110 protein-coding genes (2 of these 110 running past the window's edge) are annotated in these 111,510 nt (G+C 65.7%); 42 read left to right on the forward strand and 68 right to left on the reverse strand.

The annotated features are described in order from the left end of the window. On the reverse strand, positions 1-956 hold the 5' end (the start) of the coding sequence (dsbD, locus tag ACLD02_RS05070; RefSeq protein WP_410298094.1) for a protein-disulfide reductase DsbD. Its footprint begins 1,021 nt before the window's first position; 956 of the gene's 1,977 nt are visible here — the first part of the coding sequence; its start codon is at positions 954-956; its stop codon lies off the left edge, out of view. Positions 957-1,194: 238 nt separating this feature from the next. Between dsbD and ACLD02_RS05075 the strand changes: the two genes are divergently transcribed. The 3 genes from ACLD02_RS05075 to ACLD02_RS05085 are packed head-to-tail and all read left to right on the forward strand — an operon-like array spanning position 1,195 to position 4,236. Next, a complete protein-coding gene (locus ACLD02_RS05075; protein WP_203102663.1) occupies positions 1,195-1,869 on the forward strand; it encodes a response regulator transcription factor in 675 nt (224 codons plus the stop codon). Next, a complete protein-coding gene (locus ACLD02_RS05080; RefSeq protein WP_410298095.1) occupies positions 1,869-3,191 on the forward strand; it encodes an ATP-binding protein in 1,323 nt (440 codons plus the stop codon). The genes ACLD02_RS05075 and ACLD02_RS05080 overlap by 1 nt, the downstream gene beginning before the upstream one ends. A 46-nt stretch (positions 3,192-3,237) precedes the next feature. Continuing rightward, the gene (locus ACLD02_RS05085; RefSeq protein WP_203102659.1) at positions 3,238-4,236 is read left to right on the forward strand and encodes a DUF2333 family protein; all 999 of its coding nucleotides are present in this window, start codon (positions 3,238-3,240) and stop codon (positions 4,234-4,236) included. A 210-nt stretch (positions 4,237-4,446) separates the two neighbouring features. Here ACLD02_RS05085 and cmoA read toward each other — a convergent pair whose 3' ends face one another. Beyond that, complete coding sequence (gene cmoA, locus ACLD02_RS05090; protein ID WP_203102657.1) at positions 4,447-5,184, reverse strand: carboxy-S-adenosyl-L-methionine synthase CmoA; 738 nt, start codon at positions 5,182-5,184, stop codon at positions 4,447-4,449. Positions 5,185-5,293: 109 nt separating this feature from the next. Then, positions 5,294-6,163, reverse strand: a complete 870-nt coding sequence (locus ACLD02_RS05095; protein WP_203102649.1) for a metal-dependent hydrolase — start codon at positions 6,161-6,163, stop codon at positions 5,294-5,296. An 88-nt stretch (positions 6,164-6,251) separates the two neighbouring features. Here ACLD02_RS05095 and ACLD02_RS05100 point away from each other — a divergent pair, with 88 nt between their 5' ends. Next, positions 6,252-7,301 (forward strand): AraC family transcriptional regulator ligand-binding domain-containing protein, encoded by a 1,050-nt coding sequence (locus ACLD02_RS05100; protein WP_410298096.1) that lies wholly within the window; start codon positions 6,252-6,254, stop codon positions 7,299-7,301. Between the two features lie 18 nt (positions 7,302-7,319). On the opposite strand, the gene ACLD02_RS05105 is transcribed toward ACLD02_RS05100, so the two are convergent. Genes ACLD02_RS05105 through ACLD02_RS05120 form a run of 4 tightly spaced genes read right to left on the reverse strand, consistent with a single transcriptional unit; the run spans position 7,320 to position 9,800 of the window. After that, on the reverse strand, positions 7,320-7,721 hold the full coding sequence (locus ACLD02_RS05105; protein ID WP_203102646.1) for a cupin domain-containing protein: 402 nt from the start codon (positions 7,719-7,721) through the stop codon (positions 7,320-7,322). A 27-nt stretch (positions 7,722-7,748) separates the two neighbouring features. Further along, on the reverse strand, positions 7,749-8,492 hold the full coding sequence (locus ACLD02_RS05110; protein WP_203102645.1) for an SDR family oxidoreductase: 744 nt from the start codon (positions 8,490-8,492) through the stop codon (positions 7,749-7,751). A gap of 48 nt (positions 8,493-8,540) precedes the next feature. Beyond that, positions 8,541-9,290, reverse strand: a complete 750-nt coding sequence (locus ACLD02_RS05115; RefSeq protein ID WP_410298097.1) for a carboxymuconolactone decarboxylase family protein — start codon at positions 9,288-9,290, stop codon at positions 8,541-8,543. A 9-nt stretch (positions 9,291-9,299) separates the two neighbouring features. Then, a complete protein-coding gene (locus ACLD02_RS05120; RefSeq protein ID WP_203102643.1) occupies positions 9,300-9,800 on the reverse strand; it encodes a cupin domain-containing protein in 501 nt (166 codons plus the stop codon). A 229-nt stretch (positions 9,801-10,029) separates the two neighbouring features. On the opposite strand from ACLD02_RS05120, the gene ACLD02_RS05125 reads away from it, so the two are divergent. After that, entirely contained in the window at positions 10,030-10,938 is a 909-nt protein-coding gene (locus ACLD02_RS05125) for a LysR family transcriptional regulator (RefSeq protein WP_203102642.1), read from the forward strand. A gap of 1 nt (position 10,939) precedes the next feature. Here the strand turns inward: ACLD02_RS05125 and ACLD02_RS05130 are convergent, their stop codons facing one another. From ACLD02_RS05130 to ACLD02_RS05150, 5 genes are read right to left on the reverse strand one after another with little or no spacing between them, the layout of a single operon-like run. Next, positions 10,940-11,590, reverse strand: coding sequence for a tetratricopeptide repeat protein (locus ACLD02_RS05130; protein WP_410298098.1), 651 nt, complete (start codon positions 11,588-11,590; stop codon positions 10,940-10,942). Further along, the gene (locus tag ACLD02_RS05135) at positions 11,587-12,366 is read right to left on the reverse strand and encodes an SDR family oxidoreductase (protein WP_203102640.1); all 780 of its coding nucleotides are present in this window, start codon (positions 12,364-12,366) and stop codon (positions 11,587-11,589) included. Before ACLD02_RS05135 ends, ACLD02_RS05130 begins: the two co-directional genes overlap by 4 nt. Next, positions 12,359-13,039, reverse strand: coding sequence for a TenA family transcriptional regulator (locus ACLD02_RS05140; RefSeq protein WP_410298099.1), 681 nt, complete (start codon positions 13,037-13,039; stop codon positions 12,359-12,361). Before ACLD02_RS05140 ends, ACLD02_RS05135 begins: the two co-directional genes overlap by 8 nt. Positions 13,040-13,056: 17 nt before the next feature. Then, on the reverse strand, positions 13,057-14,466 hold the full coding sequence (locus ACLD02_RS05145; protein WP_410298100.1) for an AMP-binding protein: 1,410 nt from the start codon (positions 14,464-14,466) through the stop codon (positions 13,057-13,059). After that, on the reverse strand, positions 14,450-15,130 hold the full coding sequence (locus tag ACLD02_RS05150; RefSeq protein ID WP_203102636.1) for a thermostable hemolysin: 681 nt from the start codon (positions 15,128-15,130) through the stop codon (positions 14,450-14,452). The genes ACLD02_RS05145 and ACLD02_RS05150 overlap by 17 nt, the downstream gene beginning before the upstream one ends. Before the next feature lie 156 nt (positions 15,131-15,286). Here ACLD02_RS05150 and ACLD02_RS05155 point away from each other — a divergent pair, with 156 nt between their 5' ends. Beyond that, entirely contained in the window at positions 15,287-15,898 is a 612-nt protein-coding gene (locus ACLD02_RS05155; protein ID WP_410298101.1) for a hypothetical protein, read from the forward strand. A gap of 42 nt (positions 15,899-15,940) precedes the next feature. Here ACLD02_RS05155 and ACLD02_RS05160 read toward each other — a convergent pair whose 3' ends face one another. The 5 genes from ACLD02_RS05160 to ppa form a co-directional block, all read right to left on the reverse strand. Then, a complete protein-coding gene (locus ACLD02_RS05160) occupies positions 15,941-18,325 on the reverse strand; it encodes a TonB-dependent receptor domain-containing protein (RefSeq protein ID WP_410298102.1) in 2,385 nt (794 codons plus the stop codon). Between the two features lie 86 nt (positions 18,326-18,411). After that, entirely contained in the window at positions 18,412-19,359 is a 948-nt protein-coding gene (locus tag ACLD02_RS05165) for a FecR domain-containing protein (protein ID WP_410298103.1), read from the reverse strand. Continuing rightward, a complete protein-coding gene (locus ACLD02_RS05170; protein WP_203102628.1) occupies positions 19,356-19,877 on the reverse strand; it encodes a sigma-70 family RNA polymerase sigma factor in 522 nt (173 codons plus the stop codon). Before ACLD02_RS05170 ends, ACLD02_RS05165 begins: the two co-directional genes overlap by 4 nt. 101 nt (positions 19,878-19,978) lie before the next feature. Then, a complete protein-coding gene (locus tag ACLD02_RS05175) occupies positions 19,979-20,683 on the reverse strand; it encodes an OmpW/AlkL family protein (RefSeq protein WP_274380670.1) in 705 nt (234 codons plus the stop codon). A 183-nt stretch (positions 20,684-20,866) separates the two neighbouring features. Continuing rightward, the gene (gene ppa, locus ACLD02_RS05180) at positions 20,867-21,397 is read right to left on the reverse strand and encodes an inorganic diphosphatase (protein ID WP_203102626.1); all 531 of its coding nucleotides are present in this window, start codon (positions 21,395-21,397) and stop codon (positions 20,867-20,869) included. A gap of 200 nt (positions 21,398-21,597) precedes the next feature. On the opposite strand from ppa, the gene upp reads away from it, so the two are divergent. Both upp and ACLD02_RS05190 read left to right on the forward strand, forming a co-directional pair. Then, positions 21,598-22,224 (forward strand): uracil phosphoribosyltransferase, encoded by a 627-nt coding sequence (upp, locus tag ACLD02_RS05185; protein WP_203102624.1) that lies wholly within the window; start codon positions 21,598-21,600, stop codon positions 22,222-22,224. Between the two features lie 20 nt (positions 22,225-22,244). After that, positions 22,245-23,555, forward strand: a complete 1,311-nt coding sequence (locus ACLD02_RS05190) for a uracil-xanthine permease family protein (protein WP_203102622.1) — start codon at positions 22,245-22,247, stop codon at positions 23,553-23,555. Between the two features lie 50 nt (positions 23,556-23,605). Here the strand turns inward: ACLD02_RS05190 and ACLD02_RS05195 are convergent, their stop codons facing one another. From ACLD02_RS05195 to ACLD02_RS05220, 6 genes are all read right to left on the reverse strand, one after another. Beyond that, a complete protein-coding gene (locus ACLD02_RS05195; RefSeq protein ID WP_203102620.1) occupies positions 23,606-24,187 on the reverse strand; it encodes a TIGR00730 family Rossman fold protein in 582 nt (193 codons plus the stop codon). 195 nt (positions 24,188-24,382) lie between these two features. Continuing rightward, positions 24,383-24,574 carry a hypothetical protein gene (locus ACLD02_RS05200; RefSeq protein ID WP_203102618.1) on the reverse strand — a complete coding sequence of 64 codons (192 nt, stop codon included), beginning with the start codon at positions 24,572-24,574 and terminating at the stop codon, positions 24,383-24,385. Further along, a complete protein-coding gene (locus tag ACLD02_RS05205; protein ID WP_203102617.1) occupies positions 24,571-25,710 on the reverse strand; it encodes a PepSY-associated TM helix domain-containing protein in 1,140 nt (379 codons plus the stop codon). Before ACLD02_RS05205 ends, ACLD02_RS05200 begins: the two co-directional genes overlap by 4 nt. A 60-nt stretch (positions 25,711-25,770) precedes the next feature. Then, a complete protein-coding gene (locus ACLD02_RS05210) occupies positions 25,771-27,933 on the reverse strand; it encodes a TonB-dependent receptor (protein ID WP_410298104.1) in 2,163 nt (720 codons plus the stop codon). Positions 27,934-28,027: 94 nt separating this feature from the next. Continuing rightward, complete coding sequence (locus ACLD02_RS05215) at positions 28,028-28,735, reverse strand: sulfite exporter TauE/SafE family protein (protein ID WP_338015184.1); 708 nt, start codon at positions 28,733-28,735, stop codon at positions 28,028-28,030. Between the two features lie 40 nt (positions 28,736-28,775). Continuing rightward, positions 28,776-30,038 carry a 6-phosphofructokinase gene (locus ACLD02_RS05220; protein WP_410298105.1) on the reverse strand — a complete coding sequence of 421 codons (1,263 nt, stop codon included), beginning with the start codon at positions 30,036-30,038 and terminating at the stop codon, positions 28,776-28,778. Between the two features lie 134 nt (positions 30,039-30,172). Here ACLD02_RS05220 and ACLD02_RS05225 point away from each other — a divergent pair, with 134 nt between their 5' ends. Then, on the forward strand, positions 30,173-30,694 hold the full coding sequence (locus ACLD02_RS05225; protein WP_203102614.1) for a hypothetical protein: 522 nt from the start codon (positions 30,173-30,175) through the stop codon (positions 30,692-30,694). Positions 30,695-30,764: 70 nt separating this feature from the next. On the opposite strand, the gene ACLD02_RS05230 is transcribed toward ACLD02_RS05225, so the two are convergent. Both ACLD02_RS05230 and ACLD02_RS05235 read right to left on the reverse strand, forming a co-directional pair. Then, the gene (locus tag ACLD02_RS05230; RefSeq protein ID WP_203102613.1) at positions 30,765-31,673 is read right to left on the reverse strand and encodes a DNA-binding response regulator; all 909 of its coding nucleotides are present in this window, start codon (positions 31,671-31,673) and stop codon (positions 30,765-30,767) included. Beyond that, positions 31,670-35,020: an ATP-binding protein gene (locus ACLD02_RS05235; protein WP_203102612.1), complete on the reverse strand. Its 3,351-nt coding sequence runs from the start codon at positions 35,018-35,020 to the stop codon at positions 31,670-31,672. The genes ACLD02_RS05230 and ACLD02_RS05235 overlap by 4 nt, the downstream gene beginning before the upstream one ends. A 303-nt stretch (positions 35,021-35,323) precedes the next feature. Here ACLD02_RS05235 and urtA point away from each other — a divergent pair, with 303 nt between their 5' ends. The 9 genes from urtA to ACLD02_RS05280 all read left to right on the forward strand — a co-directional run bounded on the left by urtA (position 35,324) and on the right by ACLD02_RS05280 (position 44,098). Continuing rightward, positions 35,324-36,583, forward strand: a complete 1,260-nt coding sequence (gene urtA / locus ACLD02_RS05240) for an urea ABC transporter substrate-binding protein (protein ID WP_203102611.1) — start codon at positions 35,324-35,326, stop codon at positions 36,581-36,583. Positions 36,584-36,648: 65 nt separating this feature from the next. After that, complete coding sequence (urtB, locus tag ACLD02_RS05245) at positions 36,649-37,575, forward strand: urea ABC transporter permease subunit UrtB (RefSeq protein ID WP_203102610.1); 927 nt, start codon at positions 36,649-36,651, stop codon at positions 37,573-37,575. A 9-nt stretch (positions 37,576-37,584) separates the two neighbouring features. Next, the gene (gene urtC / locus ACLD02_RS05250) at positions 37,585-38,745 is read left to right on the forward strand and encodes an urea ABC transporter permease subunit UrtC (RefSeq protein ID WP_203102606.1); all 1,161 of its coding nucleotides are present in this window, start codon (positions 37,585-37,587) and stop codon (positions 38,743-38,745) included. Beyond that, positions 38,742-39,485: an urea ABC transporter ATP-binding protein UrtD gene (urtD, locus tag ACLD02_RS05255; protein ID WP_203102600.1), complete on the forward strand. Its 744-nt coding sequence runs from the start codon at positions 38,742-38,744 to the stop codon at positions 39,483-39,485. The genes urtC and urtD overlap by 4 nt, the downstream gene beginning before the upstream one ends. Positions 39,486-39,501: 16 nt before the next feature. Continuing rightward, positions 39,502-40,191 carry an urea ABC transporter ATP-binding subunit UrtE gene (urtE, locus tag ACLD02_RS05260; protein WP_203102597.1) on the forward strand — a complete coding sequence of 230 codons (690 nt, stop codon included), beginning with the start codon at positions 39,502-39,504 and terminating at the stop codon, positions 40,189-40,191. Positions 40,192-40,230: 39 nt separating this feature from the next. After that, complete coding sequence (locus ACLD02_RS05265) at positions 40,231-41,271, forward strand: aliphatic amidase (RefSeq protein WP_410298106.1); 1,041 nt, start codon at positions 40,231-40,233, stop codon at positions 41,269-41,271. A gap of 16 nt (positions 41,272-41,287) precedes the next feature. Then, positions 41,288-42,316, forward strand: coding sequence for an AAA family ATPase (locus ACLD02_RS05270; protein ID WP_410298107.1), 1,029 nt, complete (start codon positions 41,288-41,290; stop codon positions 42,314-42,316). A gap of 205 nt (positions 42,317-42,521) precedes the next feature. Then, positions 42,522-43,751, forward strand: a complete 1,230-nt coding sequence (gene fmdA / locus ACLD02_RS05275; RefSeq protein ID WP_203102591.1) for a formamidase — start codon at positions 42,522-42,524, stop codon at positions 43,749-43,751. A gap of 14 nt (positions 43,752-43,765) precedes the next feature. Continuing rightward, the gene (locus tag ACLD02_RS05280) at positions 43,766-44,098 is read left to right on the forward strand and encodes an FmdB family zinc ribbon protein (protein WP_203102590.1); all 333 of its coding nucleotides are present in this window, start codon (positions 43,766-43,768) and stop codon (positions 44,096-44,098) included. Positions 44,099-44,179: 81 nt separating this feature from the next. Here ACLD02_RS05280 and ACLD02_RS05285 read toward each other — a convergent pair whose 3' ends face one another. Further along, a complete protein-coding gene (locus ACLD02_RS05285) occupies positions 44,180-44,638 on the reverse strand; it encodes a MaoC family dehydratase (RefSeq protein WP_203102589.1) in 459 nt (152 codons plus the stop codon). Positions 44,639-44,709: 71 nt separating this feature from the next. On the opposite strand from ACLD02_RS05285, the gene mpl reads away from it, so the two are divergent. Both mpl and ACLD02_RS05295 read left to right on the forward strand, forming a co-directional pair. After that, positions 44,710-46,068 (forward strand): UDP-N-acetylmuramate:L-alanyl-gamma-D-glutamyl-meso-diaminopimelate ligase, encoded by a 1,359-nt coding sequence (gene mpl / locus ACLD02_RS05290; RefSeq protein ID WP_203102588.1) that lies wholly within the window; start codon positions 44,710-44,712, stop codon positions 46,066-46,068. Continuing rightward, on the forward strand, positions 46,065-46,679 hold the full coding sequence (locus ACLD02_RS05295; protein WP_203102587.1) for a flavin prenyltransferase UbiX: 615 nt from the start codon (positions 46,065-46,067) through the stop codon (positions 46,677-46,679). The genes mpl and ACLD02_RS05295 overlap by 4 nt, the downstream gene beginning before the upstream one ends. Before the next feature lie 216 nt (positions 46,680-46,895). Here the strand turns inward: ACLD02_RS05295 and ACLD02_RS05300 are convergent, their stop codons facing one another. The 7 genes from ACLD02_RS05300 to ACLD02_RS05330 form a co-directional block, all read right to left on the reverse strand. Further along, complete coding sequence (locus ACLD02_RS05300; protein ID WP_410298108.1) at positions 46,896-47,696, reverse strand: energy transducer TonB; 801 nt, start codon at positions 47,694-47,696, stop codon at positions 46,896-46,898. Beyond that, positions 47,693-48,160: an ExbD/TolR family protein gene (locus ACLD02_RS05305; protein WP_203102583.1), complete on the reverse strand. Its 468-nt coding sequence runs from the start codon at positions 48,158-48,160 to the stop codon at positions 47,693-47,695. The genes ACLD02_RS05300 and ACLD02_RS05305 overlap by 4 nt, the downstream gene beginning before the upstream one ends. Beyond that, positions 48,157-48,537 carry an ExbD/TolR family protein gene (locus ACLD02_RS05310; RefSeq protein WP_203102581.1) on the reverse strand — a complete coding sequence of 127 codons (381 nt, stop codon included), beginning with the start codon at positions 48,535-48,537 and terminating at the stop codon, positions 48,157-48,159. Before ACLD02_RS05310 ends, ACLD02_RS05305 begins: the two co-directional genes overlap by 4 nt. 3 nt (positions 48,538-48,540) lie before the next feature. Next, positions 48,541-49,230 carry a MotA/TolQ/ExbB proton channel family protein gene (locus ACLD02_RS05315; protein WP_410298109.1) on the reverse strand — a complete coding sequence of 230 codons (690 nt, stop codon included), beginning with the start codon at positions 49,228-49,230 and terminating at the stop codon, positions 48,541-48,543. Positions 49,231-49,413: 183 nt separating this feature from the next. Next, entirely contained in the window at positions 49,414-49,839 is a 426-nt protein-coding gene (locus ACLD02_RS05320) for a copper resistance protein NlpE (protein WP_203102577.1), read from the reverse strand. 106 nt (positions 49,840-49,945) lie between these two features. Beyond that, positions 49,946-50,254: a hypothetical protein gene (locus ACLD02_RS05325; protein ID WP_203102575.1), complete on the reverse strand. Its 309-nt coding sequence runs from the start codon at positions 50,252-50,254 to the stop codon at positions 49,946-49,948. A 35-nt stretch (positions 50,255-50,289) separates the two neighbouring features. Then, the gene (locus ACLD02_RS05330) at positions 50,290-50,961 is read right to left on the reverse strand and encodes a glutathione S-transferase (protein ID WP_203102573.1); all 672 of its coding nucleotides are present in this window, start codon (positions 50,959-50,961) and stop codon (positions 50,290-50,292) included. 87 nt (positions 50,962-51,048) lie between these two features. Here ACLD02_RS05330 and ACLD02_RS05335 point away from each other — a divergent pair, with 87 nt between their 5' ends. The 4 genes from ACLD02_RS05335 (at position 51,049) to ACLD02_RS05350 (ending at position 57,376) form a co-directional block, all read left to right on the forward strand. After that, on the forward strand, positions 51,049-51,612 hold the full coding sequence (locus tag ACLD02_RS05335; RefSeq protein WP_203102571.1) for a sigma-70 family RNA polymerase sigma factor: 564 nt from the start codon (positions 51,049-51,051) through the stop codon (positions 51,610-51,612). Further along, a complete protein-coding gene (locus tag ACLD02_RS05340) occupies positions 51,609-52,583 on the forward strand; it encodes a FecR domain-containing protein (RefSeq protein WP_410298110.1) in 975 nt (324 codons plus the stop codon). Before ACLD02_RS05335 ends, ACLD02_RS05340 begins: the two co-directional genes overlap by 4 nt. A 94-nt stretch (positions 52,584-52,677) precedes the next feature. Continuing rightward, entirely contained in the window at positions 52,678-54,654 is a 1,977-nt protein-coding gene (locus ACLD02_RS05345; protein ID WP_410298111.1) for an oleate hydratase, read from the forward strand. A 331-nt stretch (positions 54,655-54,985) separates the two neighbouring features. Further along, the gene (locus tag ACLD02_RS05350; RefSeq protein ID WP_410298112.1) at positions 54,986-57,376 is read left to right on the forward strand and encodes a TonB-dependent siderophore receptor; all 2,391 of its coding nucleotides are present in this window, start codon (positions 54,986-54,988) and stop codon (positions 57,374-57,376) included. Positions 57,377-57,425: 49 nt separating this feature from the next. Here the strand turns inward: ACLD02_RS05350 and dacB are convergent, their stop codons facing one another. Beyond that, positions 57,426-58,946: a D-alanyl-D-alanine carboxypeptidase/D-alanyl-D-alanine-endopeptidase gene (gene dacB / locus ACLD02_RS05355; RefSeq protein WP_338015183.1), complete on the reverse strand. Its 1,521-nt coding sequence runs from the start codon at positions 58,944-58,946 to the stop codon at positions 57,426-57,428. A gap of 150 nt (positions 58,947-59,096) precedes the next feature. Here dacB and ACLD02_RS05360 point away from each other — a divergent pair, with 150 nt between their 5' ends. After that, complete coding sequence (locus ACLD02_RS05360) at positions 59,097-59,459, forward strand: DUF6164 family protein (RefSeq protein ID WP_410298113.1); 363 nt, start codon at positions 59,097-59,099, stop codon at positions 59,457-59,459. A 24-nt stretch (positions 59,460-59,483) separates the two neighbouring features. Here ACLD02_RS05360 and lipA read toward each other — a convergent pair whose 3' ends face one another. The 17 genes from lipA to leuS form a co-directional block, all read right to left on the reverse strand. Continuing rightward, positions 59,484-60,488 (reverse strand): lipoyl synthase, encoded by a 1,005-nt coding sequence (gene lipA, locus ACLD02_RS05365; RefSeq protein WP_410298114.1) that lies wholly within the window; start codon positions 60,486-60,488, stop codon positions 59,484-59,486. 37 nt (positions 60,489-60,525) lie between these two features. Then, positions 60,526-61,182: a lipoyl(octanoyl) transferase LipB gene (lipB, locus tag ACLD02_RS05370; RefSeq protein ID WP_203102548.1), complete on the reverse strand. Its 657-nt coding sequence runs from the start codon at positions 61,180-61,182 to the stop codon at positions 60,526-60,528. Then, complete coding sequence (locus ACLD02_RS05375; RefSeq protein WP_410298115.1) at positions 61,182-61,448, reverse strand: YbeD family protein; 267 nt, start codon at positions 61,446-61,448, stop codon at positions 61,182-61,184. The genes lipB and ACLD02_RS05375 overlap by 1 nt, the downstream gene beginning before the upstream one ends. Positions 61,449-61,476: 28 nt before the next feature. Continuing rightward, entirely contained in the window at positions 61,477-62,340 is an 864-nt protein-coding gene (locus tag ACLD02_RS05380) for a D-amino acid aminotransferase (RefSeq protein ID WP_203102544.1), read from the reverse strand. Between the two features lie 13 nt (positions 62,341-62,353). Beyond that, positions 62,354-63,523, reverse strand: coding sequence for a D-alanyl-D-alanine carboxypeptidase family protein (locus ACLD02_RS05385; RefSeq protein WP_410298630.1), 1,170 nt, complete (start codon positions 63,521-63,523; stop codon positions 62,354-62,356). A 40-nt stretch (positions 63,524-63,563) separates the two neighbouring features. Then, positions 63,564-64,502 carry a septal ring lytic transglycosylase RlpA family protein gene (locus tag ACLD02_RS05390; RefSeq protein ID WP_410298116.1) on the reverse strand — a complete coding sequence of 313 codons (939 nt, stop codon included), beginning with the start codon at positions 64,500-64,502 and terminating at the stop codon, positions 63,564-63,566. Further along, entirely contained in the window at positions 64,499-65,539 is a 1,041-nt protein-coding gene (mltB, locus tag ACLD02_RS05395; RefSeq protein ID WP_410298117.1) for a lytic murein transglycosylase B, read from the reverse strand. Before mltB ends, ACLD02_RS05390 begins: the two co-directional genes overlap by 4 nt. A gap of 23 nt (positions 65,540-65,562) precedes the next feature. Further along, complete coding sequence (rodA, locus tag ACLD02_RS05400; RefSeq protein ID WP_203102538.1) at positions 65,563-66,708, reverse strand: rod shape-determining protein RodA; 1,146 nt, start codon at positions 66,706-66,708, stop codon at positions 65,563-65,565. Next, positions 66,705-68,594, reverse strand: coding sequence for a penicillin-binding protein 2 (gene mrdA / locus ACLD02_RS05405; protein ID WP_410298118.1), 1,890 nt, complete (start codon positions 68,592-68,594; stop codon positions 66,705-66,707). The genes rodA and mrdA overlap by 4 nt, the downstream gene beginning before the upstream one ends. Positions 68,595-68,615: 21 nt before the next feature. Next, entirely contained in the window at positions 68,616-69,086 is a 471-nt protein-coding gene (gene rlmH / locus ACLD02_RS05410; RefSeq protein WP_203102534.1) for a 23S rRNA (pseudouridine(1915)-N(3))-methyltransferase RlmH, read from the reverse strand. A 25-nt stretch (positions 69,087-69,111) separates the two neighbouring features. Then, positions 69,112-69,471, reverse strand: a complete 360-nt coding sequence (gene rsfS, locus ACLD02_RS05415) for a ribosome silencing factor (RefSeq protein ID WP_203102531.1) — start codon at positions 69,469-69,471, stop codon at positions 69,112-69,114. After that, positions 69,468-70,169: a nicotinate-nucleotide adenylyltransferase gene (gene nadD / locus ACLD02_RS05420; protein WP_203102527.1), complete on the reverse strand. Its 702-nt coding sequence runs from the start codon at positions 70,167-70,169 to the stop codon at positions 69,468-69,470. Before nadD ends, rsfS begins: the two co-directional genes overlap by 4 nt. An 85-nt stretch (positions 70,170-70,254) precedes the next feature. Next, positions 70,255-71,514, reverse strand: coding sequence for a glutamate-5-semialdehyde dehydrogenase (locus ACLD02_RS05425; RefSeq protein WP_203102526.1), 1,260 nt, complete (start codon positions 71,512-71,514; stop codon positions 70,255-70,257). A gap of 293 nt (positions 71,515-71,807) precedes the next feature. After that, positions 71,808-72,659, reverse strand: a complete 852-nt coding sequence (locus ACLD02_RS05430; RefSeq protein WP_410298119.1) for a class I SAM-dependent methyltransferase — start codon at positions 72,657-72,659, stop codon at positions 71,808-71,810. A 256-nt stretch (positions 72,660-72,915) separates the two neighbouring features. Further along, positions 72,916-73,917: a DNA polymerase III subunit delta gene (holA, locus tag ACLD02_RS05435; protein WP_203102524.1), complete on the reverse strand. Its 1,002-nt coding sequence runs from the start codon at positions 73,915-73,917 to the stop codon at positions 72,916-72,918. A gap of 3 nt (positions 73,918-73,920) precedes the next feature. Beyond that, positions 73,921-74,415: an LPS assembly lipoprotein LptE gene (lptE, locus tag ACLD02_RS05440; RefSeq protein ID WP_203102516.1), complete on the reverse strand. Its 495-nt coding sequence runs from the start codon at positions 74,413-74,415 to the stop codon at positions 73,921-73,923. 1 nt (position 74,416) lies between these two features. After that, positions 74,417-76,879 (reverse strand): leucine--tRNA ligase, encoded by a 2,463-nt coding sequence (gene leuS / locus ACLD02_RS05445; RefSeq protein WP_410298120.1) that lies wholly within the window; start codon positions 76,877-76,879, stop codon positions 74,417-74,419. A 92-nt stretch (positions 76,880-76,971) separates the two neighbouring features. Between leuS and ACLD02_RS05450 the strand changes: the two genes are divergently transcribed. Continuing rightward, a complete protein-coding gene (locus tag ACLD02_RS05450) occupies positions 76,972-77,592 on the forward strand; it encodes a YdcF family protein (protein WP_410298121.1) in 621 nt (206 codons plus the stop codon). Here ACLD02_RS05450 and ACLD02_RS05455 read toward each other — a convergent pair. The 4 genes from ACLD02_RS05455 to lnt all read right to left on the reverse strand — a co-directional run bounded on the left by ACLD02_RS05455 (position 77,589) and on the right by lnt (position 82,219). Beyond that, on the reverse strand, positions 77,589-79,343 hold the full coding sequence (locus tag ACLD02_RS05455; RefSeq protein WP_410298122.1) for a SulP family inorganic anion transporter: 1,755 nt from the start codon (positions 79,341-79,343) through the stop codon (positions 77,589-77,591). The genes ACLD02_RS05450 and ACLD02_RS05455 overlap by 4 nt on opposite strands. Beyond that, on the reverse strand, positions 79,340-79,681 hold the full coding sequence (locus tag ACLD02_RS05460; protein ID WP_410298123.1) for a TIGR01244 family sulfur transferase: 342 nt from the start codon (positions 79,679-79,681) through the stop codon (positions 79,340-79,342). The genes ACLD02_RS05455 and ACLD02_RS05460 overlap by 4 nt, the downstream gene beginning before the upstream one ends. 14 nt (positions 79,682-79,695) lie before the next feature. Then, complete coding sequence (locus ACLD02_RS05465) at positions 79,696-80,574, reverse strand: MBL fold metallo-hydrolase (protein WP_410298124.1); 879 nt, start codon at positions 80,572-80,574, stop codon at positions 79,696-79,698. A 157-nt stretch (positions 80,575-80,731) separates the two neighbouring features. Then, entirely contained in the window at positions 80,732-82,219 is a 1,488-nt protein-coding gene (lnt, locus tag ACLD02_RS05470) for an apolipoprotein N-acyltransferase (RefSeq protein ID WP_203102504.1), read from the reverse strand. A gap of 207 nt (positions 82,220-82,426) precedes the next feature. Here lnt and ACLD02_RS05475 point away from each other — a divergent pair, with 207 nt between their 5' ends. The 8 genes from ACLD02_RS05475 to ACLD02_RS05510 all read left to right on the forward strand — a co-directional run bounded on the left by ACLD02_RS05475 (position 82,427) and on the right by ACLD02_RS05510 (position 91,771). Continuing rightward, positions 82,427-83,407: a LysR family transcriptional regulator gene (locus tag ACLD02_RS05475; RefSeq protein ID WP_203102502.1), complete on the forward strand. Its 981-nt coding sequence runs from the start codon at positions 82,427-82,429 to the stop codon at positions 83,405-83,407. Between the two features lie 44 nt (positions 83,408-83,451). After that, a complete protein-coding gene (locus tag ACLD02_RS05480) occupies positions 83,452-84,459 on the forward strand; it encodes a tripartite tricarboxylate transporter substrate binding protein (protein WP_410298125.1) in 1,008 nt (335 codons plus the stop codon). Between the two features lie 26 nt (positions 84,460-84,485). After that, complete coding sequence (locus ACLD02_RS05485; protein WP_410298126.1) at positions 84,486-84,935, forward strand: tripartite tricarboxylate transporter TctB family protein; 450 nt, start codon at positions 84,486-84,488, stop codon at positions 84,933-84,935. A gap of 10 nt (positions 84,936-84,945) precedes the next feature. Then, a complete protein-coding gene (locus ACLD02_RS05490) occupies positions 84,946-86,448 on the forward strand; it encodes a tripartite tricarboxylate transporter permease (RefSeq protein WP_203102496.1) in 1,503 nt (500 codons plus the stop codon). A gap of 216 nt (positions 86,449-86,664) precedes the next feature. After that, complete coding sequence (locus ACLD02_RS05495) at positions 86,665-88,215, forward strand: long-chain-fatty-acid--CoA ligase (RefSeq protein ID WP_203102495.1); 1,551 nt, start codon at positions 86,665-86,667, stop codon at positions 88,213-88,215. Between the two features lie 29 nt (positions 88,216-88,244). Beyond that, entirely contained in the window at positions 88,245-89,438 is a 1,194-nt protein-coding gene (locus tag ACLD02_RS05500) for an acyl-CoA dehydrogenase family protein (RefSeq protein WP_203102493.1), read from the forward strand. Next, the gene (locus ACLD02_RS05505; protein ID WP_203102491.1) at positions 89,435-90,550 is read left to right on the forward strand and encodes a CaiB/BaiF CoA transferase family protein; all 1,116 of its coding nucleotides are present in this window, start codon (positions 89,435-89,437) and stop codon (positions 90,548-90,550) included. The genes ACLD02_RS05500 and ACLD02_RS05505 overlap by 4 nt, the downstream gene beginning before the upstream one ends. A 126-nt stretch (positions 90,551-90,676) precedes the next feature. Beyond that, complete coding sequence (locus ACLD02_RS05510) at positions 90,677-91,771, forward strand: porin (protein ID WP_410298127.1); 1,095 nt, start codon at positions 90,677-90,679, stop codon at positions 91,769-91,771. Positions 91,772-91,793: 22 nt separating this feature from the next. Here ACLD02_RS05510 and ACLD02_RS05515 read toward each other — a convergent pair whose 3' ends face one another. The 5 genes from ACLD02_RS05515 to cysW form a co-directional block, all read right to left on the reverse strand. Further along, positions 91,794-92,663 (reverse strand): HlyC/CorC family transporter, encoded by an 870-nt coding sequence (locus tag ACLD02_RS05515; RefSeq protein ID WP_203102487.1) that lies wholly within the window; start codon positions 92,661-92,663, stop codon positions 91,794-91,796. Beyond that, the gene (gene ybeY / locus ACLD02_RS05520; RefSeq protein ID WP_203102485.1) at positions 92,663-93,169 is read right to left on the reverse strand and encodes an rRNA maturation RNase YbeY; all 507 of its coding nucleotides are present in this window, start codon (positions 93,167-93,169) and stop codon (positions 92,663-92,665) included. Before ybeY ends, ACLD02_RS05515 begins: the two co-directional genes overlap by 1 nt. After that, a complete protein-coding gene (locus ACLD02_RS05525) occupies positions 93,141-94,130 on the reverse strand; it encodes a PhoH family protein (RefSeq protein WP_203102483.1) in 990 nt (329 codons plus the stop codon). Before ACLD02_RS05525 ends, ybeY begins: the two co-directional genes overlap by 29 nt. A gap of 132 nt (positions 94,131-94,262) precedes the next feature. After that, a complete protein-coding gene (locus ACLD02_RS05530) occupies positions 94,263-95,357 on the reverse strand; it encodes a TOBE-like domain-containing protein (protein WP_203102481.1) in 1,095 nt (364 codons plus the stop codon). Beyond that, the gene (gene cysW / locus ACLD02_RS05535) at positions 95,354-96,187 is read right to left on the reverse strand and encodes a sulfate ABC transporter permease subunit CysW (RefSeq protein ID WP_203102479.1); all 834 of its coding nucleotides are present in this window, start codon (positions 96,185-96,187) and stop codon (positions 95,354-95,356) included. The genes ACLD02_RS05530 and cysW overlap by 4 nt, the downstream gene beginning before the upstream one ends. A gap of 238 nt (positions 96,188-96,425) precedes the next feature. On the opposite strand from cysW, the gene ACLD02_RS05540 reads away from it, so the two are divergent. The 3 genes from ACLD02_RS05540 to ACLD02_RS05550 all read left to right on the forward strand — a co-directional run bounded on the left by ACLD02_RS05540 (position 96,426) and on the right by ACLD02_RS05550 (position 99,783). Further along, complete coding sequence (locus ACLD02_RS05540) at positions 96,426-98,432, forward strand: hypothetical protein (protein ID WP_410298128.1); 2,007 nt, start codon at positions 96,426-96,428, stop codon at positions 98,430-98,432. 119 nt (positions 98,433-98,551) lie between these two features. Next, complete coding sequence (locus tag ACLD02_RS05545) at positions 98,552-99,109, forward strand: RNA polymerase sigma factor (protein WP_203102475.1); 558 nt, start codon at positions 98,552-98,554, stop codon at positions 99,107-99,109. Then, a complete protein-coding gene (locus ACLD02_RS05550) occupies positions 99,106-99,783 on the forward strand; it encodes an anti-sigma factor domain-containing protein (protein WP_203102473.1) in 678 nt (225 codons plus the stop codon). The genes ACLD02_RS05545 and ACLD02_RS05550 overlap by 4 nt, the downstream gene beginning before the upstream one ends. Positions 99,784-99,867: 84 nt before the next feature. Here ACLD02_RS05550 and cysT read toward each other — a convergent pair whose 3' ends face one another. The 3 genes from cysT to miaB all read right to left on the reverse strand — a co-directional run bounded on the left by cysT (position 99,868) and on the right by miaB (position 103,235). Then, complete coding sequence (gene cysT, locus ACLD02_RS05555; protein ID WP_203102472.1) at positions 99,868-100,704, reverse strand: sulfate ABC transporter permease subunit CysT; 837 nt, start codon at positions 100,702-100,704, stop codon at positions 99,868-99,870. After that, positions 100,705-101,706 (reverse strand): thiosulfate ABC transporter substrate-binding protein CysP, encoded by a 1,002-nt coding sequence (gene cysP / locus ACLD02_RS05560; protein WP_410298129.1) that lies wholly within the window; start codon positions 101,704-101,706, stop codon positions 100,705-100,707. A 185-nt stretch (positions 101,707-101,891) separates the two neighbouring features. Beyond that, the gene (gene miaB / locus ACLD02_RS05565; protein ID WP_203102466.1) at positions 101,892-103,235 is read right to left on the reverse strand and encodes a tRNA (N6-isopentenyl adenosine(37)-C2)-methylthiotransferase MiaB; all 1,344 of its coding nucleotides are present in this window, start codon (positions 103,233-103,235) and stop codon (positions 101,892-101,894) included. A 161-nt stretch (positions 103,236-103,396) separates the two neighbouring features. Here miaB and ACLD02_RS05570 point away from each other — a divergent pair, with 161 nt between their 5' ends. The 3 genes from ACLD02_RS05570 to ykgO all read left to right on the forward strand — a co-directional run bounded on the left by ACLD02_RS05570 (position 103,397) and on the right by ykgO (position 104,681). After that, a complete protein-coding gene (locus tag ACLD02_RS05570) occupies positions 103,397-103,978 on the forward strand; it encodes an SCO family protein (protein ID WP_203102465.1) in 582 nt (193 codons plus the stop codon). Continuing rightward, the gene (locus ACLD02_RS05575) at positions 103,956-104,402 is read left to right on the forward strand and encodes a copper chaperone PCu(A)C (RefSeq protein ID WP_203102464.1); all 447 of its coding nucleotides are present in this window, start codon (positions 103,956-103,958) and stop codon (positions 104,400-104,402) included. Before ACLD02_RS05570 ends, ACLD02_RS05575 begins: the two co-directional genes overlap by 23 nt. Before the next feature lie 156 nt (positions 104,403-104,558). Then, positions 104,559-104,681, forward strand: coding sequence for a type B 50S ribosomal protein L36 (gene ykgO / locus ACLD02_RS05580; protein WP_203102463.1), 123 nt, complete (start codon positions 104,559-104,561; stop codon positions 104,679-104,681). A 174-nt stretch (positions 104,682-104,855) separates the two neighbouring features. Here ykgO and ACLD02_RS05585 read toward each other — a convergent pair whose 3' ends face one another. From ACLD02_RS05585 to ACLD02_RS05595, 3 genes are all read right to left on the reverse strand, one after another. Beyond that, a complete protein-coding gene (locus ACLD02_RS05585; protein ID WP_410298130.1) occupies positions 104,856-105,584 on the reverse strand; it encodes a TorF family putative porin in 729 nt (242 codons plus the stop codon). A gap of 253 nt (positions 105,585-105,837) precedes the next feature. Continuing rightward, positions 105,838-106,320, reverse strand: a complete 483-nt coding sequence (locus ACLD02_RS05590) for a hypothetical protein (RefSeq protein ID WP_203102460.1) — start codon at positions 106,318-106,320, stop codon at positions 105,838-105,840. 137 nt (positions 106,321-106,457) lie between these two features. Continuing rightward, positions 106,458-107,507 carry a M14 family zinc carboxypeptidase gene (locus ACLD02_RS05595; protein WP_410298131.1) on the reverse strand — a complete coding sequence of 350 codons (1,050 nt, stop codon included), beginning with the start codon at positions 107,505-107,507 and terminating at the stop codon, positions 106,458-106,460. 196 nt (positions 107,508-107,703) lie between these two features. On the opposite strand from ACLD02_RS05595, the gene ACLD02_RS05600 reads away from it, so the two are divergent. Continuing rightward, on the forward strand, positions 107,704-108,414 hold the full coding sequence (locus ACLD02_RS05600) for a hypothetical protein (protein ID WP_203102456.1): 711 nt from the start codon (positions 107,704-107,706) through the stop codon (positions 108,412-108,414). Here the strand turns inward: ACLD02_RS05600 and ACLD02_RS05605 are convergent. Beyond that, a complete protein-coding gene (locus tag ACLD02_RS05605) occupies positions 108,314-108,787 on the reverse strand; it encodes a methyltransferase family protein (RefSeq protein ID WP_203102454.1) in 474 nt (157 codons plus the stop codon). The two genes, ACLD02_RS05600 and ACLD02_RS05605, sit on opposite strands and share 101 nt — an antisense overlap. Before the next feature lie 236 nt (positions 108,788-109,023). Between ACLD02_RS05605 and ACLD02_RS05610 the strand changes: the two genes are divergently transcribed. Continuing rightward, positions 109,024-110,469 (forward strand): PhoH family protein, encoded by a 1,446-nt coding sequence (locus tag ACLD02_RS05610; RefSeq protein WP_410298132.1) that lies wholly within the window; start codon positions 109,024-109,026, stop codon positions 110,467-110,469. Between the two features lie 255 nt (positions 110,470-110,724). Here ACLD02_RS05610 and ACLD02_RS05615 read toward each other — a convergent pair whose 3' ends face one another. Continuing rightward, positions 110,725-111,510, reverse strand: the 3' portion of a protein-coding gene (locus tag ACLD02_RS05615; RefSeq protein ID WP_410298133.1) for a hypothetical protein. Its footprint extends 225 nt past the window's final position; 786 of the gene's 1,011 nt are visible here — the last part of the coding sequence; the start codon falls outside the window, past its right edge; its stop codon occupies positions 110,725-110,727.

A 111,510-nucleotide genomic window follows, 5' to 3' on the forward strand; every position in this document is an offset into this window, starting at 1 on the left:
CCGAACATGGACAGCGCCAGCAGGATGAAGATCACCACGCTGGTGATGATCGCCGCCGGCTGCTGAAGCAGGAACTGCAGGTTGAGGCCGGCGCCGAACACCGCCACCAGCAGCCCGGCCAGGGTATAGGGCACGGCGACGCCGAGCACATAGGCCAGGCTGAGCACGAAACCGCGCCGGGCGCTGGCGTGTCCGTGGCCCTGGCCGGCGATGATCCCGGACAGGATCGGAATCATCGGAAACACGCAGGGCGTGAACGCCAACAACAGGCCGCCGGCGAAGAACAGGGCCACGATCAGGCCCAGGTCGCGACCGCTCATCCACTGGTTGAAGGCGTTGGCGTCCTCGGAAAACAGGGTGGCCAGGAAGCCGTCGTCGCTCTCCGCCACCGGTCCGGAACCGGTATCGGGAGCCGGCGCGCCGCTCGCGGTGTCGCCGCCGCCCGGGCGCGGAGGGCTGAACGAAAAGGTGCGGATTTCCGGCGGGTAGCACAGCCGGTCCTCGATGCAGCCCTGGTATTTCACTTCCAGCTCGGTGTCCGCGAGCGGGACGCTGTCCAGGGGCAGGACCACGTCCAACTGCCCGAAGAAGACCTTTACCTCGCCATAGATCTCGTCGGTCTTGTCCTCGCCGGGCGGCAGCTCCAGATCCTGGAAGTCATCCAGCAGGTTGCCGTTGGCGTCACGCAGGGTGAAATCCAGTTTGTGGCGGTACAGATAGACGTGGTCATAGAGGCTGAAGGTTACCCGCAGCCTCTGATTGTCCCAGTCCTCGTCTGGGACCACCTGGATGGCCTCGTCCACGGACGGCAATCCGCCGTTGTCGTCACCGCCCAGGCTGGAAAAGGCGCCGCGGTCTCCGCCGCCCAGGTTCAGCGCCGCCGCCGGCACGACCAGCAGCAGCCCCAGGGCAAGCACGAGCCCGCGCCACCCCCGCCATCGTTCTGAAAACGCCATTCCTTCCTCCCGCCGGTTCCTCGGTGTTGGATGCCTCCGTGACACGGAGGTTCCGGGCAGGCTGGAGGCCCGGGTTTAAGAAACCGTTAAGTTCCACCGTCCACGCTGGCCGGCGGCACATTGTCCCCGTAACCGCCGGGGGGTGCAAAAGGGCGCGCGCCGGCCATGGCGGCGCCGCCGGGGGCGTCCTATAGTGACGGCGCCTGTCAGTGATGGCGGAGGATCAGGGAGCCCGGCCATGCGCGTTCTATTGGTGGAAGATGATGAGCTGCTCGCCGACGGTCTGCTGCGTGCTCTGCGGCACGACGGTTACGCGGTGGACCACGTCATGCGCGGCGACCAGGTGCAACCGGCGGTGGAGGCGGGCCGTTTCGATGCCGTGCTGCTGGATCTGGGGCTGCCGGGCATGGACGGGCTTGAGGCTCTGCGCACCCTGCGCCAGCGCCGTGACCCGGTGCCGGTGATCGTGATCAGTGCCCGGGACCGGCTCGATGACCGCATACGGGGCCTGGACGCTGGCGCCGACGATTATCTGATCAAGCCGTTCTCGGTGGAGGAATTGCGCGCCCGCCTGCGCGCCCGCCTGCGTCGCGGGTCGGAACCGGCGCGGCCACTGCTGGAGGTGGGCGAACTGGTGATCGACCCGGACGCCATGACCGTCACCCGCGCCGGCGAACCGGTGCGCCTGCCGCGCCGTGAACTGGCCCTGCTGGTGGAACTGGCCCGTGGCCCCGGTCGGGTATTCACCCGGGCCCACCTGGAACAGGCCCTGTACGGCTGGAGCGATGAAGTGGAAAGCAATGCTCTGGAAGTGCACATCCACCATCTGCGCCGCAAGCTCGGCGGCGACCGTATCAAGACGGTGCGCGGCGTGGGTTACATGCTGGTGCCGCCGGTGGCCGGGGAAGGCTGATGTTCTCGATCCGCCGGTTCCTGATGCTGGCCCTGGTGGCGGTGATCCTGGGTGGCGGCACCCTGCTCGGCTGGGGCACCTATCGCACCCTTTATCACGAGCTGGACGAACAGTATGACGCCGAGCTGGTGCAAAGCGGCCGGCTGATGGCGGCGTTCTGGAATGAAGGCCATGTGCCGGACCCCAAGGTCGCCGGGCTGGACGAAAACGAGCACCGCTATCAGCGCTATTTCGTCTATCAGCTATGGGACGATGGCGAGCTGGTGCTGGGCAGCGACGGCGCCCCGAGCGAGCCGTTGCTATCGCTTGAGAACCCGACCGCCGCTGGTCGTTACCAGGAGGTCAACGGCTGGCACGCCTACGCCATGCCGCTGCCCGAGAATCGCTGGGTAGTGGTGGCGGAAAGCGACTCGGCGCGCCGTTCCCTGGTGGCCAACATGGCCGCCACCGTATTGTTGCCCTATGTACTCAGCGTGCCGGTGATCTTGCTGCTGGTGTGGCTGGCGGTGCGCTGGGGGTTGAGCCCGCTGACCCGGCTGGCGCGCTCGGTGCAGCAGCGTGACGCCAACAATCTGGCGCCGTTGCGGCACCGCTCGGTGCGCGAACTGGCGCCGCTCACCGAGGCCATCAACATGCTGCTGGCGCGTCTGGTGGGCACTCTGGAGAGAGAGAAGCGTTTCACCGCCGACGCGGCCCATGAACTGCGCACCCTGCTGATGGCACTGCGCCTGCACGCCGACAACGCCGCCCAGTTGTCCGACCCGGCGGAAGTGCGCGCCTCCCTGGTGCAGTTGCGCCGCGCCGTGGAGCGTGCCACGCGCACCGTGGAGCAATTGATGAACCTGTCGCGGCTGGACCCGGATGCCGATGGCTCCGAGGCGCGCTGCGACGTGGTGATGGTGGCCCGGGATTGCGTGGCGCTGATCGCGCCGCTGGCGGAGCAACGCGGCCAGACCGTAAGCCTGGACGCGCCACCGGAACTGTCGGTGGCGCTGCCCGCCGAAGCCACCGACATGCTGATCCGTAATCTGCTCGACAACGCCTGCCGTTATTCGCCTGCCGGCGCCGATGTGGGGGTACGGGTGCGCGCCGCGGCCGGGCAGGTGCTGGTGGAGGTGTTCGACGGCGGCCCCGGGCTTACCGCCGAGCAGCAGCACCGTTTTACCGGTCGCTTCAGCCGGGGCCGCCAGGACATACCCGGGGCCGGCCTGGGGTTGTCCATTGTCGACCGCATCCTGACCATCTATGGTGGAGCGCTCCGTTACCGGCTGCGCGGCGAGGAACAGCCGGCCGCGGCGGTGATGACCCTGCCTGCGGCCTGACGCCGGGCTGGGGTATAGTGGAAGGGATGGAATCTGGGGAGCGCCCATGAAAGACGATAAATTCGGCCAGAAGGTAGGGGACACCCTGCTTGACCCGAAGAACAACCGCATCTGGAAAGGCCTGCTGGCCCTGCTGCTGATTTTGCTGCTGGTGGACGCGGTCCTGGGCTGGTACTGGAGCTGGGAACCGGATCTGGTGGAAGTGCGTCGCGCGGACGGCGCCGTGCCCGGCGAAACCATTACCCGGGAAGTGATTCATGTGGCCGGTACCCTGCTGGACAAGCCCGGCGGCTATCTCAGCAACGATATCCTGCCGCACCGGCTATGGCTGGATAACATGCCCAGCTGGGAATACGGCGTGCTGGTGCAGATTCGCGACGTGACCCGGGTGATGCGCCGCGACATGAGCCGCTCCCAGTCGCAAAGCCAGGAAAACCCGTTCCTGGCGGTGGCCGAACCACAGTTTAATTTCGACGCCGAGAGCTGGGCCATGCCGGCCACGGAAAGCGAGTACCGCCGTGGTATCCGCGCCCTGGAAAACTACCTGGAAGCGCTCCGCCGCGAGGATGGCAGCGCCCACTTCTATACCCGCGCCGATAACCTTAACTACTGGCTCAACGAAGTGCAGAACCGCCTTGGCTCGCTGAGCCTGAGCCTGAGCCAGAGTGTCGGTCGTTCGCAACTGAACACCGACGAGGACACCCCGGTGGGCGAGCTGGACGAACGCGAAACCTATGTGCGGACGCCGTGGCTGGAAATCGACAACGTTTTCTATGAAGCGCGTGGCGCCTCCTGGGCACTGGTGCAGTTGATGCGTGCCGTGGAAGTGGATTTCGCCGAGGTACTGCGGCGCAAGAACGCCACCGTCAGCTTCCGGCAGATGGTTCGTGAGCTGGAAGCCACCCAGCAGACCCTGTGGAGCCCGGTGATTCTGAACGGTTCCGGTTTCGGCGTGTTCGCCAACCATTCCCTGGTAATGGCCAACTACCTGTCCCGCGCCAACGCCGCCCTCATCGACCTGAGAAAGCTGCTGCAGGAAGGGTAAACCGCGACCGAAGCAAGCTTCGCAGCGCGGTTTACGCCCGGCCAGGGATGGCCGGGCCGGGCCCTCTAAAGGCACTGCCTCTCGCCAGGGATGGCAGATATAACGCCGGAAAGAAGGCACTACCGAAGCAAGCTTCGCAGCGCGGTTTACGCCCGGCCAGGGATGGCCGGGCCGGGGCGCTGTGGTCGCGATGCCCCACCGCCATGAACGTTACGCCTTAACGCCAATAAACCCGGCGAAGTTATACCACTTGAAGAACATGTCCACGTTGTCCAGCCCGCTGCGCGCAAGAATCTTGATGTTCTCATCCGGCCGGTAGGGAATCAGCACGTTCTCCAGCGCCTCCCGTTTGCGGGCGATCTCCGTTTCCGAATAGCCGTTGCGCTTCTTCATGTCGTAATACAGCTTGATCCACAGCCGGTTGAGGAAGGCATCGCTGCCCAGCACCTTCTCCACCAGGATCAGCGCGCCGCCCGGACGAAGCCCCTCCACCACGGAGCGCAACAGGCCCTCCCGGTTCACCGGTCGTACGAACTGCAGGGTCAGGTTCAGCACCACCACCGAGGCATTTTCGATACGCACGCCGTCGTTGAGGTCGCCGTGCTCAAGGCGCAGGCGGCCCGCTTCGAAGGGCCCGGCCAGATTGGCGCGGGCTTTTTCCAGCATGGCCCGGGAGTAATCCATGCCGACCAGCTCCACGCCCGGGTCCACCGCCTGGTGCAGGCTGTCGAGGGTGATGCCGGTGGAGCAGCCCAGATCGTAGACCCGCGAGCCGGGCAGGGCGAACTCGCCGGCCAGCTCGCCGATCATGCGCTGCAGTTCCCGGTATTGGGGGATGCTGCGATCAAGCATGTCATCGAACACCTCGGCGGTACGGGCGCCGAAGTCGAAGTCGGCGATCGCCTTGTCCTGTTCGCTGAACAGGCGGTCCCTGCGGTCGGATGTCATAGTGCGCCTCGCGGTCATTGCGTGCCCGGGGCCGCCCTCACCGCTGCCCCGCGTCGCGGATTGTAGCGGAACTTCGAGGCGCGGCGGAGCCCCCGCGCGGGCGCCGCCCTCAGGCCGCTTCCGATACCGCCGGTTCCGGCAGGGTGGCGCGCCACTGTTCAAGCAGGTGGCTGTTGTCATCCTGCCAGGGGTGGAAGCCGGGACGCAGATACTGGAACCAGGCGGGAATCGCCTGGCTGACCACGCCCCGGTAACCGAACATCTTCCACAGACCCTTGGCCAGCGTCAGCGGCCGGCGATGAACGCCGTCCTCCTTGAGAAAGCGCCAGGTGAAGTAGGTGCTGAACACCGCCAGGTAGGCGGTGCCGTAGAAAAAGGCGCGCTGGCGACGCCAGTAATCGCCGGACACATCCTGGTAGAGATCGAAGGCCACGGCCTTGTGCTCGGTTTCCTCGATGGCGTGCCACACCCACAACGGTCGCACCGACGGGTCCATTTTTTCCACCATGTCACCGCGCTTGAGAATGGTGTCGGCGAGGATCGCGGTGATGTGTTCCAGGCCGGCGGTGGCCGCCAACTGGCGTTCGGCGCTGAGATGCTTGCGGGCACCGGCCAGCAGCCGTTGAGCCACGCTCAGGGCCTCGTTGACCAGGGCATCGTAGCCGTCGCCGTGGCCGGCCACGAGATCGTTGAACGCCTTGTGCTCCAGGGAGTGCATCGCTTCCTGGCCGATGAAGCCGGAAATGTCTTTCTGGCGTTGCGGGTCGTCCACCTGGTCGCGGAAGGCGCGTACCGCGTCGACGAAGAACCGTTCGCCGTCCGGAAAGGTCACCGACAGCACGTTCATGAAATGGGTCAGCACCGGATCGTTATCGAACCAGTAGCGGCTTTGCTCGAAACCCTGGAACCGGAAATTCATCCGCCGCGGGCGGATCGGCAGCCGCGCCATGGCGCGGCGGGGGCGGGATAACAGCTTCATGGGACTCTCCGGATCGGGATGCCATTGAATGATGGCAACAACTATGGTCCAGTCAGTGCTTTCCGGTCTTGTTGTGGAGGGCCAACCTGTGGTGATTTCGGGCCGGGCCTGGTTGACCCCCGGGGTTCCGGGAATCTACGTGGTATTGCTGTGCGACGTGCTCGCCGAGCTGGGCCATGATCCGGCGTCCCTGCTGCGTGAACTGGGCCTCCACCGACAGGAACTGCTGGCCCCGGAAAGCCGGCTGCCGCTGGATCGGGCCAACGCCGCCGCCGAGGCGGCCCTGGCCCGGGTGGATGAGGCTGGCCTGGGGTTCCGCTACGCCCGGGCCATGCGCATCACCCTGCACGGCCCGGTGGGGCTGCTGGCCCTGTCCTGCCCGAGTATCGACGACGGCCTGGAGGCGGCGCGCCGCTACCTGGGCCTGCGCGCCCCGTTCCTGAATGTATGGCGCGACTCCCTCGGTGAAAACCGACAGGCGCTGTGCTTGCGCACCGATTTCGGCCCCGGACCGGTGCGCAACTTCGTTATCGAAGCCATGGTGATCGGTTTCGTCTACATGCTCGAGCAGCTCATGGAAGCCTCGCCTGGCGGCGCGGAAGTGCATTTCCAGGGGCCACCCCCGGCCCATGCGGCGGCCCTGCGTGGTACCGTGCCGGTGCCGGTACGCTACGACCAGCCCCGCGATGCCCTGATCCTGTCCCGCGAGCTGCTGGCTGCCCGCCCGCGTCTGGCCGACCCCCAGGCCGAGGCCCTGGCCCGGGAGCAGTGCGAGCTGGAATTCCGGCGCTGGCGCGCCACCCAGGAGGGCGCGATGCCGGAGCGGGTGCGCGCCGCGCTGCGCGATCAGGCGCCGCCATTGCCGGATCTGGCCGGCATGGCGGAACGGCTGGCGGTATCGCCACGTACCCTGAAGCGGCGCTTGCATCAGGCCGGCTTGAGCTACCGCGAGTTACAGGACGAAGTGCGTTATCGTCAGGCTCGCGAGATGCTTGCCGACCGCGACCAGCGCATCAGTGAAGTGGCCTATGCGCTGGGCTACAACGACGTGGCTAATTTCTCCCGCGCCTTCAAGCGCTGGAGCGGCCTGTCGCCCACGGAATACCGGGTGGGCGGCGTGCCCACCGGAGGCCGGTGACGACACGCCGGAACGCCGTCATGCACCCAGATACTGGCTGTCGCTTACCGGTTCCAGCCAGTCCACGTTCTTACCGTCCAGCATCTCCTGAACGGCGATGTGGGTCATGGCGGTGCTACTGGTGGCGCCGTGCCAATGCTTGTGGCCCGGCGGGCACCAGATGGTGTCGCCGGCGCCCACTTCCACCTTCTCTTCGCCTTCGCACTGCGTCCAGCCCTTGCCGGCGGTGACGATCAGCAATTGACCCAGGGGATGAGTGTGCCAGTTGGTCCGCGCGCCGGGTTCGAAGGTGACCTGGGCGGAAGTGAGCCGGGAAGGTGCCCGCGCCTCGCCGTGGATCGGGTCGATGCGGACACGGCCGGTGAACCATTCCGCCGGGCCGGCGACGGATTCCCGGGAACCGTTTTTGTTCAGAATCATGGACGTTCTCCAAAAGCGTTTACGGGGTTACCAGGGCTGATTGGCCGGGCCGACGGTGAATTCATTGACCGTGGTGTCCTCCGGCAGATCCAGTGCGAACGCCACCACCTCGGCGACCCGTCGCGGAGAAATTCCGTACTGCTCGTAAAGACCGTTCATTTGTTGGCGGGCTCCGGTATCGGTGATCGTGCTCAGCAGTTCGGTATTAATGGCGGCCGGGTACAGGGTGGCGGTGCGGATATTGGTTTCTTCCATGGCCGCTTCCATACGCAACACTTCCATGAAATTGCGCACGAACCATTTGGTGCCACCGTACACGGAGGCGCCCGGGTAGTTCTTCAGGCCGGCCACGGAGGAGACGGCGAGAATGTGCCCGGCCTTCTGATCGGTAAAGGTGGGCATGACGGCGGCAACGCCGTTCAGGACTCCTTTGATGTTCACGTCCACCATGCGATGCCATTCGTCGGTCTTCAGCGCGGACACCGGTGAGCTGGGCATCAGGCCGGCGTTGAGGAAGATGGCATCCACGCCGCCAAAGGTGTCCTTGGCGAGCTGGACGATGCGGTCGTTGTCTTCCTGGCGGGTGACGTCCAGTACCTGGTAAACCGCCTCGCCGCCGTTTTGTTTGATCTCGTCGTGGATGCGTTTCAGGTTTTCCTCCCGACGCGCGCCCAGGACCACCCTGGCGCCTTTTTCGGCGAGCAGCCTGGCGCTTGCCTCGCCGATGCCGGCGGACGCGCCGGTGATGATGATGACCTTGTCTTTAATCATGATGGCTCTCTTGTCGGATCGAATTGAAGTGCGTGGTGAGTGTCGCGGCTACTGGCCCGGGTGCCGCTCCAGGGCCTGGCGGGCGCGGGCGGCGCCGGCCGGGTCCACGTGCCGGGCCAGCACGTCGGTCAGGTTGTTAAGCTGGCTTTCGGTCAGGCCGGCATTCATGGCCATGCCCATGTGAGCGCGTAATTGGGGCTCGGCACCTTGCAGAGCCGCCAGCATGGCGATGGTCGCCAGCTCCCGGTCCCGCCAGCTCAGGTTGTCGCGGGCGAAAATGTCTCCGAATAAATGGGTCTTCAGGTATCGGTCGGCGGCCGGGGCGAACTCAAACAGCGGACCCGTCACCGGCTGCCCGGCCAGTTTCGTCTGGTTGGCCGTGCCCTGCGCCAGCAGTTCCTTGCCGGTGGGGATCGGGCTGTCCGGTGTGTCGCCGAGCGGGTCCTCGATGCCTTGGTCCCGGCGTTCCTGAATCACCTTCATGAAAGTGCCCAGGGCATTGAGGCTGCGGGGAAAGCCGGCGTAGGCATACAGCTGCACCAGCACTTCCTTGCCATCGTTGACGGTCATGCCGGTGTCCAGCGCGGTCCGCAGCGCGCCATCCAGCGCCGCCAGATCACCGGCGGCGGCGAAGTAGGCGATGGGGATGATGGCTTGCTGGCGTTGAGTGAGGTTTCGCTCCTTGTCCATGGTGGCTTCCTCGGTGTGCTTGGGAGTTGGTGTCGAGGGCGCGGCCTGGCCCATTGTCGGCAGCAGCAGTGCCAATAAGGCGGTCGGCAGAGCCTGTTTGAGGGTCATGGCGCGCCCCTACCGTTTCGCTTCGTGGTCGGAACCGTGGCCGGCGTATTGCTCGTCGGTCACCTTGTCCATCCAGGTCACGTTGTTGCCGTCCGCGTCCTGGCCGGTTACCACCAGATGGGTCATGGCGGTGTTCGGCGCGGCGCCGTGCCAATGCTTGACGCCCGGAGGACACCACACCACGTCGCCCGGCTTGATCGTTTGAATCGCCTTGCCCCATTGCTGGGTCAGGCCCACGCCCTGGGTAACGATAATGTGCTGGCCTTTTGGATGGCTGTGCCATGCCGAGCGCGCGCCGGGCTCAAAGGTAACGTAGGCACCGGACGCATTGATGGCGCCGGTACCGGGGAACAGCGGGTCCACGCGGACGTTGCCGCTGAAAAACCGCCCGGGGCCGGCCATGGAGGCCTGTGCCCCGGCGGGTGTGATGTGCTGCGCGGGCTGATCGGCCGATACCGCGGTGGAAGTGGTCAGCGCCACGATCCATAGAGTCTTCTTTAGCGCGTTCATGTTGTTGCCCTTGCTAGTGATAAACAAAACATAAGGCCCAGGAGAGGGAGCAACAACCGGATGAAAGTCATTGGAATCATGAATTGAATGCATGATTGGGGCGCTTCTTATGAGTTAACATCCCGGTATTCTTATTGATTGCGTGGTTCTGCTCATCAATGCCGTCGTTTACTGGTCGTTGAAAACCGGAGCGGCGGGGTTGCCGGGTGGAACCTGGAGGTGCTTGAGCATGCGTGAAGAGTTGAGTGACCTGGCTTTGTTCATGGTGGTCGCGGAAGAAAAGAGCTTTACCCGGGCCGCCGCGCATCTGGACTTGTCCCAGTCCGCGGTCAGCCATGCCATGCGGCGCCTGGAGAGCCAGGTCGGCATCAAGCTGCTCAACCGCACCTCGCGCCGGGTGTCGACCACGGAGGCGGGAGAGAAGTTGTTGGCCGCCCTGCGCCCGGGGCTGGGCATGATCCGGTCGCGGATCGAGGAATTGCGCTTGCTGGGCGACGCGCCGCGCGGGCTGGTGAGGATCGCGGCGAGCAAGCCGGTGCTGCGCACCGTGCTATGGCCGAAGCTGTCGAGGATCGTCGAGGACTATCCCGAAATCCAGATCGAGCTGAATCTGGAAAGCCGCCTCAGTGATCTTACCGAAGGGCGTTTCGATGCCGGCATCCGGCTGCGGGAATTCGTCAGCCCGGACATGATCGCGGTGCGGATCAGCCCTCCCATCCGCATGGCCGCGGTGGCCGCGCCGGGCTATCTGCAGCGGCACGGGGTGCCCGCGCATCCCGACGACCTGGACCGCCATGCCTGTTTGGGGCTGCGGTTCCATGCTCACGCGCCGACCTACGATTGGGAGTTCGAGAAAGACGGCGAGGCGATCGAGAAGAAAACCTCCGGGCCGTTCGTGTTCAGTGAGAGCGATATCTGCGTGGAGGCGGCCAGGGCCGGTCATGGTATTGCTTTCGTCACCGAACCGGAGGTGGTCGACGACATCGAGGCGGGTACCTTGCGGCGGGTGCTGGCGGATTGGTGTCCGCCTTTCGACGGCTATTACCTGTGCTATTCCGGAAGGCGCAACATCAGCTCCGCCTTCCGGCTGGTCATCGACCGGCTCAAGTGCGATGTGCTCGCCGAGGCCGGGGAATGAGTCAGGAGGCCAGGGCTTTCAGCTTGTCGCTGATCTCGTCGCGGCGGCCCTGATCGGCCAGTGGGCGTTGTGGCCGGGCCGGTGCCTGCAATGCTTTCTCGAAATAGCGTCGCGCGCCGGCCCGGTCGCCCTGGTCGAGCAGGAAGTCCGCGTAGAAGTAGTTGCTGTCGATCCCGTCGGGGTTGATTTCCAGGGCCCGGGTCAGCAGCTCGCGGGCCTTGTCGTCATCGCCGAAGCTGATCGGCCAGCCGGGTACCTGGTAGTAGAGGCTGCCCAGGGAGGTCAGAGCGGACCCGTCCAGGCTGCGCTCGTCCAGGGCGATGGCGGCTTGGAAATCCTGGCGTGCCTGCTTGACCAGGGACAGCGCCCCCAGGCCGCCCTTGGCGCCGGCCCAGGTGCCGAGCACGATGCCGTCCCAGATTTTCGCTTCGGCGCGGCGCGGGTGGCGCTCGGCGAAGGCCCGGGTGCGCTCGCGCAGGGCTTCGAAGGCGTCGGCCCTGTCGTCCTCGGCGAGCTGGTATTGGATTTCCGCCCAGCGCTGCTGGATGGTGAGAAGCTCTTCGTCGAAAGCGTCGGCGCGGGCCAGCCAGGGCAGGGCGATCAGCGCCAGCAGCAACAGGCGCGGGGCGAGATGGGAAAGGCGTTCGGTCACGGGTTCGCTCCTTGTTTCAAAAAGCGTTGGATGGTGGGGAGTTGTTTGCGCAGCGCCTTGTCCACCAGGAACGGGAGCAGGGCATTGAGGCGCACGAACAGTTTTTCCGGCCAGCCCAGGAAGGTGCTGGCGGCGCCGCCATCCAGAGCGCGCAGCAGGCGCGCGGCCACCGCTTCCGGGGTGTCCATGTGGTTGCCCAGGGCATGGTTGAGCGCTTCCACCCGGGCTTCGTTCATGGCGGTGCGGGTGGCGCGGGGCGCCACATAGCGAACCCGCAGGCCGGTGTCCGCCAGCTCCCGGCGCAGCGCCTCGACGAAGCCGCGCAGGCCGAACTTGCTGGCGCAGTAGGCGGTATAGCCGGGGAAGCCGATGCTGCCGAAGGTGGAGCCCACGAACAGCAGGGTGCCGGTGCCGCGCCGACGCAGCGCCGGCAGCAACTCCCGGGTGATCACCAGCGCGCTGCGCAGGTTGACGTCGAGCATGGCGGTCAGGCCGGCGTCGTCGTTGTGTTCGGCGGCGGCGAAGTGGTTGACGCCGGCGCAGTGGATCAGGCCGTCGGGCAGACCGCGCTCGGCGACCAGGTCGGTGACGCGGGCGCCCAGGTCCGGTGCCGCCAGATCCAGGCGCACCGGGATCAGCCGTTCGTGGTCGGGCCAGCGATGCTCACTTCGCTCCGCCACCAGGACGCGGTCACCGCGGGCCAGCAGCCGGTCCAGCAGAGCGGCGCCGATGCCGCCGCTGGCGCCCAGCAGCAGCCAGGTGCGAGGCTCAGCCATGGGCCATCTCCCGCGCGGTTTGTCGGGCGGTGACCGGCACCGCGTGCAACATGTCGCCGTAGAGCCGGTAGATCATACGGCTGGCGTGGATTACCGCCTGGCGGTCCTCGGCGGCCTCGATACGGTTCATCAGGTCGGTGAAGAAGCGGAAATGCTCCTGGTCCAGCGCGCCATGGGAGTAGAGATAGCTGAACGCTTTTCGCGGCAGGCCCAGGGTCTCCTGCACCTGCTCGCCGAGGGGCGTGGCGAGAGCGATGCTGGTGCCCTCCAGCACATGGACCATGCCGAAGAACGCCATCGGATTGCCACGCTCGATGGCGTTGTACAGCCAGGCCACCATCAGTTCGATGGGCGAATCCGGCTCGCCGTGGCGCACCGACTCCGCGTCCGCGCCCAGCGCCGCCAGATCGTTGAGGATCCACTCCTGGTGGCCGTACTCGTCACGGATGTACTCCACCAGTGCCTCGCGCACCCATTCCAGCCGCGCCGGCAGGCGCGCGCCGCAGGCCATCATCAGCGGCACGGTGTGCTTGACGTGGTGGTAGGCCTGGCTGAGGAAATAGCGGTAGCTGTCGAGGGTGAAACGACCTTCGGGGATCGCAGCCAGAACCGGCGCGCGTAGCAGGTGCTCGCGGGCGTCCCGGGTTTGCTGTTGCAGGGTATCGAAGAACATGGCGGAACCTCTCGGAATCAGACTCGGGACACCGGCGTGGCCGGCGCGTGGGGGTAACGGTGGGCAATGGCGTCGCGGCGTGGCCGGCCATTGGCGGTGGCCAGGCCGTTGTCGACGCTGAAGGGTTGCTCGGCGATCACCACCCGGGCCACGCGGGCGTAGTCCGGCAGGGTGGCGTTGACCGCCTCGATCTGGGCATGCAGGCGCTCGATATCGGCGCCGGGGGCGGGCACCACCACGGCGCTGAGAGCCGGCTCGCCGTCTCCCTGAACGACCAGGGACCGAAGGGTGTCGCAGCCCTGGAAGGCGCTTTCCACCCATTCCGGACTGACGTTGCGACCATAGGCGGTGATCAGCAGGTTCTTGCGCCGGCCATGCACATACAGGAAACCGTCGTCGTCCAGACGGCCCAGGTCGCCGGTGGGCCACTCGGCGCCGGCGTCCTGGTCCAGGTAGCCGGCCATCACGGCGTCGCGGACCCGGATCTCGCCGTCGGCGTCGATCCGGACCCGGGCATGGGGAAGCACCTGGCCAACGCTGCCGGGACGGTCGGCGCCGGGTCGATTGAGGGCCACCACCGAGCCACATTCGGACAGGCCGTAGCCTTCATACACCGGTAAACCCAGCGCCCGGGCCCGGGTCAGCAGGCCGCGATCGACCTTGCCGCCGCCCACGGCGATAAAGCGCAGCGACGCCGGCGGGGGCATGCCGGCCTCGGCCAGCATGACCAATACACGCAGCAACTCCGGCACCAGGATCAGGCTGTGTGGTTGCCAGCGGTGAAGCCCTTCGGCGAACACCATGGGGTCGAGTCGCGAGCTGCCGGTGAACCCCAGCGTGGCCAGGTCGGGCAGCAGGACCCGGGCGCCCAGCCACAGCGGCACGTACACACCGGCCACGTTCTCCAGCAGGGTGGCCAGGGGCAGCACGCACAGGTGGCGCGCGCCGGCGTGAGGCGCCAGCGCATCGGCCAGCGCCGTTACCGTGCGGCGCAGATGGTCGCCGCTCAGCCGTACGCCCTTGGGCGTGCCGGTGCTGCCAGAGGTGAAGGTGATCTTGGCCAGGTCGTCGACCGCCCGTATTCCGGCCACGCCGGTGCCGGTGAGCCGGTCCCGGTCGGCCTGATAGAGAGCATCCAGCCGGGCGACATTGACCAGGTGACAGCGTTGCTCATCACTGAAGAAGGGGGGCACCGGCACCACCGGTATTCCCGGTCTCTGGGCCGCCAGGTCGGTCACCACCCAGTCGCGGCCATTGCCGCCTTCCAGCGCCAGCCGCCGCACGCCAGCGGCGCGGAGCCGTTGGCTTCGTTGTTCGATGCGCCGCAGGAGCGCCGCATAGGTAAGCACGCCGTCGCCGTCTTCCAGGGCGACGGCTTCGGGCCGTTGCCGGGCGTGGGCGGCCAGCCGTTCAAGCAACCACGTCATGGCGCACCTCCGGGTCACCGTAATCGGGCACGGGATGGAGCCAGCCGGCATCGCTGAGTCGCCGGTGCCCGGGCGGCACATAGCCGGCCATGACGATTGGGTCGTGGCGATAATAGTCGCCCCAACGCGCCGCGCCCGCCTGCAGCCGGGCCGGGTCCGCCGGCGCCACCCTCACCGGCGCCAGCCCCAGCCGGGTGAACATGTTGCGCACCTGCACGGTGGCGGTGAAGACGATCCAGTCCACGCCCAGGGACGGCAGCAGCCCGGTCAGGGCAATGAACAGCAGGCGCCCGGCGCCGGACCCGTCCGCCGCCAGGCCGGCCACCTCCAGAAGGCGGTGGCGCGCTACCGGTGCCCCCGCCAGCGAGCCCACGGCGTCTTCCAGGGGCTGGTCCAGATACTGTTCCAGGAACAGCCGCCGGCCCGGAGCCGGGGTCAGGGCGGCCACTGCCCGCGGCGTGCCGTCCGGCGCGCGCAGAGTCATCAAGGCCGGCGCGCTGATGCGCGGTCGGGCGTTGTAACATTGGCGGTAGCGTTGCCGCACAAAGGCGGCGGCGGATCGGTAGCCCGGCTCGTCGGGATGGCACAGGCGGGGCTCCAGGTGCTCACCTTGCAGCGTGAGAGGGCGGCGCAGGCAAAAAAGATCGAGGTCGGTCGGCGTCATGGGGCACTCCCGGTTCTGAGAGTTCCATTGCGCGCCGGCAACCTTAATAACGCCTTAACGAAAGAAAAGCGTCAAAAAACCGGAACCGTGACGATTCTCAGGTAATCGATAAGCAAAATCATTTTTAATCAGAATTCGAGAAAGAGGGGCCCGTTCATGGAAGACAACAACGCCAGTAATCTGTATCGCGCGCCCGAGGCCGATGTGACCCCGGCGGGTCAGGAGGCGGCGCCCTTTTATGTGGTTTCTCCGTTCAAGCTCACGCTGCTGTTCTGGATCACCATGGGGATCTACGACCTTTACTGGCATTACAAGAACTGGGCGCTTTACCGCGAAGCCCGTGGCGGTGGCGGGCTGCCGGTGATGCGCGCGCTGTTCAGTATTTTCTTCGCGCCGTCGTTGTTTCAGCGCATGTCGAAGGAAGCCCGGGAGGCGGGAGTGACGGGCGGGACACCGGCGGTGCTTCTGTCGGTGGTCTATGTGTTTTTTACTCTGATTTCCAACTTCACCTATATGGCGCAGGGCTCGGGGCCGGAAGCCTTGCTGGTGCAGTTGCTGTCGATGGGCTGCATGATTCCGATCTGGTGGGTGCTCTGGCGGGCCCAGAAACGGGTCAACGCCACGCTGGGCGATGCCGCCGGCGAGAACAATCATCGTCTTACCCGGGCCAACTGGATCTGGATCGTGCTGGGCGGTCTGCTGTGGCTGGCCACCTTGCTGTCGCTGGTGGTTTGGGTGGCCTCCCTGGCGGGAGTGGTGGACGGCTAGCGCCGTCCACGCCGGTCCCGGTGTTGCCGGTGCTCCCTGGAATCAGAAATCCAGGCTGTACCCCAGGGTGAGAAGCCGCCCACGGCCTTTGAAATACTGGTAGGAAAGGGTGGTGGCGCTTTGCGAGAAGTAAGAGAAATAGTCCTCGTTGAAAAGGTTTTCCACCCCCGCCGTGATCCGTCCTCGAGCGAGTTTATAACCCAGAGCCAGATCCACCAGATTGTAGCCCTCGAAGTGGTTGGCGTTATCGAAGGAGCGGCTGAAGTAATGGTGCCCGCTCAGCTGTGAGTCGAAGCGATCATTCCAGGTCGCGTGCCAGCGCAGCGTCAGTTTGTCCGGGGACACATTCACCGGGGTCAGGTCGGCGTCCAGATGGCCATCCTGGTCGCTGTCGTATCGGCCGGTCACGTGGGAATAGCTGGCGCCGATGCGGTGGCGCTCGAGTACCTGCCAGTTAATATCCGCTTCCGCGCCATGAATCTCCGTTTTCTGGCGGCGCAGTTCATAGACGCCGTTGCGTTGCACAAGAATGGAGCCGCGGTCCGAGTCGGATTCGAAGTAGCTCAGCTCGAAAGTCACCGGGTCGTGGTTGAAACGCAGGCCGATTTCCCGGTTGTCGGTGTCCACCGGGCGTAGATCGAGGAAGTCGTCGACACGCAGTCCGGGGCTGGTAATGCTGCGTAGCGCCCGGCCCACGTCGGGCATGCCAAAGCCTTCCGAATAGTTGGCGAACAATTGCAGCGGCTCGCTGATTTGATAGGTCAGGCCGGCGTTGTAAAGAGTGGCGTCGAAGCTTGGGGTGCCGCCTTCGACCCGGTTCCCCTGGGCGCCATCGCCGTAGGAGGCCAGGGTGGTGAAGTCGTCCACGTCCAGCTTCGCGTACTCATAGCGGACGCCGGCCTGCACGGACAAACGTGGTACCACCTGAAACTGGCTCTGAAGAAAGGGCGCGATATTCCGGAAGCGGGTTTCCGGCACCCAGTCCCGATTCGTGTAAAGCTGCGTCTGGCGAGTGGTGTCCTGCAGCACATCCAGGCCCGAGGTAAGCTTTAGTCTGCCATTCAGCATGCCGTCCCGGTTCACGGTGATCTTGCCGCCGATCTTGTCGGAGCGGTTCTCCGATTGGTCGAACAGCGTGCCGGCCGGCGCGATGCTGGTGTCCTGGTAGACGGCCGACCGGTCGCCGCCGAAGCGCGCCCGGAAACGCTGGAGATAGAGTTGCGCCTGCAGATCATTGCCGGCCAGATCCAGATGCCGGTAGTTCACACTGGTGGTCAGCACCTGGTTGCTGGTGGCCTTGCCCTCCGGGTGTCCCTTTTCGGAGGTGGTCGGCTGGCCGGTGGCGCGATCACCGTCCACCGTGACGTAGTCCTGATTGCCTTCCAGGGAAAAGCGGTTGAGGGTCACTTGCAGATTCTGGTTGTCGTCGAACCAGTAGCCGGCCTTGAGCAGCAGGTCGTAGCTTTGCGTATCCATCAGATCGCCCTGGGAGTTATCGATGCCGACGGCCCGGCCCTTGGCATCGTAGGCCACCCCCCGGGATTGGTACGACAGGGCGGCCAGATAATCCCAATCGCCATTCAGCCCTTCCACTCGATAGTCGGCCTTGTAGCCCAGGCCTTCGTGGTCATAGTCGGTCGGCGCGGAGGCGCTGATGCCCGCGTGCTGGCTGAGCTTGCCGCCTTCCGGCCGGCGCGTGACGAAATTGATGATGCCGCCGGTGGCGCCCAGGCCGTGCTCGGCGCTGGCGCCGTGGATCACTTCGATGCGTTCCACCATGGAAAGATCAATGGTGTTGCTGTCGCGGCTGCCGGGGCGCAGCGGGTTGGATTGCGGCACGCCATCGATCATGAACAGCGGCGCGCGGCCCCGGAAGCTCTCGCCCCAACTGGTCAGTTTTTGCCGGCTGGGCGAGTAATTGGGGATCAGGTTGCTGAGCACCTGGGAGGGATCACTGTTGACGGCAAGCTGTGCCTGCAGTGCCTCCCGGGTAATGACCGTGACTTTCTGAGCGGTTTGACCCAGTGCCTTGCCGGAACGGCTGGCGGTCACGGTTACCGGCTCCAGCGCGTTCACCGGTGCCGGGCGCACCAATACCACTGAACCGGTTGCGATTTGGCGCCACTGCAGGCCGGTGCCTGCCAGCAGGAGCCGCAGCGCCTGGGCATCATTGAAGTTGCCGCTCAGGCCCGGGCTGCGCTGGCCTTCGGTCAGGGCGGCGTCGGCGGACACGCCCCACCCGGATTGCGCGCTGAACCGGGCCAGGGCGGCGGCGAGCGGGCCCGCCTCGATATGGAACTCGCGGGTGTGCGCCGCGTCGTTGGTGGCCGGTTGAGCCTGGGCCCGGGCGAGGGGAGGGGCCAGGGCAAGTATCAGCGCCAGGCTGAGCGCCAGGGTGAGCGGCGCGGAGCGAAGCCGGAAAAGCATGTCGTTCTCCTGTTTCTCTGTCTTATCGAAAGGGCTTTGTTATCCAAGCCCCGCGACGGACGGAAACCGGAAAAAATAATGCGATATCAATGCGGACGCGGCGTCACGGTGACCCACCAGGGGGTTACCCGGGTCACCGTGACCGGCAGGGAGGCTTCGAGAAGATCCAGAATGCGATCGGTATCGGCCAGTGGAAAGGCGCCGGTCAGCCTCAGGTCGGCCACGGCGGGATCGTAGCGCAGCCAGCCATGGCGGTAGCGGCCGAGTTCATCGAGCAGATCGCCCAGGCGGCGGCCATCGGCCAGCAGTTGGCCTTGGCGCCAGCCCGGGTTGGAGAGCGCGCCGGGCAACGGGCTCAGGTGGCCGTTGCCGTCGAGCCGGGTGCCTTCTCCCGGGCCCAGGGTGGCGTCCGCGTCGCCCTGGCGGGCTTGTACCCGGACCCGGCCCTGGTCCACGGACACCCAGGTTCGCCGGTCGGCCAGCCGCACTCCGAAGGCGGTGCCCAAGGGCGAGACCCGTCCCTCCGGTGTGTCGATCCACAATGGTCGCGGGTCGTGGGCGGTGCGCAGATACAGCTCGCCACGGAACAGGCGCAGGCGCCGCTGCCGGTCGTCGAAGCGCACCGCCACGGCGCTGTCGGTATTCAGCCACAGCCGCCCACCGTCGGGCAGGGTGAACTCGCCGATCTCGCCCCGCGCGGTGCTCAGGTCCGATCGTCCGAGCCCGGCCTGCCAGGCCAGCCACCCCGGGATCGCCACCGGGGCCAGCAGCAGGGCGCCGCCCAGGCCTTGCAGAAAGCGGCGCCGCCGGCGCTCCGCCGCGCTCAGAATGGAATCGGCGGATTTCACCGGCACCGCCCGGAAAGCCTGGTCGACGTGCTCCACCTTTTCCCAGGCCCGCCGGTGGTCGACGTTCGCGTCCAGCCACTGGAGCCACCGCCGCTTTTGTTGCTCGGTGACGTGATCGCCGCCGAGCAGGGCGAACCAGCGCGCCGCCTGTTCAAGCGCCGGCTCGGGGATATCCATCCCGCTCATGGCAACAGATCCGGCGCGGCTTTCAGACAGTGGAACATGGCCTGTTCCATGTAATTGCGCACCGTTCTTTCCGACACCTGCAATCGTCGGGCGATTTCCACATAGCGCAGACCATCCAGGCGGGACAGCAGGAACGCCTTTCGTACCTTGGGTTTCAGATCCGCCAGGAGTCGGTCCACCCGGTAAAGGGTTTCGACGATCAGGTAGCGGGTTTCCGGCGATATGGCCACCGGCTCGGGCTGGGCGAGCAGGGTTTCCTGGTAGGCCTGCTCGATGGCCTTGCGACGCCAATGGTTGGCCAGCAACCCATTGGCGATGCGTCCCAGGAAGGCGCGCGGTTCACGGATCGCGACCACGTTATCGCCGCGGTGCAGCAGACGGGTGAAGGTATCATGGGCCAGATCGGCGGCCAGTTCCGAGCATCCCGAGCGCCTGTATAGCACGGCGTGCAACCAGCGATGGTGTTGCAGGTACAGGGCTTCCACCGATGAGGCGGACGGGAGGGCCTGAAACGTCATGAGAAAGAGCAAGCAGCTTGAGGACGGTTAATGATAACCATCCTCAATTGCAACAGGCAAGCGGGACAGCCCCGGGCGGGGCCGTCCTGGTGGGGCAGGGCTTAGAACTTGTAGCCCAGGCCGATCATGTAGACCCACGGGTCCACGTCCACGTTGACCTTGGTTTCGCTGATGCTCAGGGCGGTGGGTCCTTTCACGGTGGCATCGGTCTCGATGTCCATGTACCACACCGAGGCGTTGACCAGCAGGTTCTCGGTAAGCATGTAGTCGACACCGGCTTCCAGAGCCAGGCCCCAGGAATCATCCAGTTCCAGATCGCTGAAACCCTGTGCCTTGCGGGTGCTGGTCAGGTCTTCCTCGAAGAAGGTGGTGTAGTTGATGCCCGCGCCTACATAGGGCTGCACGGCGGAATCCGGGTTCATCGGGTAGTACTGCAGCAGCACCGTGGGCGGCAGATGCTTGACGTCCGCCAGCTTGCCGTCCAGGCCCGCGCCCAGACCCTTGACGCCGACCTCGTGTTCGAACGGTGTCGCGCCGACCAGCTCCACGCCGAGGCGGTCACTGAGCATGTAGGAGAAAGTCAGGCCCAACTGGGTGTCGCTGTCCAGGGTGGCCTGGGTGCCGGCGGCGGAAACGCCGTCGAATTTCAGGGTGCCGCTGTCCTCACGCGGATCAACGGTGGCGGCGCCCGCGCGCACGATGAAAGAGCCGGCTTCGTGCGCCTGGGCCGCGCCGGCCATCGCCAGAATGGAGCCGGCCATTGCCAGCGTTACCGCTTTGCCCAGAGTGTGCCGTGAGAATGCCATCTTGCTGTCCCCTATGTGGTCCTGAATGTGGTCCTGATTGCGATGGGGGAAGCATGCCGCCAACACGGGGAAAAAGAATTGCCCCAAATCAAGGTCGGCGATGGTGGTGGGAAAAGCGCGCCAGGGGGCAAAGAAAAGGCCGGGTTGAACCCGGCCTTGTTCCGATCCTCAAGCGTGCGGGCCTTACTTCTTGTTGAAGGCTTCCACGGACTTGACGATTTCCTGCTTCGCGGCGGCGGCGTCTTTCCAGCCGTCGACCTTCACCCATTTGCCTTCTTCCAGATCCTTGTAGTTCTCGAAGAAGTGCTTGATCTGGGCGAGCAGCAGCGCGGGCAGGTCGGTGACTTCCTGGACGTCGTCGTAGAGCTTGCTCAGCTTGGTGTGCGGTACCGCCACTACCTTGGTGTCCTTGCCGGCTTCGTCGGTCATGTCGAGCATGCCGACCGGGCGGCAGCGAATCACGGAGCCGGGCACCACCGGGTAAGGGGTAACCACCAGCACGTCCATGGGGTCGCCGTCGTCGGACAGGGTGTTGGGAATGTAACCGTAGTTGGCCGGGTAGAACATCGGGGTGGCCATGAAGCGATCAACGAAGATGGCGTTGCTGTCCTTGTCGATCTCGTACTTGATGGGGTCGGCGTTGGCCGGAATCTCAATGGCGACGTAGATGTCCTCGGGGACGTCTTTCCCGGCGGGTACCTTTGCAAAATCCATGGTCTGTCCTTCAGCGATTGGGGGTCAGCGGGCAGGGGACCTTGGTGGTGCCCCGTACGACGGGCGCGGATTATAGCAACCGCGCCGCCCGGCTGGCTAATCGCGCAAAGTCGAACACGCCGGTGAGATGCGGGCGCCATGGGGGTACAATCGCCCCCCTGATGTGTACGACAACCGCCTTCAGCCGAGGAGCCGCGCCCATGCCTATACATGAAATTGCTCATCCACTGGTCAAGCACAAGCTCGGTCTGCTGCGCCAGAAGAGCCTCAGCACCCGCAGCTTCCGGCAGCTTACCGCCGAGGTGGCCAGCCTGCTGACCTACGAAGCCACCAGTGACCTGTTGCTGGAAAATTACGAGGTGGATACCTGGATGGGCAAGGTGCCGGCGCAGCGCATCAAGGGCAAGAAGGTCACCGTGGTACCGATTCTGCGCGCCGGCATCGGCATGCTGGACGGCGTGCTGGAGCTGATTCCCAGCGCCAAGGTCAGTGTGGTGGGGGTGTACCGCAACGAGGAGACCCTGGAGCCGGTGGCCTATTTCGAGAAGCTGGCCCACGGCCTGGATGAGCGGCTGGCCCTGGTGGTGGACCCGATGCTGGCCACCGGCGGCTCCATGCTGGCTACCATCGAAATGCTCAAGAAAGCCGGCTGCCGGCAAATCCGTGCCCTGGTTCTGGTGGCGGCGCCGGAAGGTATCCGCCGTCTGCGGGAAGCGCACCCGGATGTGACCATTTACACCGCCTCCATTGATCAGGGGCTCAACGAAGACGGCTACATCGTGCCCGGGCTGGGCGACGCCGGCGACAAGATTTTCGGCACCAAATAACGCGAGGGGGCGCGGAGCGCATGAGCGATTCACCGGGATTCTGGAACTGGAAGATCATTCTGATCGGCGCGCAGATGCTGTTCGTGGCGTTCGGCGCCATGGTGCTGATGCCGCTGCTCACCGGCCTGGACCCGAGCGTGGCGTTGTTCACCGCCGGCCTCGGCACCCTGCTGTTTCAATGGATCACCCGCCGCTCGGTGCCGGTGTTCCTGGCGTCGTCGTTCGTGTTCGTGGCGCCGATCAGCCACGGCATCGACCAGTGGGGCATCGCCGCCACCATGGGCGCGCTGCTGTGCACCGCCGTGGTCTACGTGATCCTGGGTGCCCTGGTGAAATGGCGCGGCCCCGGCTTCCTGCACCGGCTGATGCCGCCGGTGGTCACCGGGCCGATCATCATGGTGATCGGCCTGAGCCTGGCGCCCACGGCGGTGAATTTCGCCATGGGCATGACCGGCAACGGCGCCGAGCGGCTGTTCCCCTACGGAGAGGCCCTGCTGGTGTCCACCGTGGCTCTGGTCACCACCATGCTGGTGGCGACCCTGGCCCACGGCCTGTTCCGGCTGCTGCCGATTCTGTGCGGGGTGCTCACCGGCTATCTGCTGGCGCTGGCCCTGGGCATGGTGGACTTCGGCGCCGTGGAGCAGGCGCGCTGGCTGGCGGTGCCGGATTTCGTGGCGCCCAGTTTCCACTGGCCGGCGATCCTGTTCATGATCCCGGTGGCCCTGGCACCGGCCATCGAGCATGTGGGCGATGTGCTGGCCATCAGCAACGTCACCGGCAAGGACTACATCAAGAAGCCGGGCCTGCACCGCACCCTCACCGGCGACGGCATCGCCAGCATGGCCGCCGCCCTGTTCGGCGGCCCGCCCAACACCACCTACTCTGAGGTGACCGGCGCGGTGATGCTGACCAAGGTGTTCAACCCGGTGGTGATGACCTGGACCGCGATCTTCGCCATCGCCCTGGGCTTCATCGGCAAGTTCGGCCAGTTGCTGCAGAGCATTCCCACCCCGGTGATGGGGGGCATTCTGATTCTGATGTTCGGCTCCATCGCCAGCGTCGGCATGAACACCCTGATCAAGGCGCGGGTGGATCTGCATCAGCAACGCAACCTGGTGATCGTGGCGGTGACCCTGATCTTCGGCATCGGCGGCATGGTGGTCGGCAACGGCGAGTTCACCCTGCAGGGCATCAGCCTGTGCGGCCTGGTGGCGGTGTTTCTGAACCAGGTGCTGCCGGCGGCCCCGGAGACCGCCGACGACCTGCACGAAGAGCAGGAATACGTGGCGGATTTGCTGGACCACGCCCGCGGCAAAAACGACAAGGACTGACCGGTTTTTTAGGAGCGGTCGGACGACCGCTCCTACGGCGCGGGCCCGGCCTACAGATCCCCTTTCCGAACCCAGGTTTTGGCTTCCGGCTTCTGGTAGTCCGCCATGCGATCCAGCAGCCGGGCCGGGTCCGATTCCACGATCAGCATTTCCCGGTGCGCCGGGCGCAGAAAGGCTTCCCCGGTGGCGTGATCCAGGAAGTGGGTCAGGCCGTCGTAGAAGCCGTCCACGTTGAGCAGCGCGCAGGGATTTTCGTGCCAGCCCAGCTGGCCCCAGGTCCAGATCTCGAACAGCTCTTCCAGGGTGCCGACGCCGCCGGGCATGGCGATGAAGCCGTCGGACAGCGCCGCCATGCGCGTCTTGCGCTCGTGCATGGAGGGCGTCACGTGCAGTTCGGTGAGCCCCGGGTGGGCCAGTTCCTTCTCCTGCAAGGCCTCGGGGATCACCCCGGTGACGCGGCCACCGGCGTCCAGCACCGCGTCCGCCACCACGCCCATGATGCCGACGCTGGCGCCACCATAGACCAGCCCCAGATCCCGCTTCACCAACTCTCCGGCCAGTGCCCGGGCGGCCTCGGCATACACCGCCCGGCGCCCCGGGCTGGACCCGCAATACACACAAACACTGCGCATGGTTTTCTCCACTGGTTGGCCGCAAAGGCGCCAAGCATGAACCGGCGGTCCGCGCCGCGCAAATCGGTCAGGTAGGTTGTCGGGGGCGGCCCAGGCCGGGGCTCCGCTTCAGTCACGATCATCACCAGGACCTGGTTATCGCGACTGAAGCGGAACGCCGCCCGGTCGCTCCTACAGTGTGAGCGGTGTAGGACGTTAGCGGCGCCTGGTACGCATGGCCCAGATCACCGCCGCCACCGGCAATCCCAGGCCCAGCCAGGAGATCCAGTCCATGGCGCCATCGCCGAGCAGCGCCGCCACCAGCCCGATCAGGCTGGCCAGCGCGATCAGCAGCGGCAGCGCGAAGATACCGCCCAGGCCCCGGGTGGCGCGGGGCGCGCCCTTCATGGGGCACCCCCGGCCTGGGGCGTGGCCGGCGCGCCTGTGGCTCGCGGCGTCGGTTGTCGCCGCGCCAGCCACAGGTACAGCCCGCTGATCAGGACCACGATGGTGATCACATCCAGCACCGCCCACAGAATCTTCAGCGGCAGCCCGCCGTAATCACCGAAATGCAGCGGGCCGGAGAGGGCCAGGGTCTTGTTGTACCAGGGCATCTCGCGCAGGGCGGCGAACTCGCCGGTGCGCGCGTCCACCAGCGCCGGGGTAACGATGTGGGAGGTCAGTGGCGTGTTGCCGTGCAGGAACACCGCGTAGTGGAAATCCGTGGACCAGCCGCCGCCGGGGAAGGCCACGAACTGCAGAGTCTGGTCCGGCGCGGCGTCCTTGGCCCGGGCCACGGCGGCGTCCAGGGATGCCATTTCCGCCGGGGCGGGCACGGCGGCACCCTGGTAGCCGGCGGTAAGGTCCGCCAGGGACTGGTTCTTCCAGGTGTCGAGAATCGGCGTGGCCAGGGTGTTCACCACGCCGGTGAGGCCGACCACGGTGAGCCAGGCCACGGTGACGATGCCGAGCAGGTTGTGATAATCCAGCCATTTCAGGCGCCGTGAGCGTTTCACCCGCAGGGTGCCGAATTCCAGCTTGCGCATGAACGGCGCGTACAGCACCACGCCGGAAACAATGGCGGCCACCAGCAAAATACCCATGAAGCCCAGGAACAGCATGCCCGGCAGCCCCAGGAACATGTCCGTGTGCAGCTGCAGCAGAAACTCCATGACGCCACCCTGGTGGCCGGGTACCAGGTCGCCGCTGGTGCGGTCGAAGGAAGCGAAGTGCATGGCGCCGCCGGGGGCATCCGGGGTCGGCCCGGTGGTCACGTTGACCACCGGCCGGTCGGTGTCGAAGCTCATGAACAGCGGCACTTCGCCGGGCCGGTTGTCGAGCGCGGCCCGCAGCATCCGGTCCAGGGACAGCATGGGACCGCCCGGGTTGGCCGCCTGCCAGTGGTCGGTGTCGAAAGTCGCCTCGATCTCATCATGGAAGATCAACGGCAGGCCGGTCAGGCACAGCATCAGGATGAAGGCGGTGCAGATCAGGCTGGTCCATTTGTGAATCGCGGACCAGACGCGCAAGGTGCTTTGTTGCATGGGGTGCTTCATGGAAGACTGCCTGGGCGCCCCGGTGGCCGGGGCGCCTGGGTTGCCGGTTCAGAAATCGAGGGTGGCGGATACCAGCACGGTGCGTGGCGCGCCCACGGTCAGGTAGTCGGAGCCGGGGAAGCCGCCCACGGAGGCCCAATAGTCCTCGCCGGTGACGTTCTCCACTCGCGCCCGCAGGGTCAGGAACTGGCTGTCGCTGAGGGCGATCAGGTAGCGGCCGCCCAGGTCCAGCCGAGTCCAGCTGTCCACCTTCCGAGTATTGGCCGCGTCGGCGTATTGGGAGCTGGTGTAGATCACCCGGCCATCCACCGCCAGGTCCGGCAGTTGAGGCAGCCGGTATTCCAGGTTCAGGTTGGCCTGGGTCTCCGGGGAGCCGATGGCGTCGTTGCCGTCCATGTCCGCATCCAGGAAGCTGACGCCGCCCAGCACCGTCAGATCCCGGGTCAGATTGCCGTAGGCCATTAATTCCACGCCGGTGTTTTCCTGGTCGTAGAGCTCTTTGTAGACATTGCCTTCGAGGCCTGCCACCGGCTTCTCGCTGCGGTACACCGACAAACTGCCACCCAGGTCGCCGCCATCGTACTTGATGCCCAACTCGGTCTGCTGAGTTTCGTAGGGTTCCAGTGCTTCACCGGCATTCGCCACAGGGTTGCCGTTTCCGTCATCGGCGGGGGCCACGTCGCCCTTCTGGAGCCCTTCGATGTAGTTAGCGAAGAGGGATACTGACGGGGTCAGCTTGTACAGAACGCCAAGCGAAGGCGTCAAAGCGTGGTCGTCGTAATTGGCGGTGCGGGCGCCGCCACCATAGGCATAGCTCTTGTCCTGAATATTCTGGTAGCGAGCGCCAAGCGTCACGAGCAGGCGTTCATCCAGCATCGACAACTGATCCGCTAGCGCAAAGCTGTTGAACCGGGTTTTGATGGTCATTTGAGGATTGTCGAGATCGCCGCCACTGAAATTGGTGCCAGGTTGGGCGATCTGAGGACGCGAATAGATATTGCCACTAACACCGACAAGGTCCATGGCGTAAGCGTTGTCGGACTTAAGTTCATAGGTGGAACTGGAGACGGTCAGGGTATGGCCAATGCCCCCGGTGTCGAAGTTGACGCGCAAGCCGGTTTCGCCCGTGAGAACGCTGTCTTCCCGGGCCGTGTCGAAGCGGTTTGCGGTGTAATCGCCGCTGGTATTGTTCACGGTGGGGTTGGCGAAGATCGAATCTTCCTCGCCGTGGCGGGCGCCCACCGCCAGCCAGCCGGTGATATTGTCGGCGAAATCGTATTCGGCGCGCAGGGTGCCGAAAATGTCGTTGGAATCCGAGTAGGTCCAGGACTGGCCGATGGATTCGTCGGCGTCCGGGGCGTCGGTGATCGGCACGCCGCTGGCGAACGTGATGTTGGGCTGGCCACCATCGACGCGGTGTTTCTGGAAGCCCAGATCGGCGGACAGGCGGAACACCTCTTCGCGGAAGTCCAGACCGATGTGCGCCATGGAGAGTTCTTCCTCCTCGCCGTCCACGGCGGTGTCGCCGTCGCGGCGGGCGGCATTGACGCGGATGCCGAAGCGGCCATCCTCGGAGCGGTTGGCGAAATCGGCGGCGAGGCTGGCCTGGCCACCGCTTCGCGCGCCCAGGGTGACCTGGTTAAGCGGCTGGTTGGGGGCGCGCTTGGGCACGATATTGACCGCGCCGCCGAGACCGCTGCCGCCCGGCGCGGCACCATTCAGAAAGGTGTTGGCGCCACGGAACACCTGTACCCGCTCGATGAATTCCGAGGCCAGGTACTGGCGCGGCAGCAAGCCATAAAGGCCGTTGTAGGTCATGTCGTCGGAAAACACCGGCAGGCCGCGTACCAGGTAGACTTGCTGGTAGTTGCCGAAGCCGCGCGCCACCCGCACCGCCGGGTCGTTGAGCAGGATCTCGCCGACGCTGGCGGCCTGCTGGTCCTCGATCAGTTGTTCGGTGTAGGTGGTGTAGCTGTAGGGGGTGTCCATCACATCCTGGGTGCCCAGAATGCCGACCTTGCCGCCCTCGGCCACCTGGCCACCGGCGAACACCTCGCTCAGGCCCTCCTTGGAGGCATCGGCGCTGGATTGCACCTGGATCGCGTCCAGGTTGTAGCTGCCGTCGTCGTTCTGCGCGCTGGTCTGGGCCTGGGCCGTGCCGGCGAGCACGGCGAGAGTAAGGGCGGAAAGCCGGAAGGCGGTCGGTCGCATGCTGATCCCCGTTGAGTTATTTAGGCGGATTCGATAGCCGCGACTATACCCATAATGAGAATGGTTTGCATTATTTGTCCGGTCCGGTTCGGCCCTAGGCGCCGCCCAGACCGCGCCAGATGAGCTGCACGCCGATCAGCGCCATGGACAGGATGATCAGCCGGTAGAACAGCCGCTCATTGACCCGGGATTGCAGCCAGATGCCGTTGCGCACCCCCAGCCAGGCCACCGGAATCAGCAGGGCGGAGGTGCCCAGGCTGTCCAGGGTGAGTTCGCCGAGCCAGATGAAGGGGCCGATCTTGAGCGCGTTGATGAAGGCGAAGGTGACCACGCTGGTGGCGATGAAGGCTTCCTTGCGCAGCCCGCGGGGTAGCAGATAGAGGTTCACCGGTGGGCCACCAGCGTGGGCCAGGGTACTGGTGAAGCCGCTGGTGGTGCCGCACAGCGCCGCCCAGACGCGGCCCGGGCGGCGGTGCACGGTGGGCTTGAACAGCATGTAGGCGGCGAACGCCAGGGAGATCACCCCGAGCATCAGCCGCACTTTGTTCTCGTCCAGGCTGCCCACGGTCAGGGTGCCAATGGCGATGCCCACGGCGGCGGCGGGGACCAGGCGTTTTACCTCCTCGGCGGCGTGGCGGCCCCACCAGGCGCGCAGGCTGAGCAGGTCCATGACGATCAGCAGCGGCAACAGCAGGCCGGCGGCCTGCATCGGCCCGATCGCCAGGGACATCAGCGGCACCGACAGCGAGCCGAAACCACCGGCGAATCCGCCCTTGGAGACGCCGGTGATGTAGGTGGACACCAGGATCAGTGTCCACGCCAGCAGCGAGAAGTCCGGCAGCTTACACCTCGAAGTGGTCGTTGAGCTTCTTCGCCACCGGGGTCAGCTTGAGCTGCGCGAACTGCGGCAGGCCGTTTTTGTAGGGCGGGTAGGATTCGCCACCGATCAGTGGTTCCAGGTAGGCGCGGCCGGCGGGGGTAATGCCAAAGCCATCCTTGCTGATGAATTTGCGCGGCATCTTCTTCTCGACGTTGGCCACTTTCTTGAGCGGCGCCTCGCCGATGGTCCAGCCGTACTTCTTGGTTTTCTTGCGCTCGATGGTGGGCATCACCGCGTTTTTGCCGGCCACCGCGAATTCCACCGCCGCGCGGCCCACCGCGTAGGCCTGCTCCACATCGGTGGCGGAGGCGATGTGGCGCGCCGCGCGCTGCAGGTAGTCGCTCACCGCCCAGTGGTATTTGTAGCCCAGCTCGTTCTTGACCATCTGTGCCAGCACCGGCGCCACGCCGCCCAGTTGCTTGTGGCCGAAGGCGTCGGTGGAGCCGGCGTCGGCCAGGAAGGTGCCGTCGGCGGTGCGCGCGCCCTCGGACACCACGATCACGCAGTAGCCCACCTTCTTGACCGTGTCGTCCACCTTCTTGAGGAAGGCTTTCTGGTCGAAGGCGATTTCCGGAAACAGGATCACATGGGGCGCGTCGTCGGGCTGCTCCTTGGCCAGGCCGGCGGCGGCGGCGATCCAGCCGGCGTGGCGGCCCATCACTTCCATCACGAACACCTTGGTGGAGGTGGCGCACATGCTGGCCACGTCCAGGGCCGCCTCGCGGCAGCTCACCGCGGTGTACTTGGCCACCGAGCCGAAGCCGGGGCTGACATCGGTGATCGGCAGGTCGTTGTCCACGGTCTTGGGCACGTGGATGGCCTGGATCGGGTAGCCCATGGTCTTGGACAGTTGCGAGATCTTCAGGCAGGTGTCGGCGGAGTCGCCGCCGCCGTTGTAGAAGAAGTAGCCGATGTCGTGGGCCTTGAACACCTCGATCAGGCGCTCGTACTCGCGCCGCGAGGAGTCCAGATCCTTGAGCTTGTAGCGGCAGGAGCCGAAGGCGCCGCCCGGGGTGTGCTTGAGCGCGGCGATGGCGCTCTTGCTTTCCTTGGAGGTGTCGATCAGGTCCTCGGTGAGGGCGCCGATGATGCCGTTGCGACCGGCGTAGAGCTTGCCGATGGTGGCCTTGTTGTCGCGGGCGGCTTCGATGACGCCGGCGGCGGAGGCATTGATCACGGCGGTGACACCGCCGGACTGAGCGTAGAAAGCGTTTTTGCGCGCCATGGCGGACTCCTGCTGATATTCAGCCGCGCATTCTAGCCCAGGTGACCGCCAGTTACATGCCCGCGCCGGCAAAAGTGGAGTCCCGGGCGCGGCTCTGGAACAATACGCGGCCGAACAAGCCCGGGGACCTTGCGATGAATGCTCTGCTGAAACTGTTCGCCCGGCTGTGCGTGTTCCGCAGCGGCCCGGAGGACATGCCCTACATTCCACCGCTGCTGGTGATGATGCTGGCGGTGTGGCTGGCGCTGCAAATGCTGGCGGCCTCGCTGCAGGCGGACCTGAGCCTGGCGCGGATGGTGGGCGTGCAGTTGATCTCCCTGACCGTGCTGACCGGCGTAACCACCGCGGTGCTGGGCTTCAAGCAACTGCTGGAGCGCTGGCTGCAGACCATGATCGCGCTGCTCGGCGTGGACATCCTGCTCACCCTGGTGGCGCTGCCGTTGCTGCTGATCGGCCATGCCCTGGGCGGCACGCCGCCGTTCGTGAACGGCCTTTACCTGATCGTGGTGAGCTGGCAACTGGCGATCCAGAGTTTCATCTTCCACCGCGCCTTCGCCGTGGGCCCGCTGCTGGCCCTGGCGCTGGCGTTCGGCCTTTTGATTCTCACCTTCATGGTGGTCAGCGGCGTGATGCCCGAGGTCATGCAGGCCGGCTGACGTGGATCGCGGCTGAAGCCGCTCCTACAGCATCCTGTCCGGTAGGAGCGGCTTCAGCCGCGATCCGTCCTTATTGGCTGGTCAGGCAGCGCAGCGCCATGGCCGCCGCTGCCGTACGATTTTCCACTCCCAGTTTGCGAAACACCTGCTCCAGGTGCTTGTTCACCGTGCGCGGGCTGAGCTCCAGGATCTGGCCGATTTCCCGGTTGGTCTTGCCCTGGGCGATCCACAGCAGCACCTGGGACTCGCGGCGGGTGAGTCGCAATTGCTGGCGCAGCAGCTCGCTTTCTTCCTCGCCGTCGCGCTGCAGCAGCCGGAACAGCCGCTCACCGGCGGCGGTGTCGCCCAGGTAGCGCAGCCGCAGCTCGCCCTGGTCGCTGTCCAGGGCGGACTGATCACCGGGCTCGGGGTGGCGGGCCAACCAGCGACGCACCCGGGCGGCCAGGGCTTCCAGGCGCGGTGCCCGGTCGGCGCCGTGCAGGGCCAGGCGCTCCTCGGCAACCGGAGTGGCCCAGCGCCAGCGGCCCTCGGCGTCGGTGGCGAAGGCGGCCTGGCCGAGGCGGTCCAGGGCGGTATGGGCGCCGCGGGTGACGCGCGCGTTATTCAGGTGCACGCGGATGCGCGCGATCAACTCGTCGGGCCGTACCGGCTTGGTCACGTAGTCCACGCCGCCGGCTTCCAGGCCGCGTACCACGTCCTCGGAATCGGTCAGTCCGGTCATGAAGATCACCGGTACCGCCGCCAATTCCGGGTGGCGTTTGAGGCGCCGGCAGGTTTCGAAGCCATCCAGGTTGGGCATCACCGCGTCCATCAGCACCAGATCGGGCACCATCTTTTCGGCGATGCCCAGGGCCTGTTCGCCCTCCAGGGCCACCAGGGCGGTGAGTCCGGCCTGGTCCAGCGCATGGTGGATCATGCCCAGGGAATCCGGCGAGTCGTCCACCACCAGGATCACGTCCTTTCGTGCCGCTTGCATCATGGCTCGGGCTCCAGCAGTCGGATCAGGGCTTGGAAATCGAAGCGCGCCAGGGCGGCGCGCAATGGTTGGCCGGCGGCGGCGTCCAGGCGGCGTTCGCCCTCGGCGCGGTCCAGCGCGTCACGCAGGCCGGCCAGATGGCCGATCTCCGCCAGGGCCAGCAGTTCATCGCGCAGCCGTTCGTCCAGGGTGACGGCGGTCGCCGGTCGTGGCCTCGGCGGCGGCACGTCGGCGTCGCCTTGGTGGCGCCAGGTGAGCTCCAGGTGGCGGGCCAGGCTGTCCAGCAGCGCGCTCAGCTTGAACGGTTTCACCAGATAGTCGTCATGGAGGCCCGCCGGCGTATAGCTCTGGTTGTCCCGGGCGTTGGCGGAGAGCATTACCAGCGGGCCCCGAAAGCCCGCGCCGCGCAGTCGGCCGGCGGTCTGCCAGCCGTCCAGGCCGGGCATGGCGATGTCCAGCAGAATCAGGTCCGGCGGGGTTTGTGCCGCCAGGGCCAGGCCGGTTTCGCCGTCCGGGGCCTCGGTGACCTGGAACCCGAGTGGCGTCAGCAGATCACTCACCAGTCCCCGGTGAGAGGGGTCGTCGTCCACCACCAGCAGGCTGCGTGCCGGGCCCCGGTAGCCCACCACCGGCTGGTGGTCATCCGGCTCGGCGTCGCCGGCGGCCACCGTGGACAGCATGACCCACAGACGGAATTCGCTGCCCTTGCCCGGCACGCTGGTGACACGGATGTCGCCGCCCATGATGTCCACCAGCAGCTTGGTGATGGTCAGGCCCAGGCCGGTGCCATGTACCGCCGGCACCCCGGGTTTACGGACCCGTTCGAAGGGCCGGAAGATCCGTTGCAGATCCTCGTCGGCGATGCCCACCCCGGTATCGCGGATGGTGAACTCCGCCACCTGGTTGCGGTAACGCACGTGCAGCGTGACCCGGCCCTGGCGGGTGAATTTGATGGCGTTGGACAGCAGGTTGATGAGGATCTGTCGCAGGCGTTTCTCATCAGTGGCCACCCAGTCCGGCAGCCGTCCGTTGCTCTGGAAGTCGAACTCGATGCCCTTTTCCAGCGCCTGCAGGCGGAACATGGTCACCAGCTCGTCGATCAGGGAGCGCAGCCGCACGCGGTTACGGTACAGCTCCAGGCGGCCGGCCTCGATCTTGGAAATCTCCAGCAGGCCCTCGATCAGGTCGGAGAGATGCCCGGTGCTGCGCCGGATCGCCGCCACCGCGTCGCGGCGGTTGGCGGGGATGCCCGGGTCGTGTTCCAGCAACTGGGCGTAGCCGAAGGCGGCGTTGAGCGGCGAGCGCAGCTCGTGGCTTAGCCCGGTGAGGTAACGGCTCTTGGCCTGGTTGGCGGCTTCCGCCAGTTCCTTGGCTTTTTGCAGCTCACGGTCGGTCTTCTCGTGGGCCTTGATCTCCGCCATCAGCATGCGCGTCTGGCGTTGCGATTCCTCCTGGGCCACCACCCGGCTTTCGTGGGCGAGTACGAACAGCCAGGCCACCACGCCACTGATGATGATCAGGATGGCGAACACCTTGGCCAGGGTGGCGGCCATCAGGGCGCGCGCTTGCGGATCGGTGACCGTCACCTGGTAGTAGACCAGGGTGAGCAGGCCGGCCATCACCAGGGTGACCAGACTCAACAGCCCGAGGAAGTGACCCAGCCGCGAGCGCAGCTGCAGCAATATCGGCTCCGGGAGGATGCCGGACAGCCAGTCCATCAGTTGTTCCTGGAAGCGCGCATGGTGCTTGCAGGCGTCGTTGCAGCGCGCGTCCAGGGAACAGCACAGTGAGCAGATCGGGCCGTTGTAGGCCGGGCAGAACGCCATGTCCTCCTCGTCGAAGCGGTGCTCGCAGATGCAGCAGGGCTGGCCGCGCACGGCGGTGGCCGGTTCCGGGCGCCGGGCGATGTAGTAGCGTCCGCCGGTGATCATGGCGATCAGCGGCGCCGCCACGAAGGCGGTCAGCAAGGCCAGGAAGGAGGCCAGGGCGGCGGCGGTGTCGCCCCACAGGCCGGCCCGTGCCAACAGACCCACGGCGGTGGCCAGCAACATGGCGCCGAAGCCGACCGGATTCAGATCGTAGAGATAGGCGCGCTTGAACTCGATGTGCCGGGGGCTCAGGCCCAGGGGCTTGTTGATCACCAGGTCCGCCACCAGGGCGCCCATCCAGGCCACCGCCACCATGGCGTAGCTGCCCAGGATCGACTCGAACGCGCGGTAAATACCGATTTCCATCAGCACCAGGGCGATCACCACGTTGAACACCAGCCACACTACCCGGCCCGGGTGGCTGTGGGTGAGCCGGGAAAAGAAGTTGGACCAGGCGATGGAGCCGGCGTAGGCGTTGGTGACGTTGATCTTGAGCTGGGAGAGCACCACGAAAATACCGGCCAGCGCCAGCAGGGTAGTGGGGTGCCCGGTGATGTGGCTGAACGCCACCAGGTACATGTACATGGGCTCCTGGGCCTGGCTTTCCGGCAGGCCATGGGAGAACGCCAGCACCGCCAGGAAGGACCCGAACAGGGCCTTGAGCGCGCCCATCACCACCCAGCCCGGTCCGCCGGCCAGCATCGCCAGCCACCAGCGCCGCTTTTGCCCGGGGGCCGGCTCCGGCATGAAGCGCAGGAAGTCCACCTGCTCACCGATCTGCGCCACCAGCGAAAACAGCACGGTGGCGGCGGCGCCGAACATCAGCAGGTTGAAGCCGCCGCTGTCCGGGGACAGCCCGGGGAAACCGGCCCAGCGTTCCAGGGAGGCGGGGTCCTGGAACAGGATGAACACGAACGGCGCCAGTTGCAGCAGTAGCCACAGCGGCTGGGTCCAGATCTGGAACCGGCTGATGTAGGTGATGCCGTGGGTAACCAGGGGGATCGCCACCAGCGAGCTGACCACGTAACCCAGGGTCAGCGGCAGGCCGAACATCACCTCCAGGGCCAGCGCCATGATCGCCGCTTCCAGGGCGAAGAAGATAAAGGTGAAGGAAGCGTAGATCAGCGAGGTGAGGGTGGAGCCCAGGTAACCGAAGCCGGCTCCCCGGGTCAGCAGATCGATGTCGACGCCGTCGCGGGCGGCGTAGTAGCTCACTGGCAGGCCAAGCAGAAACAGCACCGTCATGACCGCCGCGATCGCCCACACCGCGTTGGTGAATCCGTAGTTAAGGGTGGCGGCGCCGCCGATGGCTTCCAGGGCCAGAAACGAGATCGCCCCCAGGGCGGTGAGCGCCACACGGCCGGCGGACCAGCGTCGCGCCGCCTTGCCCGTGAAGCGCAGCGCGAAGTCCTCCAGGGTCTGGTTGGCGACCCATTGGTTGTAGTTGCGCCGCACCCGGAAGATGCGTTGCTGAATGGCCATGAATACCGTTGTCCGCAAAAGCGCCCTGGGGCCTGTTCACACTACTCGCATCACGCCTGCTGGAGGCCAAATGCAAGTAGTGTGAAAAGGTCCTAAGGACGCGAAGCACGATTCGTGCCCAGATGATTATTGACGGGCCCCCGACCCGTGTTCGCGAGCTTAGGCGGCGCCGGGCGGCCCCGGAATGCGTCAAATGACGTAGTGCCATGGCGCATTCACCGAATGGGCGGCCCGGGGGGTGATTTCCATACTCGTTGGTGACAAGCAATCCGCTGACGACAATCCGCTGACGAGGGGAACACCATGAAATCTCAGACCTACCGTACGACGTCGCGTCCGCGCCGCCGCCTGCTGGCGGGCCTGGCCGCTCTGCCGGCGCTGATGGCGCTGGCCTCTCCGGTCTTTTCCGCCGGCCCGCCCACCGCCGAGGTCAATACCACCGGCCTGGCGGTCACCGATGACACCGTCCAGGTGGGCATCCTGCACTCCATCACCGGCACCATGGCGATCAGTGAGATCGGTTCGGTGCAGGCGGAAAAGCTGGCCATCAAACAGATCAATGAAAGCGGCGGCGTGCTCGGTCGCCAGATTGAGTTCGTTCAGGAGGACGGTGCCAGTGACTGGCCCACCTTCGCCGAGAAAACCCGCAAGCTGCTGCGCCAGGATAACGTGGCCGCCATCTTCGGTTGCTGGACCTCCGCCTCACGGAAGGCGGTACTGCCGGTGATGGAGCAGTTCAACGGCATGCTTTATTACCCGACCTTCTATGAGGGCCTGGAACAGTCTCCGAACGTGATCTACACCGGCCAGGAAGCCACCCAGCAGATCCTCGCCGGCATCGACTGGGCGGTGAAGGAGAAGGGCGCCAAGACCTTCTACCTGCTCGGCTCCGATTACATCTGGCCGCGTACCTCCAACAAGATCGCCCGCAAGCACATCGAGAAGAAAGGGCTCAAGGTGGTGGGTGAGGAGTACTACCCGCTCGGCCATACCCAGTTCAACTCGGTGATCAACAAAATCAAACTGCGCAAGCCGGATGTGATCTTCGCGTCCGTGGTGGGCGGCTCCAACGTGGCCTTCTACAAACAGATGAAAGCCGCCGGCGTGGACTTCACCAAGGAAAGCCCGCTGCTGCTCACCATTTCCGTGACCGAGGATGAAATTCGCGGCATCGGCGGTGAGAACGTGGAAGGCATCTACGCTTCCATGAAGTACTTCCAGAGCCTGGAAAACCCCAACAACGAGGAATTCGTGGCCGCCTTCAAGGAAGCCTATGGCGACGACATGGTGATCGGTGACGTGACCCAGGCCGCCTACCTTGGCCCGTGGCTGTGGAAGATGGCGGTGGAGAAGGCCGGCTCCTTCGACATCGACAAGATCCGCGAAGCGTCCCCGGGCATCGAGTTCAAGAAAGCCCCGGAAGGCTATGTGCGCATCCACGAAAACCACCACCTCTGGTCGAAGACCCGCATCGGCCGCGCGCAAACCAACGGTCAGTACGAAGTGGTCTATGAAACCAAGGAACTGATGGAACCGGACCCCTTCCCCGAAGGCTACAAATAACCGTCCGTACCCGGCGCCCCCGGTTTGGGCGTCGGGCTTTTTCCTGACCGCAGGGGAACCTTGCCATGTTCGCTGATTATTCCACCACGGAACTGATGTCCATCTTCGCCATGCAGGGGTTCGCCGGCTTGTCCCTGTTCTCGGTGTTCGTCCTGATGGCCATGGGCCTGGCGATCATCTTTGGCCAGATGGGCGTGATCAACATGGCCCACGGGGAATTCATGATTCTCGGGGCCTATACCACCTATCTGACCGCCAACCTGTTCGAGAATTATCTGCCCGGATTGTTCGCCGGATATTTCTTCGTCGCCATGCTGTTGGCCTTTCTCTTCTCGGCGGCCCTGGGGGCGTTCGTGGAGTGGGCCATGGTGCGCCATCTTTACCGGCGCCCCCTGGACACACTGCTCGCCACCTGGGGCCTGAGCCTGATCATGCAGCAGGCCTACCGTTCGATTTTCGGCGCCCGGGAAGTGGGCGTGGAGCTGCCGCAATGGATGATGGGGGCGTTCCAGGTCACCGATCTGGTGCAGATTCCCATTAACGGCCTGTTCGTGATGATCATCGCCTTGAGCATTGCCCTGGCGGTGTACCTGCTGATGTTTCGTTCCGGCTGGGGCCGTAAGGTGCGCGCCGTGGTGCAGAACCGCCCCATGGCCGAGGCGGTGGGCATTAACACCGCCGGCGTCGACCGCGCCACCTTCGCGTTGGGCTGTGGTATCGCCGGCGTGGCCGGCAGTGCCTTCACCATGATCGGTTCCACCGGCCCGTCGTCGGGCCAGGCCTATATCGTCGACACCTTCCTGGTGGTGGTGTTTGGCGGCGCCCAGAGCCTGATCGGCACCATCGTATCCGCGTTCACCATCTCCCAGTCGCAGTCCACCATGGAATTCTTCCTGAGCGGTTCCATGGCCAAGGTACTGACCCTGCTGACGGTGGTGATCATTCTGATGTTGCGCCCCGAAGGCCTGATGGCCCTCAAGGTCCGTCGCTAGGAGTCCGCCATGAAAAACTCTTCTCCCGTTAAATGGCTGGTGTCCCGGGAAGGTCTTTACTATCTGGCGCTGGCGGTACTGCTGGTATTGGTGTTGCCGGCGCTGCTGGATTCGTTCCGGCTCAACATGGTCGGTAAATACCTCACCTATGCATTCGTTGCCGTGGGGCTGGTGATGTGCTGGGGCAAGGCCGGCATTCTCAGCCTCGGTCAGGGCGTGTTTTTCGGCCTGGGTGGCTACTGCATGGCCATGTTTCTGAAGCTGGAGGCGTCCACGCCGGAAGCCACCGCGCAACAGTCCACGCCGGGCATTCCCGACTTCATGGATTGGAACCAGGTCACCGAACTGCCCTGGTTCTGGGAACCGTTCCACAGCTTCTCGTTCACCCTGCTGGCGGTGATCGCGGTACCCATGATCCTCGCCTTCATCATTGGCGTGGCGATGTTCAAGCGGCGCGTGGGCGGGGTGTACTTCGCCATTATCACCCAGGCGATCGCCTCCATTCTCACCATCCTGATCATCGGCCAGCAGGGTTACACCGGTGGCGTCAACGGCATCACCGACCTGCAGACTCTGCTGGGCTGGAATATCCGCACCGATGAAGCCAAGACCACCCTGTACTTCGTGTGCGTGGCGATGTTGTTCCTGTGCCTGTTCGTGGCGCGCTATGTACAGAACAGCAAGTTCGGCCGGATTCTGGTCGCCATGCGCGATCAGGAAAACCGGGTGCGTTTCTCCGGCTACGACGTGGCTTCCTTCAAGGTCTTCATCTTCTGCCTGGCGGCCGCTTTCGCCGGCATCGGTGGGGCGCTGTTCACCCTGCAGGTGGGTTTCATGTCGCCGTCGTTCGTGGGCATCGTGCCGTCCATTGAGATGGTGGTGTTCTGCGCCCTGGGCGGACGCTATTCACTGCTTGGCGGAGTCTATGGCGCGTTGCTGGTGAACGCCGCCAAAAGCGGCTTCTCGGAATCCTTCCCGGAACTGTGGCCCTACGCCATGGGAGCGCTCTTCATTGGCGTGGTGCTGGCTTTCCCCAATGGTCTGGCCGGCCTCTACCAGCGCTATGTGATGCCGCTGGAGGACCGTTTATTCAAACGCGGCAAGAGCGGCGACGCGGGCAATGACGACGCGGCGCTTTCCGGTTCCCTCGGCGCGGAGAAATCCTCATGAACAAAGACCAATTCCTGCTCGCGGTAGAAGGGTTGACGGTGTCGTTCGATGGCTTCAAGGCGGTGGATGATCTGTCGTTCTATCTCGACCCCAAGGAAATCCGCGTGATCATCGGCCCCAATGGGGCCGGCAAGACCACGGTGCTCGATCTGATCTGCGGAAAAACCCGCGCCACTTCCGGCTCGATCCGCTTCCGGGGCAAGGAACTCACCAAAATGAAGGAACACCAGATCGTGCACGCGGGGGTGGGGCGCAAGTTTCAGAACCCTTCCGTGTTCGAGGACCTCACCGTGTTCGAGAACCTGGAAGTGTCCTACCCCGAGGGGCACACGGTGATGGGCTCGCTGGCGTTCAAACGGGATACGGCGGTGATGGAGGCGGTGGAGGAGGTGGCCGGCACCATCTTTCTCAAGGACCTGCTGGACCAGCCGGCGGGCCTGCTCAGCCATGGTCAGAAGCAGTGGCTGGAGATCGGCATGCTGCTGATCCAGAAACCGGATCTTCTGATGCTTGACGAGCCGGTGGCCGGTATGTCCGTGGCCGAGCGCAGGCAGACCGCCGAGTTGTTACGGGTGATTACCCGTGACCACACCGTGTTGGTGATCGAACACGACATGCAGTTCGTCGGCGACATCGCCGACCGGGTCACGGTGATGCACCAGGGCAAGGTGCTCTCGGAAGGCTCCATTGAGCACGTCAAGAACGACCCGAAAGTCATCGAAGTCTATCTGGGCCATTGATGCCCCGGAGGAGCACATGCTTACCGTCAATCATCACTCCGTGGCCTATGGCCAGAGCACCATCATCCGCGACCTGGATCTGTCGGTGGCGGAAAACGAGATCGTCGCCGTGGTGGGCCGCAACGGCATGGGCAAGACCACGTTGATGAAATCGCTGATCGGCATGACCCCGACCCGAGGCGGCAGCGTACAGCTCGGCGACGCCAACCTGACGCCCATGAAAAGCTTTCAGCGGGTGCGCGCCGGGCTCGGTTTCGTGCCCCAGGGGCGAATGATTTTTCCCACTCTGACGGTGCGCGAAAATATCGAAACCGGCCTCGCCGCGGTGGGCGAAAAAAAGGTCCCCCAGGATCTCTACGAGCTGTTCCCGGTGCTGGAGGAAATGCAGCACCGGCGCGGCGGCAACCTGTCCGGTGGCCAGCAGCAGCAACTGGCCATCGCCCGGGCCCTGGCGACGCGCCCCCGGGTGTTGCTGCTCGACGAGCCCACCGAGGGCATTCAGCCCTCCATCATCCAGGAGATGGCACGCACCCTGAAGCGCATTCGCGACGAGCGGGGCCTGTCCATCGTGGTGTCCGAGCAGGTGCTCAGCTTCGTCATGGACATCGCCGACCGCATCCTGGTGATCGAGAAAGGCGATATCGTCCATGAGGAAGCGGGCGAGGGCGCCGACCAGGAAAAAATCGCCGGCTATCTGTCGGTCTGACTCTTTTACAACGCACTTCACCCGACGAGGAGCGAACCCATGCGACACGGTGATATTTCCAGCAGCAAGGACACGGTCGGCGTGGCCGTGGTCAACTATAAAATGCCACGCCTGCACAGCCGCGCCGAGGTACTCGATAACGCCCGCGCCATCGCCGATATGATCAAGGGCATGAAGCAGGGGCTGCCCGGCATGGATCTGGTGATCTTTCCGGAATACAGCACCATGGGCATCATGTACGACCCGGATGAGATGATGGACACCGCCGCCACCGTGCCCGGCGACGAAACCGCCATCTTCTCCGCCGCCTGCCGGGAAGCCAACACCTGGGGAGTGTTCTCGCTCACCGGCGAACGCCACGAGGAACATCCGAAGAAAGCGCCTTATAACACCCTGGTGCTGATCAATAATCACGGCGAAGTGGTGCAGAAATACCGCAAGTGCATTCCCTGGTGTCCCATCGAAGGCTGGTACCCCGGCGACACCACCTACGTCTCCGAGGGGCCCAAGGGCTTGAAGATCAGCCTGATCATCTGTGACGACGGCAACTACCCGGAAATCTGGCGGGACTGCGCCATGAAAGGCGCCGAGCTGATCGTACGCTGCCAGGGCTATATGTATCCGGCCAAGGATCAGCAGGTGATGATGGCCAAGAGCATGGCCTGGGCCAACAACTGCTACGTGGCGGTGGCCAACGCCACCGGTTTCGACGGTGTCTATTCCTACTTCGGCCACTCGGCGATCATCGGCTTCGACGGTCGTACCCTGGGCGAATGCGGCGAGGAGGAAATGGGCATCCAATACGCCCAGCTTTCGGTCAGCGAGATCCGTGACGCCCGCGCCAACGACCAATCCCAGAACCATCTGTTCAAGCTGCTGCATCGGGGCTACTCCGGCGTGCATGCCTCCGGTGACGGTGACAAGGGCATCGCCGACTGTCCGTTCGAGTTCTATCGGACCTGGGTGATGGACGCGCAAAAAGCCCGGGAAAACGTGGAAGCCATGACCCGTTCCACGGTGGGGGTGGCCGACTGCCCGGTGGGTGAGCTGCCGGTGGAAGGCAAGGAAAAAACCGCCTGAGGGTGTGTCCGCGACCATGCCGTTCATCAACGACCGCCTGGCGGAGAACCGGGAACAACTGAACCGGGAGCGCCGCGCCGCCCGGCCGGAACGGGCGGCGCGCTTCGTGTTCGAGCCGGACAGCGTGATGGCTCTGCTGCGCGCCCGTCTGGTGGGCCAGGACCCGGTGCTGGATGCCCTGGAGGACATGCTCTGGGTGCTCAAAGCGGACCTGGGAGACCCCCAGCGGCCCCTGGCCGTGCATCTGTTCGCCGGGCCCACCGGTGTCGGTAAAACGGAAACCGCCCGGCTGCTCGCCGAGGCCATCCACGGCCACCCCGACGCCCTCTGCCGCATCGACATGAACACCCTGGCTCAGGAGCATTACGCCGCCGCCCTTACCGGCGCGCCGCCGGGCTACGTGGGCAGCAAGGAAGGTCACACCCTGTTTGACAGCGATGCCATCCAGGGCAGTTACGGCAAGCCCGGCATCGTGCTCTTCGACGAGCTGGAAAAAGCGGATACCGATGTGATCCGAACCCTGCTCAATGTGCTGGAACGGGGGCGTCTGGTGCTGTCAGGGGGCACCAGACGCCTGGATTTTCGCAACAGCCTTATCCTGATGACCAGCAACATCGGCGCCGCCGCCCATCGTCGCCGCCACCGCCAAGGCTGGCGCCGCTGGTTCGGCGCCGGCGACCGCGGCGCCCGGCAAAAAGTGGAGCAGGCTCTGCGGCAACGCTTCGATCCGGAATTTCTCAATCGCATCGACCGGATTCATCACTTTCAGCCCCTCGGCGACGACCGCCTCGACGCCCTCCTGGACATCGAACTGGCCCAGCTTCAGCAACGCCTCGCCCGCCGCGACGCCACCCTGACCCTGGACAACAGCGCCCGCGCCTGGTTGCAACAACACCACGACCCGGCCTACGGCGCCCGCCACCTGGCCCGCCGTTTGCGCACCCACCTGGAACCGCCCCTCGCCCGCGCCCTGCTCGAGCACCCGGACCAAACCCGTTTCCACGCTTCCCTCCACCAGGACCGTCTCCACGTCACCCCGGAATAACCCCAAACCCCACACCAACTACGGAGCCACCGGCTGGCTCGCGGCCCGCGCTGGAGAAACCGGCCCACGAGAGAACCCACCCCACGGCAGCCATCCCCGAACAATACGTCATCTGACGTACCTCCATCGGCCCTTTCACGAATGCCCCCCGTCGTCCATGCTGCCTAATCTAATAACGAAAACAGGCTCGCCAACCGGAGGCACCATGGCTGACACCATCATCAAGATCGACCTGAATAAATCCCCCTACGACAACGAAGGCGTTCATAACCGCTGGCACCCGGACATCCCCATGGCCGCCATGGTCAAGCCCGGTGACGATTTCATCGTCGAATGCCACGACTGGACCGGCGGCCAGATTGGCAACAACGACAACGCCGAGGACGTGCGCGACGTGGACCTGACCCAGGTGCACTTCCTCACCGGCCCGGTGGGCGTGGAAGGCGCCGAGCCCGGCGACCTGCTGGTGGTCGACATCCTCGATATCGGTGCCTTCGACGAAAGCCAGTGGGGCTTCAACGGTTTCTTCTCGAAACAGAACGGCGGCGGCTTCCTTACCGAACACTTCCCGGAAGCGCAAAAGACGATCTGGGATTTCAACGGCATGTTCACCAAGTCCCGCCATATTCCCGGCGTGGAATTCGCCGGCCTGATCCACCCCGGTTTGATCGGCTGCCTGCCGTCCAAGGAAATGCTCAAGGAATGGAACGACCGCGAAAAGGAACTCTATGACACCGAGCCGGACCGCGTGCCCGGGCTGGTCAATCTGCCGTTCGCCGACACCGCCCACATGGGCAAGCTCAAGGGCAGCGACCGCGACAGCGCCGCCGCCGAGGGCGCGCGCACCGTGCCGCCCCGGGAACACGGTGGCAACTGCGACATCAAGGATCTGTCCCGGGGCTCCCAGGTTTATTTCCCGGTATATGTGAAGGACGCCGGCCTGTCCGTGGGCGACCTGCACTTCAGCCAGGGCGACGGCGAAATCACTTTCTGCGGCGCCATCGAAATGGCCGGCTGGATTCACATGCGCGTCAATCTGATCAAGGGCGGCATGGAGAAATACGCCATCAAGAACCCGATCTTCAAGCCCAGCCCCATGGCGCCCAAGTACGATGACTACCTGATCTTCGAGGGCATCTCCGTGGACGAGCAGGGCAAGCAGCACTACCTGGACGTGCACATCGCCTACCGGCAGGCCTGCCTCAATGCCATCGAATACCTGAAGAAATTCGGCTACACCGGCGCCCAGGCCTACTCGCTGCTCGGCTGCGCGCCGGTACAGGGCCACATCAGCGGGGTGGTGGACGTGCCCAATGCCTGCGCCACCCTGTGGCTGCCCACGGACATCTTCGACTTCGACGTCAAACCGGGGCCGGACGGGCCGCAGCACAGCGTCGCCGGCAGCACCGACGTGCCGCTGGCCAAGGATAAGTAGGGGAGGGCGAACACATGCCGCTGTACGATTACAAGTGCGCCGAGCATGGCCTGTTCCACCAGCTGGTGGAGGTGGCGGACGCGGGGGAAGCCCGCGCCTGCCCCAGCTGCGGAACGCTGTGCGCCCGGGTGATTCTGGTGGCGCCCCAGGTGTTGGACATGGCCCCGGAACGGCGCGCGGCGTTCGCGCGCAATGAACGGGCCGCCCACGAGCCGCGCCGGGGCAATCACCACACGGAAAAGGAACAGGGCTGCTGCCACCACGCCAAGGCCAAACCCAAGGTCTTCTACACCGCCGACGGCAAGAAGATGTTTCCCTCGGCCCGGCCCTGGATGATCAGCCACTGACGCAAAAACGCCCTCGTAGGAGCGGCTTCAGCCGCGATCGAACCAGCGCTGATCGCGGCTGAAGCCGCTCCTACGGTGCGTTCAGAACAAGACCATCCCCAGGCTTTCCGCCACGCAGGCCGGCTTGTCGCTGCCTTCCAGTTCGATGGTGATCTCGTTGCAGAGCAGGTAGCGGCCTTCGCCTTTCTGCTGCACGGATTTCATGATGAAACGTCCGCGCACACGGGCGCCGGCGGGTACCGGGGCGAGAAAACGGCAGCCGTTCAGGCCGTAGTTGATACCCGCCTTGGCTCCTTCGATGGTGTAGATCTGGTCCTTGAACATGGGTATCAGCGACAGCGTCAGGTAGCCGTGGGCGATGGTGCCGCCAAACGGCGATTCCTTGGCCGCCCGGTCCGCGTCCACATGAATCCACTGGAAGTCCCCGGTGGCCTCGGCGAACTGGTCAATGCGTTCCTGGCTGATCGTCATCCACTCGGTGACGCCCAGTTCCTTGCCCTCCCAGGCACTCAGTTCCTCGGGGCTGGTTATTGTCAGCATGGTCTCTCCTCGAACGATTCAAAGTTGCAGCCGATGTTGTATCCTGCCTGCAGCTGTTTTTCGAGGTTTTCATGCACATCCATATTCTCGGTATCTGCGGCACCTTCATGGGGTCGCTGGCGCTGCTGGCCCGGGCCAAGGGGCACCGGGTCACCGGCTCCGACCAGAACGTCTACCCGCCGATGAGCGATCAACTGGCCGCCGCCGGTATTGATCTGATCGAGGGCTACGACCCGGCCCAGCTGGACCCGGCGCCGGATCTGGTGGTGGTGGGCAATGCCCTGAGCCGGGGTAATCCGGCGGTGGAGTACCTGCTCGACCAGGGGCTGCCCTACACCTCCGGCGCGCAGATGCTCGCCGAGGTGGTGCTGCCGGGCCGCTGGGTGCTGGCGGTGGCCGGCACCCATGGCAAGACCACCACCAGCTCCATGCTGGCCTGGATTCTGGAATACGCCGGCCTGGCGCCGGGCTATCTGATCGGCGGCGTGCCGGGCAACTTCGGCGTTTCCGCTCGTCTCGGTGACACGCCATTCTTCGTGGTGGAGGCGGACGAGTACGACACCGCCTTCTTCGACAAACGCAGCAAGTTCGTCCATTACCGGCCGCGTACCGCGATCCTCAACAATCTGGAGTTCGATCACGCGGATATCTTCGCCGATCTGGGCGCCATCCAGACCCAGTTCCACCATCTGATCCGCACCATCCCGTCCCAGGGCCGCATTATCCTGCCCGCCGGCGAGGCGGCCCTGGAAGAGACCCTGGACAAGGGCTGCTGGAGCGAGGTGGAGCGCTTCGCCGAGCGGGGTGAGCCCGGTTACCGGTTGGATCGCGCCGACGGCGGCGTGTTCACGGTGCTGGAGAACGGTCGCGAGGCGGCCCGGGTGGAGTGGGACCTGACCGGCCGCCACAACGTCAACAACGCCATGGCGGCGCTGCTGGCCGCCCGCCATGTGGGCGTGACCCTGGCGGACGGCGCCGCCGCTCTGTGCGAGTTCCAGGGCGTCAAGCGGCGCATGGAACTGCGCGGCGAGATCGGCGGCGTGCGCGTTTATGACGATTTCGCCCACCATCCCACCGCCATCGCCACCACCCTGGAGGGCCTGCGCCGCAAGGTCGGCGACGAGCGCGTGCTGGCGGTGATCGAGCCGCGTTCCAACACCATGCGCCTGGGCCGTCACCGCGATGCCCTGGCGGCCAGTACCGCCGACGCCGACCGGGTGATCTGGTATCAGCCGCCGGGATTGGACTGGTCCCTGGACCCGGTGGTGGCGGAGTCACCGGTGCCGGCCTCGGTATCCCGGGATCTGGATGAGCTGGTGGCCACGGTGGCCGCCGAGCCGGGCCCGCTTAACGTGGTGGTGATGAGCAACGGCGGTTTCGGCGGTGTCCACGAAAAGCTGCTGGCGGCGCTGCGCGGGAGGCGGGCATGAGCAAGGCGCGGCAACGGGTGACGCTGGCCTTCACCGGCGCCTCCGGGGCGCCCTACGGCCTGCGCTTGCTGCGCTGTTTGCTGGCGGCGGATTGCGAAGTGTTCGTGATCCTGTCCAAGGCGGCGCGGGTGGTGATCGGCATGGAAACGGATCTCGCCCTGCCAGCGGGAACCGGCAAGGCGGAGGCGGCGCTGCGCGATTTCGCCGCCACCGATAAGGGGCGGCTGGTGGTGTGCGGGCTGGAGCAATGGACCGCGCCGGTGGCCTCCGGCTCCGGCGCGCCGGCGTCCATGGTGGTGTGCCCGTGCTCCACCGGCACGCTGTCGGCGATCGCCGCCGGCGCCAGCGACAACCTGATCGAGCGGGCCGCCGACGTGGCGCTTAAGGAGCGCCGTCAGTTGATTCTGGTACCCCGCGAAAGTCCGTTCTCGGCGATCCATCTGGAGAACATGCTCAAACTGGCGCGGCTGGGGGTGACCATCCTCCCCGCCGCGCCAGGCTTCTATCACCGGCCGGCGAGCGTGGACGATCTGGTGGATTTCGTGGTGGCGCGCATCCTCGATCAGCTCGGCGTGCCGCAGACCCTGGTGAAGCGCTGGGGCGAGGAATAGCGCCCAGTCGCTCCTACAAACAAATCCCTCCAACAGAACTCCGGAGCCAACCGTGACGGTTACCTTGGAGCGTCTCGGAGTGATCCCCCTTCCGGGACCCTGTCAAACAGGATGTTTGACCGGGAGCCCCCATGGACGGGTTCACGGCGTTCCCGGAAGGGGGATCACTCCGAGACGCGGGCCAGGATAGAACCCCTCCGGCCCCGGAGCCCCCCTCTAGAGCGTATAGTGAATCGGCACGGTCACCGAGATCGGCTCGCCGGCCAGCTCCGCCGGTGGTTCCGGGAAGCGCAGGCGGCGTACCAGTTCCACGGATTGCTGATCGAGAATGCGGCTGTCGGAGCTGCTCTTCAGGGTCACGTCGCTGGCGCGGCCGTTGCTGTCCAGCATGAAGCTCACTTCCACCACGCCCTGCTGGCGGCGCATGCGCGCCCGGGCCGGGTATTCCTTGTTGTACTCAATGGTATCGCGCACCTTGCGCAGGTAGCGATTGAGCAGGTTGTCGTGGTCGCCGCTGCGGTGCACGCCCTTGCCGGGGTCGCCGGCGATGCCTTTCTGCCCCTGCGGCTGCTGCTGGCCGGAGGCGACGCGGGTCTGTTCGTCCACCTTGTCCGCCGGCGCGCCCTGTTGCGGCGCCGGTTCCGGGGTCGGTTCGGGCTCTGGCTCCGGTTTGGGGTCCGGCTTGGGCTCGGGCTTGGGTTCCGGTTTGGGCTCGGGCTTCGGCTTGGGTTTGGGCTTCGGCTCGGGTTTGGGTTTGGGCTTCGGTTTGGGCTTGGGTTTCGGTTCCGGTTTTGGTTCGGGCTTTGGTTCGGGTTTGGCCTCCGGCGCCGGTTGCGGGGCGGTGCTCACGGCGCTTTCCGTGGGCTTCTGGGCCAGGTTCAGGGTCACCGCCTGCTGCACGCCGGGGCGGGCCGGGCGGCCCCCGGCCAGGGTCAGGCTCTCTATGCTCAGCAGCAGGCTGGCGTGGGCGAGGAGGGCCAGGGTCCAGGCGAGAATCAGGCGCGGTTTACGGCTCACGGGGCGCTCTTACTCCGGGTTACCAGACGGACTTCCTCGATGCCGGCGTCACGCAGCACGTCCAGCTTGGCGCGCAGGCTTTTCAGGGGCGTGCCGGCATCGGCCAGCAGGCGCACCGGCTCCTGGCCGGCGGGGTGCTCGGCGTCCGCCTCGGCGGGGGCGTTGTCGGCCTGCCGTTGGCGTTCTTCACGGCGGGTTTGCACCAGAGCGGCCACCGCCTCGGCGTCCACCGGCTGGCCTTCATGCAGCAATTGCCCGTCGGTATCCAGCACCAGCATCAATTGGTCCGGGTTTTCGTCGGTGGCGGCGCTTTCGCTGCCCGGCGCTTCCGCGTCCCCTTCCGGGCGCGGCGCCAGTTGCCCGGCCACCATGAAAAAGATCAACAGCAGGAACACCACGTTGATCAGCGGCAGTACCGGCTCCAGGGGAGGTCGGCGACCGCTGTCAGGCGCTTCCAGGTTCATGGCATCAGCTCCAACTGCACGTCCTTGACGCCGGCGGCGCGCACCGCGTCCAGGGTGGCCAGGGCGGCCTGCAGCGGCGCGTCCGGCTCACCGGTGATCAGCACGGTCTTGCCGGGGTCCAGTTGCGCGGCCAGTTCATCCAGCGCGTAGGTGGTATCGCCGATTTCCACCTGGCCGCTTTCGGTCACCGTCAAGGTCAGCCAGTCGCGGTCCTGCTGGTCGGCGCTCTCCTCGCTGGGCAGCACGTTCACCGGCAGGTCCTTCCAGTCGCCGAAGCGGCTGGCCAGCATGAAGAACACCAGCAGGATGAACACCACGTCGATCAATGGCGTCAGGCTGATGCTCGGTGAGCGGTGGCGTTCCGGTTCCAGATGCATGGATCAGCCGGCCACGGCCTGGCGGCGGGGTGCTTCGGCGGCGGCCTCGCTGGCCGGCGCCGTGGCGCGCTCGCCTTGCCGGCGAATCTGAACCTTGAGGCGTGCCAGGCGGTCCTGGAGTTTCTCGCGGCACAGCTCGATGGTGCGGTCCGCCCAGTGGAAAGCGGCCAGGGCCGGGATCGCCACGGTCAGGCCGGCGGCGGTGGTCAGCAGCGCTTCCCAGATACCGCCGGACAGAATCGACGGGTCCACCTGGGAACCGGCGGCCTCCAGGGCCTGGAAGGCGCCGATCATGCCGAACACCGTGCCCAGCAGGCCGATCAGCGGTGACAGCGCGCTGATCACCTCCAGGGTGCGCAGACCACCGCGCATGTCTTCCAGGGCTTCGCGACCGCGCCGCAGGCTGTCTTCTTCCCAACTGGCCGGGTCCATGCTCCGGTTCTGCCAGGCCTGGACGATCACCCGGTCGATGGGCGCCTGACCGGCGCGGATGTCGCCGGGGGCCTGGCCGTTCTCAAGACGTTCGAGCAGGGCGTCGGCCTGTTTGCTGGAGACCGGCCGGATACGACCGAACTGGAGGATCTTGGCGATCAGGGTGGCCAGGGCCACCACCGACAGGAGTGCGAGCAACCACATGGCGGGACCGCCGGCGATGAACCACTCCGGGAGCTGAAAGTGCAGGAAAGAAGTCATGTCCGAACTCCGGTTGACGAGCGGCCACCGCCATCAGGAAAGGAAGCGGGAAAGGGACGGTGCCGTCAGAGTGCCCGGGAGTCTAGCACTTGCGCATTCAAATGCAAGTCATTCCTATTTGCACTGATCCGGGGCGGGGGCGGGTGGCCGGAAGCGGTCGACGACCGCTTCCGGGGAGGTGGTTTATTGCTGCATAAGAGTGTAGTTGAGGTCGGAATCAATACGCTGGCCTTCGGCGTTGAGCATTTCCACGGCGTTGCGGCGGTTCTGCACGAAACGGAACTGCTCTTCCGGTTGCTCCGGGTTAAGCACGTAGAGCGGGTAGCTCTGGCCATCCAGCTGCATGCGCTGGCTGACCCAGTTGCCGCGCTCCACCTGGCCGGAGCCGGCCTGGCCGCGATCCAGGTATTGCTGACGCAGTTCGAAGCGCGATGCTTCGCCGTCCTGGTCGCGGTACAGGGTAAGGGTGGTCTTGATGCCGGCGCAGTCGGCGCAGGGCAGCACACCCTGGTAGACGGTGCTGGAGGCTTTGGGGTCGAGCGGCTGGCTTTGGCAGGCGGCCAGGCCCAGCGTGGCGGCCAGGCCCAGGGCGTGGAGGGTCTTTTTCATGGTGTGTCTCCCTGACAATGAAACCTGTGTTCGATAACAGGTCATCAGTATAGACAACACCCCGTGATGGATTTCACGGCTTTAACAGAGTTTAACGCGTGGGGTGTTACTGCTCCCGACGGCGGGCGAGGTAGCGTTGCACCCCTTCCGAGATCAGAAAGCCCACGGCCAGCGCGATCAAGAAATAGAGTAAAATCATAGTTCCCCGAATCGGCGGGATGCCGATTTTTTCAAGCGGAAATCCAGTGCGCACTTCCGGCAGCTTAGGGCGAAACCGCCCTTGAAACAGTAACTTACTGTTAGCGCTTGTAATTATTTGATGGGTCTGAAAGGCGACCCGGCACTCAGAATAACGGGGGAAGGGAGCGGCGTCAGAGGGATCGGATCGTTTTTTGAGCTGTGTCACAAATTGCATGGATGTCGGGAGGCGGCGAAACCTCCCGGCGGCGTTCAGGCACCCAGTAGCTGTAGTGGACCGCCGCGCTCGATGGCGCGCTGATAGGCGGGCCGTGCCTCCACCCGCTGAATGAAATCGCGGATATGGGGCAGGGCGTCCAGGTTGGCGCGGCTGGCCGCCGCCTGCAGGGGAAAGCTCATTTGCACGTCGGCGCCACTGAGCTGGTCGCCGGCGAACCAGGTGTGCCGTGTCAGATGATCCTCCACCAGGGCCAACTGGTCCTGAAGGCGTGGTTGCAGGAACTCGCTGTTCATCCGGCCGCTGATCTTGCGGGCGATGGGTTTGGCGAAGAACGGCATGGGCGCGGTGGCGACCCGGCCAAACACCAGCTTCATCACCAGCAGCGGCATCAACGAGCCCTCCGCGAAGTGCAGCCAGTACACATAGTCCAGCCAGGCCTGGCTATCGGTGTCGGGTTTGAAGTGGCCGTCGCCGTAGCGCTCCACCAGATATTCGATGATGGCGCCGGATTCCGCCAGCACGGTGTCGCCGTCGCTGATCACCGGGGATTTGCCCAGGCGGTGGACGCGCCGCAGGCTCTCCGGCGCCAGGCTGGTCCGCGGGTCACGGCGGTAGTGTTCGATTTCGTAGGGCAGTTCGAGCTCCTCAAGCAGCCAGAGGATGCGTTGCGAACGGGAATGTTCCAGGTGATGAACAATGATCATGGGCGCTCCTGACGTGAGGACAGGCTACGAGCATAGCACTGCCGTTGGCGTAGCCGGGAATTGACCCGCCGCCCGGTGCCGTAGAGAATGAGAATAATTTCCATTCAAGAAGCGGAGCTGTTCGTGACCGGGAGCGTGCCCACCGAGTCCGTCGCCGATCTCTATCACCGCCATCACGGCTGGCTGCACCAATTGCTGCGGCGCCGTCTGGGCTGCTCCGAGACCGCCGCCGATCTGGCCCACGATACCTTTGTGCGTCTGCTGCGCCGTCCGCGCCGTTTCGACAGCGCGGAGGGGGCCCGTGCCTACCTGAGCACCGTGGCTCGGGGTCTGTGCGTGGATCTGTGGCGTCGCCGGGAGGTGGAGCAGGCCTGGCTGGCGGTGCTGGCGGAACAGCCGCAAGCACTGGCGCCGTCCTCGGAGCACCGTGCCATCGTGCTCGAGACCCTGTGCGAAGTGGATGCGCTGCTGCGGCGCCTGCCGGAGAAGGTGGCACGGGCTTTCCTGATGGCCCAGCTGCACGGCAGGACCTACCGGGAGATCGCCGTGGAGCTGGAGGTGTCCGAGCGCATGGTGAAGAAATACATGGCCCGGGCCATGCTCCATTGCGCCTTGCTGGAAGTTTCCTTCGAGGAGGGCGCGAGCGGATGAGCGCTCCGGACTACCACAGCCTGGAGCAGGCGGCGGAATGGTTCGCCGTCCTCGGTGATGAGGGTGTTTCCCCGGCGCAGCGCGAAGCCTGGCGGCGCTGGCTGGAAGCCAGCCCGCGACATCAGCGCGCCTGGGACTACGTGGAAGCGGTGGGGCGTCGCTTCGGGCGCTTACGCGCCGACGGCGATCCGGCTCTGGCCGGCGGAGCCCTGGAGCGCCTGCGTGGCGAGCGCTTGTCCCGCCGTCAGGCCCTTAAGGGGCTGGCGGTGCTGGCCACCGGCGGGGTGCTCGGCTGGGCTGGCTGGCGGCACTCGCCGCTGCCGGAACTGGCCCGCGCCTGGCGCGCGGATTATCACACCCCGGTGGGCGGTCGCCGGGCACTGGTGCTGGACGATGGCACCCGGGTCTGGCTCAACACCAACAGCGCCCTGAACGTGGATTTCGACCGCCAGCGGCGACGGCTCACCCTGGTGGCCGGCGAGGTGCTGGTGGACACTGGCGCCGATCCGCGCCCGCTGTGGCTGCGCACCGGCGCCGGCGAGTTACGCCCGCTTGGTACCCGCTTTCAGGTACGCCGCGAAGGCGCCACCACCGAGCTGGCGGTGTATCAGGGCGCGGTGCGCGTACACACCGCCGGCAGTGGCGCCGAGCGCACCGTGCCGGCGGGGCATCGCACCCGTTTCGACGGCGAACGCATCGCGCCGCTGGATACCGCGGACCCGGCCCGGCAGGCCTGGACCCGGGGCCTGCTGGTCGCCGAGGAGCGTCCCTTGGGGGGGCTGGTGGCGGAGCTGGCCCGCTACCGCCATGGCCACCTGGCGGTGGACCCGGCGGTGGCCCACCTGCCGGTAATGGGCACCTATCCCCTGGATGATACCGACCGTGCCCTGGCCATGCTGGAAGCGGCCCTGCCGGTGCGCGTGCGTCGCCGGCTGCCCTGGTGGGTGACCCTGGAGCCGGTGGCCGATTAACGGAGTCGTGCGTCAGGTCAAAAAGCGGATAAACAAAAAAGCGCACCATGGCCGAATCGCCAATACCGTCATCGCATGGAAGGAGGAAGACGTCATGAGCCGCAACGAGACCCGCTCCGCCCCGGACTTTACCCCGGAACCGGACGCCAGCGCCGGCCACTGGGGCCACCGCCCCGGCGGCACCCAGCCCGAGCCGGATATGGTGGGCCCCTACGCGCGCCATCGGCCGCTGCCCCCGGAGGGCATCGAGCGGCGTCATGCCTACATCGTCGGCGGTGGCCTGGCCGGCCTGGCCGCCGCTTTCTACCTGATTCGTGACGGCCATATGCCCGCCGCCAATATCACCATCCTTGAGGATCAGGGCGTGGAAGGGGGCTCCCTGGACGGCGCCGGCAACCCGGAAGACGGTTACCTGGTGCGCGGTGGCCGGGAGATGAACGGCCATTACGACAATTTCTGGGACCTGTTCCAGGATGTGCCGGCGCTGGAGTTGCCTGAAGGCTACAGCGTGCTCGACGAATACCGGCTGGTGAACGACGCCGACCCCAACTATTCCAAGGCCCGGCTGCTTCACCACCGGGGCCGGATCAAGGACTTTTCCACCTTCGAGCTGAGCCGCTCCCAGCAATGGGAACTGGTGCGCCTGTTGTTGCGTCGCAAGGAAGAACTCGACGACGTCACCGTGGAGCAGTTCTTCAGCCCCGGTTTCCTGGAATCCAATTTCTGGACCTTCTGGCGCACCATGTTCGCGTTCCAGAACTGGCACAGCGTGCTGGAGATGAAGCTCTACATGCACCGCTTCCTGGACGCCATCGACGGCCTCAATGACATGTCCGCCCTGGTGTTCCCCAAGTACAACCAGTACGACAGTTTCGTACGCCCCCTGGTCGGGCTGCTGCGCGAGCAGGGCGTGCATTTCCGGCTCGATACCCGGGTACACGATATGGAGCTGACCGGCGAAGGCGGCAGCAAGACGGTGCGAGCCTTGCTGTGCCGCACCGCCGACGGCGAGACCCGCCTGGAAGTGGGGCCGGAGGATCTGGTGATGGCGCTCACCGGCTCCATGACCGAGGGCACCGCCTACGGCGATATGGATACCGTGCCGGCGCCCCGGCGCGGTCGTACCGAGCCCGGCGAGGACAGTGCCTGGACCCTGTGGCGCAATCTGGCGGCCAAATCGCCGGTGTTCGGTCGCCCGGACAAGTTCTACGGCGATACCGATCGCTCCAGTTGGGAATCCGCCACGCTCACCTGCGCGCCGTCACCGCTGGTGGACAAGCTCAAGGAACTGTCGGTGAACGATCCCTATTCCGGGCGCACCGCCACCGGCGGCATCGTCACCATCACCGACTCCGCTTGGTTGATGAGCTTCACCTGCAACCGCCAGCCGCACTTCCCGGACCAGCCCGACGACCTGCTGGTGCTGTGGGTCTACGCCCTGCACATGACCCCGGACGGGGATTACGTGAAGAAACCCATGCCCGAGTGCACCGGCCGGGAGATTCTTACCGAGCTGTGCTATCACCTGGACCTGCTCGATGATCTGGACACGGTGCTGGCCAACACCAAGGTACGCACCGCCCTGATGCCCTACATCACCGCCGAGTTCATGCCCCGCGCCGCCGGCGACCGGCCCCGGGTGGTGCCGGAGGGCTGCACCAACCTGGGCCTGCTGGGGCAGTTCGTGGAAACCCCCAACGATGTGGTGTTCACCATGGAAAGCTCGGTGCGCACCGCCCGGGTGGCCGTGTACCGGCTGCTGGGCCTGAACAAGGCGGTGCCGGACATCAGCCCCACCCAGTACGATATCCGCAACCTGCTCAAAGCCGCCCGGGCGCTCAACAACGGCGAGCCGTTCCCCGGCGAGCGGCTGCTGCACCGCCTGCTGGACCGCACCTACTTCGCCCCGGTGCTGCCACCGCTGCCCGAGGAGGATGAGCCGGCCCCCGGCGCCGCCAACCCCTTCGACGCCGAGCTCAGCGCCCTGGCCGACCGGGGCGGCGAGGCGCTCAAGGACCTGCGCGCCTGGTTCACCCACCTGCGCGACAACCTGCGCAAGGACCGCGACTGACCGCCGGCCCCTCTCTGGACCGGGCGTCACGGCGCAAGGTCCAGGGGCACGGCAGGAGCGACCGGCGACGCCGTTTTGCCTGTGTAGGAGCGACTTTAGTCGCGATAACCCCCAGTGCCATCTTCATCGCGGCTAAAGCCGCTCCTACCGCGACCACCTAACGCCGGAGCCGCCGGTGACGCTACCTCGGAACGCGGCCTATCTGGAGAACACCCCCATCCCCGCCTTCTCCAAAGCGTGAAAAAAATCCCCCCGAACGGTTCCCCTTTTGCCCGGCTGATCCGGTTCCTCCCATGACGACAGCAAAAAAACCTTGGGAGGAACCGACCTGATGCTGAATCGAACCCTGCGGCCCCTGGCCCTGACCCTGCCGCTACTGGTCGGCGGCACCACCCTCACGGCACTGCCGACCCCGGCCCGGGCTGAAGCGGACGCCGCCGTGGATTTCCGCATCCCCGCCGGCCCGCTGAGCCGCTGCCTGAACCGCTTCGCCGACCAGGCCGGTATCTACCTGGGCGGCGCCGGAGAACTCACCGTCGGAAAGCAATGCGCCGGGCTGGACGGTCGCTACACCGCCCGCGCCGGCCTCGCCGAGCTGCTCGCCGGCACCGGCCTGGTGGCCCGTTTCTCCGATGCCCGCACCGCCACCCTGGAAGACGCCGAGGACGGCAACGCCCTGGAGCCGGTGTCGGTGAGCGCCGCGCCACCGGTGGGCCCGGACCCGGGTTACCTGGCCGAACGTACCCTGGTGGCCACCAAGACCAGCGTGCCGCTGTCGGAAACGCCCCGCTCGGTGAGCGTCACCACCCGTGAGCGCATGGACGACCAGGGCGCCCAGACCCTCACCGAGGTGCTCGGTTACATGCCCGGGATCTACGCGCCGCCGATGGCCGCCGGCGATAGCCTGGCCGGCGATTTCTTCTTTATTCGCGGCTTCAACGCCACTGACTACGGCTACGGGCTGTACCGGGACGGACTGCGCGTGCAGGCCAACCGCTACGACACCACTTCCGAGCCCTATGGCCTGGAGCGGGTGGAGGTGTTCCGGGGCCCCAGTTCCATTCTCTACGGCGAAAACGCCCCCGGCGGCATCGTCAATCTGGTCAGCAAGCGGCCCACCCACGAACCGCGCGGCGAGGTGCGCGCCAGCTACGGCAGCCACGACCGGCGCCAGCTGGCGGTGGACGTGTCCGGCCCCCTGGCCGGCAACGACGCGGTGCTGGGGCGGCTGGTGATGTTGGGCCGTGAGTCCGACACCCAGACCGACCATGTGCCCGATGACCGGGTGTACATCGCCCCCTCGGTGACACTGCTGCTGTCCGATAACGACCGGCTCACGCTGATGAGCAGCTACCAGAAGGACAAGACCAAGCTCGAACTGGGCCTGCCCGCCGCCGGCACCCTGCTGGACAACCCGAATGGGGAACTGGACAGCGACACCCTGATCGGCCATCCCGACTGGGACCGCTTCGATCGCGAATTCTGGACCCTGGGCTACGAATACCAGCATTGGTTCAGCGACCGCTGGAACTTCCGCCAGAATGCCCGTTACCTGGAATCCCGGGTGCAGCGTAACGAGATCTGGTGGCAGCCGTTCACCGATGGCGCCTATGGCACCCTGGTTCCCACCTACGCCTACGACCGCCACAATGAAGCCCGCACCCTGGCCGTGGACAACCAGTTGGAAGGAACCTTCTACCGTGGCGACTTCAAGCACAATCTGCTGTTTGGCCTGAGCTACGACCGCACCTCCTGGGCCCAGGAGTGGGACGTGGGCTTCGGTGACACCATCAACATTTTCGACCCGCAATGGAGTGCGGAGCCAGCCACGCCGATGGCTCAGCAGGACGCCACCACCCGCCAGTCGATCACCGGTCTGTACAGTCAGTGGCACGGGCACTACGGCAACTGGATCGCGCTGGTGGGCGGTCGCTATGACACCGTGGACAGTGAGTACGAGGACAAGGTCTCCGGCACCGACCTGGATACCGACGATGAGGCCTTTACCTGGCAGACTGGCCTGATGTACCAGTTCGACAACGGTGTTTCCCCCTATCTGAGCTACGCCACCAGTTTCGCGCCGGTGCAACAGCTTTCCTCCGGCATCGAGACCCTCGAACCGATCACCGGTGAACAAGTGGAGGTCGGCATGAAGGTGGCGCCGCCGGGCGCTCGTACCCAGGTGGCGATGTCGGTGTACGACCTGCGCAAGGAAGATGATGTGGTGTACGACGGCAGCGCCGGCGATTACCGTCAGGTGGGCGAGAGCCGCTCCAAGGGGGCGGAACTGGAGGTGACCAGCGAGCTGAGCGAGCGGCTGCGGTTGAGTGCGTCCTATACCTACACCGACGCGCGCATCACCGAGAACGCGCCCGGACCGATGGAGGAGGACCGGCAGATGGTGTTCGTGCCGCGCAACCAGGCCTCCGCCTGGGTCAATTACCGCTTCCAGGAAGGCGCGCTGGCCGGGCTGCGCCTGGGGGGTGGTGTGCGCTATATCGGCGAGACCTACGCCTACACCAACCTGTACGGCACCCTGGAAACCGATGCCGTGACCCTGGCCGACCTGTCCCTGGCCTACCCCTTCGCCGGTGGCTGGAAGGCGGAAGTCAACGTGAGCAACCTGTTCGACAAGGAGTACTTTACCGGCTGCAACAACGCCGCACGCTGTTACTTCGGCGTCGAGCGCACCCTGCAGGGCAGCGTCAGCTACCGCTGGTAGCGGCGCGCCCGATTTTCCCGGGTGGCCGGTTTCTGGAAGCCGCCCGGGATCAGCCGCCCGGGGCGCTTCGGCCCGGGCGGTCGTCGCCGCGGCTTACCGTGGCGGCGTCGGTGCGCGGCAGGCCGCCCACCGCTTCCAGCACGTCATCGAGTACCGCCTGGCTTTTCCAGGCCGCCGGCGTGTTGATGATGGCCGATACCGCCCAGGTGGTGTTGTCGCGGTCGCGGGTAAAGCCGGCCACCGCGCGCACATTGGTCAGCGAGCCGGTCTTGATATGGCCTTCGCCGCGCAGGCCGGTATCGCGCAGCCGGTTGTGCATGGTGCCGTCCATGGCCACCAGCGGCAGGGAGGCGATCAGCTCGGCGGCGAAAGGGCTGCGCCAGGCCTGCTGCAGCATCTTGATCTGTTCCATCGGGCTGATGCGGGCCTGCCGTGACAGGCCGGCGCCGTTGTCCAGCACCACCTTGTCCGGGTCCATGCCCTTGAGCGCCATCCACTCGCGCACCGTGCGGTTGGCGGCGGCCAGGTCGTCGCTGTCCTCCGCCAGCCGGTGCTCGGCGCCGATGGTCAGATAAAGCTGCCGGGCCATGATGTTGCTGCTCCACTTGTTGATGTCGCGCACCATGGTGACCAGGTCCGGCGACGAACTGGTGGCCAGCAGGGAGGCCCCCTTGGGCAGCCGGCCGAAGCGGGTCTCGCCGGTGATCTCGCCACCCAGTTGCCGCCACAGGCCGCGCAGCAACGCGCCGGTGTAGTCGCCCTGATCCATCAGCGACAGGTACTGGCTGGCCTTGCAGCCTTCCGGCAGGGAGCCGGTCAGGGTGATCACGTAGAGGCCGTCCTCGCGACGCTCCGGGACGGCCTTCAGGTGGTGGCCGGACGGGCAATAGCGGCTGTTGGAGCGGGTCAGCTGGTTGTTGAGCAGCACCTTGTCGGTGACCGGTTCCACCCAGGCCTGGACCCGGTCCGGGCGGCCCATCATCTGGATATGGAAGACGTTCAGGTTGGTGAGCAGGGCATCCGGGCGCACCAGGTAGGGGGCGTGGGGGTCGCCGCCGTCGTCGTCGAAACGCGGCAGGCCGTCTTCCGGCAGCCGGAAATAGCCACCGTCCAACACCAGATCACCGTGCACCGCGCGGATGCCATAGGCGCGCAGATCGCGCATCAGCTTCCACAGACGCTCCTCGGTAAGCTTGGGGTCGCCGGCGCCGACCAGGATCAGGTCGCCTTCAAGCACGTCGCCCTTCACCTCGCCGTTGGTGTACACCCGGGTGTGCCATTTGAAGGTGGGGCCGAGCAGTTCCAGGGCCGCGTAGGTGGTCAGCAGCTTCATGGTGGAACCCGGGTTCATGACCCGGTCGGCGTTGACGAAACGGGCCTGGCCGGGGCCGTCCAGGGGCACCGCCGCCAGGGCCAGGGCGTCGTCGGGCAGGTTCAGTTCCTGCAGCCGGGACTGGATCGCCAGCGGCCAGTCGGCGTTGGGCAGGGCCTTGGCGTCGTCGGCGGCGAAGGCCGCCGGCACCGGCAGGCAGGTAATCAGGAATGTAAAAACGGCGATAGGGAAACGCACGGCAAGCCCCATGGACAGCACACTCTCGTTCGGGTTAGCGCTCACTAATCGTAGAGCAAAACCGGTAACCGGTCAGGGGGCGGCGGGTGGTGGAATTGTAAATTCTGGGGCGTGCTATAGTGACGCCCGCCACGGGCAACGGAACCGCACATGTCGAAACTGCTGATGAATCTGCGCCGCGTGCCCGATGAGGAGCGCGACGAGGTATGCGAGTTGCTGGAGGAACACGGTATTGAGCATTACCTGACTCCGCCCAGCGTCTGGGGCGTGTCCGCCGGCGGCCTCTGGCTACGCCACGACGAGGATTGGGAGCGGGCGCAACCGCTGCTGGCGGACTACCAGCAGCGCCGTTATCAGCAGGAGCGGCGGGCCTTCGAGCAGGCCCACCAGGACGGCGAGGTGACCACCGTGGCGCGTAACCTGCGCCGCCGCCCGCTGCGCACCCTGGCGTTTCTGGTGGTGGTGGCGGCGGTGTTGCTGATCGCCCTGGTGCCGTTCATCACGTTTGGCTGATGGCGGCTCGCGATGGGCGGTGTGTCAGGCTTCGTGGCCCAGGTTGTCCGGGTCGCCCACGTCGATGCCCTTGTGCTGCAGATCCGCGTGGTAGGAGCTGCGCACCATGGGCCCGGAAGCCACCGAGGTGAAGCCCATCTTGCGGCCTTCGTCCGCGAACAGGCGGAATTCGTCCGGATGCACGTAGCGTTCCACCGGCGCGTGGAATTTGCTGGGCTGCAGATACTGGCCGATGGTGATCATATCCACGTCGTGGTCGCGCAGATCGCGCAGCGTTTCCAGTACCTGATCGTTGGTTTCGCCCAGGCCGACCATGATGCCGGACTTGGTGGGTACGTGCGGCACGCGGGCGCCGAATTGTTGCAGCAGCTTCAGGGAATGCTCGTAGCGGGCGCCGGGGCGGGCCTTCTTGTACAGGTGTGGCACCGTCTCGATATTGTGGTTGAACACGTCCGGCGGCGTCGCCTCAAGAATATCCAGGGCGTCTTCCAGGCAGGGGCGGAAGTCCGGGGTGAGAATCTCGATCTTGGTGCCCGGGCTTTTTTCGTGGACCGCCTCGATGCAGTCGGCGAAGTGGCGAGCGCCGCCGTCGGGCAGATCGTCCCGGTCCACGGAGGTGATCACCACGTACTTCAGGCCCAGGTCGGCCACCGACTCCGCCAGATGCAGAGGCTCATCCGGGTCCAGGCCGTTGGGGCGGCCGAAGCCCACGTCGCAGAATGAGCAGCGGCGGGTGCAGATGTCGCCCATGATCATGAAGGTGGCGGTGCCGCCGCCGAAGCATTCCGGCAGGTTGGGGCAGGCCGCTTCCTCGCACACGGTGTGCAGTTTCTGCCGGCGCAGCATGGACTTGATGCGTTGGATCTCGCCGTTGGCGGGGACCCGCACGCGAATCCAGTCGGGTTTGCGCTCGCGCACGGGGGCGCTTTCATTGACCACGGGGATGGTGCGGACCTTGTCGGCGCCACGCAGCTTGTCGCCGATCTGAACCTTCGCTTTCGCCGGGCGTTTGGCCTGGGCTTCGCTCATGGAGATGTCTCTCTCGCGGTTGGGTGCCTTTTGGGCGTCAGGATTGGGGAGCAGTATACCAACTAGGAGCGGGGGCTGTCCGGGGGGTGAGGCCCAGCCGCCGCGCCAGAATCGTTACCAGATCCTGCTCGACGCGCTCGCGGCTGGCGTCCAGACCCTGGTCGGCCAGGCTGGTCATCGGCTGGCCGGCGTGGCCGCAGGGGTTGATGCGCCGCCAGGGGGCCGGGTCGGCGTCCCGGTTCAGGGCCAGGCCATGGTAGCTGCCGGCGCGGCGGATACGCAGCCCCAGCGAGGCGATCTTGGCGCCGCCCACGTACACCCCGGGAGCATCGGCTCGGCTGGCGGCGTCCAGGCCCCGGTCGCGCAGGTAATCCACCACGCTGTCCTCGATGGCGCTGACCACGGCGCGGGCGCCCAGGGTTAGCCGCTGTACATCCAGCATCAGGTAGATCACGGTCTGGCCCGGCCCATGGTAGGTGACCTGGCCGCCCCGGTCGGTGCGCACCACCGGGATATCCCCGGGTGCCAGCACATGCTCGGGCTTGCCGGCCTGGCCCAGGGTGTACACCGGCGGGTGCTCCAGCACCCAGAGTTCATCGGTGGTGTCGGCGTCGCGCTGTTCGGTGAAGGCGCGCATCGCCTCCCAGCAGGGCTGGTAGTCGACCCGGGGCAGGTGGCGGACCAGAACGTCCATCAGAGCGTGATCTTGACGTGCGGGCAGGCGTTCAACTCGCGATAGATGGCTTCTACCTGATCGCGGTCTCGCAGCACCACGCTGGCGGTGAGCGACACGAAATTGCCCTTGGTGCTGGGCTTGCTGCTCAGGTGGGCGTGGCGGTCGAAATCATCCAGGTGGGTTTCCAGGATCGCCACCACCGCTTCTTCCAGCGGCGCGTCGGCGGCGCCCATTACTTTCAGTTGCATGCTGTGGGGGAAGTCCCACAGTTCTTCGCGGATCATGGTGCTCTCCAGTCGGCCCGGCGCCCGGTTACAGACCGCACAGGCGGCGTTTGAACTCTATATAGTGGCGCGCCACGGTTTTCCAAGTGGCACCGGGGTGGCCGTCGCCCACCGGTCGGCCGTTCAGTTCGGTGACCGGCACCACGCCCTTGGTGGAACTGGAAATCCAGATTTCATCGGCATCGTGCAGGGCCGGCTCGCTGATTTCCGCCTCGATCACCGGCAGGCCCTGCTCGCGGCACAGCTCGATGATCAGATCCCGGGTCACGCCGCCCAGGATGCAGTGGCTCAATGGCGGCGTGGACACCCGGCCATCGCGCACCGTGAAAACGTTACTGGCGGCGCCCTCGGTGACGAAGCCGTCGCGCAGCAGGATCGCTTCCTGGGCGCCGCTTTCCAGCGCCCGCTGGCGCAGTAGCAGATTGGGCAGCAGCGACACCGACTTGATGTCGCAGCGGGCCCAGCGAATATCGTCCAGGGTGATCGCCGCGACGCCCTCGGTGCGCGCCACCTGGTCCGCCGCCGGTACCGCCAGCGGCGAACTGGAAATAAACACCGTGGGAGGCACCGGCGGGTCCGGGAAGGTGTGCTCGCGGCGCGCCGCCGCGCCCCGGGTGATCTGCAGATACAGCGACAGATGGCCGCCGCCGTTGCGGGCCACCATTTCCTCGCACAGGCGGCGCCAGTGGGCGCCGTCGTGGGGATCGGTGATGCGTATTTCGCTCAGGGAGCGGGCCAGCCGGCGCAGGTGTTCGTCGAGCCGGAACAGCACGCCGTTGAAGGCGGGAATCACTTCATAGACGCCGTCGGCGAACAGAAATCCCCGGTCCAACGGGGAGATCCGCGCCTGCTCGGCGTCCATGAAGTCGCCGTTGAGATAGACCGTGGCCATGTTGGCGGGAGCCCTAGTTAAACAGGCCTTTGAAGAACAGCACGATATGGTCCCAGATACGCGAGAAGAAACCGGCTTCCTCCACCGCTTCCAGGGCCACCAGGGGGCGCTGCACCAGTTCCTTGCCGTCCAGGCTCACGGTCAGGGTGCCGTACTGGCGGCCTTCCTCGATGGGGGCGCGCAGTTCCGGCTGGATCGACATCTCCGCCTTGAGCTGGTCGTGGCTGCCCTTGGGCACGGTCAGCACCAGGTCGTCCTCCAGGCCCAGGCGCACCTGATCGGCGGCCCCCATCCACACTTTCGGGGTGTCGAGTACGTCACCGGCGCCGTAACCCTCGTAGGTTTCGTAGAAGCGGAAGCCGTAGCTGAGCAGCTTCTGGGATTCGCGTGCCCGGGCCGCCTCGGAGTCGGTGCCCATCACCACCGAGATCAGACGCATGCCGTTCTGCTCGGCGGAGGACACCAGGCAGAAGCCGGCTTCCTCGGTGTGGCCGGTCTTCAGGCCGTCCACGGCGTCGTCGCGCCACAGCAGCAGGTTGCGGTTCTGCTGGGTGATGCCGTTGTAGGTGAATTCCTTCTGGGCGTAGATATCGTAGTGTTCCGGATAGTCGCGGATGATCGCCCGCGCCAGCCAGGCCAGGTCCCGGGCGGTGGTGTAGTGGTTCTCCGCCGGCCAGCCGGTGGCGTTGACGAAGTGGCTGTTGTTCATGCCCAACTGACTGGCCTGGTTGTTCATCAGGTCGGCGAAGGCACCCTCGGAGCCGGCCACGTACTCGGCCAGGGCCACGCTGGCGTCGTTGCCGGACTGCACGATCACACCCTTGAGCAGGTCCGCCACCGGCACCTGGGTGCCTTCCTTGACGAACATCCGCGAGCCGCCCATGCGCCAGGCCTTGACGCTGATCGGCACCATGTCCCGCTCACCGATGTTGCCGGCCTGGATTTCCTTTTCCACCAGGTAGGCGGTCATCATCTTGGTCAGGCTGGCCGGCGGCAGTTCCTTGTCGGCATTGTGTTCCACCAGCACCTGGCCGCTCTTGGCGTCCAGCAGCAGGTAACTGCGTGCTTCCACCTCGGGGGCGCGGGGGATCATGTTCTCGGCGCGGGCCAGGGGCGACACGGCGAGCAGGCCGGCCAGCAACAGCCAGAACAGGGAATAAGCGAGAGAGCGGGTTTGCATCATCATCGGGCCTTTCGGTCAGGTCTTTGCTTGCGGGGGCGGATCAGGGATTCACGGAAATCGGCGCGGCGAAGCCCGCCTCGGCGAGGGAGCGGCGCGCGCGGTCACGGTCGGCGTTGCTGGCGAACGGGCCCAGCCACACCTTGTACAAGCTGCTGGATTCCGGCCGTCGGACGGTCACCGGCAGCTTGAGTTGCTGGCGCAGCCGCTGTTCCAGCGCGCGGGCGCCGTCCAGCCCCTGGAAGGCGCCGGCCTGCAGGTAGAGGTCGCCGCCGGCATTGGAGCCACCGTTGGAGCCATTATCGGAGGCACTGTCGGCGCTGGACGGCGGCGGCGGGCTGTCCACGGCGGCGCGTACCGCCGTGGGCACGCGGCCGTCGCTTTTGTTGGGGGTCGGGTCACGGGTGGAGGTGAGCGCTTCCACGCGCACCCGTCCGGTGCCTTTCTGCTCAATGCCCAGGCGCACCGCGGCGGCCCAGGACAGATCAATGATCCGGTCGGAGTGGAACGGGCCCCGGTCGTTGACGCGCACCACCAGGCTTTTGCCATTGTCCAGGTTGGTGACCCGGGCATAGGTGGGCAGCGGCAGAGTGCGGTGGGCGGCGGTAAAGCGGTACATGTCGAACGCTTCGCCGCTGGAGGTACGGTAGCCGTGGAACTTGCGACCGTACCAGGACGCCAGTCCCTCTTCCTGGTAGCCCTCGGCGGTGGGCAGCACCTGGTAGCTCTTGCCCCAGACGGTGTAGGTATCCGGGTTGCCGTAGGCGCTGCGCGGCTCCACCTTGGGGACCGGCTCGGGCTGGGCGCTGACGTCACGGCGTTGTTCCGGGCCAGCGTCGGTGCTGTGTTCGTAGCGGTCGGAACCGGGGGCCCCGGAAGCGGGGCGATCCGGTTGCGGGGCGGGCCCGGGGGCGCGGCCCGGGCCGGTGGCGCAGGCGCCCAGGAACAGGCTCAGAGTGAGGATCGGTGCAACGCGTCTCACGGCTGGTCGGCCTCCAGGGCATCGGCCAGGCGGCGGGAAAGCTGCAACACGGCCATGGCGTAAAGCTCACTGTGGTTGTAGCGGGTGATCACATAGAAGTTGTCGGTGGCCAGCCAGAATTCGTGGCCGTCCTCGCCTTGCAGGTCGAGCACCGCCACCGGCGTGGAGCCGGGCAGGCCGTCGTTCGACACCTCGAAACAGTATTCGCTGCTCAGCCTATCATCGTCGCAGGCCACTGCCACTACGCCGTTCTTCCGGGCCTGATCCAGGGTAAAGGCGGGTTTGTAGCCCTTCTTGGCCATCGCCACATAGCCGTTGCCCTCGACCCGGGCGCGGGCCGCCACCGGCAGGCCCGGCTGCCAGCGGTGCGCCTTGAAATAGTTGGCGACGCTGCCGATGGCGTCGGTGGGGCTGTTGACCAGATCGATGACGTCGTCACCGTCGAAGTCCACCGCGTAGGCCTCGTAGCTGGTGGGAATGAACTGTGGGAAACCCATGGCGCCGGCGTAGGAGCCGGTAATCTCACTGGCGTCGATGTGCGCGTGACGTTCCAGCTCGAACAGGGCGATCAACTGCTTACGGAAGAAGGCGGCGCGGGGCGGATAGTCAAACCCCAGGGTGGCCAGCGCATCGACCACCTTGTAGTTGCCCTTGTGGCGCCCGTAGCGGGTTTCCACGCCAATGATCGCCAGGATCACTTCCCGGGGCACGCCGAATTCCTGCTCCGCCCGGTCCAGGGCCTCGGCGTGCTCGCGGGCGAAGGCGACGCCCTGCTCCACGCGGCTGTCCTGCAAAAAAATGCGGCCGTATTCGGCCCAGGTCAGGGTGCGCTCGGCGGGCCGGGCGATGGCCTCGAGAATGCTGTCTTTGCGTTGCGCGCCGGCGAGCAGCTGACGGGCGCGATCCACGTCCAGCCCGCGCTCGCGTACCTCCTTGAGCACGGCGTCGGCCCCGGCGTGCTCGGCATAGTTGGCGGTGGCCAGGGCGGGGCCGGCCAGGGCGGCGCAAGCGGCGATCAACAGCCCGGTTTTCTTCACGTGGTTCTCCTCGGGAATCCTTGTCAGTAACTCATCAGCCGGCGGTGGGTATGCATGGACATGAGCATGCCGAAACTGGCCATCAGGGTGACGATGGACGTGCCGCCGTAGCTGACCAGCGGCAAGGGTACCCCCACCACCGGTAAGAGTCCGGACACCATACCGACGTTCACAAAAATATAAATAAAAAAGGTCATGGTCAGCGCCGCCGCCAGCAGACGCGAGAAGGTCTCCTGGGCCTGCCAGCTTATGAAGAAGCCGCGACCGACGATCACCAGGTAAATGGCCATCAGCAGCAGGAAGCCCACCAGGCCGAATTCCTCGCCCAGCACCGCCAGGATGAAATCGGTGGAGGACTCGGGCAGGAAGTCGAGCCGGGACTGGGTGCCATCCAGCCAGCCCTTGCCGGTGACGCCGCCGGAGCCGATGGCGGTTTTCGACTGGATGATGTTCCAGCCGGCGCCGCGCGGGTCCGCCTCCGGATTGAGGAAGGTGTCCACGCGGCTGCGCTGGTAGTCATGCAGCACGAAAAAATACATCAGTGGCGCGGCGATCATCAGCGCCACCAGGGCCAGGCCGATCAGTCGCCAGGACAGGCCGGCCATGAACAGCACCACCAGCCCGGCGGCGGCGATCAGGATCGAGGTACCCAGGTCCGGCTGGATCGCGATCAGCACCACCGGCAGGAAGATCAGCGCCAGGGCCACCAGCACATCGGTAAGTCGGGGCGGCAGGTTACGCTCGCTGAAGAACCAGGCGACCATGGCCGGCACCGCCAGTTTCATGATCTCGGCGGGCTGGAAGCGACCGATGCCGGGAATGTGCAGCCAGCGGGCGGCGCCCTTGGCCTCGGTGCCGATCAGCACCACCAGAATCAACAGCACCACGCCAAGGGCATAGACCATGGGCGCCCAGAAGCGGTAACTGCGTGGCGGAATCTGCGCCAGCACCACCAGCACCAGCAACCCGCCGCCCAGGCGCAGAGCCTGGCGCAGCACCATTTCCATGCTGCCGCCGCCGGCGCTGTAAAGCACGGTGAGGCCGCCCAGCACCAGCAACAGCAAAGCCGCCAGCAGCGGGGCATCCAGGTGCAGCCGGGCGGTCAGGCCGTTGCCCAGGCTGGGGCCGCCCTGACCGGGCATTTGTCGCAGGGTTTCGCGTACGCTCATGGCGTGCTTTCTCCACTGGCGGGCGTGCGTGGCAGGGGCGGCGGCACGTCCAGCTCGCCGTCGTCATTAAGCAGCCAGGCGTCCATCACCTGGCGTGCCACCGGGCCGGAGGTGGAGCCGCCGTGGCGGCCATTTTCCACCAGCACCGCCACGGCGATGGCCGGATGCTCCACCGGCGCGAAACTGATGATCAGGGCGTGGTCGAGCAGCCGCTCGGCCAGCTCTTCCTCGTTGTAGGTCTCTTCCTGGCCCACGGAGAACACCTGGGAGGTGCCGGTCTTGGCGCCCATCTTGTAGGGCGCGTTTTCCGCCATCACCCGGGCGGTGCCCCGGTTTCCATGGACCACTTCCTCCATGGTCCGTTCCATGCGCAGCCAGTCGCCCTCGTCGTTGAGCTTGATGTCGGGGCGCGGTGGCGGGCGCAATTCGTCGGCGGCCAGGGTGGGCGTTACTTGCTTGCCGTGGTGGGCCAGGATGGCGGTGGCGGTGGCCAGTTGCAGCGGCGTGGCCAGCATGAAGCCCTGGCCGATGCTGGCGTTGATGGTATCGCCGTGAAACCAGGGCGTGCCCCGGGCGGCGCGCTTCCATTCCTTGGAGGGCAGCAGGCCGGCGGATTCGTTGTACAGGTCGATGCCGGTGGGCTGGCCCAGGGAAAAGTCGGACAGGAAGTCGTGCATGCGGGCGATGCCCAGCTTGAAGCCCAGGTCGTAGAAATAAGTGTCGCAGGACTGCACCACCGCCTTGTTCATGTCCACCCAGCCATGCCCCCAGCGTTTCCAGTCCCGATAGCGGTGGGGATTGCCTTCCAACTGGTAATAACCCGGGTCGAAGATGGTGTGTTCCCAGTCGGTGACGCCGGCGTTCAAGCCGGCCAGGCCGATGAACGGCTTGACCGTGGAGCCCGGCGGGTAACGGCCTTGCAGGGCCCGGTTGAACAGCGGGTTGTCGTGATCTTCCCGGTAGCGGGCGTAGTCCTGATGGGAAATGCCGTTGACGAACAGGTTGGGCTCGAAACCCGGCCGGCTGACGAAGGCCAGCACGCTGCCATCCCGGGGATCGATGGCGACCACCGCGCCGCGCCGGTCGCCGAGGGCGTCGTAGGCGGCTTTCTGGACCTTCATGTCCAGGGTCAGGCGCAGGTTTTCGCCGGGCACCGGCGGTTGCTCCTCGAGCACGCGCAGAATGCGCCCCCGGGCATTGGTCTCCACCTGGCGGTGCCCCACCGTGCCGTGCAGCCGGTGCTCGTAATAGCGCTCCACCCCGGTGCGGCCATAGTAGTAGGTGCCGGCATAGTCCGCCTGCTCGGTGAGCGTCATGCCTTCCAGGTCCTCGGCGCTGAGCCGGTTTACATAGCCGAGCACATGGGAGAACAGCTTGCCGTGGGGGTAGTGGCGCACCGGGTTGGCGGCCACGCGTACCCCCGGCAGGCGATGCTGATTGACGGTGAGCCGGGCGATCTCTTCCTCGCTGAGGCGGCCGCGCAAGGGGATCGGGTCCCACGGGCGGCGCGGGCTGCTCAGGCGTTTATGGAAGCGCTCCAGGTCGTCCGGTTCCAGGGTCACCAACTGGCCGATACGGGTCAGGGTGGCCTCCAGATCCGGTACCTGCTCGATGATCAGTTCCACCGCGAAATCCGGCCGGTTGGCGGCCAGGATTTCGCCGTTTCGATCGGTGATCAGCCCGCGTGGCGGCGGTACCGCCTGGGTTTGCACCCGGTTCTCGTCGCTGAGCGTGGTGTAGCGGCTGTGCTGGGAGACCTGCAGCCACACCATGCGGCCCACCAGCACCAGTGACAGGGCCACCACCAGAACGGCGCCCACCAGCAGGCGCAGGCTGAAGATCCGCTGCTCGTGGTGGTGGTCCTTGAGGGTCAGAGGTCGGCGCATCGGGGCCCGTGGTCCATGGTATCAGCGGTGGTAAGGGTGGCCGGTCAACAGAGTCCAGCCGCGATAAAGCTGTTCGGCGAGCAACACCCGCACCAGCGGGTGCGGCAGGGTCAGCGCCGACAGCGACCAGCGTTCGTGGGCGGCGGCGGAGACTCGCGGGCAGAGCCCGTCCGGGCCGCCCACCAGGATCACCAGGTCCTGGCCGAGATCCTTGAGGGTGCCCAGTTTTTCGCTCAATTGCGGTGTGCCCAGCACGCGGCCGGTGACCTCCAGGGCCACCCGGTGGGCGCCGGGGTACTTTTCCAGGCGCTTTTCCATGGCTTCGCCTTCGGCGCGCACCAGGGCGGCGGTGTCGCCCCTGGAACGTTTAGGCAACGGAATCGCCTCAAGTTCCAGGCGCATGTCCGGCGGCAGCCGCTTCCGGTATTCCTGGAAGCCCTGTTCCACCCAGGCAGGCATTTTGGTGCCGATGGCGAGAAGGTGTATCCGCAAGGCGTGGCTCCCGGCGACGCCGCGGTCAGTGGTCGCGCTGGTCGCGGTCCGGATGATGATCGGGGGTGCGCCAGAGCCGCTCCAGATCGTAGAACTCGCGGGTGGCGGGCAGCATCAGATGGACGATCACATCGCCCAGATCCACCAGAATCCACTCGGCGCCGCGTTCACCTTCGGTGCCCAGGGGGCGGTAGCCGGCGTCCTTGGCTTTCTCCATGACGTTGTCGGCCAGTGCCTTGACGTGGCGGCTGGAGGTGCCGCTGGCGATCACCATGTCGTCGGCCACGCTGGTCAGGGCGCGCACGTCCAGGCTGGCGATGTTCTTGGCTTTCAGTTCCTCCAGTGCGTCGAGCACCAGATCCAGCAGAGGGGGTTGAGAACTCATGGGGCCTCGTTGTGTGCGTGCACGGAATTGTCGGTGTTGGCCGACGCATTATACAGCCCATGGCGGCGGATATGGGCGAGCACCGCCGCCGGCAGTTGCGGGCAGGGGCCGCCGGCGCGCAGCGCGCGGCGGATGTCGGTGGCGGCCACGTCCAGTACCGGGCGTTCCAGCATCAGGCGGCGGCCCGCCGGTCGCCGGCGCAGCAAGGCGGCGCCGGCGGCGGGGAAGGCCCGTTGAACCCTGAGCGGCGCCTTGGCGGCGCCGGGGCGGGGTACCACGGCCAGGTGGCAAAGGGCGGCGTATTCCCGCCAACGGTGCCATTGGTCCAGGTTGGCGAAGCTGTCCGCGCCGACCACGAACACCAGCGGCCGGTGGCCGATCAGGCGACGGAAGTGCTTGAGAGTGGCCAGGGTGAACGACGGCCTGCCGTCGGGGTGGCGCAGCTCCCAGTCGTCGGCGACCAGGCGCGGATAGCCGGTGCAGGCGTGACGCACCATGGCCAGGCGCTGGGCGCCGTCGGCGCGGGGCTGGGGCCGGTGCGGCGGCACCGCGTTGGGCAACAGATGCACCGGGGCGTCCCCCAGCGCCCGCGACACCGCCAGGGCGGCGCGCACGTGGGCACGGTGGATCGGGTCGAAGGTGCCGCCGAACAGAATGAGGGGCTGGACGCTGGACGCCGGACGTTGGACGCTAAGCACCGGGCCTCCCGGTTTTCAGCGTCCAACGTCCGGCGTCCGTCGTCCGGCGTGTTGGCAAGGCTCGATCGTTCAGAGCAGGCTCCCGCTATTGCCGCACATGGCCATCGCCGAACACCACCCATTTCTGGCTGGTCAGGCCTTCCAGGCCCACCGGGCCGCGCGCGTGCAGTTTGTCGGTGGAGATGCCGATTTCCGCGCCCAGCCCGTATTCGAAGCCGTCGGCGAAGCGGGTGGAGGCGTTCACCATCACTGAACTGGAGTCCACCTCCGCCAGGAAGCGGCGGGCGCGGCTGTAGTTCTCGGTGATGATGGATTCGGTATGCCCGGAGCTGTAGCGATGGATGTGATCCATGGCCTGGTCCAGGTCGTCCACCACCTTGATCGCCAGCAGCGGTGCCAGGTATTCCTCTTCCCAGTCGCTCTCGGAGGCTTCGGCCACCTCATCGCCGAGCAGCTTGCGGGTGCGTTCGCAGCCACGCAGTTCGACACCGGCCTGGCGGTAGTGATCGGCCAGCTCCGGCAGTACCCGTTCGGCGATGCCGGCGTGCACCAGCAGCGTTTCCAGGGTGTTGCAGGTGCCGTAGCGCTGAGTCTTGGCGTTGTAGGCCACTTTCACCGCCTTGGCCGGATCGGCGTCCGCGTCGATGTAGACATGGCAGTTGCCGTCCAGGTGCTTGATCACCGGCACGCGGGCATCCTTGCTGATGCGCTCGATCAGGCCCTTGCCGCCACGGGGCACGATCACGTCCACGAACTCGGGATGGCTGATCAACTCGCCCACGGCGGCCCGATCGGTGGTCTCGATCACCTGTACGGCGGTATCGGGCAGGCCGGCTTCACGCAGGCCGGCACGCAGACACTCGGCGATCGCCTGATTGGAGTCGATGGCTTCGGAACCGCCACGCAGAATGGCCGCGTTGCCGGATTTCAGGCACAGGGCGGCGGCGTCGATGGTCACGTTGGGGCGGGATTCATAGATGATGCCGATCACGCCCAGGGGCACGCGCATCTTGCCCACCTGGATGCCGCTGGGGCGGTAGCTGAGATCGGTGATGGCGCCCACCGGGTCGGCCAGGGCGATGACCTGCTCCAGGCCTTCCACCATGCCGTCGAAGCGCGCCGGGGTCAGTTCCAGACGATCCAGCAGCGCCGGCTCCAGGCCATTGTCCCGACCGCGCTCCAGATCGCGCTGATTGGCGTCGAGAATGGCGCTGCGGTGGGCGCGCAGGGCGCCGGCGATGGCGCCCAACGCGGCGTTTTTCTCACCGGTGGTGGCCCGGGCCATGGCCCGGGAAGCGGCGCGGGCCTGCCGGCCCACGTCGGCCATGTACTGCTGGATATCCATGTGAAACGCCTGTTGGGAAACGAAAAGGCGCATTATACGGGGTTCCGGGCGGGCCGCGAAACAGCCCTGGCGCGCGGGAAAAACGTTCATCGCGTTTTAGCGTGAAGTCGATGCGAGACGCCTTTAGCCGGGACGCGGATCTGCGTGGGTGCCTTCCGGGATCGCTCAAGCCGTCCCCGGGCGCTCCCGTTTTTGGCATCCCTGCCAAAAAGGGTCCCGGAAGGGCGTCGCGCCCCGGCTGGAGGGAAAATTCCCGCTCAACCGCGATGGCCCGAAGAAACTGGCGTCGGGGATCAGGCCGCCTCCGCCTCCAGAATCCGCACCATGGGCGTGCCCCGGGTGCGCGGGATCGGCAGGGTGCCGTAGTAATCCGCCGGATCGTGCACGGTCAGCGTGGCGAAGCCCTGCTCGCGAAAGTGCGCCCCGGTGGCCCGGTCGGAGTCGAAATGGAAAGCCACATTGCTGCGCGACAGGGCGCCCAGCATCCCGCCCAGGGTCTTCAGCGTGCGGTGGAAGCGCATGTTGGCGTACAGCGGGTAGTTGTCGGTCAGGTAGACGCCGCGCGGAAACGCCTTCAGGCCCTCGGCGAGCCGCGCCCAGAACGGGCTGATGGTGGCCAGATCGAAGTAGTTGATCAGCCCTTCGGTGATGACCGCCACCGGCCTGGCCGGGTCCAGGCGGCCAAGCAGGGCGCTGACGCTGTCGTCGCCTTCCTCCACCAGAATATTCACCGTCTCCACCCGGTGCCGCTCGCCGAGCACGCCGTGGCGGGCCAGCAGGCGGCGTTTGCGGCGCGCCATGTCGGGCAGATCCGCCTCCACGTAGTCGATGCCCGGATGGCGCGCGCGCAGGCGCTTGCCGCGAGGGCTCAGCCCGCAGGCGATCTCCAGGATCTGCAGGTCCGGGTGGGCTTCGATCAGGGCCTCCAGCCGCGCATCGATGAGGTGATGGCGCTGCAGCAGGAAGGTGCGGATATTGCCGCCCAGCAGCCGTTTGCCCACCGCTTCGAACGGCGTCAGGGCGCCATACAGCAACGCTCCCGCCGGCGTGTGGAAGCCCGGTTCGGAGAGGCCGTGGCGCACCCACACCTGACCGGTGTAGAGGGCGGTGAAGCTGATCGAGGAGGTATCCAGACGTTGCGGCATGAGGGCTCCCTGCGCGGCAATGAACATTCCGGCACCCTAGCAAAGCCCCCGGCTCCGCGCGGGCCAATAAGCCGCGCCCCTTGCTTCTCCGCCGGCATGGGGTGGACCCTCCATCAGGGCCGCGTCCCGCGCGGCTGCATGGAACGGTGTAGGAGCGACTTCAGCCTTTGATCGCGACTGAAGTCGCTCCTACAGTCGTTCCTGCAAGGGAAGGGGATCCCCCTCAGCGGCTAACGGTTCCGTGGCCGGATGTGGGTTACTTTTCCAGGATGGCGGGCAGCGGCTGGCCGCACAGGCGCAGGATCAGGCCGGCCAGGAATTGCCAGGGGTCGCCGGGGCCCATGCCCTTGATGGCCTGGTCGGCGCGGATCGCCAGGGCCTGGGCGCGGTGCAGCTGGCGCGGTGGCAACTGGCGGGCGCGGGCTTCCAGGGCGCGCAGGCGCTGGGGCGGCATGCGCGGCGGCTGGCCGCCGGTGGCGAGGGCGTCCAGGGCGCGGATGTCGCGGCCCAGGGCCCACAGGATCACCGGTGCTTCCACGCCCTCGGCGCGCAGGGTGCGCAGAATGCGCAGGGCGCGGCGGGCGTCGCCTTGGCCGGTGGCGTCGGTGAGGTCGAAGGGGGTATAGCGGCTGGAGTCGCCCACCGCCTGTTGCACGGTGTCCACCGCCACCCGGCCGTCCTCGGCGAGCAGGGCGAGTTTGTCCACTTCCTGGGCGGCGGCCAGCAGGTTGCCCTCGCTGCGTTCGATCAGCAGCGCCAGGGCATCGTCGTCGATGCTCAGGCCGCGACCGGCCAGGCGGTCACGCAGCCAGTGCTGCAACTGCTTGCCTTCCACCGGCCAGATTTCCAGTACCGCGCCGACTTTCTCCAGGGCCTTCACCCAGGCGCTGTTCCAGTCCTTGCGGCGGTCCAGTCGCGAGCAGCGGATCAGCAGCAGGGTGTCCGGGGAGGGCTGCGCCAGCAGGTCGCGGATGATCTGACTGCCGGTCTTGTCCGGCCGTTTCTCGCCGAGTACCAGCTCGAGAATGCGGCGCCCGCCGAACAGGCTCATGCTTTGTGCTTCGTTGATCAGGGCGTTCCAGTCGATGCCGGTGTCGGCGCTGAAGCGCTGACGTTCGTCGAAGCCCTGTTCGCGGGCGGCGGCGCGCACCGCGTCCATGGCCTCGTCCTGCTGCAAGGGTTCGTCGCCGGCGATCAGATAGACCGGCAGCAGGTCGCCTTGAAGATGCTTGGCCAGTTGGTCGATGCGCAGACGCATGGATCAGTGCTCGATCTTGCGGGAGGCGTTGGCGAGCTGGTTGATCAGCCGGTAGCTGATGTCCTCGAACAGGTCGGTGCGCACCAGGTCCTCCTCGTCGGAGGTGGCGGTGACGTTGTCCGGAGAATAGGCGAAGCTGCGGATGGCGGCGATGCGGCGCGGCGGATTGAGCATGGCGCCGGTGTCGCGGTCGATCAGCTGCCAGGTGATCTCGTAGCGCAGCTCGCGCTCGGCGGCGCGGCCCCGGTCGTCCACGGCGGCGGTGCGGCGATCCCAGCGCTCATCGAGGATTTTGATCACGTAGGGCGCCTCGCCGTGTACCAGCACGCCGGCGGGTTCCAACTGATCCTCCAGGGTGTAGCGCAGCCGCGCGCTGGCGCCGTTCACGGTGACGCTTTCCAGGTTGGGCACCGAGGTCTGGCCGCGCAGTTGCCAGCCGGAACAGGCGCTCAGCAGCACAGCGGCGAGCAGAACGGGAAGCGCGGAGCGAAGCGTCATGTCAGTTGGCCACGATGTTGACGAGTTTGCCGGGAATCACGATTACCTTGCGCACCGTCTTGCCTTCGGTGAAGCGCTGCACATTGGGTTCTTCCCGGGCCAGTTGTTCCAGGGTGCCCTTGTCGGCGTCGGCGGGTACGTCCAGCTTGGCGCGCACCTTGCCGTTGACCTGCACCACCAGCTCGATGGTGTCCTTGACCAGGGCGCTTTCGTCCACCTCCGGCCAGGGCGCGTCCACCGCCGGCTGATCGTGGCCCAGCTCGGCCCACAGGGCGTGGGCGGCATGGGGGACGATCGGCGAAAGCAGCAGCACCGCCGCTTCCAGGGCTTCCTGGAGCGCCGCCCGACCGCCGTCGTCGGCGGGCTCGAAGCGGCTGATTTCGTTGCACAGTTCCATCACCGCCGCGATGGCGGTGTTGAAGGTGTAGCGGCGGCTCAGATCGTCGCTGACCTTCTGAATGGTTTCATGGGTCTTGCGGCGCAGGGTCTTGCCGGCATCGTCCAGGGCGCCCGGTTCCAGCGCCGGAGCGGTGCCGGCTTCCACATGCTCGGCGACCAACCGCCAAAGGCGCTTGAGGAAGCGGTGGGCGCCTTCCACGCCGGCGTCGTTCCATTCCAGGGATTGTTCCGGTGGCGCCGCGAACATCATGAACAGGCGCACGGTGTCGGCGCCGAATTCCTCGATCATCGCCTGCGGGTCCACGGTATTGCCCTTGGACTTGGACATCTTGGCGCCGTCCTTGAGCACCATGCCCTGGCACAGCAGGCGCTTGAATGGCTCGTCGGAGTCCACCAGGCCGGCGTCGCGCAACAGCTTGTGGAAGAAACGGGAATACAGCAGGTGCAGGATGGCGTGTTCGATGCCGCCCACGTACTGGTCCACCGGCAGCCAGTAGTTGGCGCGCTCCGGGTCGAGCATGGCGGTATCGTCGTCCGGGCAGGTAAAGCGGGCCGCGTACCAGCTTGATTCCATGAAGGTATCGAAGGTGTCGGTTTCGCGCAGGGCGGGCTGGCCGTTGTACTCGGTCTTCGCCCATTCCGGGTCCGCCTTGATCGGCGAGGTGACGCCGTCCATTTGCACGTCCTCGGGCAGCACCACCGGCAGCTGGTCCTCGGGCACCGGCACCTGGGTGCCATCCTCCAGGGTCAGCATGGGGATCGGCGCGCCCCAGTAGCGCTGGCGGGAAACGCCCCAGTCGCGCAGACGATAGTTCACCTTCTTCTCGCCCAGGCCGCGCTCCGCCAGCCAGGCGGCGATGGCGTCAAACGCCTGGTCGGAGGTGAGCCCGTCGAATTCGCCGCTGTTGACCAGTTTGCCCTTGGCGGTGAACGCCTCGTTGGTCAGATCAATGGTCTCGTCCCCGGCGGGCTCGATCACCTGCTTGATCGGCAGATCGTATTTTTGCGCGAACTCGAAATCGCGCTGGTCGTGGGCGGGCACCGCCATCACCGCGCCGGAGCCGTAGTCCATCAGCACGAAGTTGGCGATCCATACCGGCACTTCCTCGCCGCTGATCGGATGGATCGCGTAGCGGCCGGTGAACACACCTTTCTTCTCCATGGTGGCGAGATCCGCCTCGGCCACCTTGGTGTGGGTGCATTCCTCGATAAAGGCGGCGATCCCGGGGTTGTCCCCGGCGGCCTGTTGGGCCACCGGGTGCTGGGCGGCCACCGCCACATAGCTGACCCCCATCAGGGTGTCCGGGCGGGTGGTGTAGACGCTCAGCGCCTGGTCGCCGTCTTTCAGGGCGTCCTTTAATGCAAAGTCCAGCTGCACGCCCTCGGAGCGGCCGATCCAGTTGCGCTGCATGGTCTTGACCTGTTCCGGCCAGCCGTCCAACTGATCCAGGTCTTCCAGCAGTTCATCCGCGTAGGCGGTGATCCTGACGAACCACTGCGGGATGTCCTTGCGCTCCACCAGGGCGCCGGAACGCCAGCCGCGCCCGTCGATGACCTGTTCGTTGGCCAGCACGGTCTGGTCCACCGGGTCCCAGTTCACCGTGGACATCTTCTTGTAGACCAGGCCCTTCTCGTACAGCTTGGTGAAGAACCACTGCTCCCAGCGGTAATACTCCGGGGTGCAGGTGGCCAGCTCGCGGCTCCAGTCGTAGCCGAAGCCCAGCTGTTTGAGCTGGCCCTTCATGTACTTGATGTTTTCGTAGGTCCAGTAGGCCGGGGCGCTCTTGTTCTTCACCGCCGCGTTTTCCGCCGGCAGGCCGAAGGCGTCCCAGCCCATGGGCTGCAGCACGTTCTTGCCGAGCATGCGCTGGTAGCGGCTGATCACGTCGCCGATGGTGTAGTTACGCACATGGCCCATATGCAGCCGGCCGGAGGGGTAGGGGAACATGCTCAGGCAATAGAATTTCTCCTTGCCGGGCTGCTCGGTGGCCTTGAAGCTGCCGGATTCTTCCCAGTGCTTCCGGGCTTCATCTTCTACCTTCTTGGGCTGATACTGTGCGTCCATCGGTTCTCTATGAGTCGGGTGAGGAATGAGTCGGGTGAGGAAAGCCCCATAGGATACATGAGCGAACGGCGGGCAGACAGCGGATGCGCGGCATGTTGATCACGGCGGTGGCCGGGGTGGTGCTGGTGGCGGCCACCCTGCCGGCGGTGGTGCGCCAGTTCTACCCTCCGGCGCCGGCGCCGGCGCCGCTGGCGCACGGCGCGCCCGCCGTGGTGGTGGTGCTGGGCGCCGGCCGGCAACGCCATGGCAATGGTTACCGGCTCACCGCCACCGGCCTGCGGCGCCTGCATCGGGGCGTGGAGGAAGCCCGGCGGCGGGATTTGCCGCTGCTGCTCAGTGGCGGCGCCGAGGACCACGCGCCCCGCGACCCGGACGATTCCGAGGCCGGGCTGATGGCGGTGGAGGCCCGGCGGCTGTGGCCGGGGGCCCGCATCGAGATCGAGCCGGGCAGCCGCAGCACCTGGGAGAACGCGGTGAACAGCGCCGCGCAACTGCGCCGGCGGGGCATCGACACGGTGTTGCTGGTCACCGACCGGGTGCACCAGCCCCGGGCCCTGCTCAGTTTCCGCCGCCAGGGGCTGAAGGCGATACCGGCGCCGGTGGATACCCTGCCCGAGGCCGCCTGGCTGCCCTCCGCCGGGGCGCTGGCGGAGGTGCCGGTGATCTGGCGGGAGTGGGCGGCGCTGATCTGGTACCGGTTGCGTTATTTTTAGGGGCTGGCGGGCAAAGGCCGCATCGCGCCAGCGACGCGCGTGGTTTCCGGGTCCAGCGTCTCCAGCGCCTGGTAATGACTGAGAAACACCTTCCCCGTTAGCCGCGCAAGGAAATCGCTGCGCTGCAACTGATCCATCACCGGCCCCTTCACCTCGGACAAATGCAGGGTGAGGCCGGCGTCCGCCAGGCGCCGGTTGAGGGTTTCCAGGCTGTCCAGGGCGCTGGCGTCGATGTGGTTGATCGCCGAGCACAACAACACCACGTGGCGCTGGCCGGCGCGGTTGAGCGCCGCGTCGTAGATGGCGTCCTCGGTGCGCCGGGCATTGGCGAAGTAGAGCGATTCATCCACCCGGATCGACAGCACCCGGGGTGAGGTGACCACCCGGTGCCGGCGTACATTGCGGAAATGCTCGGTGCCCGGCATTTGCCCCAGCTCCGCCATGTGCGGCTGGCTGGTGCGCCACAGGTGCAGCCCCAGGGCCGCCGCCACGCCGGCGATGACGCCGGTTTCCACCCCCGCCGCCAGCACCCCGACCAGGGTGATCAGCATGGCGGCGAAATCCGCCTTCGAGTAGCGCCAGGCCCGTACCAGGGCTGGCAGGTCCACCAGGGTGAGCACCGCCACGATGATGGTGGCCGCCAGGGTGGCCTTGGGCAGGTAATGGAACCAGGGGGTGAAAAACAGGGCGGTCAGGGCGATGCCGCCGGCGGTGAACACCCCGGCCAGGGGGGTGCGGGCGCCGGCGTCGAAATTGACCACCGAGCGGGAGAAACCGCCGGTGACCGGGATGCCGCCGCTGACCCCGGAGGCCAGGTTGGCGGCGCCCAGGCCGATCAGCTCGGCGTTGGAGTCGATGCGCTGGCGGCGCTTGGCGGCCAGGGTCTGGGCCACGGACACCGATTCCACGAAGCCGATCAGGCTGATCAGCAGGGCCGGCAGCCACAGCTGGCCGATCAGGCCGGCGTCGAACGCCGGCAGGGTCGGTGCCGGCAGGCCGCCGGGGACCTCGCCGACGATCGCCACGCCCTGGTTCGCCAGCCCGCCCGGGCCCGCCGCCAGGGCGGTGCCGATCACCGCCACCACCGGGCCGGCCTTGGCCAGCAGCTCCGCCAGCCAGGTGGGCAGGGCGGTGCGCGCCAGCAGGCGTTTGAGCGGCCCGCGCGCCCACATCAGGAACAGTACGGCGGCGCCGCCCACCAGGGCGGTAGCCGGGTTGAACGCCTGGAAATGTCCGGCGGCGGAGGCCGCCAGTTGCCACAGGGTGTCGCCGTGCAGGGGAATGCCGAGCAGGTGTTTGAGCTGGCTGGCGGCGATCAGAATGCCGGAGGCGGTGATGAACCCGCTGATCACCGAATGACTGAGCAGGTTGGCCACCCAGCCCAGGCGCAGCAGGCCCATGACCACCAGCATGACACCGGACAGCAGCGCCAGTATCACGGTGGCGGTCAGGTACAGGTCGGCGTCGCCGCCGGCCACCTGACCCGCCGCCGCCGCGGTCATCAGCGACACCACCGCCACCGGGCCCACCGCCAGGGTGCGGCTGGAGCCGAACAGGGCGTAAGCCACCAGCGGCAGGATGCTGGCGTACAGCCCCACCTGGGGTGGCACCCCGGCAAGCAGAGCGTAGGCCAGGCTCTGGGGGATCAGCATGATGGTGACGATCAGTGCCGCCATGCCGTCGGCGGCGGCGTCCTCGCGGCCATAGCCCCGCAGCCAGACGGCGGCGGGCAGCCATCGGGTCAGGCTCATTCGCGCAACTGCCGGGCCCGTTCCCACAGTTTGCCGCAGCGGTTGCCGGTGCGGCAGAAGGCCAGCACCGGGCCTGGCTGCCGGTCCACCAGCTCGGCGAAGCGGCGCGCGTCCTGGTCGTCGATCTCGCTGGCCACCACCGGCTGGTAGTGATAAGTCAGGCCGGCTTCCCGGGCCGCCCGTTCCATGGTGAGGTGGTCCGGCTGGTCCTCGGCTTCGCCGTCCGGACGGTTGTTGATGACCGCCCGGAACCCGGCCCGGGCCAGGTCCGCCAGGTCCTCGGGGCGCAACTGCGGTGCCACCGCCAGATCAGGGGTGAGTTGGGTGTAATCGGCCATTGAGGCTCCCGGAGTCAGAGTACGTTAAGAGGGATTTTCAGGTAACGGGTGCCGTTGCTTTCCGCCGGCGGCAGATGGCCGGCGCGCATGTTGACCTGCACCGAGGGAAGAATAAGGCGCGGCATGCCCAGGGTGGCGTCCCGTTTTTCGCGCATGGCCACGAACTCCGCCTCGCTGACGCCTTCATGCACATGGATGTTGTGGCGGCGCTGTTCGCCCACGGTGGTCTGCCAGTGAAATTCCTGGCGGCCATCGGGCAGGTAGTCGTGGCACAGAAACATGCGGGTGTCGTCGGGCAGTGCCAGCAGTTTCTGGATCGAGCGATACAGGGTGCGGGCGTCGCCGCCGGGGAAGTCGCAGCGGGCGGTGCCGTAGTCCGGCATGAACAGGGTGTCGCCGACGAACACGGCATCGCCGATCAGATGGCTCATGCAGGCCGGGGTATGACCGGGCGTGTGCAGGGCGCGGCAGGTCAGGTTGCCGAGCCGGTATTCGTCACCGTCGTGGAACAAATGGTCGAACTGGCTGCCGTCGCGCTGGAAGTCGGAATCCGCGTTGAATACCTTGCCGAAGGTGTCCTGCACGGTGCGGATCTGGTCGCCGATGGCCAGCTTGCCGCCCACCTGTTCCTGGATCCAGGGCGCCGCGGACAGGTGGTCGGCGTGCACATGGGTTTCCAGCAACCATTCCACGGTCAGCTCCCGGGCGCGCACGAAATCCACCAGGCGCTGGGCGCCTTCGTGGCTGGTGCGACCGGAATGGGGGTCGTAGTCGAGCACCGAGTCGACGATGGCGCAATGGTGGGTTTCCGGATCGATCACCACATAGCTCACCGTATTGGTGTCGGTGTCGAAGAAACTTTCGACCTGTGGGCGGGACGCTTGTGTGCTCATGACGGGCCTCCAGGGGTGGTCGCGGCCGCGCCCGGATGGCGCCGGCCGGACTCTGTTTATAGAGCTCCGCCGGCGGGAAGTCAAATTAAGTTATAAGCATATAGCTAAATAATATATAGGCCCCGGGCTGGTTATAAGCCGCCGGTTATGAGCGCGGTCACGGTCGTGGCAAGGTATCCAGCAGGGAGCGTGCCCGCCGGCCCCGGCCCAGCACCACGAAGGCCAGGGCCAGCAGCAGGGAAGGCCAGGCCCCGGCTACCATGAAGGGCGTGTTGCCTTGGCGCGGCTGATAATCGGCGAGCAGCACATCGCGCTCGAACTGGGGCAGGCGTTCCACCACCCGTCCCTGGGGATCGACCACGGCGGTAATGCCATTGTTGGTGCCGCGTAGCAGCCAGCGCCCGGTTTCCAGGGCGCGCAGGCGGGTCATCTGAAAGTGTTGATGAGGGCCCGCGGAAGTGCCGAACCAGGCATCGTTGCTAATGGTCAGCAGCACGTCGGCGCCGGCGCTGCGTGCCGCCACCAGATCCGGGTACAGAATCTCATAGCAGATAAAAGGCGCGACTTCCTGGCCCAGGGCGTGCAGGTTGGGCTGGCTGGCCCGGCCCGGGGTAAAGCTGGACATGGCCAGATCGAAGAACGGGATCAGCCCGCGCAGCAGATCCTGCATGGGGACGTACTCGCCGAACGGCACCAGCTTCTGTTTGTGATAGACGCCGTTGTCGTGGTGGGTGCCCACCACGGCGATGCTGTTGTGGTAGGTCACCGGCGAGCGCGACTCATCCCGCCAGGGCAGGCCGGTGATCAGAGCGCCGCCCTTGTCCGCCACCGCTTCGCCCTCACTGTCGACGAATCCCTTGATGTCCTGATAGAACTCGATCATCGCCGACTCCGGCCAGATCACCAGGGTGCCCTCGGGCAGGCCGTCGGTCAGCCCGGCATAGATGTCCCGGGTTTCCCCGCGCATGGTCGCCAGCCATTTCAGATCCTGGGGAATGTTGCCCTGCACCAGGGCCACCGGCTGGCGCTCGCCGGACGGTCGGGTGAACTCCAACTGGCCGCCAATAATGGCCGCCACGACCGCCAACACCGACGCCGCCAGCGGGCCGAGCGCGCGCCCGCGTTGCTCGATCAGCGCCACCGCCGTGGCGGACAGCACCACCGCCGCCAGGGTTACCGCCCAGATGCCCCCCAGCGGCGCCAGCCCGGCCAGCGGCGTATCGACCAGCGCATAGCCGCTGTACAGCCACGGGAAGCCGGTGAGCAACCAGCCGCGCACCCAGTCCAGCAGCAGCCAGGCGCCGGCGAACATCAGGGCGCCGCCCCCCAACCGCCGGGTCAGCCAGAAGGTGACTCCCTGGAACAGGGCCATCAGGGCGGCGAAGGCGCCGGTGAAGGGAATCGCCATCCACAACGGCATGAAGCCGTAGTCGGTCATCGACACATGCAGCCAACTGATGCCAAAACCAAACAACCCCAGGCCATAGACCCAGCCGGTAAGCAGCGCGCGGCGCGGCGTCGGCGCCCGGCTCTGGCACCAGTAGGCCAGCGCCAGGCTGACGAACAGCAGCGGCCAGAAACCATAGGGAGCAAAGGCGAGAGGAAACAGAAGCCCGGCGATCAGGGCGAGCAGCAGGTTGAGCATGGGTGTCGGCGGTCCCGGCGCTGGATTCGGTAAGAGGGCGATGGCCCGAGGCTAGTGACGCCACGTTATACGCAAATTAAGCGTGTCATGCCACGGGACGATAGCGATGGACGGCTTGCTATTGCTATAGAAAAAATAGATAAAAGGAGCCCTTTCATTACAAAAAACGATTTGCCGGGCCCGTCCCGGTGCCGTCGGGAGACGCCCATGAACCTGAAACAACTGCACGCCCTGGTGGCGGTCTTCGAGGAAGGCAGCTTCTCCGCCGCCGCCCAGCGACTGAATATCGTGCAACCGGCGCTTAGCCAGCAAATCATTGGCCTGGAAAAGGAACTGGAGGTTCAGCTTTTCGAGCGTACCAACCGGGGCGTGGCCTCCACCCGACATGGCCAGCGGCTGGTCAACCATGCCCGCTTGATCCTTCGCCAGATGGAAATCGCCCGTAACGATCTGCGTACTTCACGGGAATCGGAACCGGCCGGTGACGTGATCATCGCTCTGCCGGTCACCGTGACCCCCTTCCTGGGGCCTGGCCTGTTGGCCTGGCTGGAGCGGCACTATCCCAAGATCAACCTTCACATCGTTGAAGGGCTCAGTTCCGAAAGTGGCCATGTGGTGGAGACCGGCAAGGTGGAATTGGGCGTCAGCCCCAACGCCGCGGAGCTGGACGACGTGGAGTCCATACCGGTGCTGCGCGAGTACTTCTATTTGATTGGCGCGCCGAATCTGGTCGGGCCGGAAACCGGTGATATCGACCTGGCCGAAGCCGCGGCCCGGCCGCTGATTCTTGGCGACCGCACACACAATATGCGTCGCGTGATCGATGAGCATGTGGTGGCCGCCGGCGCGCAACTGAACCTGCGTTTCGAACAGAACGGTCCCAAAACACTGACGTCGGTGGTGGACGAAGGCATGGCCTGCATCATTGCCAACCTGCCCATGCCGTTGATGGATAACCGTACCTACCCACGGCAGGCGCGGCGCATTACAAATCCCATGATTCAGAGGCTGATGACCGTGGCCTGGCCCCGCAAGCGGCCCTTGTCGAGACCGGCGGAGAGAGTGCGTGACGGCATGATCCGGTTGATGGTCGAAGCCGCCGAAGCGGGGCATTGGAAGGCCGATGTGGTGCTGCCTCCCGAGCAGGTTTTGGCATTAAAAAATGTGATGCCAGATATCGTGAAATAATATTTTTTTCTCCTGGATGGCCGCCGTACTCTGCGGAAGACGTGGTGGCCGCCTTGGCCTCCGTTAAAAAACCGGGCGTCATGCCCATGGAGAGCAGAATGAGACTAATAAAACACTGCGCCGCCGCCGTCCTGGCGGTGAGCACGCTTTTCACCCTTGTGTTATCCGGTACGGCGCAGGCCGCGGACTGGCCGTCCAAGCCGATTACTCTATTGGTTGGGTTTTCCGCCGGTGGCGGCGCCGATACTCTGGCCAGGCTGATGGCTCACGCGTTGGAAAAAGACCTGGGTCAGCCGGTGGTGGTCGACAATAAAGCCGGCGGTGGTGGCGTGGTAATGGCCACCTTGCTACAGCGGGCGCCCGCGGATGGCTACACCATCGGCTTTACCTCGGATTCCACCTTTGATGCTCTGCCGTTTATCGTGCGCACCGCGTACCAGCCCGACGATTTTGATTATCTGGCCACCGTCACCGAGCTGCAGAATGCCTTGGTGGCCGGCGCCAGCGCGCCGTTTTCCACCTGGGATGAGATGCTGGCCTACGCCCGTGAAGAAGGCGGTCTTACCTTTGGTTCGCTGTCGCCGATTACCACTAAATTCGCCGAGCGCTGGGCGAAGAAGGAAGGCATTAATGTACGTACGGTGCCGATCAAGGGTGGGCGGCAGATTATCACCGACGTGATGGGGCGCCACCTGGATGTGGGTTGGAGCGCCGGGGTCCATCAGGCCTATCTGAACGATAAGGGCGTCAAGGTGATTGTCGGGATGAACGACAAGCGCCTGAGCACTTCGCCGGACGTGCCGACCATTGGCGAGCATGGTTATGGGCGAAGTTATACCAGCTACTTCATGCTGGCGGCCCCCAAGGGAATTCCCTCGCCGGTGCGTGAAAAGTTGTTGGTGGCGATTCGTAAGGCCGCCACGTCGAAAGATGTGGCGAACCTGGCCGAGGAAAAGATGAAATTCCCCAATGTGGTCCTGTCCGCGGAACAGCTCACCCGCTTTATCCAGACGCAAAGCATGGAAAACAAGCGCGAATTTTCCGAACAATAACCGCGCAGTCACGAGGCAACGTCGTCATGAACGCTCGGATCGTGGATCTGTCGGCGGGGGTGCTGGTCACTCTGGCCGGCCTCTTCACCCTGTTCTATCTGATTCCCCAACACATCAGTCCAAGCCTGGGCTTTGGCCTGTCGCCACGGGCGTTTCCCTATCTTTGCGCCGCGGCGATCACGGTGTTGGGCGTGGTGCTGGTGGTCGTCAGCGCCCGGCACCGGGCCCTGGCGGAACGCCCGGCGCCGGTCAGTCGCGCGGCATTGAAGCGTCTCGTCGTGGTGCTGGCGGTACTGGTTCTGGTGCTGGCGCTAATGCAGTGGGTCGGCTTTCTCGCGGCGGCCTCGGTGGCGGTGGCGTTGCTGATGCTGTTGATGGGCGAGCGCCGCTGGTTGCCGATCGTGCTGACATCGCTGGGTTGGAGCCTGTTCCTTTGGGTTCTGTTTGATCGCGTGCTGGGCACGCCCCTGCCCTGAGGAGACCACAATGGACACGATACTCGCGGGTTTTTCCGATGCTTTCACGCTGAGCAATGTGTTGTTCGTGTTGCTGGGGATTCTGATCGGGCAACTGTTCGCCGCCGCTCCAGGCGTTGGCTCGCTGATCGCGATCACCATCGCCGTTCCCTATACCTTCTACATGAGCCCGGTGGCGGCGCTGGGATTTCTGATCGGCATCAACAAGGGCGGCACCATTGGCGGCGCGGTATCGGCGATTCTTATGAACACTCCGGGCTCCCCGGAGGCCACAGCCAGTACCTTCGACGGTTATCCAATGACGCAGCAGGGCAAGGCGCGCAAGGCTCTCAGAGCGGCGCACTTCTCGTCGGTAACCGGCGATACCCTCAGCGATCTGGTGCTGATTTTCGTGGCCGCGCCACTGTCCATGGTGGCCATGAAAATGGGGCCACCGGAAATGGCCGCGGTGATTCTGGTGGCACTGGTGATCATCGCCGGCCTGGTGGGTAACTCGATGATCAAGGGGTTGATCGCGGCCTTCCTCGGTTTGTTCATGAGCCTGGTGGGCATGGATCAGAGTACCGCGGCGGAACGGCTGACTTTCGGTATTCCGGAACTGATGGATGGCATCTCCATCACCGCGGCCGGCATCGGCGTATTGGCGTTGGGTGAGATCCTCCGGCAGATCGTATTCTCCGCCAGCCTGCCACGTCTGGACCAGAAGAACAGTGAATCGGTTAAGTCCGGCGAGCCCTTTACCTGGCAGGATTTTCGTACCATCCTGCCGACCATTCTTCGCTCCACCATGATCGGCACCATGATCGGGGCGATTCCCGGAATCGGCTCCAGCGCCGCCGGCTTTCTCGGTTATACCGCCGCCAAGCGTGCCTCGAAAAATCCGGAGCGCTTTGGCAAGGGTGAAATCCGGGGCGTGGCCGCCTCGGAGGCCGCCAACAGTTCAGTGGTCGGGGCGAATTTCATCCCGCTTCTGTCCCTGGGTATCCCGGGTAATGTGGCGGCGGCAATTATTCTTGGCGCCTTTCTGATTCACGGCATCACGCCCGGTCCGCAACTGTTCTCGGAACAGCCGCGACTGATCTACTCCCTGTTCGCGGTAATGTTGATCGGTGATCTGCTCAATCTGATCACCGGTCTTTTCACCATGGGTTTTTTCGCCCGGGTCATTCGCATTCCGCTTACCTACATCATTCCCTGCGTGGTGGTGCTGTGTATCACCGGCGTGATCGTGGCCGACAGCTTGTTCGATGCCTGGCTTTTGATTGCCATGGCGGTGGCCGGTTTCTTCATGCGCATGCTCAACTTTTCGTTTGTTACCTTCATTATCGGCTATGTGCTCGGGCCGATGTTCGAAGAGGCTTTTGGTCAGGCGATGATCATGGCCGATGGTGATCCGCTGTATCTGTTTGAGCGTCCGATCGCCTGCGTGTTTATCCTGCTTGCGGTGGTGGTGCTGGTCAGCCTTTTGCGGCAGCACCGCCGCGCGGGGCGTGCCATGGCGGTGATGAAATAATTTACCCTTTGTCTCCCTAAGGGATGGCCGGTCTCCAATGACCGGCCTTTTTTTTGAAAAAAAATAGTCGATCGATATTTTTTTGTTAAAAAGAAATGTGATGGCGAAAATCATAAAATAATATTTTTCAATGTATGTCTCCTTGGCCATGATTTTTTGAATGATTCGCCGCCGTTCCGGCGCCGCCATTCGAATAACAGGAACAGGGAGAATGCAGTGAACCTTGGTCATCTGGTGACCCGCAGTGCACGCTATTGGCCGGACCGCCCGGCGGTGGCGGACCGTCATCGCCGGGTCAGTTACCGGCAGCTCGAAGAACGTTCCAACCGGCTCGCCAATGCGCTGCTCGGCCTGGGCCTGGAGCCCGGTGACCGGGTCGCCCTCTACAGCCTCAACCGCGCGGAGCTGGTGGAGGCGGAAGTGGCCTTGTACAAGGCGGGGTTGGTCAAGGCGCCGCTGAACGCGCGTCTGTCCACCGAGGAAGCCCTTCACGTGCTTGAGGACGCCCAGGCGCGGGTGCTGATCGTCGGGCCGGAACATGCCCCGGGGATTCTTGAACGTCGCGACGACCTACCCGTCGTGGAGCGGGTGGTGGTGATCGGCGCCGATGGCGCGGAGAGCTTCGAGGCGCTGCTGGCCAAGGGTGACGCCGCGCTGCCGTCGGTCCAGGTGGATCCGGATGCGCCGGCGGTGCTGCATTACACCTCCGGTTCTTCCGGCCGCTTGAAGGCGGCGGTGCAAACGTTCAATAACCGCCTGGCGTTGGTACGCAAATCGCTGATGCTGCCGGAAGGCCGCTTCGCCAAAGATGAGGTGATTGGCCATGTCGGGCCGGTGACCCACGCCAGCGGCATGCAGATCATGCCGACGCTGACCACCGGCGGCTGCAACTACCTGATCGATCGCTTCGATATCGCCGAGCTGTTCGCCACCATTCAGCGCGAGCGCATTACCCGTTTCTTCGCGGTGCCGACCATGCTGTACCGGTTGATCGACAGCGGTCTGGCCGGCGAGTACGACCTCTCCAGCCTGCGTCGCATCACCTACGGCGCGGCGCCGATGGCGCCGTCCCGGTTGCGCGAAGCCATGGACGTGTTCGGGCCGATCTTCACCCAGGGCTACGGCGCCGGCGAGACTACTTCGACCATCTCCATCCTGACCCTGGAAGATCACCTGCGCGGTCTGCGCGACAAGCCGGAGCTGCTCAGCTCCTGCGGACGCCCCTATGGCGAGTCCGAGGTGATCATCGCCGACGACGACGGCAATCCGCTGCCCGATGGCGAGGCCGGTGAAATCCTGGTGCGCGGGCCGGACGTGATGCAGGGCTACTGGAACGCCCCGGACCTGACCGAGGAAGTGGTCAAGGACGGCTGGTACCACACCGGTGACGTGGCGCGCCGGGACGAGGAAGGCTTCCTTTACATCATCGATCGCAAGAAGGACATGATCATTTCCGGCGGCTTCAACATCTACCCGGCGGAGATCGAAACCGTTCTGTTCCGCCACCCGACGGTAGCGGAGTGCTGCGTGGTCGGCGCGCCGGACGCGGAGTGGGGCGAGCAGGTGATCGCCTTCGTGGTGTGCCGGCCCGGCGAGACGGCGGACGAAGCCACTCTGGTCGACTATTGCGCCGAGCACCTGGCCAGTTTCAAGAAGCCTCGTCACGTGCGTTTTGTCGATGAGCTTCCCAAGAACCCCAACGGGAAGGTGGCCCGGCGCCTGGTGCGCGACACCTTCTGGAAGGATCACGACCGTCAGGTCGGCTGATCCCCGTCCGCGCTAACAGGAGCATCATCATGTACGAACGCTTCACCGCCAGTGAAAACGGCGAACGGGTGCGCGCCGAGGCCCGCGATTTCATCGACAACTATCTTAAGCCGCTGGAAGCGGAGCACGATATCGGCTTCGAAAGCGAGCCGTCCATGGAACTGCTGCGGGGAATCTGGAAGGCATCCCGGGACGCCGGCCTGTACGGTGCTCAACTGCCCGAGGCTCAGGGCGGCCGTGGCCTGAGCGTTTATGACCAGTGCCTGCTCAAGGAAGACGTGGCCGCCTCCGGCGCCAAGCTGTCCGCGCACGTATTGGGCGAGCTGGGTGGCCCGGGCCGGGTCGGGCATTTGTTCCATATCGCCACGCCCGGACAGATGGAAAGTCATCTGCTGCCGGTGATTCGCGCCGAGCGCACCGTGTGCTTCGCGCTCACCGAACCGGACGCGGGCTCCGATGCCAGCAACCTGAGCACGCGGGCGGTTCGAGATGGCGACCACTACGTGCTCAACGGCCTCAAGCGTTATATCTCCGGGGCGCCCTACGCGGACTTCGCCATCCTGATGGCGGTCACCAACGGGAGCGCCGGTGCCCGGGGCGTGACCGCTTTCCTGGTCGATTTCGACCGCCCCGGGGTCACCGTCAGTTCGGACTACACCCCGATTTCCGGCAAGAACCAGCACGCCGATATCCGCCTGGAGGACGTGCGCATTCCCGCCACCCAGGTGCTCGGCGAGGAAGGACAGGGGTTCCGGCTCGGTATGTCGCGGATCACCGTGAACCGGCTGTTGCATTGCCCGACCATGACCGGTCTGGCGATCCAGTCCCTGGACGCCTCCGCCCGCTACGCCACCCGGCGCCGCCAGTTCGGCCAGCCCATCGCCGGTTTCCAGGCGATCCAGCACACCCTGGCGGACATGGCCACCGAACTGCACGCCGCCCGCTGCCTGATGCTGGACGTGGCGCGCCGCATCGACCGGGGCGAGGACACCCGCGAGGCGTCGGCGATGAGCAAGCTGTTCTGCTCCGAAAAGGCCTTCGCCATCGCCGACCGCGCCATTCAGGTGCACGGCGGCGTGGGCTTGATGCAGGGCAGCACCGTGGAGTGGGTGTTCCGGATGCTACGCATGTATCGGATCGTTACCGGCACCAGCGAGATCCAGCGCAACACCATCGCCAAGGGCTATCTGAAGCGCTACGCCGACGAGGGCCAATCGTCATGAACCGGCCGTTGGCGGGCACCACGGTGGTGGAACTGGCCGGGCTGCTGCCCGGCCCTCACGCCGGCCTGCTGCTGGCGCAGCTGGGCGCCGAGGTGATCAAGGTGGAACGCGCCGACGGCGGCGACGGCACCCGGGCACTGGGTGAGCGCGTTTTCGCCACCTATAACCGGGGCAAACGCTCCATCGCCGTGGACCTTAAAACGGAGCAGGGCGTGGACACCGTGCGTGCCCTGTTCGAGCGGGCCGACGTGGTGCTGGAAGGGTTTCGCCCCGGCGTTGCCGAGCGTCTGGGTATCGGTTGGCCTCAGGCGCGGGCCCTTAACCCGAAGCTGGTGTATTGCTCGATCAGCAGCTTCGGCCAGGATGGCCCTTATCGGGACCGCACCGCCCACGATCTTAACTGCCTGTCCCTGGCCGGCTATTTCGCGGCGCCCTCCCAGGTGGAGGATCGCATCGCCCGGCCCAAGGTGCGGCTGGCCGATTACGCCGCCGCCATGCACGCCACCCTGGGCGTGGTGCAGGCGCTGATGACGGTGCGGCTGGGCGGCAAGGGATGCCATCTGGACGTGGCGATCCAGGAATCGATCAGTGCCTGGTGTTTGCCCCATGCCCTGGCGGTGCGTGATGGCCAGCCCGGCGATATGGAGCACACCGGGGCGGTGATGCCCGATAACGACCTGTTTCGCTGCGCTGATGGATTGTGGCTGAGCCTGGGTATTTTCGAGAACCGCTATTGGGGCCAGCTCGCCGATCTGTTCGGTGATTGCTGCGCGGCGTTACGCGAGCCGGCCCTGCGTCGCAGGGCCGAGCGCATGGCCCGCAAGCGCGAGGTCCATGGTTTGCTGAAGACGCTGTTCGCCGGCCAGCCCCGGGGTCATTGGGCGCGCGCCCTGGATACCACCGATATTCCCTGGGCGCCGGTCTACGAACGGGACCAGGCCCTGGGCGACCCGCAACTGGTTCACCGGCAACTGACCGGGCCGCTGAACGGCGGCGACGGAACGGACCTGCGTCTGCCCATGCTGATCGACGGCCAGGCGCTGTGGTCGCCCCGGCCGGCGCCGGGGCTGGGCGAGCACACCGAGGAGATCCTGGCTGAACTGAATTCGTGAATCCGGCCCGGCGGCGCCGCCAAGCCGTCCTTTGTTACCCGAACCGCTTTCCGCGTGGTGCCCCGATGCGCCGCCCCGGGCAAGTCGTGTTCATAAAACCAAGAACGGAAAAATCTGGAGAGTTAAATGAAAACAAAAATCATACTGGCGCTGCCGGTTCTCGTTGCCGGCCTGACGCCGATGTGGGCCAGCGCTTTACCGGTGGCGGATGAAAAGCTGGAAATCTACGGCGCGCTGCGTCTGTCCGTGGACTACGCCGATTCGGACCTGGGCGACACACCGGAAAACCCTTCCGCCGGTCTGGTCGACGGCGGCCACAGTGTGTCCACCAACACCTCGCTGATCGGTTTTCGTGGACGTTACGGGCTTGGTGAGGGCTACGACCTGGTCTGGCAACTGGAACAGAACATCGACCCGGACTCACCCCGTGACCGTGGGCTGGGTAATCGGGATACCTTCGCCGGGTTTGATACACCGGCGGGGCTGTTCCGTTTTGGCATCATGGACACGCCCTACAAACGCAACGGTATCGTGCTGAGCCGCTTTACCACCACCGCGGCGGACCCCCAGGCGATTCTGGGTCGCGGCGGCGGCGGCAACCAGCGCCTTAGCCTGCGCGCGGAGAACTCGATTCGCTGGGATCGGAAGTTCCTCGACAAGCGCCTGGCGCTGGCACTGCAATACGGCGCCGGTCAGGAGGATACCGACGGCGTCACCGACAATAATGACTCCAGTATGTGGAGCGGTTCCGTCACCTGGCGGCAGGGCGGCCTGAGCGCCGGGGTAGGGTACTCGGATTGGTCGGAGCTGTACGCCGACGGCGACGTCAGCGGCCTGAATGGCGGCCTCAACTACCGTTTCGGCACGGTCACCGTGGGCGCCGTGTTCGACCGGCTGGAGGCCGACGAGGTGGCATACCTGAACCGGGACGCCTGGGGCGGTTTCGTGACCTGGGATATGCGCCGGGACATCACCCTGGGCGCTCAGTGGATGCATGCCGACGAATCCGACGCCGGTGACGATGAGGCCGATCAATACAGTCTGGTGGGCACCTGGCACGCGGCGCCTGCCCTGGATCTGTACCTGGCGGCCACCACCACGGTGAACCAGGGCGACAGCGGCCTCTACCGCAGCGCGGACTACGCCCACGGCGACCGGGTCAACACGGTGCCCGGCGGTGATCCGAAAGTGCTGTCCCTGGGGATGGCGTTCAAGTTCTGAGTAAACCGATCCGCGACCGGCGTCAGTCGCCGCCGGTCGCGTCGTCCGCCTCTGTCGGCGTGACCCGCAACAGGCGGATGGTGCGGCCGTCGGCGCTCAGCACGGTAAAGCGGAAGCCGCCCATTTCCACCGCTTCTTCCCGTTGCGGCAAGTGGCCGAAGCGCTGCATCACCAGGCCGCCGATGGTGTCGAACTCGTCGTCGCTGAAGCCGGTCTTGAAGTGTTCGTTGAATTCGTCGATCGGGGTCAACGCCTTGACGGTGTAGTCGTCGCCTTCCAGATCCTTGATCAGGTAGTCGTCGTCCTCGATGTCGTGCTCGTCCTCGATTTCCCCGACGATCTGTTCCAGCACGTCCTCGATGGTCACCAGGCCGGCGACGCCGCCGTATTCGTTGACCACGATGGCCATGTGGTTCTTGGTGATGCGGAATTCCCTCAGCAGCGAGTCCAGGCGTTTGGATTCCGGCACCACCATGGCCGAGCGCACATGGTCCTTGATCGAGAAGCGCTCCATTTTCACCGGTTCCAGAATCAGCGCCAGCAGGTCCTTGGCCAGCAGGATACCGATGATTTCGTCCGGGTCCTCGCCGAGCACCGGGAAGCGCGAGTGGGCGCAGTCGATGATGGTGGGCAGGAAGTCGCGCGGGTCGTCGGAGGCGCGGATGCTCACCATCTGGGAGCGGGGAATGAGGATTTCGCGCACCTGCATATCGGAGACGCAGATGGCGCCTTCAATGATGCCCAGGGTGTCGCCGTCGATGATGTCGCCGTCGCGCATGGAGCGCATCAGCGCCAGTAATTCTTCCCGGGAGCCGGGGGTGGAAGTGAAGAACTGGCCGACGCGCTCCAACCAACTTCGGCCAGCGGCGTTATCGGGGTAATCGTCCGACATCAGGGGTCGAGCTCCATGATTGCGTTGGAAGTCTGGTACGGGTCCGGGTAGCCCAGCTCGGCGAGGGCGCGGACTTCCAGGGCCTCCATGACCTCCGCGTCGCCATCGTCGATGTGGTCGTAGCCAAGCAGATGCAGAACGCCGTGGGTGACCATATGGGCCCAGTGGGCGTCCAGGGCTTTGTCCTGTTCGGCGGCTTCGCGGCGCACCACCGGGGCGCTGATCACGATGTCGCCAAGCAGTGGGTCGAAGGCGTCCTCGGGAAGGCCTTCGGGTGCCTCAAAGGGAAAGGAAAGCACGTTGGTGGGCTTGTCCTTGCCCCGGAACTCACGGTTGAGGGCGCGGATCTCGTCGTCGTCCACCACTCGCACGGTGATGTCGCCGATCACGCCGCCGGCCACTTCGGTGGCTTTCAGCGCCCAGGTCCGCAAGTCGGATTCGTCGGGGGCGTCCGGGGCGTCGCTGGCCCACTGGACCTCAACGCTGGGTGTCGGTATCCCGCTCATGACGGTCGTAGGCCTCTACTATGCGTTGCACCAGCGGGTGGCGGACCACGTCGCGGCTGTCGAAACGGGTGACGCCGATCTCGGTCTCGCCGTCCAGCACGTCCAGGGCGTTGACCAGCCCGGAGCGCTGATGGCGGGGCAGATCCACCTGGGTCACGTCGCCGGTGATCACCGCCTTGGAACCGAAGCCGATGCGGGTCAGGAACATTTTCATCTGCTCCGGCGTGGTGTTCTGCGCCTCGTCCAGAATCACGAAGCTGTTGTTCAGGGTGCGCCCGCGCATATAGGCCAGCGGCGCCACCTCGATCACCATGCGGTCCATCAGCTTGGCCACCTTCTCGAAGCCGAGCATCTCATAGAGGGCGTCGTAGAGCGGTCGCAGGTAAGGGTCGATTTTCTCCGCCAGGTCGCCGGGCAGAAAGCCCAGCTTCTCGCCGGCTTCCACCGCCGGGCGCACCAGCAGGATGCGCTGCACCTCGGCTTTTTCCAGAGCGTCCACCGCGCAGGCCACCGCCAGCCAGGTCTTGCCGGTGCCGGCCGGGCCGATGCCGAAATTGATGTCGAAGCGGCGCACCTTCTTGACGTATTCCCGCTGATGGCCGCCACGTGGCTTGATGCGCGCGTGCTTGGTGCGGATCACCACCTCGTCGCTGGGGAAGGCCACGGTGTTGTCCACCTTTTCCGCCAGCTCGGATTGCTGCAACTGCAGATGCACCATTTCCGGGGTCAGGTCGTCCACCTCGGCGGTCTGCGCGTAAAGATCGTTGAGCACCGTAGAGGCCGCCGCCACCGCCCGGGAATCGCCGGACAGATGGAAGACGTTGCCCCGGTTACGGATCTCGACGCTGAGGCGCTGGGCGATCTGCTTGATGTGCTCGTCCAGGCGCCCGCAGAGGCTGGCCAGACGGCGGGAGTCGTAGGGTTCGAGACTGACTTGCTGAGAAGCGGCTGGTGTGTCCAAAGTCGGGAAAATTGGCCCTTGGGGCTGTTGTGAATGCGTTCAGGATACTCCGAAGCCCTGCTCCGGGAAACCCTCCTGCGCGCACTCTAGCCCGCCCCCGGGGGGTGGGTAAAGGGCCGGCGGGCCGGGTGTTCAGCCGGGCCGCACCCGGGGGCCCAGGTCGCCGTCGCAGGTGACCGTCTGCAGGACCCGGGGCAGCAGGTAGAGGGTGTCGTCCCGGCGCGGCGAGAGCGCCTGCCAGGTGTCCCGGTCCAGTTCCACCTCCAGCACCCGGTCGCCCCAGCCCTGGGGCGTCAGTTCCAGGGTCACGGTGCCGCCGAACACGCTGCGGGCGGTCAGCTTCACCGGCAGGTGGGCGTGCTCGTCCGGGGCCGGGGCCAGGCCCGCCTCGTGGGGGCGCAGATACAGGGTCAGGGCGCCGTCCGGGCAGGCGCCGTGGGTGTCCAGGCGCAGCCGGGCGTCGCCGGCGCGCCAGGTGGTGCCGTCGTAGGTGCCCTCCAGCGCGTTGATATGGCCGAGGAAATCGAACACGAAGCGGCTGGCCGGGTGCTCGTAGACTTCCAGCGGCGAGCCCACCTGCTCCACCCGGCCCTGACTCATCACCACCACCTGGTCGGAGACCTCCATGGCCTCTTCCTGGTCGTGGGTAACGAACAGGCTGGTCACGTCGATCTGTTCGTGCAGGTGGCGCAGCCAGCGGCGCAGTTCCTTGCGCACCTTGGCGTCCAGGGCGCCGAACGGTTCGTCGAGCAGCAGTACCTCGGGTTTCAGCGCCAGGGCCCGGGCCAGGGCGACGCGCTGTTTCTGGCCACCGGACAGTTGCGCCGGGTAGCGGCCGGCCATGGTGTCCATCTGCACCAGTTCCAGCAGCTCGCGGACCCGCGCGCGAATGGCGTCCCGGGGCGGGCGCTCGGCGCGCGGCAGCATACGCAGGCCAAAGGCCACGTTGTCGGCCACGGTCAGATGCCGGAACAGGGCGTACTGCTGAAACACGAAGCCCACCCGGCGGCGGCGCGCGTCCAGGGTGGTGACGTCGCGGTCGTGGAAAAACACCCGGCCCCGGTCCGGGGTTTCCAGGCCGGCGATGATGCGCAGCAAGGTGGTCTTGCCGGACCCGGACGGGCCCAGCAGGCCCACCAGGCCGCCTCGCGCCACGTCCAGGCTGATGTCCTCAAGCGCGGTGAAGGCGCCGAAGGTCTTGCGGATCGATTCGACTCGGATACTCACGGGGTGGTCTCCTGGGCGGCGTCGAGTTTATGGTGCTGGCGCCATTCCAGCACCGTCTTGAGCAGCAGGGTGACCAGGGCCATGGCGGCCAGCAGGCCGGCGGCGGTGAACGCGCCCACGCTGTTGTAGTCCTCGTTGAGCATCTGGATCAGCAGCGGCAGGGTCAGGGTCTCGCCCCGGATCAGCCCGGACACCACGCTCACCGCGCCGAATTCGCCCACCGCCCGGGCGTTGGTCAGCACCACGCCGTAGAGCAGGGCCCAGCGAATCTTGGGCAGTGTCACGTACCAGAAGGTTTGCCAGCCGGAGGCACCCAGCAGCACCGCCGCTTCCTCCTCCTCGGTGCCCTGGGACTGCATCAGTGGAATCAGCACCCGGGCTACATAGGGGCAGGTGACGAACACGGTCACCATGACCATGCCCGGCAGGGCGAACATCAACTGCACGCCCAGGGTGTCGTCCAGCCACTTGCCGAAGGCGCTTTGCCCGCCGTACACCACCAGGTAGCACAGGCCGGCCACCACCGGGGACATGGCGAAGGGGATGTCGATCAGGGTGGTGAGCAGTTTACGGCCACGGAATTCGTAGCGGGTCACGCACCAGGCCAGCAGCACGCCAAACACCAGATTCACCGGCACCGTGATCAGCGCCACCACCAGGGTCAGCTTGATGGCGGCGATCATATCGGTGCTGGTCAGGTTGTCGGCCACCACCGTGGCGCCCTGGGAGAACGCCTGGACGGCGATCAGCACCAGCGGCAGCACCAGCAGCACCACCACGGCGCCCAGGGCGGCCAGAATCAGGGCCCATTGGTGCCAGTATCGAGGCATGCGCGCGCGGCTCCGTATTCGGGGAAAAAAACAGGGCCCCGATTCTATATTCCGGAACGGCAAAATAAAGCGCTGTTTTAGATCCTTTCGGCATCGCGTTAGATCGGCGGCTACCCGGACACCACCTTTTCTTACTTTCGCTTACATCCGTGGCGCCGGCCCATGGGTATCACCAATGGGACCCAGACGGTCCCGCGCGGGCTCCAGGCCCGACCGATACCGACTCAAGGAGAAAGGCATGAACGCGAAAGGCAAAGGTTTGTGGTGGATTTCGCCGTTGGCGATGGCGGTGGCTCTGGCCGCCTGTGGCGGCGACAGTGACAACGACCGCCCGGCCAGTGGTGATGATGGCGATGGCTTCCAGGCCGCGCCCCTGCTGGTGATGCACAACGGTGGCGGCATCGTGGGGCACATCGACCGGCTGGATGGCGACCTGAACGTGGTCGCCTCCTTCAACGCGGACGCCAACGAAGGCATCGCCCTGGATCTGCTGGGCAACCTGTATGCCGCCGATGACAGCGCCGGTGCTCCGAGCCGGCTGCAAGTCCTGCGCATGATCGCCGATCGCCAGGACGGTTCCAGCCCCAACGCCGCTCTGGACCGGGATTTCGAGGCCACCGGCTCGATGACCCTGAAAGGCATCGCCCTTGCCCATGAGGCGGGCCTGGTGATGGCCGCCAACATGGGCGGCAACAGCATCGAAGTGTACGGCACCGCCGCTGGCGCCGGCGCCACGCCGCTGGCCAGCACCGCCCTGTCCGGCAATGCCTGGGACCTGGCCTACGATGAGGCCGCGGACCGGGTGTTCCTGGCCATGACCAACGGTACCGTGATCGTCATCGACGACTATGTGAGCGGTGGTTTCCTGGGCACGCCTTCGCGCACCCTCACCCCGGACAGCGCCGGTGCCGTCTCCAACATTCACGGCATTGCCTACCGGGCCGACACCGATACCCTGGTGATCACCGACGTGGGCGACGCCGGCATCGCCGATGATGGCCGTCTCTACGTGATCGAAAACGCCGCCAGCGCCGACGGCACCGTGACCCCGTCCCGCACGCTGGCCGGCCCGGCCACTACCCTGGGCAACCCGGTGGATCTGATTCTGGACGGCGACACCGCCTACATCGCGGAGAAATCCAATGACGCGGTGCTGATTTACCGGAACGTCTTCACCGGCGGTTCCGGCGACCTGGCCCCGGATTTCAGCGTGGACAGCGTCAAACCGGAGTCCCTGGCTTTGCTGGTGGAGCCGGACGAGCGGGCGGATCTGTCCGACATCGACACCACCGGCACCACCTTCACCGGCGTGGCGGTGACCAGCAACCCGCCGGCCGCCCCCACCGACCCGGACGTAGTGATCCTGGACACCGGCCTGACCAGCCAGCAGCGTGGTTTCATCACCGCCCAGGACCGTGAAAGCCTGGCGTTCAACCAGGTGGGCGATGCCTACGTGACCTACGACACCGGCCTGGCCGTGATCAACCGTCTGGCCACCGGCCGTGACGGCGAAACCGCCAGCCCAAGCCGCGATCGCACCATCGAAGGCGCCAACACCGGCCTGTCCTCACCGAAGGGCTTCGACGTGGCCGACGGGCCCGGCTGGGTGCTGGTCACCGACCAGGGCGACCCGGCGGTGCGGGTGTTCGGCGGCCAGGCCGATGGCGACGTGGCGCCGCTGTTCACGACAACCCTGAGCGTGGCGCCCTGGGATCTGGATTATGACCCGGATGGCGACCGTCTCTATGTGGCCCTCACCGACGGCACCGTGGCGGTGTTCGATGATTACAGCGACACGCGCGGCGCCGCCGGCCCGGACCGCACCATCACCCCCGCCGAGGGCGGCACCGCCTTCGCCGCGCCCACCAACCTGCACGGCATCGTCCATGTAGCGGCCAGCGACCAGTTGATCCTGTCCGACGTGGGTAGCGGCGCCAACCCCACCGACGGCAAGCTCTACGTACTGGATAACGCCGCCAGCGCCGACGGCCTCACCAATGTGTCGGTGCGCATCGACGACAACGACAACAACGCCGTGGGCAACACCCTGCTCGGCAACCCGGTGGACATCGCCTTCGACGGCCAGCATCTGTACGTGGCCGAGAAGTCCCAGGGCAAGGTACTGCGTTTCGACAACATCCTGGACTCCGCCGGCGGTGACGTGGCGCCGTCACTGAGCTACGACCAGGCGTCGCCGGAATCGGTATCGCTGATCGCCGACTATCTGGGCCGCGCGCCGGAGTAAGCGCCGGGCGGGCCGTTTCGGCGGCCCGCTTGCCCCGCGCGTTGACAGTGTCTTCTCGTGCCGGCGGTCAGGATCGCGTGATACACCCCACCGTGATGCTCACGCCCCGGAAGCTGGCCATGGACGACGATCAACAACGGCAACAGGAACAAGGCGACGCCCTGATGCTGGCCTGCGCCGGCGGCGATGGCGCCGCGTTCCAGCGACTTTATTCCATCGAGGCACCGCGCATGCTGGCCCTGGCCCGCCGTTTCACCGGCGAGTCGGCGGCGGCGGAGGACGCGGTGCAGGACACCTTCGTCCAGGTCTGGCGCAACGCCCATCGCTTCCGGCGGGAGCGGGGCAGCGCCCGGGCCTGGCTCTACAGCCTGTTACGCTATCGGCTGATCAATCAACAGCGGCGTGGACGGCCCGCCGATCATCAGGCGTTGCCCGGCGACGACTGGCCGGACCCGGGCCTTTCCCCGGAGCAGTGTTCCCTGGAGGCGGACCGCGACCGGCGGCTGCGGGATTGCCTGCAAGGCTTGCGGGGCGATCGCCGGCGACCGATTCTGATGGCGTTCTATCATGGCTTTACCTATGAGCAGATCGCGGAAAGCCTGGCGGTGCCCCTGGGCACCATCAAAAGCCGGGTGCGATCCGGCCTGAAAGGCCTTCAGGAGTGTCTGCGGCTATGATTCCCCAGGATCAGGAAGAGCGTCGCCTGCTGATCGCCGAGTACGTGCTCGGCCTGCATCGCGGTGAGCGGGCGGTGGAGATCGAGCGCTGGCTGGCGGAGGACGAGGACGCCGGGCGGCTCGCCCGGCACTGGCGTGAGCATTGGCTGGGCGCCGCCGATCTTCTGCCGGCGCGGCGCCCGCCGGCCCGGCTGTGGCGGCGGGTGGCCCGGGAAACCGGCCTGTCCCGGCCCTGGTGGCACGCCGGCTGGGCCAGCGTGTCGGTGTGGCGCACGGTGAGCGCCGCCCTGCTGGTGGCGGTGGTGCTGCTGCTCGGGCCGCTGCGCCAGCCGGCGCCGATCTACACCGTGGTGCTGCAGGCGCCCGGCGAATCGGCCCGCCCGGGCTGGCGGGTGACCGTCTCCGACGGTGGCGATCTGCGGCTCACGCCGCTGGTGGAAGGGCAATACGCCGCGGACCGCAGCGTGCAGTTCTGGACCCTGGAAAACGAAGCCCCGGGGCCCCGTTCGCTGGGCCTGGTGGAGCCGGGCCGGAGTCTGGTGATTCCGGCCAGCCAGGTGGGGAGCGTGGAAAGCGGCCAGCTGTTCGAGCTGACCCTGGAACCGCAAGGCGGCTCGCCCAAGGACCGCCCCACCGGGCCGGTGTTGTTCATCGGACGGGCGGTGGAGATATAGAAGATAGCTGCAGCTTGCAGCTTGCATCGCGGCTAAAGCCGCTCCTACATGGATTAGCCGTTGCAGGAGCGGCTTCAGCCGCGATCAGCCCCCCTGCCAGCGCTTGATCAACCGCCCCTGCACCACCTGAATGCCGAACAGCAGCACCAGGGAGGCACCGAGGATCACCGAGGCCAGGGCGCTGGCGGCGGCGAAGTCGTACTCCTCCAGGCGGATGTTCACCAGCAGCGAGATGATCTCGGTCTCGAACGGCATGTTGCCGGCGATAAAGATCACCGCCCCGTACTCGCCCAGGCTGCGGGTAAAGGCGAGGGCGGTGCCGGTGAGCAGCGCCGGCATCAGTTGCGCCAGTACCACCTTGAAGAACGACGCCATCGGCGAGGCGCCGAGGGTGGCGGCGGCTTCTTCCACGTCCGGCGTCAGGTCTTCCAGCACCGGCTGCACCGCGCGCACCACGAACGGCAGGCTGGTGAAGCTCATCGCGATCATGATGCCCAGCGGCGTATACGCCACCGGGATGCCGATCGCCTCGAACCACTGCCCCAGCCAGCCGTTGGCGGCGAACAGCGCCGACAGGGTCAGGCCGGCAACGGCGGTGGGCAGGGCGAAGGGCAGGTCCACCAGGGCGTCCATGATGCGCCGCCCGGGGAAGCGGTAACGCACCAGCACCCAGGCCAGCAGCATGCCGACCACGGCGTTGATCAGGCTGGCGCCGGCGGCGGCCAGGATGGTCACCTTGAAACTGGCCAGGCTGCGCGGATCGCTGATCACCGACCAGTAGCGGTCCCAGGTCATGTCGCTGACGTGCAGCACCAGCCCGGACAGCGGCACCAGAATCACCAGACACACGAAAAACACGCTCAGCGCGAAGCTGAGCGTGAAGCCGGGCAGAACCGAGTGTCGGGTGCGGAGAACGGCCAACTAGCGCAGACTCCGTGCCTTGGCCTGCAGCTTGTCGAGCTCGCCACCGGAGGCGAAGTGGGTGTCCTGGGCTTCGGCCCAGGAGCCGAAGTAGTCCTCCACCTTGAGCAGCTTCACCGGCGGGAACTGGTCCTCGGTGGCCTTCACCACGTCCGGATGGTGGACCCGGTAGTTGAAGGTGGTGAGCAGCTGCTGGATGTTCTTACTGTACAGGTATTCCAGGTATTCGGTGGCGACCTCGCGGGTGCCGCGCTTGTCGACCACCTTGTCCACCACGGTGACCGGGAATTCCGCCAGCACGGACGTCTTGGGCACCACCACCTCGTAGTCACCGGTGCCGTACTGCTTGCGGATGTTGTTCACCTCGGATTCGAAGCTGATCAGCACGTCGCCGATCTCGCGCTCGGCGAAGGTCACGGTGGCGCCGCGGCCGCCGGAATCAAACACCGCCACGTTGGCCAGGAAGTGGGCCATGTAGTCGCGGATTTTTGCCTCATCGCCGTCAAAGCGCTCCTCGGCGGCCATCCAGGCGGCCAGGTAGGTGTAGCGACCGTTGCCGGAGGTCTTGGGGTTCGGGAACACCACGTCCACCCCGTCCTTCGCCAGGTCGTCCCAGCCCTGGATGTTCTTGGGGTTGCCCTTGCGCACCAGGAAGGCGGTGGTGGAGTAGTAGGGGCTGGAATTGTTCGGCAGCCGGGTGTTCCAGTCCTCGGGAATCAGGCTGCCCTTGTCGTGCAGCACGTTCACGTCGGTAACCTGGTTGAAGGTCACCACGTCCGCGTCCAGCCCCTGGAGGATGGCGCGGGCCTGTTTGGAGGAACCGGCGTGGGACTGCTTGATGGTGATGTCCTCACCGGTTTTTTCCTTCCAGTGGGCCTGGAACTCGGGGTTGTAGGCCTGGAACAGCTCCCGGGCGATGTCGTAGGAACTGTTGAGGATGGTCTGCTGGGCACCGGCCAGTGAGGCCACTGAAAGCAGAGCGGCGGTCAGCCAAACACGCATTGTCGGGCTCCTTGCGGATGAATTCGGAATTGGCGCTCAGTGTATATAACGGCAGGTTTAAATAAAGCGCCTGCTTAAACGGATTTGGAATTTGGATATGAGCGGGGGACGCCCGGCCGGATGTTGTTGTAGGAGCGACTAAAGCGGAGTGCCGCCCAGTCGCTCCTACAGCATAAACAAGGCCTTCAGCCCGCTTCGGAAAACGCCTTCAACCCGCCGCGCAGGGAGTTGGGCAGCGCTTCCAGGATCTCCACGTCGACGAAATCGCCGATCAGATCAATGTCGTCGCAGGCGAAGTTCACCACCCGGTTGTTCTCGGTGCGGCCCTTGAGCTGGCCCGGGTCCTTCTTGGAGAAGCCATCCACCAGAATGCGCTGGGTGGTGCCCACCATCTTGCGCGAGATATCCAGGGCGTTTTGCTGGATGCGCTGCTGCAGAATGCGCAGGCGCTCCTTCTTCACGTCCAGGGGCACGTCGTCGGGGAGATCCGCCGCCGGGGTGCCGGGGCGGGCGCTGTAGATGAAGCTGAAGGAGTGGTCGAAGCCGATATCGCCGATCAGGTTCATGGTGGCCTCGAAATCGGCGTCGGTCTCCCCCGGGAAGCCGATGATGAAATCCGAGCTGTAGGAAATGTCCGGGCGGATGCGCCGCAGCTTGCGCAGCTTGGACTTGTACTCCAGCACCGTATGGTTGCGCTTCATCATCGCCAGAATACGGTCGGAACCGGACTGCACCGGCAGGTGCAGGTGGCTGACCAGCTCCGGCACCTCCTCGTAGACCTGGATCAGGGCGTCGGAGAACTCCACCGGATGGCTGGTGGTATAGCGGATGCGGTCGATGCCGTCGATGTCGCGCAGCAGCAGGATCAGGTCGGCCAGATCCAGCACCTCGCCGTTGGCGCCCTGGCCCCGGTAAGCGTTCACGTTCTGGCCCAGCAGGTTGATCTCGCGCACGCCCATGTCGGCCAGGTGGCGCACTTCGTCGAGCACCGGTTGCACCGGGCGGCTCACTTCCTCGCCACGGGTGTAGGGCACCACGCAGAAGGTACAGTACTTGGAGCAGCCTTCCATGATCGAGACGAAGGCGCTGGGGCCGTCCACGCTGGGCTCGGGCAGGTTGTCGAACTTCTCGATCTCCGGGAAGGTCACATCGATGGCCAGCGACCGGGTGGTGGATGCCTGGGTGATCAGACCCGGCAGGCGGTGCAGGGTCTGAGGGCCGAACACCACGTCCACATAGGGCGCGCGCTCGCGGATCGCCTCGCCTTCCTGGCTGGCCACGCAGCCGCCGACGCCGATCACCAGGTCCGGATTGCGGTCCTTCAGGCGCTTCCAGCGGCCCAGCTGATGGAATACCTTCTCCTGGGCTTTTTCGCGGATCGAGCAGGTGTTGAGCAACAACACATCCGCTTCTTCCGGATTGTCGGTGGGCTCCAGGCCGTGGGTCGACTCCAGCAAATCCACCATGCGGGTGGAGTCGTACTCGTTCATCTGGCAGCCGTGGGTCTGGATAAACAGCTTGCGTGCCATGGGGGAGACCGTCGATCGATTGGAAAATGGGCGCCGATTGTACCGCCGGCGAGGGCAAACTGCGAACCCCGACCGTGGCAAAACGCCGCACCGCGCCCCTGGGCGGGGCCCGCCCCGCCGGGGTATCATCCGGCGCCGCCGTCATGATTCCGGAGCCCCCCATGACTTTCCCCCGTGCCCTGGCGGGCCGGCTCGGCCCGCTGGTCCTGTTGCTGGCCCTGGCCGGCTGCGCCGAACCCCGCGAGGAGTTGCCGGTGAACACCCGCCTGGGCGGGGATTTCACCCTCACCGATCATAACGGCGGGGCGTTCCGCCTGGCCGACCAGCGAGGCCGGGTGGTGCTGATGTTCTTCGGCTATACCCATTGCCCCGATATCTGCCCGGCGACCCTGGCGCGGGTCTCCCAGGTGTACCGCAACCTGCGCGACGCCGGTGACGCCGACCGCGTGCAGCCGTTGTTCATCACCTTCGACCCGGCCCGTGATACCCCCGAGCACCTGCGTGAGTACGTGCCCTGGTTCAAGGCCAACGTGATCGGCTTGACCGGCGGCGAGGCGGAGATCCGCGCGGTGGCGGAACAGTATGGGGTGGTGTTCCTGAAATCCGGCGAAGGTGAGCCGGAGTACGACTTCACCCACAGTGACTACGTTTACCTGCTGGACCAGCAGGGGCGGGTGCGCAAGCTGTACCCGTCGGACTTCAATATCGATGAGGTGACCGATGATGTACAAAGCCTTCTTTAACGGCGTGGCGGGTGCCGCCCTGCTGGCCCTGGCGGGCGCCGCGTCCGCCGACGGTGATCTGGTGCTGGAAAAAGCCTGGCTGCGCGCGGTACCGCCGGTATCGCCGACCATGGCCGGTTATTTCACCCTGCGCAACGACGGGGACCGGGCGGTGGAACTCAAGGGCGCCAAAACCGACATCGCCGGCATGGCCATGCTGCACGACACCGAAACCACCGACGATGGCCAGGCGCGCATGGTCCACCTCAGTGGCATCACCCTGGAGCCCGGCGATCAGGCCACGTTCGCGCCGGGCGGCAAGCACCTGATGCTGATGAAGGTCGCCGAGATCCCGGAAGCCGGTGAGCAGGTGGAAATCTGCCTCACCTTCAGCGACCACGACGATCTCTGCGCCGACTTCCCGGTGCTCCGCGACGCGCCCTGAGCTTCGCGATTTCTCTCGGCGGTTCTTGCCGTTCGCCCGCGGCCACGGTCGCGGGCCTGTATTTCCATTGGCCTCGGCGCGCCCGTTCTAAGCATCCCTTACCGCTGACAGCGGCTGTCCATGCATGGCTCGGATGCGCCGCCTACCCGAGGGCCGATGAAAAGCGCCAAGGCGCGCCACCCTGATTGTCAGGTGGTCAAGCGTAGAGGGCGCATCTATGTCATCTGCAAGTCAAACCCACGTTTTAAAGCCGTACAGGGGAAGACCAGGAAGAAGTAGTGATTAAAAATGGCACCGAGGATACGGTAAGGCGGGATGGATAAGCCGTGGTAGGAGATTAAAAAACACCGTGGGGCCTGCTTGCGTTTCCAGCGAGGACCAGGGAGGGCCCCACGGTGTGAAAAGGTTGGGCGGGGGGAGAGGCCCGCCCGAATACTCTCAGCGCATACTTCTTTAGAACGACAGGGCGTAGGTGACGACGAACAGAGTGTCGTCCTTAATGCTGCTATCGCTGGCGGTACACTCACCACTGGCGTTGAAGTTCGTGTCTTCATTGTTGTTGATGGCGCAGTCGTCGGCGCTCACCACTTTGGAAACAGTGAAGCCCAGTTCGTCGGTGAGCGCGTAGCTCAGGTCGACGTGGGTGTAGTTGGTGTCGTCGGCGTCAAAATCCCAGGTGCCGATCAGGATGCCGTACTTGTCGTAGGAGTAGCCCACGGTGAAGTACTTGTCCTTGTTGTCGGTGGAGTCGTCGCCACGACCGTAGTCGCCCACGCCGATGTAGGCACCGGCGCTGAAGCCGGCGTAGCCCAGACCCAGTACTACTTCCTGAAGATCGGAATCGGTGTCGTTCGGGTAGTTGTAGTCCACATAGGCGAGGTCATAGCTGAAATCGCCCACGGAGCCCGCGTAACCGGCGTACAGGTCGTATTCGGTGGTTTCGGTTTCAGAGCTTCCCCACACACCGGCGTAGAGGCCGGAAGAGTGCGCGTAATCCAGGCTACCGAATACTTGGGCGCCGCCGTCGGAAATATCCTGACCACGCCAGAAGTACATGTTGGAAACGCCGACGGTGCCGCTCACTTCGGCCGCGGCCATGGACGGAGCGATCAGGCCGGTGGCGGCGGTGGCTGCCACGGTGGCGGCCAAAACGGTCTTTTTCATCCCAGATACGTGTTTCATGTGCAACCCTCTTTGCAAATAACTGTTTTCTGGTTGTGCGCTCCTGGCGCACTGGCCTGGGAGGCTCGACCGGATACAAAGCAGGGAGCGTGCCAAAAATGAAAAATGGCGATGGATCAGTGAGTTGGGAGAGGCAAGGAGAAATCGGAAAGGTAAAATAACGAAAAGTGGCGAGGCGGGATGCTTTGTTCTGGTGCAGTGCACCACGATGGTGCTGCGTGGCGGTGCCTGACGGCGCCGCCACGCTTGAGGGTCAGTTCGGGCACTGCCAGGCCACGGGCACCGCGTCAGCGCGCACGCCATCCTCGCCACGGATTTCGAGACCGCAGTTGCCCGTGTCGGTGCGGGTAAAGTGCGCGCGGTAGCGCTCACCGGGGCGGGCATCGAACTGCGCGGCGACACGGCAGTGGTCGCGGCCGGCGCCTTCACTGCGGCGTTCGTTGTAGACCACGCCCACCCGTGCTTGTTCCGAGGCCTGAATGGCCACCGGTACTTCCTCGGCCTTCTTCATGGTCTTGAACAATTCGTTGAAGGCATTGGTTTCCCAGGGTTTGACGGCCAGGGCCATTTGCGTGTCCTTGAAGCCCTTGCCAGGCACGCACACCACCGGCTGGGCCGCGGCGTCGCCGGTGAAGGTGACGGTGGCGGTATCGGCGCCGGCCGGTTCCTGGTAGCTGAACATCTGGCAGCCGCTGAGCAAGGCCAGCGGCAGCAGGGCGGTGGTTATTCTGATCATGATGGTCCTCCTGAAACGATTGAAACGAGTGTACGGATGCAAGAGGAGGGCCACCAGCGGGTTTATGTAGGGCCACCAGCGGGTTTATGCAGAGCCACCAGCGGGTTTATCGAGGGCCACCAGCGGCGGGTGCCGGATCAGCCGCCGGCTTCACCGAACCAATGGCGCACCGCGTCGCGGGCCAGGGCCCGGCGACGCGAGCCGGTGGGCAGCCAGTTGCCGGCGTTGGCCGCCAGGGCGATGAGCACGTCGAACAATGGCAGGTGCTGGCGCAGCACCCGATGGTGGCGGTGGCCGATGATGGGGTTGAAGTAGCCGAAGAAGTCCAGCATCTGGCGCGGATTCTTGCGCACCCATAGCCAGGAGCCCATTTCCAGGGTGAAGGGCAGGAACAGGCGCTCCGGGTGGCGCTCGCGGGCGTCGTCGTAAAGGTAATCCCACAGGTCGCCGTGGGTGGTGTAGTTGAGCGACTGCGGTTCGATCAGATAGGGATGGTGATGGGGGTAGGTGTTTTCCAGCACCTGCTTGAGGCGGTACACCTCCGCCAGATGGGCGATGGGCCGGTGGGTGCGCGCGTAGGAGCACCAGATGCGGTCGCGCCGGCCGAAGCCGCTGTGGCAATCCAGGCTCAGCGACACCGGCGCGTTCATCAGCTTGTCGCGGACCGCGTCCACCAGGGCCTGGGCTTCGGCTTCCATGGGGGCGCCGGCGCGGCCCCGGTACCAGGGCAGAAGGCGGCTGAGGCGCTGGCCGCCGACCAGGAACGAGACCTTGCCGTCGGCGTCCACCGGCGCGTTGCGCATCAGGTCCACGCCATTGGGGTTGCTGCGCGTGCGCCGCCAGATGCCGCCGGGGTTGACCATGGGCATGAACACCAGGCGCACGCTCTCCAGCCGGCGGTGCAGGTGGTCGTCCCATTGCAGGCGGTGAATCAGGCTGTGCAGCAGCGACAGGATCACCTGGGTGCCGATGCGTTCCACGCCGTGCACGCCGCCAAAGAACCCCATCACCGGTGCGCCTGGCGAACGGCTGCCCATTTCGATCACGCGCACCGGCAGCGCAAGATCGCCCAGGGGCACGCTCAGCACCTCGCTGACGCGGAGATGCCGTTCACCGAGCCGGATCAGACTGTCCAGGTGCAGCAGTTCAGGCAGGTGCCGTTGTAGGAGATAGAGACGTTCTTCCATGGAGGGAGCCGCGATCGTTGCTGGCAGTCTAGTGGCGCGGTGTCACGGTTTTATGACAGTGGTTTTATGACAGTGGTTTTATGACAGAGGTTTTATGACAAGGCGTCGTGCGCCGGCCCTGTCATGCAAGCGTGACCAAATTGTCAGGGCGCTGTCACGGCGGACGGCCACTCTGCGGGACGAGCCTCGGTCTTTGATGGGTAGCCCCGTGATCCCGGATTCCGCTCCGTCCGTTCCCACCCCGCAAACCGGCGACATCCTGTTGTTCGCCGGGCGCGGCCTGGTCAGCAGCACCATCCGTTTGTTCACGCGCAGCCGCTGGAGCCACATCGGCATGGTGGTGTGCCTGCCCGGCGACGATCGTCCCCTGGTGCTGGAGGCGGTAGGCGCCAGCGAATCGGCGGACCTGCATCTGGGACGGCCGGTGGCCGGCGTGGCGCTGGTGCCGCTGGCGGACAAACTGCGTGATTATCCCGGTGATGTGGTGTTGCGGCACCGCGAGGGCGCCTCCTTGTGCGCGCGCCAGGAAAAGCTGGTGGCGCGGCTGGTGGCCAGGCTGCTGCACCGGCCCTACAAGAACTTCGTGCTGTGTAATGCCCTGGACCTGCTCAGTGGTTTCACCCGGCCGCCGGACCGGCGCGGCTGGTTCTGTTCCGAGCTGGTGGCGGAAATGTACCGGCGTTTGGGCTGGCTGCCCCGGGACATCCGCGTGGCCGGCTTCGTGCCCGGGGATTTCGATTCTCCCCGTTTGCTGTTACGCCAGGGGGCCCTGGGCGAGCCGAGGATTCTCAAAGCCTGGAAGGGAGCTACAACCAGCGCCGCACCCGTTGCCGATAGGATTGCCACTCAGGGCCGAAACGGCGCGCGTGAAACGCTTCTTCCGCCGCGATCACGTGGCTATGCATGACCCACTCCACCAGCACCAGGGTGAGCAGCATGCCCGGGCTGGCCAGGCTCAGGGCACAGGCAAGATGCAGCAGCGCGAACGCCAGATAGATCGGGTTGCGGCTGAAGCGGAACACGCCGCTGGTGACCAGCACCCGCGCCGCCCGGTGTGGCATGGCGGTGGTGCGGTGGGCGGCCAGTTGCAACAGGGCGGTGACCACCAGCCCCACGCCGGCGAGGGCAAGCGCCGCGGCCAGCGGCTCGCGGCCGGGCAGCGCCGGCAGCGTCCAGCCCAGGGCCTGGTCGATGCCATAGCCGATCAGCAGGCCGCCCAGATGCAGAAGGGGCGGGGGCATGCGAACCTCGGGATGATCCGGTAACGGGTCGTCGGACATGCTCGTACTCGCTTCGTTGTCAGTGATGAAAAGCTGGGTTATGGTAATTCACATCCCGTTATTGCGGGAGGGATCGCGATCCAAACCGAGCTTGACCAGCCACCGCCGGTAAGCCAAACCACGGCGGCAGAGGCCTGCGTCGCTCTCGCGATCCACCGCCGCAAGCAGGCTCGCGAAACGACGTTCGCCCCGGTCGCCAAACCGCACCGCCAGGTGCAGACCAACAGGGGAAACGCATGGAAAAGCGCGCGGCCACTTTGCACTCCGTCTCCGCAGCATCCAACTCCCACCACGGCAAACCCGACGCCACGCCCAAGACCTACGTCCTCGATACCAATGTGCTGATCCACGATCCCAACTCGTTGCTGAATTTCGAAGAGCACCGGGTAGCGATTCCGATGACCGTTCTGGAGGAACTGGACCGCCTGAAAACCGGTAAATCCCACACCGCCTCGGACTGTCGCGCGGCGATTCGCCAGATCGACCGGGTACTGGGGGCGGCGACCCCGGCGGAGGTGGAGGCCGGCATCCCCATCAACCGGGGCCAGCACCACCAGGGCACGCTGACGGTGCTGATGCCACGCGGCGCCAATGGCGGCGCCGCGCTTCCGGATCATCTGAACGATAACCGCATCATCAATGATGTGATGGCGATGAAGATGGCCGATCCGGACAGCCGCTATGTGTTGGTCACCAAGGACATCAACATGCGCCTCAAGGCGCGTGCCTGTGGTATCGAAGCGGAGGATTACCACAACGACCAACTGGTCTCCGACATCAAGCAACTGACGCGGGGCTATTTCGAAGTGCCCGGCTCGTTCTGGGACAAGGTCACCGAAGTGGAAACCGAGCAGGTCGGCGCCGAGACCCTGCACCATCTTCCCCATGGTCTGGTGGTTGGCGATATCCTCGGCGAGGAGATCTACCCCAATCAGTTCATCCTCGACGAGCAGGGGTTCGTGGGGCGCATCGTCAGCGTCGAGGCGGGCGTGGTGACGCTGCGGCATCACAAGGCGGAAACCCTTATGGAGCAGGAGGCCTGGGGGCTCAAACCGATGAATATCCAGCAGGCGGTGGCGTTGCAGTTGCTGCTTGATCCGGACATTCATCTGGTGACCCTGACCGGCGCCGCCGGCTCCGGCAAGACCATCCTGGCGCTGGCCGCCGCCATCGAAATGACCGTGGAGCAGAAGCGCTTCAACAAAATCATCGCCACCCGCTCCACGCCGCCGCTGGCGGAGGATCACGGTTTCCTGCCCGGCACCGAGGAAGAAAAAATGGACCCCTGGCTGGGGGCCATCAACGACAACATCGAGGCGCTGCACCTCAACGACGAGAACCCCTCCGGCAGCATTCAGTACGTCAAGGAGAAGGCCAACATCCAGTTCAAGGCGCTCAATTACATTCGCGGGCGCAGTTTCCAGAAATCCCTGATCCTGATCGACGAAAGCCAGAACCTGACGCCTCACCAGATGAAGGCGATCATCACCCGGGCCGGGGAGGGCTCCAAGGTGGTGTGTCTCGGTAACCTGGCGCAGATCGACACCCCCTATCTGTCGCCGATCAGTTCCGGGCTGACCTACATGACCGAGCGCTTCAAGAGCTTCGTGCACGGTGGGTCGGTGCAGTTGATGGGCGTTCCCCGGTCGTTGCTGGCGGAGTACGCGGAGACCTGGTTGTAGGCGGTCGCTGGCGGGAGGCGCCTTCCTGGAGGGGGCGCCGTATCGCGACTGAAGTCGCTCCTACCGCTGCCTTCCCCCGCCCTCTACGGCGCCCACCGTCGCGGCCTGCCTCGAAGCGGCTCGGCGTGGTCCCCTTTCCGGGACCCTGTTTGACAGGATGTCAAACCGGGAGCCCCCAGGGACGGGTTCACGGCGTTCCCGGAAAGGGGACCACGCTGAGCCGCGTCCCCGATGGAGCCTCCGGTGGGGTGCCGATTACTCCCCCAGGGCGTTTTTGAGGACGTCGAGGCAGGCGTCGCTGGTGTAGAAGTCGCCCACCGCGTCGTCGATGGCGCCAGCCAGCAGGTCGCGCTCGTCGAGCACCTTGGCGCCGGCGGCCAGAGCCGGCGCCAGGGCCTTGCCGCGCTGTTTGGGCGTGGTGCCCATGGCCTTGAGCAGCGCCGGCAGGTCCTTGTCCAGCAGCGCCGTCACGGCGGCATGGATGCCGGCGTTCACCAGGGCGCGGCTGTATTCCAGGCGCGCGCCCTGATCGACGATCACCGCCACATGGGGCACGCTGTCGGCGACCACGCCATCGGGCAAGCGCTGGATCAGATCCGCCGGACGCATCGGCGCGATCCGCCGGTAGCCGTCCCGGGCCAGCTCGGCGATGCGTTCATCGGTGAGTTGCCGGTTGAGCCACTGCTCGCCGGTCCTCAGCGTGGCGCGGATGTTGTGGCGTAGATAGTCGCGGATGGTTTCCTCCAGGCCGCCCATGGCCCGGCCCACGCTCTTGCGACCCAGTTTCATCATGCTGCTTACGCCGGGCAGCTTGGCCAGGGCGTTTTCCTCAAGCAGGAAATTCTTAATGCCGGTGTACAGCATCTCGCTGACCATGTCGCTGACCAGCGGATGATTCAGGCAGGCGTGGATGGCGCGTTCGCGCAGCTCGCGCAGGCGCAGGGCCTGGGCCAGGATCGCTTCGAAATGGTCTTCCTCCAGCAGTTCGCCGACCGTGGTGGGTTGCTCGGCGGCCTTGTCCAGCACTGCGTCGGCCACCTG

It is taken from the genome of Alloalcanivorax sp. C16-2, assembly GCF_046507615.1.
Classification (GTDB): Bacteria; Pseudomonadota; Gammaproteobacteria; order Pseudomonadales; family Alcanivoracaceae; genus Alloalcanivorax; species Alloalcanivorax marinus_A.

Bases quoted from the DNA above. Each gene is read 5' to 3' on its own strand.
- ppa (WP_203102626.1), bottom strand. From the start codon at position 21,397: ATGGATTTTGCAAAGGTACCCGCCGGGAAAGACGTCCCCGAGGACATC.
- ACLD02_RS05120 (WP_203102643.1), bottom strand. From the start codon at position 9,800: ATGAACGCGCTAAAGAAGACTCTATGGATCGTGGCGCTGACCACTTCC.
- ACLD02_RS05145 (WP_410298100.1), bottom strand. From the start codon at position 14,466: ATGACGTGGTTGCTTGAACGGCTGGCCGCCCACGCCCGGCAACGGCCC.
- ACLD02_RS05350 (WP_410298112.1), top strand. From the start codon at position 54,986: ATGCTGAATCGAACCCTGCGGCCCCTGGCCCTGACCCTGCCGCTACTG.
- ACLD02_RS05085 (WP_203102659.1), top strand. From the start codon at position 3,238: ATGAAAGACGATAAATTCGGCCAGAAGGTAGGGGACACCCTGCTTGAC.
- urtB (WP_203102610.1), top strand. From the start codon at position 36,649: ATGTTCGCTGATTATTCCACCACGGAACTGATGTCCATCTTCGCCATG.
- ACLD02_RS05360 (WP_410298113.1), top strand. From the start codon at position 59,097: ATGTCGAAACTGCTGATGAATCTGCGCCGCGTGCCCGATGAGGAGCGC.
- ACLD02_RS05385 (WP_410298630.1), bottom strand. From the start codon at position 63,523: ATGATGCAAACCCGCTCTCTCGCTTATTCCCTGTTCTGGCTGTTGCTG.
- rsfS (WP_203102531.1), bottom strand. From the start codon at position 69,471: ATGAGTTCTCAACCCCCTCTGCTGGATCTGGTGCTCGACGCACTGGAG.
- ACLD02_RS05220 (WP_410298105.1), bottom strand. From the start codon at position 30,038: ATGGCGCGCAAAAACGCTTTCTACGCTCAGTCCGGCGGTGTCACCGCC.
- ACLD02_RS05265 (WP_410298106.1), top strand. From the start codon at position 40,231: ATGCGACACGGTGATATTTCCAGCAGCAAGGACACGGTCGGCGTGGCC.
- ACLD02_RS05125 (WP_203102642.1), top strand. From the start codon at position 10,030: ATGCGTGAAGAGTTGAGTGACCTGGCTTTGTTCATGGTGGTCGCGGAA.
- ACLD02_RS05585 (WP_410298130.1), bottom strand. From the start codon at position 105,584: ATGAAACACGTATCTGGGATGAAAAAGACCGTTTTGGCCGCCACCGTG.
- ACLD02_RS05075 (WP_203102663.1), top strand. From the start codon at position 1,195: ATGCGCGTTCTATTGGTGGAAGATGATGAGCTGCTCGCCGACGGTCTG.
- upp (WP_203102624.1), top strand. From the start codon at position 21,598: ATGCCTATACATGAAATTGCTCATCCACTGGTCAAGCACAAGCTCGGT.
- urtD (WP_203102600.1), top strand. From the start codon at position 38,742: ATGAACAAAGACCAATTCCTGCTCGCGGTAGAAGGGTTGACGGTGTCG.
- ACLD02_RS05475 (WP_203102502.1), top strand. From the start codon at position 82,427: ATGAACCTGAAACAACTGCACGCCCTGGTGGCGGTCTTCGAGGAAGGC.
- ACLD02_RS05430 (WP_410298119.1), bottom strand. From the start codon at position 72,659: ATGCCGCAACGTCTGGATACCTCCTCGATCAGCTTCACCGCCCTCTAC.
- ACLD02_RS05195 (WP_203102620.1), bottom strand. From the start codon at position 24,187: ATGCGCAGTGTTTGTGTGTATTGCGGGTCCAGCCCGGGGCGCCGGGCG.
- ACLD02_RS05490 (WP_203102496.1), top strand. From the start codon at position 84,946: ATGGACACGATACTCGCGGGTTTTTCCGATGCTTTCACGCTGAGCAAT.
- cmoA (WP_203102657.1), bottom strand. From the start codon at position 5,184: ATGACATCCGACCGCAGGGACCGCCTGTTCAGCGAACAGGACAAGGCG.
- ACLD02_RS05170 (WP_203102628.1), bottom strand. From the start codon at position 19,877: ATGACGTTTCAGGCCCTCCCGTCCGCCTCATCGGTGGAAGCCCTGTAC.
- ACLD02_RS05510 (WP_410298127.1), top strand. From the start codon at position 90,677: ATGAAAACAAAAATCATACTGGCGCTGCCGGTTCTCGTTGCCGGCCTG.
- ACLD02_RS05575 (WP_203102464.1), top strand. From the start codon at position 103,956: ATGATGTACAAAGCCTTCTTTAACGGCGTGGCGGGTGCCGCCCTGCTG.
- ACLD02_RS05325 (WP_203102575.1), bottom strand. From the start codon at position 50,254: ATGCAATTTGTGACACAGCTCAAAAAACGATCCGATCCCTCTGACGCC.
- ACLD02_RS05500 (WP_203102493.1), top strand. From the start codon at position 88,245: ATGTACGAACGCTTCACCGCCAGTGAAAACGGCGAACGGGTGCGCGCC.
- ACLD02_RS05550 (WP_203102473.1), top strand. From the start codon at position 99,106: ATGATTCCCCAGGATCAGGAAGAGCGTCGCCTGCTGATCGCCGAGTAC.
- mpl (WP_203102588.1), top strand. From the start codon at position 44,710: ATGCACATCCATATTCTCGGTATCTGCGGCACCTTCATGGGGTCGCTG.
- holA (WP_203102524.1), bottom strand. From the start codon at position 73,917: ATGCGTCTGCGCATCGACCAACTGGCCAAGCATCTTCAAGGCGACCTG.
- ACLD02_RS05310 (WP_203102581.1), bottom strand. From the start codon at position 48,537: ATGCATCTGGAACCGGAACGCCACCGCTCACCGAGCATCAGCCTGACG.
- urtC (WP_203102606.1), top strand. From the start codon at position 37,585: ATGAAAAACTCTTCTCCCGTTAAATGGCTGGTGTCCCGGGAAGGTCTT.
- ACLD02_RS05545 (WP_203102475.1), top strand. From the start codon at position 98,552: ATGGACGACGATCAACAACGGCAACAGGAACAAGGCGACGCCCTGATG.
- ybeY (WP_203102485.1), bottom strand. From the start codon at position 93,169: ATGAGCGGGATACCGACACCCAGCGTTGAGGTCCAGTGGGCCAGCGAC.
- miaB (WP_203102466.1), bottom strand. From the start codon at position 103,235: ATGGCACGCAAGCTGTTTATCCAGACCCACGGCTGCCAGATGAACGAG.
- ACLD02_RS05315 (WP_410298109.1), bottom strand. From the start codon at position 49,230: ATGACTTCTTTCCTGCACTTTCAGCTCCCGGAGTGGTTCATCGCCGGC.
- ACLD02_RS05110 (WP_203102645.1), bottom strand. From the start codon at position 8,492: ATGATTAAAGACAAGGTCATCATCATCACCGGCGCGTCCGCCGGCATC.
- fmdA (WP_203102591.1), top strand. From the start codon at position 42,522: ATGGCTGACACCATCATCAAGATCGACCTGAATAAATCCCCCTACGAC.
- rodA (WP_203102538.1), bottom strand. From the start codon at position 66,708: ATGAGCGTACGCGAAACCCTGCGACAAATGCCCGGTCAGGGCGGCCCC.
- ACLD02_RS05610 (WP_410298132.1), top strand. From the start codon at position 109,024: ATGGAAAAGCGCGCGGCCACTTTGCACTCCGTCTCCGCAGCATCCAAC.
- ykgO (WP_203102463.1), top strand. From the start codon at position 104,559: ATGAAAAGCGCCAAGGCGCGCCACCCTGATTGTCAGGTGGTCAAGCGT.
- ACLD02_RS05080 (WP_410298095.1), top strand. From the start codon at position 1,869: ATGTTCTCGATCCGCCGGTTCCTGATGCTGGCCCTGGTGGCGGTGATC.
- ACLD02_RS05095 (WP_203102649.1), bottom strand. From the start codon at position 6,163: ATGAAGCTGTTATCCCGCCCCCGCCGCGCCATGGCGCGGCTGCCGATC.
- ACLD02_RS05160 (WP_410298102.1), bottom strand. From the start codon at position 18,325: ATGCTTTTCCGGCTTCGCTCCGCGCCGCTCACCCTGGCGCTCAGCCTG.
- ACLD02_RS05570 (WP_203102465.1), top strand. From the start codon at position 103,397: ATGACTTTCCCCCGTGCCCTGGCGGGCCGGCTCGGCCCGCTGGTCCTG.
- ACLD02_RS05600 (WP_203102456.1), top strand. From the start codon at position 107,704: ATGGGTAGCCCCGTGATCCCGGATTCCGCTCCGTCCGTTCCCACCCCG.
- lnt (WP_203102504.1), bottom strand. From the start codon at position 82,219: ATGCTCAACCTGCTGCTCGCCCTGATCGCCGGGCTTCTGTTTCCTCTC.
- ACLD02_RS05455 (WP_410298122.1), bottom strand. From the start codon at position 79,343: ATGAGCCTGACCCGATGGCTGCCCGCCGCCGTCTGGCTGCGGGGCTAT.
- ACLD02_RS05270 (WP_410298107.1), top strand. From the start codon at position 41,288: ATGCCGTTCATCAACGACCGCCTGGCGGAGAACCGGGAACAACTGAAC.
- lipB (WP_203102548.1), bottom strand. From the start codon at position 61,182: ATGGACGTTCTGGTCCGCCACCTGCCCCGGGTCGACTACCAGCCCTGC.
- ACLD02_RS05540 (WP_410298128.1), top strand. From the start codon at position 96,426: ATGAACGCGAAAGGCAAAGGTTTGTGGTGGATTTCGCCGTTGGCGATG.
- urtE (WP_203102597.1), top strand. From the start codon at position 39,502: ATGCTTACCGTCAATCATCACTCCGTGGCCTATGGCCAGAGCACCATC.
- ACLD02_RS05115 (WP_410298097.1), bottom strand. From the start codon at position 9,290: ATGACCCTCAAACAGGCTCTGCCGACCGCCTTATTGGCACTGCTGCTG.
- ACLD02_RS05505 (WP_203102491.1), top strand. From the start codon at position 89,435: ATGAACCGGCCGTTGGCGGGCACCACGGTGGTGGAACTGGCCGGGCTG.
- ACLD02_RS05515 (WP_203102487.1), bottom strand. From the start codon at position 92,663: ATGTCGGACGATTACCCCGATAACGCCGCTGGCCGAAGTTGGTTGGAG.
- ACLD02_RS05295 (WP_203102587.1), top strand. From the start codon at position 46,065: ATGAGCAAGGCGCGGCAACGGGTGACGCTGGCCTTCACCGGCGCCTCC.
- leuS (WP_410298120.1), bottom strand. From the start codon at position 76,879: ATGGACGCACAGTATCAGCCCAAGAAGGTAGAAGATGAAGCCCGGAAG.
- ACLD02_RS05425 (WP_203102526.1), bottom strand. From the start codon at position 71,514: ATGGATATCCAGCAGTACATGGCCGACGTGGGCCGGCAGGCCCGCGCC.
- ACLD02_RS05605 (WP_203102454.1), bottom strand. From the start codon at position 108,787: ATGTCCGACGACCCGTTACCGGATCATCCCGAGGTTCGCATGCCCCCG.
- ACLD02_RS05595 (WP_410298131.1), bottom strand. From the start codon at position 107,507: ATGGAAGAACGTCTCTATCTCCTACAACGGCACCTGCCTGAACTGCTG.
- ACLD02_RS05175 (WP_274380670.1), bottom strand. From the start codon at position 20,683: ATGGCATTCTCACGGCACACTCTGGGCAAAGCGGTAACGCTGGCAATG.
- ACLD02_RS05320 (WP_203102577.1), bottom strand. From the start codon at position 49,839: ATGAAAAAGACCCTCCACGCCCTGGGCCTGGCCGCCACGCTGGGCCTG.
- ACLD02_RS05465 (WP_410298124.1), bottom strand. From the start codon at position 80,574: ATGAGCACACAAGCGTCCCGCCCACAGGTCGAAAGTTTCTTCGACACC.
- ACLD02_RS05375 (WP_410298115.1), bottom strand. From the start codon at position 61,448: ATGATCCGCGAAGAACTGTGGGACTTCCCCCACAGCATGCAACTGAAA.
- ACLD02_RS05305 (WP_203102583.1), bottom strand. From the start codon at position 48,160: ATGAACCTGGAAGCGCCTGACAGCGGTCGCCGACCTCCCCTGGAGCCG.
- ACLD02_RS05340 (WP_410298110.1), top strand. From the start codon at position 51,609: ATGAGCGCTCCGGACTACCACAGCCTGGAGCAGGCGGCGGAATGGTTC.
- ACLD02_RS05330 (WP_203102573.1), bottom strand. From the start codon at position 50,961: ATGATCATTGTTCATCACCTGGAACATTCCCGTTCGCAACGCATCCTC.
- ACLD02_RS05345 (WP_410298111.1), top strand. From the start codon at position 52,678: ATGAGCCGCAACGAGACCCGCTCCGCCCCGGACTTTACCCCGGAACCG.
- lptE (WP_203102516.1), bottom strand. From the start codon at position 74,415: ATGACGCTTCGCTCCGCGCTTCCCGTTCTGCTCGCCGCTGTGCTGCTG.
- ACLD02_RS05210 (WP_410298104.1), bottom strand. From the start codon at position 27,933: ATGCGACCGACCGCCTTCCGGCTTTCCGCCCTTACTCTCGCCGTGCTC.
- ACLD02_RS05135 (WP_203102640.1), bottom strand. From the start codon at position 12,366: ATGGCTGAGCCTCGCACCTGGCTGCTGCTGGGCGCCAGCGGCGGCATC.
- ACLD02_RS05235 (WP_203102612.1), bottom strand. From the start codon at position 35,020: ATGGCCATTCAGCAACGCATCTTCCGGGTGCGGCGCAACTACAACCAA.
- ACLD02_RS05190 (WP_203102622.1), top strand. From the start codon at position 22,245: ATGAGCGATTCACCGGGATTCTGGAACTGGAAGATCATTCTGATCGGC.
- ACLD02_RS05590 (WP_203102460.1), bottom strand. From the start codon at position 106,320: ATGATCAGAATAACCACCGCCCTGCTGCCGCTGGCCTTGCTCAGCGGC.
- ACLD02_RS05280 (WP_203102590.1), top strand. From the start codon at position 43,766: ATGCCGCTGTACGATTACAAGTGCGCCGAGCATGGCCTGTTCCACCAG.
- ACLD02_RS05450 (WP_410298121.1), top strand. From the start codon at position 76,972: ATGTTGATCACGGCGGTGGCCGGGGTGGTGCTGGTGGCGGCCACCCTG.
- ACLD02_RS05380 (WP_203102544.1), bottom strand. From the start codon at position 62,340: ATGGCCACGGTCTATCTCAACGGCGACTTCATGGACGCCGAGCAGGCG.
- lipA (WP_410298114.1), bottom strand. From the start codon at position 60,488: ATGAGCGAAGCCCAGGCCAAACGCCCGGCGAAAGCGAAGGTTCAGATC.
- ACLD02_RS05225 (WP_203102614.1), top strand. From the start codon at position 30,173: ATGAATGCTCTGCTGAAACTGTTCGCCCGGCTGTGCGTGTTCCGCAGC.
- ACLD02_RS05230 (WP_203102613.1), bottom strand. From the start codon at position 31,673: ATGATGCAAGCGGCACGAAAGGACGTGATCCTGGTGGTGGACGACTCG.
- ACLD02_RS05200 (WP_203102618.1), bottom strand. From the start codon at position 24,574: ATGAAGGGCGCGCCCCGCGCCACCCGGGGCCTGGGCGGTATCTTCGCG.
- ACLD02_RS05335 (WP_203102571.1), top strand. From the start codon at position 51,049: ATGAGAATAATTTCCATTCAAGAAGCGGAGCTGTTCGTGACCGGGAGC.
- cysW (WP_203102479.1), bottom strand. From the start codon at position 96,187: ATGCCTCGATACTGGCACCAATGGGCCCTGATTCTGGCCGCCCTGGGC.
- ACLD02_RS05155 (WP_410298101.1), top strand. From the start codon at position 15,287: ATGGAAGACAACAACGCCAGTAATCTGTATCGCGCGCCCGAGGCCGAT.
- ACLD02_RS05460 (WP_410298123.1), bottom strand. From the start codon at position 79,681: ATGGCCGATTACACCCAACTCACCCCTGATCTGGCGGTGGCACCGCAG.
- ACLD02_RS05140 (WP_410298099.1), bottom strand. From the start codon at position 13,039: ATGTTCTTCGATACCCTGCAACAGCAAACCCGGGACGCCCGCGAGCAC.
- ACLD02_RS05150 (WP_203102636.1), bottom strand. From the start codon at position 15,130: ATGACGCCGACCGACCTCGATCTTTTTTGCCTGCGCCGCCCTCTCACG.
- ACLD02_RS05485 (WP_410298126.1), top strand. From the start codon at position 84,486: ATGAACGCTCGGATCGTGGATCTGTCGGCGGGGGTGCTGGTCACTCTG.
- ACLD02_RS05205 (WP_203102617.1), bottom strand. From the start codon at position 25,710: ATGCAACAAAGCACCTTGCGCGTCTGGTCCGCGATTCACAAATGGACC.
- ACLD02_RS05165 (WP_410298103.1), bottom strand. From the start codon at position 19,359: ATGAGCGGGATGGATATCCCCGAGCCGGCGCTTGAACAGGCGGCGCGC.
- ACLD02_RS05105 (WP_203102646.1), bottom strand. From the start codon at position 7,721: ATGATTCTGAACAAAAACGGTTCCCGGGAATCCGTCGCCGGCCCGGCG.
- urtA (WP_203102611.1), top strand. From the start codon at position 35,324: ATGAAATCTCAGACCTACCGTACGACGTCGCGTCCGCGCCGCCGCCTG.
- ACLD02_RS05285 (WP_203102589.1), bottom strand. From the start codon at position 44,638: ATGCTGACAATAACCAGCCCCGAGGAACTGAGTGCCTGGGAGGGCAAG.
- mrdA (WP_410298118.1), bottom strand. From the start codon at position 68,594: ATGCGCCGACCTCTGACCCTCAAGGACCACCACCACGAGCAGCGGATC.
- cysP (WP_410298129.1), bottom strand. From the start codon at position 101,706: ATGCGTGTTTGGCTGACCGCCGCTCTGCTTTCAGTGGCCTCACTGGCC.